The following is a 112683-nucleotide window of genomic DNA, read 5'->3' on the forward strand; positions in this document are numbered from 1 at the left end:
ACCTGATCCCATCCCGAACTCAGAAGTGAAACAGACCTGCGCCGATGGTAGTGTGGCGTTGCCCATGTGAGAGTAGGTCATCGTCAGGCTCCTAAATAAAACAGCCCCGACAGCTATTGCTGCCGGGGCTTTTTTATTTTGGATCGAGGCCCTGCTGTGCACTACAACAGCCCCCATGTGACAAGGCGTGCTTCGCACGCCGCAGGACGCGGGAGCGCAGCGACGGCGGGCCCGAAGGGCCGAAGGCCAACGGCCTGAGCAATGTAGGTCATCGTCAGGCTCCTAATACCAAAACCCCAGCACCGCAAGGTGTTGGGGTTTTTTATTGTCTGCAGTGCGAAGCACTGCCTGCCCGAATACTATTCCCATATTCCCGTGTGACAAGCGAGTCAAAGGCGAGCGCAGGACGTCGGAGCAACGCGACGATGGGCCCGTAGGGCCGAAGGCCGGCAGGCCCGAGCAAAGTAGGTCAACTGCAGCCACTTGACCCTGTAGTTGCTACAGGGTTCATAACTGCGCCAACATCGTTGATGATCATTGATAGAGGCAAGAATGCACGATCACGGTCACGACCATAGCCATCATTTCGACACCCATAACCGCTCCTTTGCGATCGCTGTGTTTCTCAACATCCTGTTTGTCGTCATCGAAGCGGTGTACGGGGTCATATCCGGCTCTCTGGCACTGCTTGCCGATGCCGGCCACAACCTCAGCGATGTAATGGGGTTAATCATGGCCTGGGCAGCCAGCTGGCTGGCCAGTAAAGCGGCAACCTACTCCAAAACCTATGGCCTGAAGAAAACCACCATTCTGGCGGCCCTGTTTAATGCTCTGATTCTGATCGCGGCTGTCGGTGGTATCACCTGGGAGGCCATTCAGCGCCTGACAGATTCTGCCGATGTCGCCGGGCTGACCATAGTAATCGTGGCTGGTATTGGCGTATTGATCAACGGTGCCACCATGATGCTTTTTCTCAAGGGGCAGAAAGGAGACATCAATATCCGGGGCGCTTTTTTGCACATGGCCGCTGATACCGCAGTGTCGGTAGGCGTCGTGATCTCCGGCACGATACTGATGTTCACCAACATGACCTGGATTGATCCGATCGTGAGTCTCGTTATTGCCGTTGTGATCTTTGTGGGCACCTGGCAGTTACTGAAGGACTCCATAAACCTGGCGGTAGATGCTGTTCCCAAAGGGATTGATCCTTCGGCTGTTCGTGAGCGCCTTGAAGGTTTGCCGGGAGTAAAATCGGCCCATCACCTCCACATCTGGGCCCTGAGTACCACCGAAAACGCGCTCACTGTTCATCTGGTGAAACCAGACCCTGAGAATGACGACCAGGTAATCAGTGATGCCGCTGAAATGCTGAACCAGCACTTTGGTATCCAGCATGCGACCATTCAGTGGGAGCGGGCTGAGGGGCAGTGCCCAGATACGTCCCATTGCTGAACGCTGGAACCGTTAAATCAACAAGGCCAGGCACCTCATGCAAGAAGCGATCGAACGCCACCATTATTCATGGTAGAAACAAGCTGAGAGGGGCGTAGCCAATCACCCTCGCTTCTGTTTCAACTGCTTGTTAACCATCGCCCTCAATGCAGCAGGCTTCACCGGTTTGTAGAGGATCTGGTAACCCCTCTCGATGGCATCCTCCCGCACTTCAGGCGCCATATACCCGGTAATCAGTATCCCGGGAATGGCCTCGCTTATAGCCGCTCTCAGGCTATCCATTGCATCCAGACCGTTGCGGTTATCATCCAGCTGGTAATCGGCAAGAATGATATCCGGCTGCTGGCCATCGAGCTTCTCCAGCGCATCCTCAAGGCTTTCCGCCGAAGTTACGTCACACTGCCAGTTGCCCAGAAGGGCGGCCATGCCCTGCAGGATTGCCGGATCATTGTCGATGCACAGTACCTGGAGCCCCCCCAGGCTTGAAACCCGCCTTGGACTGGACGCAGGCTTGCTGCTTGTTTCGGTCTGCTCGGGAGCGGCCGAAGGCACCGTGATTCCGAACACGCTGCCGCGCCCCTGGATGGAATGGACGCTTACCGGGTGGTTGAGCATGCCACTGATCCGGTCGACAATTGCCAGTCCCAGGCCAAGGCCCTTCTTGTCCCGCCCGTGCTGGAACCGGCGGAACTCCTCGAAGATATGGGCCAGCTGGTCTTCAGGAATGCCGGGACCGGTATCCCAGACTTCGATCCGGATATAGCCCTTCAGGCGCCGGCACCCCATGAGTATCTTGCCACTTGGTGTATAGCGGATAGCATTTGACAGGAAGTTTTGCACCACCCGGCGCAGCAGTTTTGAATCCGATCTGACCCAGGCGGTACTGGGCACCACGTGGAGTTCCAGGCCCTGTTCCTTGGCAATTGCGGTGAAGTCGGTCGCCAGGTGCCGTAACAGCTCATTGACCGGGAAAACTCCGATATCCGGCTCCAGGGCCCCGGCGTCGAGCTTTGAGATATCAAGCAGAGTACTGATGATTTCTTCGGCAGCGCCCAGGGAGCTGTCGATATGCTCTACCAGTTCCCTGGTTTCTTCATCATTGGCCTTGCCGGCAACAGCAGAGGTAAAGAGTCGGGCGGCATTCAATGGTTGCAGCAGGTCGTGGCTCGCGGAGGCCAGGAACCGGGTCTTGCTCTGGTTGGCCTGCTCGGCCACGGATTTGGCTTTGAGCATCTGCTCGTTGATGACCTGCAACTCCTGGGTGCGTTCCTTGACCCGTTGTTCCAGGTAGATGTTGGTCTCTTTCAGCGCCTGTTCGGTCCGGCGCATTGCAGTGATGTCCTGGAAGGTTGTCACGTAGCCGCCACCGGGGATGGGGCTGCCGTCGATCCGGAGCACCGTTCCATCGGGGCGTTGGCGTTCGTAGGACATCGGCTTGCCCTCGCGCATGCTGTTGCAGCGGTCGGCAATGATCTCATCGATACGTCGGGCGGAATGATTGGCGTTGGTGAGGTTGTAACGCATCAAATCTTCCACCGGTCGGCCTACCCGAACGAAGCCTTTGGGGTAATTGAACAGCTCAAGGTAGCGGTGATTCCAGACCACCAGTTGCTGCTGGTGATTTACCACCGAGACCCCGAGACTTATGTTCTCGATGGCCGATTGCAGGAGCTCCCGGCTGAAGGTCATCGCCTGGGACGCTTCATCGACAATACTGACCACATCCTCGATCTGCATGTCCCGGCCGGTGAGGGTGGATTCCAGCACCACACGGGCGGTGGAAGCACCAATGACCGAAGCCAGTTGCCGCTCGATGTATTTCATCAAGTGCGTGGAGGCGGGCCGGTGTGGATGCAGACGAATCGCGTTACGCCGTTCGTAGTTCCGGAAGATGGTCTCGGAGCGCTCCTCGCCCATGAAACGGTCGGTCAGCGCCTGCAGGTCGGAGATCAGGATCTCCCCCTGCCAGCTCTGGTGGTGGGCTGTCTCCGCCTTTGGCTGGGGATCATGAAAGAACGAGGCGATCTGGATCTTCTCGCGCACACGCTGACGGGTCAGCATGGACAGAACGATATAGGTCACGGTGTTGATCCCGAGACTCCAGATGATGCCATGGCTGGTCTGGTCAAGGTCAGAGCCGAACAGGGCCGTGGGACGGGTCCAGCCCAGACCCCAGAGACCATGGTTGATGAGGCTGTCCGCAATCCAGCCTGTGGTCGCCAGGGCCGGGAGCAGCAGGGTATAGCACCACATCAGGAAGCCCAGGGCCAGGCCCCATACAGCCCCCATGTAATTGCCCCGGCGCCAGATAATGCCGCCTACCAGTGCCGGGCCGAACTGGGCCGCTGCAGCGAAGGACAGCAAGCCGAAGGCAGTCAGGCTGTAGTCTTCGCCGGCCATCCGGTAAAAGCCGTAGGCGGTCAGCAGAACCACGAAGATGGCGACCCGGCGAATGCTGAGCAGCAGATAGCTGAGGTCCGTGCGCCGATTCATGCCGGGGCGGAAGAACTTCAGCAGCGCCGGCATGATGATCTCGTTACTGACCATGGTGGCGATGGCGACCGAGCAGACAATCACCATCGCCGCCGCCGCTGAACCACCGCCGAGGAACACCAGTATCGCCAGCCACTCTTCGCCGGCAAAGATGGGCAACTGGAGGATGAGGATGTCCGGGTTACCCATGATCGGGTCTGGTGACAGCAGGCCGGCGGCGGCGATGGGCAGGACGAAAGCACTGGCAACGACCAGGTAGATCGGCATCGCCCAGCGTGCCACTTCAAAGTCCCGGTGATCGGTATTTTCCACCACCATCACGTGGAATTGCCGGGGCAGACAGATGATCGCCAGCATTGCTACCAGGGTCTGGGTAATGAAGGCCGGCGCCTCCAGTCCGTCCGTGGTCAGGGCACCGGCAAGATCCGCCGCCCGGACCTGGTCAAACAGGTCGCCGAACCCGTTGTACAGGCCAAAACCGACGAACAAACCGACGGCAACAAAGGCGATCAGTTTGATCAGGGATTCGAAAGCGACCGCCTGGATCATGCCCCGATGGTGCTCGGTGGATTCCAGATGCCGCGTACCAAATAGCACGGTGAACACTGCCAGGGCCAGAGTGATGTACCAGGCCGAGTCGTTCCAGGCGGCGGAGCTGAGCTCCCGGTAGCCGGTGCCGCTTTCGGAGAGCACGTTGAAGCCCATGGCGATTGCTTTCAGCTGCAGGGCGATATACGGCACGCTGCCGATTAGCGCAAAGGTGGCGATCATCGCCGCCAGAAGCTGGGATTTGCCGTACCGGGAGGCAATGAAGTCGGCGATCGAGGTACTGTTGTTGCGTTTACTGATGTAAATGATGCGCCGGAGCAATGGAGCTCCGAAGATGAACACCAGCAGGGGGCCGAGATAGATCGGCAGGAAACCCAGCCCCTCCTGGGTGGCACGGCCGACGGCACCGTAGAAGGTCCAGGAGGTGAAGTAGACGGCGAGGGAAAGGGCGTAGATGTGCGTTCGCGCCAGGCGTTTCCGGTACAGTCCCGGATGCTTGTCACCGGCCCAGGCGATGACAAACAGGATGGAAATGTAGGTAATCGAGATTAATACCAGTAGCCAGGCGCTAATCATGAAACGCTCTTCTCGTTAAAACAGCTTGGAGTCTAGGTTTCGGACCTCCGGTCAGTTGTCGCAGACGGTCTGAAACAGCGGGTCACCGGATTCGAGGACTTTCATATTATCCACCCGGGGCTTTCCGTCAGCGCCCAGCGGAACCAGCTCACGGCTTTCGCAGTTGATGATGTGCACCCGATGGGAGACTGCATCGGTCATCTTTTGCTCGAAACGGTACAGGGTAAAGCGCACGATGTCTGGATTGTCGGTATCGCGGCTGATGCTTTCCACATCCACGGTCGAGAATGCGGTGACGTAGGGGAAGACGAACGTCCACGGGCGCCAGAGAATGCCGTCGCTTTCGGTGCCGACAACCACCGCCTCTTCAGGCAGCAGGGTCTGCTTGTGGTCGTACCAGGTGTACTCGCCATAGATGAGATAGCCGAGCATGCCGGCGCCGGCAAATACCGGGATGAGCCAGCGGGGAGCCTTGTTGCGGGTTAGGGCGCGAATACCCAGGGCAATACCGGCCGCGCCGAGGCCGCAAAAGACTGTGGCGATAAAGGTCCAGAACATAAATCTACTTCCTCAAAAAAGAACGGGCTCCCTCGATGAGGAAGCCCGTCCAGGTTCAACCTGTCAATTCTTCGAATGAATCAGGTTGAGTTGTTGCTTAGTGGTCTTGAGCCTGACCGGCACCGCGCGGGTAACGGACGCTTTCAACCAGCTCCTGAATCTCAACGGGCGGTTCTTCAGTTGCGTTGGATACAACGAAGGCTACCGCAAAGTTGACGATTGCACCAACCGCACCGATGGACAGCGGGGAGATGCCCAGTACCCAGTTCTCAGGGGTATCCGGCAGGTTGTTGGTGCCCGGGATGAACAGCCAGCCCTTGTACACGAAGATGTATACCAGGGTGAAGGCCAGACCGCACAGCATGCCAGAGATCGCGCCAACGTTGTTTACACGCTTGGAGAAGATACCCATCATCAGCGCCGGGAACAGGGAGGCTGCGGCGATACCGAACGCCAGAGCTACTACCTGTGCCGCGAAGCCCGGTGGGTTGGCACCAAGCCAGGTGGCCACCACGATTGCCACAGCCATGGAGATCCGGGCTGCCAGCAGTTCGCCTTTCTCTGTGATGTTCGGGTTAATGGAACCCTTGATCAGGTCGTGACTCACCGCGGAGGATATCGCCAGCAACAGACCCGCCGCTGTGGACAGTGCCGCTGCCAGACCACCGGCGGCAATCAGACCGATTACCCAGCCAGGCAGGTTGGCGATTTCCGGGTTGGCCAGTACCAGGATGTCCCGGTTAACGGTCAGCTCGTTGCCAGCCCAGCCACGCGCTTCTGCTTCCGACTGGAAGGACTCGCTGGCATTGTAGTGCTGGATACGGCCGTCGTTGTTCTTGTCCTCGAACTGGATAAGACCGGTAACTTCCCACTCCTTGACCCAGTTCGGACGCTCTTCGTACAGGATCGGAGCCGCGTCAGTGCCATCCGGGTAGATGGTGGTCATCAGGTTCAGACGAGCCATGGAAGCAACGGCCGGAGCAGTCAGGTACAGCAGGGCGATGAAGACCAGGGCCCAGCCGGCTGACCAGCGCGCGTCAGCAACCTTGGGTACGGTGAAGAACCGGATGATAACGTGCGGCAGACCAGCAGTACCGATCATCAGGGACAGGGTGAACAGAACCATGTTCAGCTTGTTGTCGATGTCGGCAGTGTAGGAGTTGAAGCCGAGGTCGGTGATGACCTGGTTCAGTTTCTCCAGAATCGGCAGGCCGGAGTCAGTGTGGGTCGAGAACAGACCCAGCGGCGGCAGCGCGTTGCCGGTCAGCTGCAGGGAGATGAACACCGCCGGGATGGTATAGGCGATGATCAGTACGCAGTACTGGGCAACCTGGGTGTAGGTGATGCCCTTCATGCCACCCATAACGGCGTACATGAATACCACAACCGCGGCGATGATCAGACCCAGGGTCGCGTCAACTTCCAGGAAGCGGGAGAAGGCAACACCGGCACCGGCCATCTGACCGATTACGTAGGTCACAGAAGCCACGATCAGGCAGATAACCGCCACCAGACGGGCGTTCTTGCTGTAGAAACGGTCGCCGATGAACTCCGGCACGGTGAACTTGCCGAACTTCCGCAGGTACGGAGCCAGAAGCATGGCCAGAAGTACGTAACCGCCGGTCCAGCCCATGAGGAAGGTGGAGTTGGCGTAACCACCGGCGGCAATCAGACCCGCCATAGAGATAAAGGATGCCGCTGACATCCAGTCTGCACCGATCGCCATACCGTTGGTGACCGGGTGAACGCCGCCGCCGGCAACGTAGAAGTCCTTGGTGCTACCGGCTTTCGCCCAGATAGCAATCAGGATATAGAGGAGGAAGGAGCCCCCTACGAAAATGATGTTGATTGCAAATTGGCTCATTCGTCCTTACTCCTCGTGTACGCCGAATTTTTCGTCGATCTTGTTCATGCGCCACGCGTAGTGGAAGATCAGAGCGATAAAGGTAAGGATGGAGCCCTGCTGGGCGAACCAGAAGCCCAGGTCGGTTCCGCCAACGGGAATGCCCGCCAGCATCGGACGAAGCAGGATGGCGCAGCCATAAGATACCAGGGCCCAGACAATCAGGCTCCCGAATATCAGGCGTAGGTTCGCCTTCCAGTAGTTTTCAGCGTCGTAGCTATGACCTGACATAGGATTCACTCCTGTGTTGTTGTTGTGGAGGTTGGATGGATTTTTGGTGAGGTATTTCGGTTAGAGAATTTATTATTCATATAAGTACTTCTCCGACTGTTGTCCCTAATGACTTTACTGGTCAACCAACATATAGATATTGGCAAAAGGTCTAATTCTCAGTAATTTGCCTTGGGATCGGTCAATTTTGTGAAGCGGTTTTGCCCTCCCTCAAAAGCGGTGCATGTTTTGTAATCTCCGATGGTATCGAAGCTTGTCATTCAATTCTTTCAGGGTTTTTACATCTTCTTTCCCGGCTTTGTTCAGAGCCACCAGGGTGAGTTCGGCCGTAGCAAGCGCATCGGCTGCCGCGTGATGGCGTTCGCTGACTTCGAGCCCGAAGAAATCGGCCCAGTTGTCCAGGCGCTTGCCGCCGGTTTTGGCGTCGGGGAAAAATGCCGGTAACAGGTCGGCCACATCGATCCACAGATGCTGCTGGGTGTAGCCCAGCTCCACCCTGAGTGTCTTTTCCAGGAATTTCTGGTCGAAAGCAGAATGGTAGGCGAGTACCGGGTCGCCGTTCATCCAGTCGAGCAGGTACAGCAGGGCATCCTCGGTTTCGTGGCCCTGGGTCAGGGCTTCCGGCCCGATGCCATGGATCAGTACCGTTTCGCTGATATCCAGTTCGGGTCGCCTGAGAATCAGGTCGAACTGGTCTTCCAGGTGGATCACGCCGCCACTGATGGCCACTGCGCCAATAGCGATCACCTCGTCCTTGGCAGCGTTGAGGCCGGTGGTTTCAAGGTCGAGCACGATCAGTCGGCTGTCAGATAACAGCTGGTCGCCCGCACTTTTGGGTGCCGGGAGGTTGTCCTGTTCGTGCGCTCCGATCTGGCCGGCCCGACGCCGTTCCAGCCATTGTTTGATGTAGTCCAGCATCCTGTCCGGCTCTCAGAGTTGATAGGTGACTTCCAGCTTCTGCTGGAGTCGCTGGGCCTGGCGGAAGGATTCGCGCAGGATCCGCCGGTCCAGCGGGTTCAGGTCATCCGGATCAATGTAGTTAGTCAGCTCCTCACCACGATCCAGCATTTCCTGGTGAGCGCGCATGCGAATCGCCTGGATAAGGCTGTAGGCTTCTTTCCAGGCATTGGCATCCTTGGGGTCGAAGACTCCTCTTTTGGCCAGCTCTTCCATCCGTTCCAGCGTGTTGGCGGTTTCCACGCCGTTGGCCAGGGCGAATACGCGTACCGCTTCCACAAACGGCGCCAGGCCCTGACGTTTGAGGTCCAGGGCGTGTTTCTTCTCCTCGTTCAGGTAACGGAAGTTGCGGAACATCGTCAGCGGCGGTTTGCGCTGCAGTGCGTTGCCGGCCAGCATCTTCTGGAACAGGGCGTTTTTGCGGATTCGCGCCAGGACCTTTTCCAGGAGTTCATGCAAGGGTTCGGTCGGGCCGAACACCGCCCGCATGTCCAGGAAGATTGATGAGTACACCAGGTTCTGGGGGGTGGAAGCGTCGATAAAACGGATGAACCAGTCGTCCCATTCCCGGTCGCTCAGGCAGAGTTTCGGGTTGCTGGCCATGATGTTGCCCTTGCACAGGGTGAAACCGCACTCGGCCAGCTCCTTGTTGATGGTCTGGGCGAAAGGCAGCAGCTTCTCCCGGACCTGTTCCTCGGTCATTCCTTCCGGTGTCCGGAACAGGATGCCGTTGTCCTGGTCGGTGAGCAGGGTCTGTTCCTGCCGGCCCTCGGAACCGAAAGTCAGCCAGGTGAAGGGAATGCCCGGGTCGTTTTTCTTCAGGTTCAGTTCCAGTACGCGGCGCACGGTCACGTCATTGAGAGTGGTGATGATCTTGACCACCTGACCGGAATCGGCGCCGTGGGCCAGCATGGCGTCCACCAGGCGCGACACATCGCTGCGCAAACTCACCAGGGTGCGCAGATGGGTGGCGGTACCAATGGTCCGGGCCAGGTTGACCAGATCCACCCGCTGCAGGGCGAACAGGTCGCGCTCGGAGACCACGCCAATCAGGCGTTGCTCATCGTCAACCACACACAAATGGGCGAAATGGTGCTCGGCCATCAGCATGGCAGCTTCAAAGGCGTCTGCGTCGGCGGGCAGACGGCAGGGGTCCGGCGTCATTACCTGGCGGACGGGGGTGTCCAGTGGCCCTTTCTCCTCGGCGATCATGGTGCGCAGATCCCGCAGGGTGAAAATGCCAATCGGGTGCCGGTTGTCGTCGGTAATTATGATGCTGCCGACGTTGTTCTCGTGCATGCGCGCCACCGCCTTGCGCACCGGCAGATCCGGAGAGCAGACGATGGGATTGCGCAGGGCATAGCGTTCCAGCGGAGTGTCCAGGCTGTTGCTGGAACCCATAGACGCCATGGCGTTGGACTGGATACGCTGGTTCACCTGATCAAGCAGGCTGCTGACGCCCCTGAGGCAGAAGTCCCGGAACGGGTCGCTTTCGGAAAACAGGGTAATGAAGGCATCCTGCTCGATGCTCAGGCAGAAGGTGTCGCCGTCAGCCCGGTGCAGGGTGCGGGTGGGGCGTTCGCCAATGATCGCGGCCAATGGGAAACACTCGCCCCGGCTGATTTCAAAGGTGGTCTCGGTACGATCTTCTTTCTCATTGTGGCGTTCGCCACGGATCCGTCCCTGTTTGACCACGTAAAATCGTTTGACGACACCGTCATCCGGTGAGAGCACCTCATCGCCATCGGCAAAGAACCGCAGGGTCGCATGCTCGGCAAAGTGGGCCAGATGGGCATCGTCCATGCTGGAGAAAGGGGCATGTTCCCGCAGGAAGCTCATGATGGCGCGGGTGTTCTGGGGGCGGTTACTGTCCTGATTCGAGGCCATGTCCGGATCCGTTCGCTCGTTATTATTGTCCGCCTGAGTGTAGTGCAGGGCACGGGATCGGGCCCTACGATTTTGGTCGCAGGCGGCAGTGTGGGTGGTTGCTTTCTTTATGGTATACCGGGGCGGTGGTAAAGTTCTGATATCAATCAATCCAGATACAAACCGATCCATGACCAGTAAAGATGAGCGCCTGGCCTTCCTGGAAGAAATGAAGGACGTCAGGCGCATCCGCAAACCGAACCGGGCGGAAGTCTCCACGCCCAGGGAGCTGACTCCGGGCCATCTGGAACGTCAGCGCGCGGCCGTGGAAAAGCCCTTGAAGGACATCAATCCGCTGACTTCGGATATGGTGGAGCCGTTGACGGCTCACGACATTCTGAGTTGGCAACGGCCGGGCATCCAGCATGGCGTCTTTCGCAAGCTGCGCCTGGGCCAGTATCCCATTGAAGCTCGCCTTGACCTGCACCGGATGACTGTTGAGCAGGCCCGAAGGGAAGTATTCCCGTTCATCGGTGATTGTGTCCGTTACGGCCTTCGCTCCGTGATCATTCTTCACGGCAAGGGGGAGCGTAACCCTGACGGAATTGCCCAGTTGAAAAGCTATCTCGCCAAGTGGCTACCCGAACTTGACGATGTGCTGGCGTTTCATTCGGCCCAAAAACACCATGGTGGCACCGGGGCGGTGTATGTCATGGTACGGAAGAGTGACCGCGACAAGCAGCGCAATCGTGAAATCCATGGAAGCCGGTGAGGCTTCCAAACCCGAAAACATCCTGTCCCTAAACCGGAAATACCGGTACTGGAGGTAAGTGTGGTGAAGCAGTTGATTGTGATTGTGTTCTCAGTGCTGGCTCTGGCTGGCTGCAAGGATCGCGTGATCTGGAATGATAACGGCAAGGTCGAGGATGCCACGGAGGGGCGCGAAGTATGGAATTCCAACGGTCAGATGGAATCCGGTGAGCGCAAGATCTGGGTGAACAAGGACGGCGAGGATGTCGTCAAATAAAGGACCTGGTGTCGACCTGCCCCCTAATAACAGAAGCGGGCCTGCAACAGGCCCCCGTACAGGAGAGAGGGAATGGCATTGCGCCTGACAGTAAATGGTCAGACTCATTCACTGGATATCGAGGCAGATACGCCTCTTTTATGGGTATTGCGGGACGAGCTGGGCCTGCCGGGCACCAAGTTCGGATGTGGAGCAGGGCTATGTGGCGCCTGTACGGTGCATCTGAACGGGCAGCCGGTGCGCTCCTGCTCCACGCCCGTGGAAATGGCCGCAGAGGGTGAAGTGATCACCATTGAAGGGCTGGGGCGAGGTGACCGGTTGCATGCCTTACAGCAGGCTTGGATCGACCACGGGGTGCCCCAGTGCGGTTATTGCCAGTCCGGGCAGATCATGAGCGCCGCCCATTTGCTGTCGACCAATCCCTCGCCTGGCCGGGACGAGATCGTTGCGGCCATGACCGGAAATCTGTGTCGCTGCGGCACCTACAGCCGCATCATCGCCGCCGTGGAATCCGTGGTTGCCGGTGAGAAAGCGGCGCAGGGGGAGGCATGACATGGCGGTGAATCGAAGGGATTTTCTGAAAGTTGGTGCCGGTGCCTCCGGTAGCCTGGTGCTTTCCCTGTCTTTGCCGGGCTGCGCCGGACTTCCCACGGGCTACGAGGAGGGGACCGGCGAATGGCGTCCGGATGCATGGCTGGAGATTACCAGGGATGACCGGATCTATTTCACCCTGGCACGGGTGGAGATGGGTCAGGGCACCTACACCGGCCTTACCACGCTGATTGCCGAGGAACTGGAAGTAGCCCCGGAGGCCATCAAGCCGCGCTTTGCCCCGGTCGCAGACGAGTACAAAAATCCGTTGTACAAGCTGCAGCTCACCGGGGGCAGCACCAGTCTGGCTACCAGTTGGGAGCCGCTGAGGACCGCCGGTGCGGAAGCCCGGGAGATGCTGGTCCGTGCGGCCGCAGGTGTCTGGCGGGTCAATGCCGCTGAGTGTTCGGCCAGTGATGGCCGGGTCATCCACCCCAATGGCATTGACTCCATGCGCTACGGCCAGCTGGTAGAGCTGGCCTCCAAAGAGATTCTGCGCGGGGACGTCGCGCTCAAGCCGGCGGCCGAATGGAAATACATCGGCAAACAGAACCGGCGGCTGGATGCCCGGGCCAAGTCCACCGGCAAAGCCGTGTACGGCATTGACGTCAGCCTACCGGATATGGCGTACGCAGTGGTCACCCGCTCACCCCGCTACGGTGGCAAGGTCCAGTCGTTCAATGGCGACGAGGTCCGGGCCATGCCCGGGGTTCTGGAGGTCATGGAAATCGACCGGGGCGTGGCTATCGTCGCCGACAGGTACTGGCGTGCCCGAAAGGCCCAGGACGCTCTTAAGGTCCAGTGGGACTTTTCCGGGGCGCTGGGACTGTCCGCGCCGGAGGTGTTCGAGACCTATCGCAAGGCGGCAGACGAGGATGCCGGCGAGTCAGAGCGGAGCGAAGGCGATATCGAAAGCGTTCTGGCAAATGCTGACACGGTGGTAGAGGCCGAATACAGCCAGCCTTACCTGGCACACGCCACCCTGGAGCCCATGAACGCCACTGCCTGGTACCGCAAGGATCACATGGAGATCTGGGCGCCGACCCAGGCACCGGATCTCGGCAGGATTGCCGCTGCCCGGGTGACCGATCTGGCCCCGGACGAGGTCACCATCAACACTACCTTCCTTGGCGGCGGTTTCGGCCGGCGCCTGACCCAGGACTACATAGAAGAAGCGGCCGCCGTCGCATTCCGCATCGACCAGCCGGTGAAGGTGATCTGGTCCAGGGAAGAGGATACCCGCCACGATCTGTACCGACCGGCGATGTTGCACCGTATGAAGGCGGGCTTGAACAATGGCGAGCTCAGTGGCTGGGATCACCAGATCGTCGGGCCGCAGATTCTGAACTGGTATGTCCGCAACGCCGGGCCTGCGCAGTTCCCGTGGACGCCCAAGTTCCTCTACGACACCCTCGGCAAGGTCGGGGTGTGGGCCGAAGGCATTGCCACCCCGAAAGACATCTCCGCCATCGAGGGAGCGATCGAATATCCCTACCAGGTGGCCAATATCGATATCCGTCATACCCACATCGATCCCGGGGTTCCCATCACCTGGTGGCGCTCGGTGGGCTATTCCCATAACGGCTTTGCCGTCGAGACCTTCATGGACGAACTGGCCCACGAGGCGGGCCAGGACGCCTACCGATTCCGTCGCCGCCTGCTGGAGAACGAGCCCCGACATCGGGAGGTACTGGATCGGGCAGCCCGACTGGGCGGCTGGGATACGCCGGTGCCCGAAGGGCGGGCCCGGGGCATTGCGCTGATGCGCAGCTTCGGTACCTACGTGGCCCAGGTGGTGGAAGCCGGCCTCGAGGATGGGTCGATCCGGGTGTATAAGGTCGCTGCAGCCGTGGATTGTGGCCAGGTGGTCAACCCGGCCATCGTGGTTGACCAGATCGAGGGCGGCATCCTGTTCGGCCTGACGGCAGCGTTATACGGGGAAATTACCCTGGAGCAGGGCGAAGTCCAGCAATCCAACTTCCACGACTACCCGCTGCTGCGGCAGTACGAGCGGCCGGAGGTCGAGGTGGAGATTGTGGACAGCACCGAGACACCGACCGGCGTCGGTGAGCCCGGTGTGCCCCCGGTGATTCCGGCCCTGGGTAATGCCCTGTTTGCGCTGACCGGCAAGCGCCAGCGCACCTTGCCGCTGAAGGCGGATGCCTGATGGCGGCGGGAGCGCGCACGTGATTTCCGGCCAGGCCTCCGTCATGGAAAGTATCCGCCGCTGGCTGGCCGCCGGCGAGCGAGTCTGGTTGTGCACCATCGTGGAAACCTGGGGTTCGTCCCCCAGGCCGGTGGGCTCGTGGCTGGCAGTGTCGGAGACGGGTCGCTGGAGTGGATCGGTGTCCGGCGGCTGCCTGGAAGAGGATCTGCTGCAGCGAACCGCCGCCGAGGGGTCCGTCGAATCTATCCTGATTGATTACGGCATCACCGACGGGGACCGGGACCGTTTCCAGTTACCCTGTGGCGGACGGATCCGGTTACTGGTGGAGCCGCTGGTGCCGTCGGACGATTTGTCCCATATCGATAGCCTGTTGCGAGCAATCACTGAACGGCAACCGGTTATGCGGGAAGTGGTGGTTGGTGGCGGTATGCGCCTTGTAGGCGCAGACGGCAGCGTCCGCAACGGGGTGACCTTCGACGGACAGACCATGGTGCACACTCTCCAGCCGGAGTGTCGTCTACTGCTGATTGGTGCCGGCGAGGTGGCACGCCATGTGGCGGAGTTTGCCTCGGCTGCCGAATTTACCGTCACCCTGTGTGAGCCCCGGGATACCTTTGCGGACGGCTGGCAGTATCCGCATATCCCCCTGAGTCGACGTCTGCCGGACGACCTCATCGCCGAAGATTATGGTGATCAATGGTGCGGGGTTCTGGCCCTGGCCCATGACCCCCGGGTGGATGACATGGGTTTGCTGGCGGCACTGCAGTCGCAGGCGTTCTATATCGGCGCCATGGGGTCTCGCAAGACTTCCGAGGCCCGTCGGTCGAGACTCGCCGACCTGGGGCTGGATGCGTCGGCGCTCGCCCGGCTCAGGGCGCCAATCGGGGTCAACATTCCCAGCAAGACGCCGGCGGAAATTGCCATTTCCATAGTGGCGGATCTGATTGCTGCACGACATGATTTGCGAGCCGCCCAAGCATCCCTATAATGGCGGCAAATGAGGGTTGATAATCTCCGGGCGGCGGGGACGCCCTGGCACCTGGTCCGTGGAGAAACACCGTGTTTGATGTCACCCGATACGCCGTTGCGGCAGAATCCATCGTCGAAGCCGGCCGCTTCCTGTACCAGCGGGGCTGGTCGCCGGCCACCAGCAGCAATTACTCGGCGCGGATTGACGACGAGCACATTGCGATCACGGTTTCCGGCCGGCACAAAGGCCAGCTGGGGGCCGGCGATGTGATGGTGGTGGACCTGTCCGGTCAGCCCGTCCAGAGCAGCTGCCGCTCCTCTGCAGAAACCCGTCTGCATACCGTGCTTTATGAACTTTTCCCGGAGGTCGGGGCGGTGCTGCACACCCATTCTGTGAAAGCCACCGTACTGAGCCGGCTACTGGATCCGGGCCGGGCGCTGGAACTGGAAGGCTATGAACTGCAGAAAGCCTTCTCCGGCGTGCAGACCCACGAATCCGTATTGACGGTTCCGGTGTTCGACAACACCCAGAATATCGATGCGCTCGCCGGGGATACCAAGGCCTGGTTCGCGGAGCATCCTGAGCAGCCGGGCTACCTGATCCGGGGCCACGGCCTGTACACCTGGGGCAAGACCATGGCCGATTGCCTGCGCCATGTGGAAGCCTTTGAATTCCTTTTTGAATGTGAACTTGAAACCATGAGGGTCCGCCCATGACCACCCTGAGCATCTTCGATCAAAGCCAGCCAGAGCGCGCCCGGACCGTAACGGAAGAGCCGTCGGAAATCCGCGAGCTGCTGGCCACCCAGGGCATTCGCTTCGAACAGTGGCCGACCCGTGACTTGCCGGCCGATGCCACCCAGGAACAGATCCTGGAGGCCTACAGCGAGGAAGTGGCCCGGCTGAAGGAAGAATGCGGATTCCAGACCGCCGATGTCATCAACCTCAATCCGGATAACCCGCAGAAAGAGGCGTTCCGCCAGAAATTCCTGGATGAACACACCCACAGTGAAGACGAGGTCCGTTTCTTCGTGCGGGGCCAGGGCCTGTTCTACCTGCATTTCGGTGACCAGGTCTACGCAGTAATGTGCCAGAAGAATGACCTGATCAGCGTCCCGGACGGCACCCGGCACTGGTTCGACATGGGGCCTGAGCCGGAATTCACCTGCATTCGCCTGTTCAGCAATCCGGAAGGCTGGGTGGCCGACTTTACCGGCGAGGACATTGCCAGCCGGCTGCCCCGGTACGAAGCGCTGGCGGAGGCGGGTGGATGATCCGGGTTATTCTGACGGACATTGAGGGCACCACCAGCTCCATTTCGTTTGTGCACGACGTGCTGTTCCCGTTCGCGGCCGAGCACCTGCCCGGGTTCGTGACCGAACACCGGGGTGATCCTGCCGTGGCTGAGCAGCTCGATGCGGTTGCCGCAGCAAGTGGCGTCGATCGTCAGGATGTGGAGGGCCTTGTCGAGGTGCTCCAGCAGTGGATCAGGGAAGACCGCAAGGAAACCTCCCTGAAAGCCCTGCAGGGTATGGTCTGGGAGCAGGGCTACCAGCAGGGTGAGCTGAAGGGGCATATCTACCCGGATGCGGCCGATTACCTGCAGCGCTGGCATGATCGGGGCCTGCGTCTGTTTGTCTACTCCTCCGGTTCGGTGAAGGCCCAGAAGCTCATTTTCGGCTTTACCACCGAGGGTGATTTCACGCCGTTCTTCTCCGGGTATTTCGACACCCGCATTGGTGGCAAGAAAGAAGCCGATTCCTATCGTAATATTCTCAAAGAGCTGGGTGTCGAGCCGGAAACCGTGCTGTTTCTGTCCGATGTCGAGGCGGAACTCGAAGCAGCAGAGGCTGCCGGCATGAAGACTGCCTGGCTGGTCCGGGAGGGCGAACTGCCCGACACCGGCCGGTTCGTCGCCCGCGATTTCTCGGAGGTGGAGACCCTGCTGCGCAAGCGCTGACACCTCCGCCTGACCCACAGGAGGATCCCATGACCGGAACACGCTGGGCCCGCTCAATGGCGCTGCTGCTGATTATTCCGGTCCTGAGCGCCTGTAATCCATTTTCCGAGGCCCGCCCCATGCTGGATGAATACGTGGAGCGGGTCGCCCGGGTTCTGGAGACGGAACCCGAGCTCTCTTCCCCGGAACCCGCCGAACAGATCCCCCGCCGTCGTGACCGGGTACTGGCCATGCCGGAACTGGACATGGGCATGCTCGATTTCCTGTCCCTCTATGGCTGTGAACTGCAGTTGGTGGTGGGCGAGAAAAATTCAGTGATGGGCCGGGTCATGCAGCCCCTCAATCGTCTTCGTTACGAGGTGCGCTTCATCGAGGCGGCCCGGAATTGTCTGCCCGAGGTGGAGGACGAGGAGCTTGAGGAAGCACTCGGGGAAGCCATCGAGAGCAAGCGGGAGTCCCTGCCCATTGCGGTGTGGAATGCCACCTGGGGTGTGGAAGAGGTGGAGACCCTTTTCACCCTGGCCAAGGGCTATTACCCGGTAGCCGCGGAAGGCGATCCGGTTTCCGATCTGGCGCTGGATGCGCAACAGCTGAATGCCGCCACTGCCAGGTTGCTGGATGAAAGGCTGGATGTGTCACTGGAGTTTGCTGGCAACGTTCATCAGCGATGGCAGGCCGAGTATCGGGCGGGGCAGTTGATCAACAGTGCACGGTTGCTGGCGGCCAGGCTGGACGACGCGACTGGCCTGTTGCAGGAGCGGCTGGACGGGCGGCCGCTGTGCCTCAATGGCAAGCCGAACAATCAGTCCGACATTGTTCAGAACATGTTCTTCAGCGTGTACATCGAAGAGATCCAGCCCTACATGGGCGAGATCCGCCGGGGCCGGGATGCGTTGATTGAGCCCCTTGCCAGGCTGGCGCAACAGCAGGAAGAGGTGATGCCGGAGCAGTTCCGGGACTGGTACCTGCAGCATCTGTCCCTGTCCGCGGAAGGCAGCCTCTGGCTTGAGCTGGACCGGGCAATGGCGGATCACACCCGGGCCTGGCAGGACCTGCTGGAGCAGTGCGGTCTGCGCCCCGGGGCGTAAAAAGGACAGGCAGCCCCGCCAGAGTCAGCTTGCCTGTGGACGATTCACTTTCAGATGAATCATGGCAACGACGAACAGCAGCAGCGTCAGCACCGTCAACAGTACCGGGCCCGGTGCCCCCTCGCTCAGCCAGGCTGACACCACCGCCTGGGTGAAGTAGAAGATCACCACGAAGGCCATCCAGATATAGCCGCGGTTGTGGCCCCGGAATACCGGCACGGCAAAGGCCAGCAGGGGGACCAGCTTTACTGTCAGCATCAGGGTGATGGAAACCCCTTCAATCGGCGCGGGGAAAAAAGTGGTGGCTATGAGGGTCGCCAGCACCGCGAGGTACAGCAGAATGGTGAGCCGTGCAGTTTGTTTCGCTTTCGGGTTGTGGAGCATGGGTGCTTTCCGGTTCAGTCGGACAATTTAAGGGCCAGGGTGGCCAGGCGATGGCCGAAGGCCTGGCACAGGGTCTTCTCGTGTTCGCTCAGGGGCAGCTGCTCTCCGGTACCGGCCCAGTGGGACGGGCCGTAGGGCGTTCCCCCGGATTCAGTCTCGCCCAGTGCCTGCTCGGTGTAGGGCAGACCGCACAACACCATGCCGTGGTGAAGCAGCGGCATCATCATGGTCATCAGGGTGGTTTCCTGGCCCCCGTGGAGACTGCCGGTCGAGGTGAACGCACCTGCGGGTTTTCCGGCCAGGGCACCGCTCAGCCACAGATCACCAGTGGTATCGAGAAAGTGCTTCAGGGGCGCCGCCATGTTGCCAAAGCGTGTGGGGCTGCCAATGGCCAGCCCGGAGCATCCGCCAAGGTCGGCCTTGGTGGCATAGGGCGCTCCCTCATCAGGTACCGGCGGCAGGCTCGCTTCGGTATCGGGGGATACCGGTGGCACGGCCCGCAGGCGGGCCTCAATGCCGGATACCCGGGCAACGCCCCGGCCGATCTGGCCGGCCAGCTCTGCGGTCTGGCCATTGCGGCTGTAATAAAGAATCAGGACGTACGGTGCATGCTCTGCCATGGAACGGGTTTCCTTGCTTGGCGGCTTGTAACTGGATTCGGAGATGACATTACAGAATGGTCAGAACATTCTCCGGTGGTCTGCCCAGGGCCGCCTTGTTGTTACGAATTACGATGGGGCGTTCGATCAGTTTCGGATGCTCGGACATCGCCTGGAGCAGCTGTTCCCGGGACAACTCAGTGCTATCCAGGCCCAGCTCCTTGTATTCGGTTTCCTTGGTGCGCATGAGTTCCCGGGGCTCGCAGCCCAGCATATCCAGGATATTCCCGAGCTCTTCCGCTGTCGGAGGAGTTTCCAGGTAGCGTATAATCCCCGGCTCGATTCCCCGTTCGTTAAGCAGTTCAAGTGTTTGACGTGACTTGGAGCAGCGCGGGTTGTGGAAAATCCGGGTCGGTTCTGTCATCTTCTGGCCTGATTATCTGGGATGGATACAGCGGGTTTGAAAGGCCCGTAGTCTAACAGGAGGAGTTGCCGTGCAGTACCCTGAATGGGTTGGCCGTGCCCGAGGGTTGATGGTTGCAGCCGTGCTTATGACGGTTTTTTTGTCAGGCTGCCAGAAAACCGAGTTTGAACGCGCGGAAGGGCCCCGCCTGAACTGGGACAGCCTGCGCGGGCAATGGGTGCTGGTCAACTACTGGGCCGAATGGTGCAAGCCCTGCCTGGAGGAAATCCCGGAACTGAACGAGCTGGATAAGGCGCCGGATATTGCGGTACTTGGTGTCAATTTTGACGGCGTAACCGGAGCGGAACTGACAGAGCTGGGTGAGCGGATGGGCATCGAGTTCACCATGCTGGCGGAAGATCCCGCTTCCCGGTTTGATTGGCAGATTCCCGTGGCCCTGCCGGCCACGTTTGTCGTTAATCCGGACGGAGAATTGCTGGAAACCCGCTTCGGCCCCCAGACAGAAGCGGATATCCGGGCGTTGATCGGCGGCTGAGCCCGCGCCCAAGACTGAACACAAGCAGGAACAGCCTTTTATTATGGCGCAAACCTTCGTACACCTTCGCGTACATTCCGAATATTCCATGGTGGATGGACTGGTCCGGGTCAAACCGCTGATCAGTCGTGTCGCCGAGCTGGGCATGCCCGCTGTGGGGCTGACCGAGCAATCCAATATGTGCTCGCTGGTGCGTTTCTACAAAGCGGCCACCGGTGCCGGTGTCAAACCGATTATCGGTGCGGACCTGTGGCTGGAGAATCCGGATGAGCCGGACAGCCCGTTCCGCCTGACGCTGCTGGCACGGGACAATGATGGCTACCTGAACCTTACGGAAATCATCTCCCTCGGTTACACCGAGGGCCAACGCTTCGGCAAACCCATCATCCAGCGCCGTTGGCTGGAAGCACGGGCAAAGGGGTTAGTCGCGCTCTCCGGGGCCAAGCTGGGGGATGTCGGCAAGGCACTGCTGGCGGGCAAACCCGAGCTGGCCCGTGAGCGAGCCGAATACTGGATGAACCTCTACCCGGACAGCTATTACCTGGAGCTTCAGCGCACCGGACGCGCTGGGGATGAAGACTGTCTGCACCTGAGTGTTGAGCTGGCGGCGGAACTGGGCTTGCCGGTGGTGGCCACCAACGATGTCCACTTCCTGGAAGCCGATGACTTCGAGGCCCACGAGGCCCGGGTCTGCATCGGCGAAAGCCGGACTCTGGACGACCCGCGCCGAGAACGCCGGTTCAGTGACCAGCAATACCTGCGCAGCGCCGAGGAGATGATCGAGCTGTTCTCGGACATTCCCGAGGCGGTTGAGAACACTGTGGAAATTGCCCGCCGCTGCTCGGTGAAAGTGCGTATGGGCGAGTACTTCCTGCCCAACTACCCGATCCCCGACGGCATGACCATGGACGAGTATTTCCGCCATGTGTCTGAAGAAGGCCTGGAAGCGCGCCTGGCGAAAACCCTGAGCAAGGACGACCCGGAATACGACCAGAAGCGGGAAGCTTACTACAAACGCCTGAACTTCGAGCTGGATATCATCACCCAGATGGGGTTCCCGGGTTACTTCCTGATCGTGATGGACTTCATCAAGTGGGCCAAGAACAACGGCGTGCCGGTGGGCCCCGGCCGGGGTTCCGGTGCCGGTTCCCTGGTGGCCTATGCACTGCTGATTACCGACCTGGACCCGCTGGAATACGACCTGCTGTTTGAGCGGTTCCTGAATCCGGAACGGGTATCCATGCCCGACTTCGACGTCGACTTCTGCATGGAAGGCCGCGACCGTGTGATTGACTATACCGCCGAGAAGTACGGCCGTGAGGCGGTCTCCCAGATCATCACCTTCGGCACCATGGCTGCCAAGGCGGTGGTGCGCGATGTGGCGCGGGTCCAGGGCAAGTCCTATGGTCTGGCGGACAAGTTGTCCAAGCTGATTCCGTTCGAAGTGGGCATGACCCTGGAAAAGGCAATCGAGCAGGAGCCCCAGCTCAAGGATTTCCTGGAACAGGACGAGGAAGCCCAGGAAATCTGGGAGATGGCCCTCAAGCTCGAAGGTGTCTGCCGGAACGCTGGCAAACACGCCGGTGGGGTGGTGATCGCCCCTACCAAGATTACCGATTTCTCGCCGCTGTACTGCGATGACGAGGGTGGAAGCCTGGTAACCCAGTTTGATAAAGGGGACGTGGAAGACGCCGGCCTGGTGAAGTTCGACTTTCTGGGTTTGCGGACTCTCACCATCATCAAGTGGGCCCTGAACATGATCAACCCGCGCCGGGAAAAGCTCGGCGAGGGTGTCCTGGATATCAGCACCATTCCGCTGGATGACAAGCCGTCCTTCGAGATGCTGAAACGGGCCGAAACCACGGCGGTGTTCCAGCTGGAATCCCGCGGTATGAAGGATCTCATCCGCCGCCTGCAGCCGGATTCCCTGGAAGACATGATCGCCCTGGTGGCGCTGTTCCGTCCCGGCCCGCTGCAGTCCGGCATGGTGGACGACTTCATCGACCGGAAGCATGGCCGGCAGCCGATGTCCTACCCGCATCCGGATTATCAGTATGAGGGCCTGAAGCCGGTACTGGAGCCCACCTACGGGGTCATCCTGTACCAGGAGCAGGTCATGCAGATTGCCCAGGTGATGGCCGGCTATACCCTGGGTGGTGCGGACATGCTCCGTCGGGCCATGGGTAAGAAGAAGCCGGAGGAGATGGCGAAGCAGAAAGCCATTTTCCTCGACGGTTGTGAAAAGAACGGCATCGACAAGACCCTGGCCGAGAACATCTTCGACCTGGTGGAAAAGTTCGCCGGTTACGGCTTCAACAAGTCGCACTCTGCCGCCTACGCCCTGGTGTCCTACCAGACCCTGTGGCTCAAGGCCCATTACCCGGCCGAGTTCATGGCCGCGGTACTCACCGCCGATATGCAGAACACCGACAAGGTGGTGACGCTGGTGGAAGAGTGCCGGAACATGAAGCTGGACCTGCTGGTGCCAGACGTCAGCCGTTCCGCCTACACCTTTACCGTCAACGATGAGGGCCAGATCGTCTACGGTCTTGGCGCCATCAAGGGCCTGGGTGAGGGCCCGATTGACAGTATCGTGGCGGCCGCCAAGGATGGTCCTTTCGAGGATATCTTCGATTTCTGCCGGCGGGTGGACCTCAAGAAGGTCAACAAGCGAGCCATGGAGGCGCTGATCCGCGCCGGTGCCATGGACAAACTCGGCCCCGGTCGGGCCCAGCTGATGGCGAGCATCGACAAGGCGGTGCAGCAGGCAGACCAGCAGTCCCGCAACGATGCCGTGGGCATGATGGATATGTTTGGTGAAATGCTGGAGTCCGGAGGCGAGGACGGCGATGCCTACGCCGACGTGGCCCATGTCCGTGAATGGCCGAAAAAGGAACGCCTCAAGGGCGAGAAGGATACCCTGGGGCTGTACCTGACCGGACACCCGTTCGACGAATACGAGAAGGAAGTGCGCCGGTTTGTGCGTTCATCCATCGCCGATCTGAAACCGAACAAGGCTCCCCAGCGTGTGGCAGGCCTGGTGGTGGCCCAGCGCACCATGAAAACCCGGACCGGGTCGACCATGTGTTTCATTACCCTGGACGACCGCAGCGCCCGCATCGAGGCAACCCTGTTCTCGGAAACCTTCTTCGAGAATCGGGAGCTGCTGCAATCGGACCAGGTCATTGTGGTGGAAGGGCAGGTCAGTCACGATGACTACTCCGGGCAGATGAAAATGCGCGTCAACTCCGTGATGGACGTGGCCACCGCCCGGCAACAGTTCAGCCGGGGGCTGAAACTGGAGCTGGCGGCGGATCAGCTGCAGAACGGCCTGCTGGACAAACTGGATGAAACCCTGAGACCGTTCCGTTGTGAGGGCAGTCCGGTATGGATCGAGTATCGCAGTCCCGAGGCCCGGACCCGCATCGAGCTGGGCGAGTCCTGGCGGGTGCAGCCGGACGATAACCTGTTGCTGGAGCTCCGGTACCTGGTGGGCGACCAATCGGTTGAACTGGTCTATGATTAAGACCAATGTCCGCTTTAGCCGGCCTTTATGCACTGCTATCTTTGTCCCAAATTCTGGTTTTGGCGGCCCGCCGGGTCGTCAGGCAAATCAAAATGATGGAACATCATGAACCCTAATTACCTGGATTTTGAACAGCCGATCGCCGACCTGGAAGCCAAGATTGAAGAGCTTCGCATGGTCGGCAACGACACCGACATCAACATCACCGATGAGATCAGCCGCCTCAAGAAGAAGAGCGTCAGTCTCACGGAGAGCATCTTCTCGCACCTGCAGCCCTGGGATATTGCCCGGCTGGCTCGGCACCCGCGCCGGCCGTACACGTTCGATTACATCGAGATGATTTTCGATGATTTCGACGAGCTGCACGGGGATCGCCGTTACGCGGATGACCAGGCCATTGTCGGCGGTACCGCACGCTTGGGCGACAAGCCGGTCATGGTCATCGGCCATCAGAAGGGCCGTGAAGTCAGAGACAAGGTCAAGCGCAACTTCGGCATGCCCCGCCCGGAGGGTTACCGCAAGGCCTTGCGGTTGATGGAAATGGCCGAGCGTTTCAAGATGCCCATCCTGACCTTCATTGACACGCCGGGTGCCTATCCCGGCATCGGTGCCGAGGAGCGTGGCCAGAGTGAGGCGATTGCCTTCAACCTCGCCGTGATGTCCCGCCTGAAAACCCCGATCATCTCCACGGTGATTGGCGAGGGTGGTTCCGGTGGCGCCCTGGCAATTGGCGTCTGTGACCAGCTGAACATGCTTCAGTATTCCACCTACGCGGTGATTTCACCGGAAGGTTGTGCCTCCATCCTCTGGAAGAGCGCGGAATATGCGGCTCAGGCTGCCGAGGCCATGGGTGTGACGGCAGACCGGCTCAAGGATCTCGGGCTGGCGGACAATGTTATTCCCGAGCCGCTGGGCGGTGCGCACCGGAATCCGGAAAAGATGGCGGAATCCCTCCGCGAGACTCTTACCAAGGGCGTGACGGAACTTTCCCGTCTGCCGCTGGACGAGCTGGTATCCCGTCGCTACGAGCGGCTGACCCGCTATGACAACGGGCGCTAAGCCCCTCCCTGGTTTTCCCTGGCCGGAGGCACTCTGCGCTCCGGTCAGGTCACTCCCCGCGCACAACAGACTCTGGGTCGCCTTCAGTGGCGGTCTGGATTCCACGCTGCTACTGTACTTGGCAGCCCGCTGTTTTCCCGGCAGTCCCGATCTTCGCGCCATTCACATCAATCACCAGTTACAGGCCAATTCGGAACAATCCGAGCAGTTCTGCCGTCGAACCTGTGAGGCTCTGGGCATTGAACTGCTCGTGCGCCGGGTGGATGTCCGGGCAGAGACAGCCGAGGGCAGCGCCGGTGGCATCGAGGAGGCTGCCCGCCATGCCCGCTACGCCGTGTTCGAGGAGATCCTGGAAGCCGGTGATTTGCTGCTGATGGCCCATCACGCCGACGACCAGGCCGAGACGGTATTGTTCAGGATGCTCCGTGGCACCGGTGTCCGGGGGCTGGCGGGTATGCCCCGTGAGCGGGCGCTGGGAGCAGGGCGACTGGTGCGCCCACTGCTCGGGTTCGACCGTGCACAGTTGTCCCAATGGGCCAATGAGGCCGGTCTGGAGTGGGTGGAGGATCCGAGTAATGTCGATGAGCGTTTCGACCGGAACTTCCTCAGGCACAGAATCCTGCCCGAACTCAAAGAGCGCTGGCCCGGCCTGAATGTCAGGCTCAGGCATACCGCAGCTGCCTGTGCCGAACAGGTGGCCCTGACCGAGCGGCTGGCGGAGATCCAGTGGCGCGACTGTTCGCCCGATGGCCGGCATCCGTGTACCAAACGCCTGAACCAGTTGCCACTCCCGGAACAGAAAAACCTGATGCGCTGGTGGATCCGGACTTCCGGTTACGAGCTGCCGTCGATACAGGACTGGGGGCAGGTGATCTCCGATCTGATCCATGCCCGGGAAGACGGTGAGCCGGAACTGCTTGGTGCGGGCTTTGCCATCCGGCGTTTCCGGGGCCGGCTGTATCTGGTTCCCGACCGGTCAGAACCGGAAACTACAAACGCAGAACTCCGGCCCGAACAACCCCTCTGCTGGGGAAGCTGGCGTATCCGGCTGCTTCCTGCTGAAGGCCAGAAACAGCCACCGCCGGCAATACGGGTATCTACGAGGCGAGGGGGTGAGCGTTTCCGTCCGGTACCGGACGGGCCCGGAAAACGGGTCAAGAAATGGTTGCAGGAGCAGGGGATTCCACCCTGGGAGAGGCCAGGTATTCCGCTGGTTTTCAGCCAGGATGGCGAGGAGGAAACCCTGATCGCAATTGGCGATTTGTGGTGTTCTGGACAATACTCGGGAGGCGCCCCTGCCGCCGGCTGGAGGCTGATTGTGGAGCGGGATTGTGATTGAGTAGAGGGGGGCTTTCTGGTAGTCTGGCGTCCCATCTTGAGATGAACAATCTCCCTCCTTCACCGAACCAGACAATCACGGAATCTGCATGACGCGTTATATTTTCGTCACCGGCGGTGTCGTGTCCTCCTTGGGGAAAGGTATTGCGTCTGCCTCCCTGGCAGCCATCCTCGAGGCACGCGGCCTGAAGGTCACCATTCTCAAGCTGGACCCCTACATCAACGTAGACCCCGGCACCATGAGCCCGTTCCAGCACGGTGAAGTTTTTGTCACCGAAGATGGCGCGGAAACCGACCTGGACCTTGGCCACTACGAGCGCTTTATCCGCACCCGGATGAGCCGCCGTAACAACTTCACCACCGGTCGCGTCTACGAGGAAGTGATCCGCAAGGAACGCCGTGGCGACTACCTGGGCGGTACCGTGCAGGTCATTCCGCACATCACCGACGAGATCAAGCGTCGGGTGGTGGAAGGCGCCGCAGGCGTGGATGTGGCGTTGATCGAGATCGGTGGCACCGTGGGTGATATCGAATCCCTGCCGTTCCTGGAGGCCTGCCGTCAGCTGAAGGTTGAGGTGGGTCCTCAGCGCGCCCTGTTCATGCACCTGACCCTGGTTCCGTATATCGCTACTGCCGGCGAGATCAAGACCAAGCCGACCCAGCACTCCGTCAAGGAAATGCGCTCCATCGGTTTGCAGCCGGACATCCTGCTGTGCCGTTCCGAGCACGAGGTCGATGCCAGCTCCCGTCGCAAGATTGCATTGTTCACCAACGTGGAAGAGCGCGCAGTCATTCCGCTCCAGGATGCCAAGTCCATCTATGCCATCCCGCGCATGCTGCACGAGCATGGACTGGACCAGCTGGTGATCGAGCGTTTCGGTCTGGATGCGCGGGCCGCAGACCTGGGCGAGTGGGACAGCGTGGTCGAAGCACTGATGCATCCGGAGCAGGAAGTGACCATTGCCATGGTCGGCAAGTACATGGAGCTGCTGGATGCCTACAAGTCGCTGATCGAGTCCTTGCTGCACGCCGGTATCAAAACGCGCACCAAGGTAAACATCAACTACATCGATTCCGAAGACATCGAGCGGGACGGCACACGAGTGCTGGAAGCTGCCGATGCCATCCTGGTACCCGGTGGCTTCGGCGAGCGCGGTGTTGAAGGCAAGATCCGCACCGTACAGTATGCCCGCGAGAACAAGGTTCCCTACCTGGGTATCTGCCTCGGCATGCAGGTCGCCGTGATTGAATACGCTCGCAACGTTGCCGGCCTGAAGGATGCCCACAGTACCGAATTCCGTACCCATACTCCGGAGCCGGTGGTTGGTCTGATTACCGAATGGCTGGATGCCACCGGTGAGCGCGAAGAGCGCACCGAGGAATCCGATCTGGGTGGCACCATGCGTCTGGGTGCCCAGGACTGCGTTCTGACCGAAGGTTCCACCATCGCCAATTGCTACGGCAAGAAGACCATCCGCGAGCGCCATCGTCACCGCTATGAGGTGAACAACCATTTCCTGCCTGCGCTTGAGGGTGCTGGCCTTCAGGTCTCCGGTCGCTCCAGCGACGGCAAGCTGGTGGAAGTGGTGGAGGCGCCGGATCACCCGTGGTTCGTGGCCTGCCAGTTCCACCCGGAATTTACCTCCACACCCCGGGACGGCCACCCGCTGTTCAAGGGCTTTGTTGAAGCGGCTCTGGCGCACAAGAAGGAGTCCTGAGTATGGCGCAGAGCACGGTAAACGTCTCGGGCATTGAAGTCGCCAATGACAAGCCGTTCGTGCTGTTTGGTGGCATGAACGTGCTCGAGTCCCGGGAGCTTGCCTTCGAGGTGGCTGAAAAGTATGTGGATGTCTGTGGTCGCCTCGGCATCCCTTACGTGTTCAAAGCCTCTTTCGACAAGGCTAACCGCTCGTCCGTGCACTCGTTCCGTGGCCCCGGTCTTGAGAAGGGGCTTCAGATCCTGGCGGACATCAAGAGCAAGCTCGGCATCCCGATTATTTCCGATGTTCACGAGCCGGCGCAGGCAGCCCCAGCGGCGGAAGTCTGTGACATCATCCAGCTGCCCGCATTCCTGAGTCGCCAGACCGATCTGGTGGTCGCTATGGCCGAGACCGGCGCGGTGATCAACGTCAAGAAGGCCCAGTTCCTGGCGCCCCAGGAGATGAAGCACATCATCACCAAGTGCGAGGAAGCCGGCAATGACAAGGTGATCCTGTGCGAGCGGGGTAGCAGCTTCGGTTACAACAACCTGGTGGTGGACATGCTGGGCTTCGGCATCATGAAGGCCATGAATGTGCCTGTGATGTTCGATGTGACCCACTCGTTACAGATGCCAGGAGGTCGCGCCGATTCGGCCGGAGGCCGACGTGCCCAGGTTACCGACCTGGCACTGGCGGGTATGTCCCAGGGCCTGGCCGGTCTGTTCCTGGAGGCACATCCGGATCCCGATCAGGCCAAGTGCGATGGACCCTGCGCCTTGCGGCTCAGCCAGCTGGAGCCCTTCCTGCAGAGGGTCAAAGCCGTGGATGACCTGGTGAAAAGTTTTAAACCTATCGACACCGCCTGATTGGCGGTGTTTGTTTTGTTTGGGAGTACGAGCAGGTGGGGGATGGCTTTCCGAAACACGCTCCTTGCGGCACATCCATGTGACGCTTGGGCTCCGCCATCCCTGGCTCCGCACAGTTTCGGAAAGCCATCCCCCACCTGCTCTATGCCCAGCTACACGTTAGAACCGTTTAGAAATCGAAAACCTGGAGAATCAGTCGAATGACCAAGATTGCTAACATCAAGGGCCGCGAGGTTCTGGATTCCCGTGGTAACCCCACTGTCGAAGCGGACGTTATCCTCGAGGATGGAGCCATCGGAAGTGCATGTGCGCCTTCCGGTGCGTCTACCGGTTCCCGGGAAGCTCTGGAACTGCGTGATGGTGACAAGTCCCGGTACCTTGGCAAAGGTGTTTTGAAGGCGGTTGAAGCCGTGAATGGCAAGATCCGTGACGCGCTCGTTGGCAAAGATGCGGCTGACCAGCGTGGTCTGGACAACATCATGCTGGAACTGGACGGCACCGAGAACAAGGCGAATCTGGGCGCCAACGCCATTCTGGCGGTCTCTCTGGCAGCGGCCAAGGCTGCGGCGATCTCTCTGGGTAAGCCGCTGTATGCGCACATCGCGGACATCAACGGTACCTCTGGCCAGTTCTCCATGCCGGTTCCGATGATGAACATCCTCAACGGTGGCGAACACGCCGATAACAACGTTGATATCCAGGAGTTCATGGTTCAACCGGTTTCTGCCAAGACGTTTTCCGAAGCCCTTCGTGTCGGCGCGGAGATCTTCCATAGTCTGAAGAAAGTTCTGCAGGCACAGGGTCTGAACACCGCTGTCGGTGATGAAGGTGGTTTTGCCCCGAACCTGCCGTCCAATGAGGCAGCACTGGCTGTGATCAAGGAAGCGGTAGAAAAGGCGGGCTACAAACTGGGTACCGATGTGACCCTCGCCCTGGACTGTGCTTCTTCCGAGTTCTACAAGGATGGCCAGTATCAGCTCTCCGGCGAAGGCAAGAGCTTCGATTCCGAAGGGTTTGCCGATTACCTGGCAGGCCTGTGTGAGCGTTACCCCATCGTTTCCATCGAGGATGGCATGGACGAGAGCGACTGGGATGGCTGGAAGGTGCTGACCGAGAAGCTGGGCAGCAAGGTGCAGTTGGTAGGCGATGATCTGTTCGTGACCAACACCAAAATCCTGAAGCAGGGTATCGACAAGGGCATTGGCAACTCCATCCTGATCAAGTTCAACCAGATCGGCAGCCTGTCCGAGACCCTGGATGCCATCAAGATGGCCCAGGATGCTGGTTATACAGCGGTTATTTCCCACCGTTCCGGTGAGACCGAGGACACCACCATCGCGGATCTGGCGGTTGCCACTTGCGCCGGCCAGATCAAGACCGGTTCCCTGTGCCGTTCCGACCGGGTTGCCAAGTACAACCAGCTGCTGCGCATTGAAGAGGCTCTGGATGGCAAGGCGCCGTACCGTGGTCTGAGCGAGATCAAGGGTCAGGGCTGAGGTCCGGCGGTAAAAATTAACTTGCCGGTGACCATCGGCAGGTAACAAAATGTTAAGGCCATCGCGTTCTGGATGAAAGTTCAGACACGATGGCCTTTTTGTACAACCAGTTAGAAGAATTTGTTGTTAATCTACTCTAAGGTCTATACTCATTAGCCAGTGTTGATTTTTTGAACGGTTATTTCTCCGACGGAATTGGAATGAAGACGCTTTGGGCCATCATGGTTGTGTTGATTCTCCTGCTGCAGGTGCGCCTGTGGGTCGGGGAGGGCAGCTTTGCACAGGTGTGGTCCCTGGAGCAGTCGATTGCCGAGCAGCGTGCGGAGAATGCCGATCTGGCGGCTCGTAATGATCGTCTCTATGCGGAGGTGCGGAACCTGCGTAGTGAGCAGGGGGCGTTGGAAGAGCGGGCGAGGATGAACCTTGGGTTGATTCGCGAGGACGAGACTTTCTTCCTGGTTGTCGAGAATTGACCTGTGAGCGCAGAGCGGCGGGGGCGTCCTTTCCGGGAAACGCTACGAGCACATCCATGTGCGCTTGACTGTGGCCATCCATGGCCACAGACATTCCCGGAAAGGACGCCCCCGCCGCTCTCCAGACCACGTGCAAGAACCTCATGACTAACCCCCAGTACTGGCTAATTGTCCCGGCAGCCGGCATCGGCAAACGCATGAAGTCGGAAGTGCCGAAACAATATCTGACGCTGTCCAACCGCTTTATTCTCGATATCACTCTTTCCCGCCTACTTGATAATGCCGATTTTTCTGGCTGTATGGTTCCCCTGAGCCCCCAGGACCACTGGTGGCCGGATACAGAGGCGGTCAAGGATGACCAGATCCAGACCTGCACCGGTGGCAAGGAACGTGCAGACTCCGTGCTTTCGGCGCTCCATGCATTGAAAGAACAGGCGAGCGAGAGTGACTGGGTGCTGGTGCATGACGCCGCCCGACCCTGTGTTCACCCCGATGATCTGGCAAACCTGATTGATACCCTTTCCGGGCACCCGGTTGGTGGGCTGTTGGCGTCTCCGGTGGCCGATACGCTCAAGCACGCCGGTGATGGTCAGCCGCCGGAGGTGGAGGCGACGGTGGATCGTAGCCGGCTGTGGCGGGCGTTAACGCCGCAGATGTTCCGGTTCGGGGCGCTGACCCGGGCACTGGAGGCGTGTCTTGATGCCGGGCATGGGGTGACGGATGAGTCCTCTGCCATGGAATTTTCCGGTAACATGCCGGTTCTGGTGGAAGGGCGACCTGATAATATCAAGATTACGGTTCCGTCAGATCTGGCACTGGCCGGTTTTATCCTGAGCCGGTTGTAACCGGTTCCGCCCGAAATTCCTTTCAACGTTCCGGAGAGCAGCATGCGGATTGGTCAGGGCTTTGATGTCCATGCCTTTTGCGAAGGTGATTCCGTCATTCTTGGTGGTGTCGAGATTCCTCACAGTCAGGGCCTGAAAGCACATTCTGATGGGGATGTGTTGCTCCATGCCCTGGCGGATGCGCTGCTCGGGGCCGTTGCCCTGGGGGATATCGGCCATCTGTTTCCGGATACCAGTGACGAGTGGGCGGGTGCGGACAGCCGGGATCTGCTGCGCCGGGTGATGGCCCGGGTGCGTGACGAGGGCTACGAGGTGGTGAACGTGGACAGTACGATCATTGCCCAGGCGCCGAAGATGGCACCCCATGTCGACGCCATGCGCCTGAACATTGCCGAGGATCTGGGGATTGCCGCGAACCGGGTGAGCGTCAAGGCGACAACCACGGAGAAGCTGGGTTTTACCGGGCGCGGTGAGGGGATTGCCTGTCAGGCAATTTGTCTACTTGAGCCGGTGAGCATGTGAGCAATCAAAACACCACAGGCCATCAATGGCGCCTGGACTGGCCAACCAGTCACGGTCGGGTCGCGAGGGCTCAGCTTAAGAGTGTTCCCGAGGATTTCAGGGTCGAGGAAGTCCTCACTGTTTCTGATCTGATTCCCGGAGAAGGTGAGCACCTGTGTCTCTGCCTCGAGAAGACGGGCGATAACACCGAGTTTGTGGCCAGGCAGTTGGCTCGGATGGCCGGTTGTCGCGGTTTTGATGTCGGGTTCTGTGGTCTGAAGGATCGCCATGCGGTGACGACCCAGTGGTTCAGTCTCTACCGGCCGGGTATGGAAGCCTCGGATGATTACTTTATCCGGGAGGTGGACGGGCACTGGCGCGTGCTGGCGTCGGCACGGGCACCCCGGAAATTGCGGCGGGGTGAGCATTCGGCTAACCGCTTTGCCATCGTGCTGAGAAATGTCGAAGGTTCGAAGGCGGAGATTGACGAGGCATTGGATCGCCTCGGGGAGCAGGGCGCACCCAATTACTTCGGGCCGCAGCGCTTTGGCCATGATGGTGGCAACCTTGACCGGGCCCTGAAGATGGATCCCTCGCAGCTGAATCGCCGGAAAGGTCGCGCAAAACGTGGCTCCCGAGGTGGCAGGGACGGGTCGAAAAACGTATTGTACTTTTCGGCGGCGAGATCCTGGTTGTTCAACGAGGTGCTTGCTACGCGGGTATCGGATGGTAGCTGGAACACCTGCCTGTCGGGAGAGCCAGCAGAAAGCGCTGCCGGGCCCACGGGGCCGATGTGGGGCGATGGCGGGACCACTGCAACCGATGGTCAGGAAGCCGTGGAGCGGGATGTGGTCGGTAAGTGGCCGGAGCTTGAACGGTTGTTTGCTGCCACGCGGATGCAGCCGGAGCGCCGGCCACTGGTTGTTCAGCCGCAGGAGCTGGACTGGGAGTGGCAGGGCGGAGATACCCTCTTCATTTGTTTTGTTTTGCCGCCTGGCCAGTATGCCACCACCGTGCTGGGCGATATTTTCGAGCTGGAGGACATGAGCCTCGGCCGTCATAACGAATAAAAAGTGCTAGCGGAGAACACTGTGCGAATTCTGTTATCGAATGATGATGGTGTGCATTCGCCGGGGCTTGTTGCCCTCTATGAGGGGCTTCAGGGCCTGGGAGATCTTGAAGTCGTGGCCCCGGACCGGGACCACAGTGGTGCCAGTAACGCACTGACCCTTAACCGGCCGCTCACCGTTGAGGAACACCCGAACGGTTTCCATTCCGTGGATGGCACGCCTACCGACTGCGTGCACCTGGCGGTGAACGGTCTGTTCGAGGAACCGTTCGATCGGGTGGTTTCGGGTATCAACACCCATGCCAATCTGGGCGATGACATCATCTATTCCGGCACGGTGGCTGCCGCTACCGAAGGACGTCACCTGGGACTGCCGGCGATTGCGGTGTCCCTGGTGAACGACGGCCATTTCCATTACGAGACCGCCGCGCGGGTTGTGCGCATGCTGCTGGAGCAGGACCGTCCACTCCAGCTTGGTCCCCGATCGATCCTGAATGTGAACGTGCCAGATCTGCCCTGGGAGCAGCTAGCGGGTATTCGTGTCACCCGTCTCGGCCATCGGGAACGTGCCGAAGGCGCCGTGCCCATGACCTGTCCGAGGGGCAAGCAGCGATACTGGATCGGAGCCGCCGGAGAGGGCGGCGATGCCGGTCCCGGAACGGATTTCCATGCCGTCCGTGAGGGCTATGTCTCGATCACGCCGGTTCACATTGATATGACCCGCCACGAGGCACTGGTGCCGCTGCGGGATTGGGTTGAGGAACTGGCGTTCGACGGAGGGCAGTCTTCATGAGTGCACAGCTCCAGGGAATTGGAATGACCTCCCGACGTACCCGGATGCGCCTGGTCCAGCGGCTGCGTGAATCCGGGATCGACTCTGACAGGGTGTTGGAGATCATCGGTGAGGTACCCCGCCATATCTTCCTTGATGAGGCACTGGCCCATCGGGCTTACGAGGACACCTCGCTTCCCATCGGCTATGGGCAAACCCTTTCCCAGCCCTACATTGTCGCCCGCATGACCGAGATCCTGCATCACCACGGACCGGCTCGTATCCTGGAGCTGGGGACCGGTTCCGGTTACCAGACAGCGGTGCTGTCGCAGCTGTTCGAGGAAGTGTATAGCGTGGAGCGAATCAAGCCTTTACAGGATCGCGCGCGGGACCGGTTGCGGCAGCTGGGCGTGCGCAATGTCCTGCTCAAGCACGCCGATGGTGGCATGGGATGGCCGGACCGGGGGCCGTTTGACGGTATTATCGTGACTGCGGCACCGGGCGACGTGCCGAAGGAATTGCTGGCCCAGCTGGCGGACAACGGGGTGTTGATCGCCCCGGTCGGAGAGGAGACACAGGTGTTGGTGGAAGTGGTACGCCGTGGCGAACATTTTGAGCGGCGGGAGCTTGAGCCCGTGCATTTCGTGCCCCTGCTTGGGGGAGTGATCCGGTGAGCGAATCGAACGACGGATCGAACGGAGCCGTGCCTGAAGTTCAGAGAAACCAGCATCCCGCTGCCGTTTTCCTGCGCGGCATGGCCATGGGCGCAGCCGATATCGTTCCGGGCGTGTCGGGTGGCACCATTGCATTTATCACCGGCATCTATTTCCGGCTGCTGGAAGCCATCAATGCCGTCCCGGTTGCTGTTTTTCGTGACCTGATCAAGGGACGGTTCCGGGCCTTCTGGGTGGCCTGTGACGGCACGTTTCTGGTCTGCCTGCTTGCGGGCATCCTGTCCAGCATAGTCACCCTGGCCTCGGCCATCAGCTTCGCCCTGGCCAACTATCCGATTCTGATCTGGAGCTTTTTCTTCGGGCTGATCGTGGCGTCTGTCTGGCACGTCGGCCGACAGGTGCGCCGATACCGTGTGTCCCTGTTGGTGCCGTTGATTGCAGGCATTGCGGTGGCCTGGTGGATTACCACCCTGTCCGGGGGGCAGCTCTCTCCGTCAGCCCTGGCATTTTTCGGTTCCGGCGCCCTGGCAATCTGCGCCATGATCCTGCCGGGGATTTCCGGGAGTTTCATCCTGGTGATTATCGGTATGTATGCGCCGGTTCTGGCCGCCATCAAGGCGGCGGATCTGAGCGTTCTGGTGTTGTTTATGGCCGGGTGCCTGGTCGGGCTGCTGTCGATCGCACGGCTGATAACCTGGGCCTTCCATCATTTTCACGACATGGTGCTGGCGCTGTTGACCGGTTTCATGATCGGGGCTCTGAACAAGGTCTGGCCCTGGAAGGAGGTTCTCAGCTGGCGCACCAACAGTTCGGGAGAGCAGGTGCCCCTGAACGAGGTCAGTATTGCTCCGGCGACTTTTGAACAGCTGGCCGGGCAGGATCCCCAGGTGCCCATGGCGCTGTTGATGGCTTTGGCCGGGTTGCTTTTGGTGCTGGCAATTGAATGGATCGGAAATCGAAAAGTGTTACCTGACGCACAGAATCAGTGTTCCCCAAGGTAACAAAGACGACCGGCACGTAACTTGGATTGCCTCTGGAAATATGCAATAAATTAGCGAGTTACTATAAAAACTTTAGAATCTGGATTGATCCTTCGGTATTTTTAGACGGATTTTTCATAACTGGGGCAATTTTATTCCTGTGAGATTTTTGCGTGGGCTCGTCAATGCCGCCCGGTCGGCCTTCCCGCGGTTCCACCCAGGTGCCATGCCCCAGCCTCGTTTCCTTAAAATGCTCCTGGTCGCACTGGGCGTGGTTGCGCTCACGGCCTGCAACACTTCGGCAATCTACCAGGACGATCTCTACAACCCGCCCGTGTACTGGGGACGACATGTCGTTCAGCCCGGTGAAACCCTCTACCGGATTGCCTGGCAATATGGCCGCGATTACCGGGAACTCGGCAGCGCCAATGGCATCGGACCTCCCTGGACCATCAAGCCCGGCCAGGTCCTTCGTCTGGACCTTCGCGGAACTGTCACATCTTCGAGCCAGAATAGTCAGAAACAGAGGGTTGCTGCGACTCCGTCCAGGGCTGCGCCTCCGACGCCGACACCTGAATCGGCCCCCAGGCCGAAAGTTACCAGGCCGGCAGCAGCCGGTGACTCCCTGGACAAACGTTCGCAGACCGTGGCCAGTGTCAGCTGGCGCTGGCCACACGCTGGCACCGTAATTGCAGGATATTCAACATCCGGAAAAGTCAATAAAGGTATTGATATTGCCGGAAAAGCCGGTGATGCTGTGAAAGCGGCGGCCAGGGGAAATGTGGTCTACGCCGGTAACGGGTTGCTTGGTTACGGCAACCTCATTATCGTGAATCACAACGAGCACTATTTGAGTGCTTACGCCCACAACCGGAAGATTCTGGTGCAGGAAGGGGAGGACGTTAACGCCGGACAGGTGATCGCAGAGCTCGGGAGCAGCGGTGCGGAACGACCCATGTTGCATTTTGAAATCCGGAAGAATGGCAACCCCGTCGATCCACTCCATTACCTGCCACCCCGCTAGCCCTCACGCAAGCAGCCAGGATCGCTGTTGCAAACCTGAAGCCCGGCACTGACAGAAACCGCGTACGACAAAACAACAAGAATGATCCGGCCTGATTTTGGCCAAACAACAAATGTCCTGAATAAAACGAAGACGAATGAAGCAGAGTCCGGGATAAGAAGAAGTATCGGACCTTCCACAGGATTATTGAGAGGCGGGGCAAGAAACATGTCAGCAGAGCAAGAAGACATCATTGTTGATCGTGTCGAGGATCTGGACGATTCCGAGGATCAGGTGCTAGCAGAAGACAAAGTTGAAAAGGAGTCGGCGGACAGCGCCGATGAAGAGGAAATCTCCACTCAGGGACGGTACTTCACCAGCCAGAAGCAGCTGGACGCAACCCAGCTTTATCTCAACGAAATCGGTTTTTCACCCCTCCTGACGCCGGAAGAGGAAGTCTACTTCGCCCGTCTCGCCCGCAAAGGCGAGGAGTCAGGTCGGAAGCGCATGATTGAAAGCAACTTGCGCCTGGTAGTCAAGATCGCCCGCCGGTACGTCAATCGAGGTCTTACCCTGCTTGATCTGATCGAAGAGGGTAACCTGGGCCTGATCCGTGCGGTCGAGAAGTTCGATCCGGAGCGCGGCTTCCGGTTCTCCACCTATGCCACCTGGTGGATCCGTCAGACTATTGAACGGGCCATCATGAACCAGACCCGGACGATCCGCCTGCCGATCCATGTGGTAAAGGAACTCAACCTGTACCTGCGTGCGGCCCGGGAGCTGACCCAGAAGCTGGATCATGAGCCTTCTGCGGAAGAAATCGCCCAGATGGTTGATAAGCCCGCGTCGGACGTGAAGCGCCTGCTGGGCCTCAATGAGCGGGTTGCCTCCATGGACACCCCGATCGGTGCTGGCGGTGAGAAATCCCTGCTGGATACTGTCGCAGACGAAGGCGCCTCGGATCCGGCGGACTTGCTGCAGGACAACAACATGTGTTCCTGCCTCGAGAAGTGGATTGACCAGCTCAGCGACAAGCAGCAGGAGGTGCTTTCCCGCCGCTTTGGTCTGCGCGGCTATCCGGTGAGTACCCTTGAGGAAGTCGGTCAGGAAATCGGGCTGACCCGCGAGCGGGTACGTCAGATCCAGGTGGAGGCGCTTCGTCGCCTTCGCGAAATCCTGGAAAAGGAAGGCCTCTCCGGTAATCTGCTGTTCCAGTAAGCTCCACCGACGTCAGTAATCGAAAAGCTGGCCAATGACCTTGGCCGGCTTTTCTGTTTTCATGCCTCGCAAATGAGAACCAGGTGGCGCTCTGCTGCCCGGGGTCGTTGTTAGAATGCGTTGACCGGGCAGGATAGGGTGTCGAGCTCCGGTGACGAATGAAAACGCATTGAATAATAACGATGGAAAAGGAAAGGACTATGAAGAAGGCTCTCTCATCAGGATTTGCATCCCTGATCCTCACAGCAATGTTATCCGGCCCTGCCTCGGCCCTGACCGTTGAAGGCGTCGATGTTCCCGAAACGTACCAGGCCATGGGCACCGAGCTTAAGCTCAATGGCGCCGGTACCCGTTCCAAGTGGTTCATGGACCTGTATGTGGGTGGTCTGTACGTTCCTGAGAGTATCAGTGACGGCGAGGCGGTGATCAACGCCGACGAACCCCAGGCCATTACCCTCCATATCATCTCGGGGATGATCACCAGCGAACGTATGACCGAAGCGACACTTGAGGGCTTCAAGGCCTCGACCGATGGCAACATGGCACCGGTTCAGGATGACATTGACCAGTTCATGGCCGTGTTCCAGGAAGAGATCAAGGAAGGCGATGTGTTTGATCTGGTTTACCTGCCGGGAGAGGGCGTTCGGGTCCTGAAGAATGGCGAACTTCGGGATACCGTGGGTGATCTGGCGTTCAAGAAGGCGTTGTTCGGAATCTGGCTGTCCGACAAGCCGGCCCAGGAAAACCTGAAAGAGCGGATGTTGGGTCAGCGCTGATCCTCAGCCGCTGAAATGGCATTAAAAAGCCGGCGTACCCGCCAGGGAGCGTCGGCTTTTCTGTTTCCGGAGCGGGGGATCAGAGGTAGTCCCGCTTCTGTTTGAACTCGCACAAATCCTCGATGATGCAGGCGCCACATTTGGGCTTGCGGGCGGTGCAGGTGTAACGGCCGTGGAGGATGAGCCAATGATGGGCATCCAGGAGGAATTCCTTCGGGACCAGGCGCAACAGTCGCTTTTCCACTTCCAGGACGTTTTTCCCCGGTGCAATTCCTGTGCGGTTCGATACCCGGAAAATATGGGTATCCACGGCCATGGCCATGTGACCGAAGGCGGTGTTGAGCACCACGTTCGCGGTCTTGCGTCCGACACCGGGCAGGGCCTCGAGATCCTCACGCTTCTCCGGGACCCGGCCGCCATGCTTTTCGATCAGGATCCTGCAGGTCTTGATGACGTTCTCGGCCTTGCTGTTGAACAGGCCAATGGTCTTGATGTATTCCTTGAGCCCGTCCACGCCCAGCGCCAGGATTGCCTCCGGGGTGTTGGCCACCGGGAATAGCTTGTCGGTGGCCTTGTTGACGCCCACGTCCGTAGCCTGAGCCGAGAGAATCACGGCAATCAGCAACTCGAACGGCGACGAGTAGTTCAGCTCCGTGGTCGGGTTGGGGTTGGCATCCCGCAGCCGGGTAAAGATTTCGATACGTTTTTGCTTGTTCATCCGTCAGCAGTACTGCTCTGGTGTGGATTCAGGAAACATTGCCAGTGACGCGGACACGCTTGCTGCCACTGGTTGCGGGTTCCGGCGCTGCGGCCTTGCGCCTGGCCTCGAGTTGACTGTCGATGCCGTTCTTCAGGGCGATCAGCAGTCCCAGGCCTACAAAAGCGCCGGGAGGAAGCACCATGAACAGCATGTCCGGATAGTTTTCGAACGGGCGGACCACCCAATCGGCGGCCATGGGTCCCAACAGCAGGTTCATGTCCGCAAACAGGGTGCCCTGGCCGATCAGTTCCCGCATTCCCCCCAGAACAATCAATACCGCAAGAAAACCCAGTCCCATCATGGTGCCATCAAGAACCGCCGCCCCCGGGCTGTTCTTGGAGGCAAAGGCGTCTGCCCGACCCAGGATCGTGCAGTTGGTGACGATCAGGGGAATGAAGATACCCAGAATCTGGTAAAGCTCGTAGGTGTAGGCCTGCATCAGCAACTCGGCACAGGTGACGAACGAGGCGATAATCATCACAAACGCGGGTAACCGCACCGACTCGCCCACGAAGTTGCGAATAAGCGAAACCGCCAGGTTCGAGCCCATGAGTACCATCAGTGTGGCCAGGCCAAGGCCAATGGCATTGACCACAGTGCTGGTTACCGCCAGCAGGGGGCACAAACCCAGGACCTGAACCAGCGCCGGGTTGTTGTTCCACAGCCCGTCACGGATGATTTCTGCGGAGGTCTTGCTTGCCATGATCAGGACGTCTCCTCAAGTCGGTTCAGGATTTCCCGCCGATGCTGGCGGAAGTATATCAGAGACTTCTGGACCGCCTTGACGACGGCGCGGGGGGTGATGGTGGCTCCGGTGAACTGGTCAAACACACCACCGTTCTTCTTCACGTTCCAGTTTCTCGGTTCCGGGTTATCGAGGGATCGCCCCTCGAAACTGTAGATCCAGTCGGACTTCTTGGTCTCGATGCGGTCACCGAGGCCCGGTGTCTCCTTGTGGCTCACTACGCGCACCCCAAGCACGGTTCCCTGCAGATCGATGCCGACCAGTAACCGGATGTTGCCGGAGTACCCGTCAGGGGCCACCACCGGCATGATGAAGCCCGTAGGTTCACCGTTTCTCCGGGCTACCCAGACGGTCACCGGGCCCTTGGTAGCAAGGCGGTCACTGGCCGGTAGCTGGACGGTATCGTTCAGCAGGTCGTTGTCATGCTGCGATTCCGGAATAATTTCAAACAGGGCCTTGGCCTCTGCCCGCGCGGCTTCTTCCTGGATGCGCTCCGCAGTGAGGGCCTGGGTCACGGCGATGGACCCGCCGGTGATGATGGCAAAGAGGCCCAGGCCGATGGCGCTGCGCCGAATGGATTGTGCCAGTGCAGCCATGTCTTACCCCTGATTCTTGCCAGGCAAACCGCGGCGGGCCTTGTGGTGGCCATAGGCGCGCGGTGGCGTGTAGTAATCGATAAATGGCACGGCGAAATTCATCAGCAGAACGCCGAATGCCACCGCATCCGGGTAATTACCCCAGGAACGGATGACGTAGATCAGCACGCCAATGCCGGCTCCGTAGATCAGCTTGCCGTGGTGACTGGTTGCCGCCGAGACCGGATCGGTGGCGATGAAAAAGGCGCCCAGCATGGTACCACCCGCCAGCAGGTGCAGGGACAGGGGCGCGTACTGGTCGGGATTGGCACCGAAGGCCAGGCTCATGACAACCAGCCCGCCGAGAAAGCCTGCCGGGATATGCCAGGTGATAATGCGCAGGAATACCAGTAGTAGACCGCCGGCCAGGAAGGCAGCGTTGACCCACTCCCAGCCCCTGGCGATGCCTTCGCCAAACGTTGGATGATTCAGAACCTCGGCGGCCGTGTGGGAGCCGATCTTGTGTTTGTATTCGTCCAGGGGGGTGGCCATGGTCCAGCCGTCAATGGCGGTCTGGGAACCAGAGAAAATCCGGGCCAGGGTCTCACCAAATCCCGGCGCGCCCTGGAATAACATCGCCGCTTCGGCCCAGTTGGTGGTCATGGCGACCGGGAAAGAAATCAGCACCAGGGCGTAGCCCACCATGGCAGGATTGAAGGGGTTGGAACCCAGGCCGCCATAGAGTTGCTTGGCAATGATAATGGCAGTGATCACGGCAATGGTGGACACCCACCAGGGTGCAAACTGGGGCAGGGAGAGGCCCAGCAACAGGCCGGTAACGGCTGCCGTATTGTCCTTCAGGAAAAACGCCACCGGTTTGCCGCGGAGCTTCAGAAACGCAGCCTCGGAGGCGAGCGCGACGACGATACACCAGACCACGTTGATCAGGTTGCCCCAGCCAAAGAATACAGTCTGGGCAAGCAGCCCGGGTAATGCCGCGATGATGACCCAGAGCATGACCCGGGACGTCGGTCGGGCGTTGTGGGCGTGGGGTGATGACTGCTGAACAAGTGCCATGGAGATCGGGCCTGGGCTCGGTTAATCGGATGTCTGGGATTCGGTGGTGCCGGCCAGGGCCTTGCGGGCGTCCGCCAGAGCCTGTTCGGCACGCTGTACGCGGTCGTGATTCTTGGCCACCGCGCGCTCAAGCTTGTCGACATTGTCCGCCTGCTGGGCCTTGGCGTCATCCAGCATGCCCTGCATGTTATCCAGTTTGGATTTGGCCTGCTCCAGCTGTTTTTCCAGCGCTTCGATGTCGGGTTTCTCCTCGCTGGTGTTTGTCTGCGCACTGGCTTCCGGACTGGCTTTGGCGGTTTTGGCCTTCTTGCGCTCCAGTGCCTGCTGGACCAGCGCGGCCTTGGCGGCACGTTCGTCAACCGCCTCACCGGCCTCGGCGGCTTTTTCAGCCTCCGCCTGCTTTTTCGCCTGGGCTTCGGCAGCCGCTTTCGCACGCTCCTTACGCCGCTGCTCCTTCTCCTGTTGCTCCCGTTCCAGGCGGGCCTGCCGGGCCTCGAAACGCTCCCGGGCACGGTCGGCCTTGATCTGCTCGGCCCGCTGGACCCGGATCTCGCCCTTGGCGTAGCGATAATACTGCACCAGGGGAATCGAGCTGGGGCACACGTAAGAGCAGGCGCCGCATTCGATGCAATCGAACAGGTTCAGGTGTTCGGCCTTCTCGAATTCGCCGGATTTCGAATACCAGAACAGCTGCTGGGGCAGCAGCTCCATGGGGCACACTTCGGCACACTGGCCGCAGCGGATGCAGGGCTGTTCCGGTGGTGGCGCCGGTAATTCGGCCGCGGTGGCGGCGATCACGCAGTTGGTGGTCTTGGTCACCGGGACTGCGGTGGTGGTCAGGGTGTAGCCCATCATGGGGCCCCCGAGCACCAGGCGGTTAACCTTCGACGATTCGAGGTTCGCCTGCTCCAGCAGGTAATCGATGGGTGTGCCGATCAGCACCTCGAAATTGCCGGGTTCACGGACGGCCTCACCGGTAATGGTCACGATCCGGGAAATCAGCGGGCTGTCGTCAAAGACCGCCCGGGAGACCGCAACGGCGGTACCGATGTTCTGGCACATGACGCCAATATCGGCCGGGATCCCGGCGCTTGGAACTTCCTGGCCGGTCAGGACCCTGATCAGTTGTTTTTCGCCGCCGGACGGGTACTTGGTCGGGATGACGGCAATCTCGATCTGTGTGCCTTCGCAGGCCTTTTGCATGGCCTCGATGGCCTGCGGCTTGTTGTCCTCGATGCCAATCACGCAGCGTTCCGGCCGCAGGATCCAGGCCATGACCTTCAGGCCGGCAACCACTTCGCCCGCCTTTTCCCGCATGGTCATGTCATCGGCGGTGATGTAGGGCTCGCACTCAGCACCGTTGAGAATCAGGGTGTCCACCTTGCGGTCCTTGGGCGGGCGCAGCTTGATATCGGTGGGGAAACCGGCGCCGCCCATGCCGGAAATGCCGGCCTCATGGATGATACCCAGCACCGTCTCCCGGTCCAGGCTGCGGTAATCCGACACAGGGTGCTGTTCCCGCCACTGGTCCTCGCCATCCGGTTTCAGGGTGATGCACCAGTCATTCATCCCCGAGGGGTGGGGGACCGGCAATTCGGCGATGCTCTCGATCACACCGGAGGTCGGGGCGTGAACAGGCACACCCATGCCAACACTGACATCGGCGATCTTCTGTCCCTTGAGCACCCGTTCGCCGACCTTTACGAGAGGTTCTGCCGGGTCACCAATGTGTTGTTGCAGCGGCAGCACCAGCCGCTCCGGTAACCCCGCGGTCCGGATCGGTCGGGAGGTGGATTGCTGCTTGTTCTCGGCCGGATGGATGCCGCCGGTGAAATCCCACAACTGAGTCATCAGGCACTGGCTCCCTGGCGGTCGGTGGCAATGATGCCGGAACGCGGTGGCGTCCACGTCCAGGTGCGGATATCCGGTTCAATAGTCACCATGTCGATGCAGTCAACCGGGCAGGGTTCGACACAGAGATCACAGCCGGTGCATTCGCTTTCGATGACGGTGTGCATGTGTTTCGCCGCGCCGAGGATCGCGTCAACTGGGCAGGCCTGGATGCACTTGGTGCAGCCGATGCACTCATCCTCGCGGATAACTGCCACGCGCCTGGCCTGCTCGACGCCGTGCTCGGCATCCAGCGGCTGGGGTTCGACGTCCAGCAGGTCGGCGAGGGCCTTGATGGTACTCTCACCGCCCGGAGGGCACTTGTTGATAGCTTCGCCCTGGGCGATGGCTTCGGCGTAAGGGCGGCAACCGGGGAAGCCACACTGGCCGCACTGGGTCTGTGGCAACAGGGCGTCGATCTGGTCGACCAGCGGATTGCCCTCAACCTTGAACCGCTCGGAGGCAAAGCCCAGCAGGCCGCCAAACACCACGGCCAGGGCCAACAGCACAGCAACGGCAATCAGAATGCCTGTCCACATAACAGCAATCGCTCCGTCAGACAGTGACCAGGCCGGTAAAGCCCAGGAATGCCAGTGACATCAGTCCTGCGGTTACCATACCAATGGCGGCACCCCGGAAGGCAACCGGAACATCGGCCACCCCGATACGCTCACGCATGGCGGCAAACAGCACCAGCACCATGGAGAAACCGGCTGCTGCACCGAAACCGTACAGGACAGACTCAACGAAGTTGTTGTTTTTATTCAGGTTAAGAAGTGCCACGCCGAGAACAGCGCAGTTGGTGGTGATCAGGGGCAGGAAAATGCCCAGAACCCGGTAGAGCAGCGGGCTGGTCTTTCGAACCACCATTTCGGTGAACTGGACCACCACCGCAATCACCAGGATGAAGGTGATGGTCTTCAGGAACGCCAGATCCAGCGGTGCCAGCAGGTAGGTGTAGGCCAGGTAACTGCATACCGATGACAGGGTCAGCACAAACGTGGTGGCCAGGGACATACCCATGGCGGTCTCCAGTTTCCCGGACACGCCCATGAACGGGCACAGGCCCAGAAACTGAACCAGCACAAAATTGTTCACCAGTATGGTACTGACCAGTATCAGCAAATACTCTGTCATCGGAGCTGCTCTTCCTCGCGCTGCCTTACATTACCCGCATGCCCGGGGTGGCGCCGGAATCCGGAGAAAGAATGAAAATTTCCTTCCCGCCCGGGCCGGCTGCCAGGACCATGCCCTCGGACATGCCGAACTTCATTTTTCTCGGTTTCAGGTTGGCCACCATTACAGTCAGGCGGCCTTCCAGATCTTCCGGCTTGTAGGCAGACTTGATACCAGCAAACACGTTGCGTTCGCCATGTCCTACGTCAAGAGTCAGACGAAGGAGCTTGTCTGCACCTTCAACATGCTCGGCTTTGACAATTTTAACGACCCGAAGGTCCACTTTCGCGAAATCACCGAATTCTATCTCATCGCCAATCGGCTCAAGATTGGCAGCAGGTTCTGGCTGACCGGTCGCTGCAGGCAGTTCCTCTTTTGAGGCATCCAGCATCTTTTCGATCTGGGCCATGTCCACCCGGTTCATCAGCGGCTTGAACTTGTTGATACCGTGGTTCTCCAGCAGTTCAGCACGGTTGTTCCAGTCCAGTTTCGCATTCAGGAACGCCTCAGAGGCCTCGGCGGTTTTCGGCAGCACCGGCGCCAGGTAGGTCATCAGGATACGGAACATGTTGATGGCATTGGTACAGATGGCCTGCAGGTTGTCGTCCTGGCCTTCCTGCTTGGCAATGACCCATGGCTGCTCATCGTTCACGTACTGGTTGGCGATATCCGCCAGTTCCATGACCCGGCGCATGGCACGACCGAATTCACGGGCCTCGAAGAACTCCTCGATCTCCTTGCCGGCCTCGATGAATTCCTTCAGCTTGTCATGCTCGGTCACCTTGCCCAGCTGACCGTCAAAACGCTTGGTGATGAAGCCCGCGCTGCGGCTGGCGATGTTCACCACCTTGCCCACCAGATCCGAATTCACCCGCGCCGCGAAATCCTCCAGGTTCAGGTCCATGTCATCGACGCTGCCGGTGAGCTTGGCCGCAAAGTAATAGCGCAGGTACTCCGGATTCAGATGATCCAGGTAGGTGCGCGCCATGATAAAGGTGCCACGGGACTTGGACATCTTCTTGCCATTGACGGTCACAAAGCCGTGGGCCCAGACCGCGGTCGGTGTCCGGAAACCGGCATCGTGCAGCATGGACGGCCAGAACAGTGCGTGGAAATTGATGATGTCCTTGCCGATGAAGTGATAGACCTCAGCCTCGGAATCCGCCTTCCAGAAGTGCTCGAAATCAATGCCTTCGCGGTTGCACAGATTCTTGAAGCTGGCCAGGTAGCCGATGGGAGCGTCCAGCCAGACATAGAAGAACTTGCCCGGCGCATCCGGAATCTCGAAACCGAAGTAGGGCGCATCACGGCTGATATCCCATTCCTGCAGCCCGGCGTCCAGCCACTCGGCCAGTTTGTTCGCCACCTGGGGCTGCAGGGTGCCGCTGCGGGTCCACTTGGCCAGGAAATCGTGGAAATCCGGCAGCTTGAAGAAATAGTGCTCGGATTCCTTCTCCACCGGCGTGGCACCGGAGACCGCGGAGCGCGGATTGATCAGCTCGGCAGGTGTGTAGGTGGCACCACAGGCTTCACAGTTATCCCCGTACTGGTCTTCCGCCTTGCACTTCGGGCAGGTGCCCTTGATGAAACGGTCGGCCAGAAACATCTCCTTCTCCGGATCGAAGAACTGGGTGATCTTCCGGGTGGCGATATGCCCGTTTTCCTGCAGCTGACGGTAGATGTACTCGGAGAAGTAACGGTTCTCCTCCGAGTGGGTGGAGTAATAATTGTTAAAGCGGATATGGAAGCCGGCAAAGTCTTCCTGGTGCTCATGGCTGATCCGGTCGATCAGCTGCTCCGGAGTAATCCCCTCCCGCTCGGCCCGCAGCATGATCGCGGTGCCGTGGGCATCGTCGGCGCAAACGTAGTAGCAGTTGTGGCCACGCATGTTCTGGTAGCGCACCCAGATATCGGTCTGAATGTACTCCAGCAGGTGACCCAGGTGGATCGGCCCGTTGGCATAGGGCAGGGCGCTGGTAACCAGAATATCGCGCTGATGCTTGCTCGCTTGCGTCATGGTGATGTCCGAACCTTCTGTTGGTAAGGGTTGGAAAGACAAAAACGGGGCCCTGGTGCAGATCCTGAATTGATTGCTCCAGGTAAAGACCCCATATGGTCAGAAACGGGCACAGATGATACCTTCCAAGCAGTAATTTTTCACCTGAAACGCCCGTTTCCGTGTTCATGAGCTTATTCCGGAGAACCCGATGACCCAGATTTCCCAGCAGGCCCTCGAAGCCGCTGTCCGCGAATACCGGGACCCCTATCTCGAAAAGGACCTGTACGAACTCGGCGCCGTCAAAAATCTGAGCGCTGACGACAGCGGCAAAGTCACCCTCATGGTCGAGCTGCCGTACCCGTCCAAAGGCATTGCCGGAGCGCTCAAACAGATCGTCACCAACGCCCTGGAAAACATCGACGGCGTTGAGAGCGCAGACGTCCACGTCGGCCAGAAGATCCACTCCTACAAAGTCCAGAAAGACATCCCGTCGGTCCCCGGCGTCAAGAACATCATCGCCGTAGCCTCCGGCAAGGGCGGCGTCGGCAAATCCACTACTGCCGTCAACCTGGCCCTCGCCCTCCAGGCCGAAGGCGCAAGAGTCGGCATCCTCGACGCCGACATCTACGGCCCAAGCATCGGCATGATGCTTGGCGTCCCCGAAGGCAAACGCCCGGATACCCGCGAAAACAAATATTTCGTCCCCATGGAAGCCCACGGCCTGCAAGCCAACTCCATGGCCTTCGTCGTCACCGAGAAAACCCCCATGGTCTGGCGCGGCCCCATGGTCAGCGGCGCCGTGATGCAACTGCTCCAGCAAACTCTCTGGAACGAACTCGACTACCTCATCATCGACATGCCCCCGGGCACCGGCGACATCCAGCTCACCCTGGCCCAGAAAGTCCCGGTCACCGGCGCCGTCATCGTCACCACCCCCCAGGACATTGCCCTGCTGGACGGCAAGAAAGGCATCGAAATGTTCCGTAAAGTCGACATCCCGGTGCTGGGTGTGATCGAAAACATGAGCGTCCACATCTGCAGCAACTGCGGCCACGAAGAACCCCTGTTCGGCCACGGCGGCGGCGAACGCATCGCCGCGGAATACGGCACCACGCTGCTGGGCCAGTTGCCGCTGCACATGACCATCCGGGAGCAGACCGACGGTGGCACTCCCTCTGTTATTGCCGAGCCGGATTCGGAAGTGGCGCGCCGTTATCGTGATATTGCCCGCCGGGTTGGGGCGGAGTTGTCTACCCGAGAGCGTAACTTGTCTGGTTCGATCTCCAGTGTTTCCGTAACCGAACACTGATAACTGCCTGATGTGTGCGGCGGTCCAGTTGGAGGCATGATCGCGGCCATAGGGGCAGCCTTCCAAAAATGTTGGAGGCCAGGGATGGCCGGAAACAAGCGCACATGGACGTGCTCGTAGCGGTTTTTGGGAGGCTGTCCCTATGGGCGCAGCCCCCAAATCTTCAGGCCGGAGCCCCAAGCCGCAGCGCCCCAAGGCATGACCTCTACACTCTTCGACAGACTCCAGGCGAACAGGTAAACTACGCCTCAATTTTTCCAGTGGAAACGAGATTTCACCAATGAGCATCAAATCCGACAAGTGGATCCGCCGGATGTCCGAACAACACGGCATGATCGAACCGTTCGAACACGGACAGGTTCGCGAAACCGAAAAAGGTCGTGTCATCTCCTACGGAACCTCCAGCTACGGTTACGACGTCCGCTGCAGCAACGAATTCAAAATCTTTACCAACGTCCACAGCGCCACCGTCGATCCCAAAAACTTCGACGACAACAGCTTCGTCAACTACACCGGTGACGTCTGCATCATTCCACCGAACTCCTTCGCCCTGGCCCGCACCGTCGAGTACTTCCGCATCCCGCGCAACGTACTCACCATCTGCCTGGGCAAGAGCACCTACGCGCGCTGCGGCATCATCGTCAACGTCACCCCGCTGGAGCCGGAATGGGAAGGTCAGGTAACCCTGGAATTTTCCAACACCACCAACCTGCCGGCCAAGATCTACGCCAACGAAGGCGTTGCCCAGATGCTCTTTTTCGAATCCGACGAAGTCTGTGAAACCAGCTACAAAGACCGGGGCGGCAAATACCTGGGCCAGACCGGCGTGACCCTGCCCAGGACATGAACGCCAACCAGTTTCTCAAAGCCGTAGCACAACTGCAGGGATGGCGTGAATGCGCCTTCCTGCTGGCTCTCGCGGAACGCTCGTTCCCGAACTATGCCCTGTTTGCCGACGCCGTTGGCCTGAAAACGGCCGCCAAGATGCGCCAGCTCCTGGACCTGGCCTGGGACATGCTCCAGAAAGAGGCCAGCGAAGCCGCCATTCCCCAGTTGCTGAGCAAACTCGAAACCCTGTCGCCCAACGTGGACGAGCACGACGCCTACGGTGTCTACCCCGCGTTCGATTTCTGCCAGTTGCTGGAACAGGCCCTGCTCAACCGCCTGAATCCCAACAAGCATCGGGCAACCGAGGCCTCCCAGCTGGCCACCGCAACGGTGATGAACTTCATCGAGATGTCCGAGGGCGAAGATCTGCCGGAAGATGAGCTGGTTCGCCTGCTCGATCATCACCCCCTGATGAAAGAAGACAAGATGTTCCAGCGGGACCTGGTGCTTGCACTGAAACGCCAGCGGGTTCCCAAGGAGTCTTTTATCGCCGAGTTGAAGGCACAAGCCGCCAACGACGGTGTCAGCAATCTCGGGATTGCCCTGGACAGCTAAACAACCCTGCTGTCCGCGCTACACTTGATGTTAAACCCGTATGTCAGCCCTGATTGGATAGAGCCATGAAACTCTCTGCTTTTGGTCGCAAATTCACCGCCGATGCCGGTATCACCTCCCTGATGGACGATCTGGGAAACGCCATGGCCTCCGGGGATGACATGATCATGATGGGTGGGGGGAATCCGGGTCATATCCCCGAAATCCAGCAGCGGGTTCAGGAAATCCTCGGAGATATGAGCCGGAACGAGGACGACGTTCGGCGTCTGGTCGGCGTCTACGATCCGCCTCAGGGCGAGAAACAGTTTATTGCCTCGCTGGCGGGCCTGCTCAACCGGGAGTATGGCTGGGGGCTCAAGCCCGAAAACATTGCCCTGACCAACGGCAGCCAGGCCGCCTTCTTCATGCTGTTCAACATGTTTGGCGGCGATTACGGCGACGGCCACCGCAAACACATCCTGCTGCCCCTGGCGCCGGAGTATATCGGTTATGCCGATGCCGGCATCGAGCCGGAACTGTTCCGGGCCGTGCAGCCGGATATCTCCTTCACCGATGCCCACGAGTTCAAGTACCGGGTGGACTTCGATGCAGTGGAAGTCACCGGCGAGACCGGGGCAATCTGCGTGTCACGCCCGACCAACCCCACCGGCAACGTCATCACCGACGGCGAACTGGCCCGGTTGGAAGTCATGGCCAGGCAACACGACATTCCCCTGATTGTCGATGGGGCCTATGGCACGCCGTTCCCGAGCCTGTTGTTTGTGGATGCACACCCGACCTGGAACGAGCAGATTATTCTCTGCCTCAGCCTGTCGAAGCTCGGCCTGCCGGCGGCACGAACCGGCATCGTCATCGCTGCGGAGCCGATCATCAAGGCCCTGTCCGGCATCAATGCGATCCTGAACCTGGCTACTGGCAGTTTCGGTGCGATGCTGGCCGAACCTCTGGTGCGATCCGGGGAAATCCTGTCCCTGAGCCGGGATGTGGTCTGCCCCTTCTACAAGGCCAAGATGGAAAAGGCAGTTGCCGCGTTCCGGGACGCCATGGGCGAGGACAGCTGCCGCTGGTATATCCACAAACCCGAAGGTGCGATGTTCCTGTGGTTATGGTTCCCGGATCTGCCCATCTCCAGTCTGGAGCTGTATCAGCGACTGAAGAGCAGGGGTGTGCTGGTGGTATCCGGCCACTACTTCTTCCCGGGCTTGCCGGAGGATGGCTGGCGCCACCGCCACGAATGCCTGCGGGTGACCTATTCCCAGGATGATGAGCGGGTGGCTGAAGGTCTCCGGATCATTGCGGACGAAGTGAAAACGGTGTGGGCCGAGGCCGGAAAGAGGGCTTAATTGCCCAGCTCTAAGTCTTGCAGGCGCAGTTCATAGCGGCTGCCGTCGGGTTCAATCTGCAGCAGGCGTGACAGCAGAAAATTCTGTCGTGGATCGAACCACATCAGGGTCTGGCGCCGGGCATTCTCGCCCCGGACCTTCTCTGCCTTGAGCAGGGTGATGGTGTCACCATTGGTGGATACCCGCTCTTCGTCGATAACGGCAAACTTTTCTTCATCGTAGTCACCGCCGTCGATCACCTGGTAGCTCATGTCCCTCATGCCGGCCTTGATGTCCTGGCGGAGCTGCAACTGGAAACCGAGCGGGTCCAGGGCGCCTTCCTTCAGGGGTATTTCAAAGCTTTTATCACGATAGCTGCCGGTGGCGATTCCCTTGTCCCAGTCGAAATCGATGGACTGTTTCCGGTCTCTGATGAAAACGCCGGAAAGGTGGTAGCGGTAACGCAAGGGGATAACCTGACCATTCTCCCATTTCAGTACCAGGGATTCATCGATGTCGGCAATAAAGGAGTCGACATCGGTACGATAAAGCCAGATGCCGTTGCCTTGGGGGGTCAGGCTGCGCACGGCGGCGCCGTTGATCTCGAGGCCCTTGTCCATGGCGGCGGTATAGCTCGCCCTGTAGGGTATCAGCTCCGAAGTCGGTTCCTGTGCCGGGGCGGCAACAGGCAGGAGCAGCAGAGCCAGCAAGGCCAGCCGACGGAGTGCAGGGGGGGTGCCGTGTCTTCTGAATAGTCCTGACATGCGCATGAGCCAAACCTTCAAACTGTCAAAGTCAGCGACAGTGTAGTCGCTCCCGGACGGCGTGAGGATGACAATCTGTTCAGTTGTCGGGTAGCCGCATCGGGGCTTTGAGGATATCGCCGTCGAACAGGATGTAGTCACTGCCCAGTTGGATGCGACCCTCGCAGAACCAGCGAATCACGATCGGATACAGGATATGTTCCTTCTCCTGCACCTTCTCCGCCAGGGATTCCGGGGTGTCGTCCGGGGCCACCTGAACTTCCGCCTGGGCGATCACCGGGCCGCCATCCAGTTCTTCGGTGACGAAGTGCACGGACACTCCGTGGATGTCATCACCCGCTTCGATGGCGCGTTGGTGGGTGTTGAGCCCCGTGTACTTGGGCAGGAGCGACGGATGGATATTGAGCATCTTGCCCCGGAAGGTGCGCACGAAGTCCGTGGTCAGGATCCGCATGAAGCCTGCCAAGACGATGAGGTCGGGGTTGTGGCGGCGAATCTCCGCCATCAGTGCGGCATCAAACTCTTCCCGGCTGTCGAAACCCTTGTGATCGACCACAAAGGTTTCGATGTTGGCCTGGGCTGCCCGCTCGAGGGCAAAGGCCCCCGGGCGGTTGGAGCCCACGGCAGTGATCTGGCCGGGAAAGTCCCGTTCCCGGCCGGCATCAATCAGCGCCTGCAGGTTGGTGCCGCTGCCGGAAACGAGTACGAGGATTTTGGGCAGTGGAGCCGGATCTGCCTTCATGCTGACAGCAGCCCTGGCGCGTAACGAACCACCGCATCTGCTTGTGCATCATCGGCGCTCTCGATAACGCCCACCTGCCAGGCCTTTTCACCCATGGCACTGAGGGTATCCAGGGCCAGGTCTTTCTGGTTGGCCGGAACACAGACAATCATACCGATGCCGCAATTGAAGGTGCGATACATTTCCTCAATGGCAACGCCGCCGGCATCTTTCAGCCAGTGGAAAACCGGAGGCAGCTCCCAGCTCTCGGTATCAATCGCTGCAATGCTGCCGTTTGGCAGTACCCTGGGGATATTCTCCGGCAGGCCGCCACCGGTAATGTGGGAGAGCGCACGGACATCCACCTCGCGAATCAGCTGCAGCAGGTTCTTGACGTAGATCCGGGTCGGAGCCATCAGAGCGTTGGCCAGAGTGGTGTCACCCATGGGCTGGTCGAGATCGGCCTTGCTCACCTCCAGGATCTTGCGGATCAGGGAGTAACCGTTGGAGTGGGGACCGGAGGAGCCCAGTGCCAGCAGCACATCGCCGGCCTGCACACGGCTGCCGTCAATGATTTCGCTGCGTTCTGCCACGCCGACACAGAATCCTGCCAGATCGTAATCTTCGCCTTCATACATGCCCGGCATCTCGGCGGTCTCGCCACCCACCAGGGCGCATCCGGCCTGCTCGCAGCCCTCGCCAATGCCCGAAACAACCTGGGCCGCCACCTCAACGTTCAGTTTGCCGGTGGCGTAATAATCCAGGAAGAACAATGGCTCGGCGCCACCAACGACCAGATCGTTAACGCACATGGCCACCAGGTCAATGCCGATGCTGTCATGCTTTTCGAGCTGCATGGCAAGGCGAAGTTTGGTGCCAACGCCGTCTGTGCCGGAGACCAGCACCGGTTCGTTGTAGCCGGCGGGGATCGCCACCATGGCGCCGAAGCCGCCAAGGCCGCCAAGCACTTCCGGCCGGCGGGTGCGGGCGGCGGTATCCTTGATCCGGTTGACGAGATCGTTACCCGCGTCGATGTCAACGCCGGCGTCGCGGTAAGTCAGGGAGGGCTTCTGTTCGCTCATGGTGATTTATGGCCATTGGCAAAAGTGGGACAGGCCGCGGATTTTAACAGCTACTCACTGTATAGGCCATGGTGTATCCTATGCGCCATCCATGCGAACACCAGGGTGATTCATGTCAGTAAAAGGACAATACTTGGCGCGGGTATCCAGGGCTGCCGTGCGGGCGGCCGTTTTGTTAATGGGCTTAGCCTTTCTGGGTGCGCCGGCTCAGGCAGTAACAGTCTCCGGGCTCTATTCCGTCGAGGTACCGGTGGACGGCTCCTCATCAGCGCAGTTGCAGCAGGGTTATGCCGAGGGGCTGCGCCGGGTGCTGGTGCGGGTCTCCGGAAGCCGGGACGTGCTGGCACGGGACGGCGTTCAGTCGGTGCTTGCCGAGGCGGAATCGCTGCTGCTTTCGTACCAGTTTCTCCGTGGAGACGACGGCGGCAACCGCTTGCAGATGTCGTTCGGGGCGGTTGGCGTAAACCGTGCCCTGGCTTCCATCGATGCGCCGGTATGGGGCGCTAACCGGCCCCTGACCCTGGCCTGGATCGCAGTCGAGGAACGGGGTTCCCGTCGCCTGATCACGGAAGGTGGCGAACCTGACCAGTGGCAGTCGGCCTTTGCGCAGGCGGCCAGCGAGCGGGGACTGCCGATAGCGCTTCCTCCCGAGAACCTCCGGGGTGACCGGGAGTTACTGTCCGAGATCTGGGGCCAGTTTGTCGGCCGTGTTCGCTCCTCCGCCCCGGACACCAGCCACGATGTGATGGCCTTGGTCCGGGTTAGCCAGAGTGGCGGCCAGTGGCGTGCCGGGTGGGTGTTTGACGGCATGGCCATGGAGGGTGGCGAGGAATCGGTCACCGCACCGAATCCGCGTGCCCTTGCCCAGGCTGTGATTGACCGTTGGGCAGACCGCTACGCCGGCCGTTATGCGGTAGCTGCCGGCGAAGTCGGTGATCTTCCCCAGGTCGATATCGTGGTGCAGGGCATCCAGTCCGTCGAGGATTACGGCAAGGTCACCGGTATTCTTGAAGGGTTCACCCCGGTTCAGGCGGTGGGCGCCTCGCGGGTCAAGGGCGATCAGCTGACCCTGCGGGTCACCTTCAGTGGCGAACTGGATCAGCTCAAGGAATATGTTGCGCTGGATCCCCGTTTTATCCCCCTGGATGCCGGTTCCTTTGTGCCCGAGCCGGAGCCAGAGAGCTCTGAGTCTCTGCCGGAGAGCCCGGAAACTCAGGGGGAGGCGGACTCCGCTTCTGAAGCCGAAGCGGCGCCGGAAACCAGGGTTGAGAGTGGTGCCGGGGCCATGGACAATGCCGCCAGTGGACAGACGGCAGATGCCGAGCCTGTTTCCGGGGACCTGCCACTGGACTCGGAGGGCGCGGAACAGGCATTCGAGTCACTGTACCAGTTGCTGTACTACCGGTGGCAGCCGTCACCAGCCATTGGAAATGGTGTAGAAGAGTAAGGCGTTACCGGAGGGAGCCTTGTGATATCGCAACGCTGGCGATGGATACCCAATGCGCTGACGTTTTTGCGCATTGTTCTGATAGCTCCCTTTGCCGGCGCTCTGTTAATGGAGAACTATCGGTTGGCGTTGCTGATTTTCTTTGTGGCCGCGGTTTCTGATGGTTTTGACGGTTTCCTGGCACGTCATTTCAACTGGCGGTCCCGCGTTGGTGCAATCGCGGATCCGTTGGCGGACAAAGCGCTGCTCCTCACCGCCTACCTGATGCTGACGCTGACTTCGGTGTTGCCGGTCTGGCTGTTCCTGGTTGTGCTGGGGCGTGACCTTCTGATTGTTGTCGGAGCGCTGGCCTATCATTACAGCATCGGGCGTTACGAAATGGAGCCGAGCGTGCTCGGTAAGATCAATACGCTGATCCAGATCCTGGTGGTGCTTTCCATCATTCTCCTGCTTGCCGATTTGCCCATGCAACCTTGGGTCCTGGATGCAGGTATCCTGCTGGTGACGGCGTCGGCCGTGATCAGTGGCGGGCATTACCTGCTGGTCTGGGGTGTACGGGCCTGGAGGGCCAAGCAGTCATGAGCGCTTCCCAGCTGGTTCTCGGGGTCAAGTTGCGGGACGACGCCCGGTTCGACAACTTCCACGGCGATCGCAACATCGAAGCCGCCCGGCGCCTGAAAGCAATCTGCGATCAGCCCGCCGGAGTGCCGGTGGTGGTGGTCTGTGGCGATTCGGATACCGGGAAAAGCCACCTGCTCCAGGCGGCCTGTCATCATGCCGAGGCCCGCGGGTGGTCCGCCGTCTGCATCAGTATCGCGGAGCTTGAGCCCTTCGGGCCCGAGGCGCTGACGGGCCTCGATAACCAGGATCTGGTCTGTCTCGATGACCTGGACCGGATCGCCGGTGATCCCGCCTGGGAAGAGGCGGTATTCCATCTCTACAACCGTATCCACGATCGCGGCGGCCTGTTGATGGTCAGCATCTCTGAAGTGCTGACTTCCCTGGGCTTCCAGCTGCCGGACCTGGTTTCACGGCTCACCCACGGACTGACCCTGCAGCTTGGTATCTACCGGGACGAAGACCGGCAGACCATTCTGCAGGCCAGGGCCGAGCAGCGCGGCCTGGTCATGAGCGACGATGTCGCCAGCTTCATCATGCGCAGGGCGCCCCGACGCCTGGGTGATCTGCTCGCCATGCTGGATGTTCTGGACGAGAATTCATTGCAGGCCCAGAGGCGGCTGACCATTCCTTTCGTCAAAACGGTCATGGGATGGTGAAGGCACCAATGGTACAAAGGATGGCAAAACGATCACGGGTTGACGGAGGAACAACATGAGACGGGTTGTATTCAATCAGAAAGGCGGGGTAGGCAAGTCCAGTATCACCTGTAACCTGGCGGCCATCAGTGCGGCCCGGGGCAAGCGTACCCTGGTCGTCGACCTGGATCCCCAGGGCAATTCGACCCATTATCTGTTGGGCAAACCGGCATCGGAACTCCGGGACACGGTGGCCGACCTGCTGGAGCAAACGGTGGCCTTTACCGTGTTCAACCGTCGCCCGGACGAGTTTGTCCATGCCACGCCCTTCGATAACCTGTTTGTGATGCCTTCAAGCCCCGAGCTGGACTTTCTGGAGCGCAAGCTTGAAGCCAAGCACAAGATCTACAAACTGCGGGAAGCCCTGAAGAAACTGGGCGAAAGTTTCGACGCCATCTATGTCGATACCGCCCCGGCGCTGAACTTCTATACCCGCTCGGCACTGATTGCGGCCCAGCGTTGCCTGATCCCGTTTGACTGTGACGACTTCTCCCGCCAGGCGCTGTACAACATCCTCAACGAGATCCGGGAGTTGCAGGAAGATCATAACCAGGATCTGGTGGTGGAGGGCATTATCGCCAACCAGTTCCAGCCCAGGGCCAGTCTGCCGAGAAAGCTGGTCATGGAACTGATCGAGGAAGGCCTGCCGGTACTGCCCGTCCGGCTGTCCAGTTCGGTCAAGATGAAGGAATCCCATCAGAGCCGGCAGCCACTCATTCACATGGCTCCGAAGCACCCGCTGACCCGCCAGTATGAAGACCTGTTCCGGGTCCTGCATGGTGAAGCGGTCGAGCTCGAGCCGCTGACCGACTAGGTATTTGCATGACTGACGAACAGAAAAAGGTTTCCCGGGTAGCGGACTGCCTGCTGCAGATCGAGATCGAACTTCGGCAACTGGAAGTCTGGGAGGGGGAGCCGCCCCCGGAGGAAGCCTTCCAGAGTGAGAAGCCGTTTTGCCTGGATACCATGGAGTTTACCCAGTGGCTCCAGTTTGTGTTCGTGGAACGGATGAAAATCCTGATCGAGAATGATCACCCTCTGCCCGAGGTGTCGGGGATTGCGCCCATGGCGGAGGAGCATTTCCGGGGCCGGCCGGAATCCGGCCACGGACTGGTCAGGGAGCTGGAGAAGATGGACAAGCTGCTGTCCGGCAAGTGAACCGGCTCAGTCCAGCCGCATGGACAGATCCACGGCCTTCAGATCCTTGGTCAGTGCGCCGATGGAGATGTAGTCCACGCCGGTCTCGGCAATGGGTACCAGAGTCTCGTCATTGATGCCGCCGGAAGCTTCGAGCCTGGCGCGGCCGGCAGTGACCTTCACGCCGGTACGCATGTCATCCAGCGAGAATTCATCGAGCATGATGATGTCGGCGCCGGCCGCCAGTGCCTGATCCAGTTCGTCCAGGTTCTCTGTTTCAACTTCCACCGGGCGGCCCGGGGCAATTCTGCGGGCTTCTTCGATGGCTTTGGCAATGGAACCGCAGGCGGAAATGTGGTTTTCCTTGATCAGGAACGCATCCCACAGACCGATGCGGTGGTTGTGGCAGCCGCCACAGGTGACTGCGTATTTCTCCGCAAGCCGGAGGCCCGGCAGGGTCTTACGGGTATCCAGGAGTTTTACCCCGGTATGGGCGACTTTCTCGGCATAGGCTGTGCAGGTGGTCGCGACTCCGGACAGGGTCTGAAGCCAGTTCAGGGCCGTGCGCTCGGCGGTGAGCAGGCTGCGGGCGGCGCCTTCCATGGTGAACAGGATCTGATCCGGGCTGACCCGGTCACCGTCATTGGCCTGCCACAAAAGGGTCACCTGAGGATCCACCTGGCGGAACACCTCATCGACCCACTCCCGGCCAGCCAGGGTGGCGGCTTCCCGGGTAATCACCCGGCCGGTAGCGAGTTTGTCGGCTGGAATCAGTCTGGCCGTGATGTCACCATCACCGATGTCTTCCCGCAGGCTTTGGGCAACGGATTCGATTCTGGACTGGCGCAGGAGTTCGGCAGGGAGCATGGTGTCGGGTCCGGTCTGGTCATGGGAAAAGAAAACTGGCGCACGATTCTAAAGCCATGTCTGGCAATCACCAAATGTGAGCGGTGTCACGTTTGCTCCGCGGATGGCTCCTCTGCGACACAATTGGTGACAAAATCTGACAGAATCTGACGCTAAGAGCTTCTATTATAGTAACTTATACACACGGACACTCGACAATCCATGACCCCGGAGTTAGGCAATGGCGCAGGATAACAAGGTAGTCAGCTTTCAGGACAGGAAGCAGGCGGGCCAGTTCTCGTTACCACCTGCGCTGATCCGTTTGCGGGATGCTTCGGGCCGGGAACTGAAATCCGTCCTCAACGAATTCTTTGACCGCTCTGACGATGCCCTGTTCGAGCTGGCCGATCGGGCCGGCAACGAACACGGCCAGCTTGCCTATTTTGACGCCATGCGGGAGCTCCGTCTGCGTCGCAAGTCCATCTCCGTGTCGATCCTGCAGTATGTCTCCCGGGCTTTCAACGAAATTGGCCGGTTCCGTCCCCATGTTGCAAAGGGAGACCTGGAGGAGATCGACCAGGACAATCTGAGCCTGATGGACCACGGTGAACTCGAGCAACAGGTTGCCATCGAGAACCTGATCAACAAGCTGCGCAATCGCTACGCCGACGCCATCCGGCTTTTGACGGTCAGAGTCAATCATCTGGTGCCTGCCATCGAGCTCTCCGACAGCCAGATGCCACTGAGCCCCGAAGTCATTTGTGGCGGTGTCAGCGAGGCCTGCGCCGACCTGGATATCGATATCCGTGCCAAGCTGGTGGTACTCAAGCTTTTCGACAAGCTGCTGGCGGATATCCTGGCCAATTTCTACCAGCAGGCCAACAAGACCCTGATCGACGAGGGCGTGCTTGCCGACATGAAGCGTCCCCCGGTGCCAGGTTCCAAATCCGGCTCCGCCGGGAAATCCTCCGATGCCAAGACCGGTCAGGCGCAACAACCGGCGGCGGATACGAGCGCTGGAGAAAACGGAGGCGGTGCGACCTTCTCCGAGCTGAGTGCGCTGCTGCGCCAGGGTGGTGACGCTTCCGGTGCCGGTGCGGGGCAGTCCGGAGTGGCCTTTCTGGACACCGAGGCTTTGATGTCCAAGCTCAGCCAGGTGCAGGTTCAGGCGGTAAGCTGGGATGCGGAACAGGTGGTGCCACTCCGGGACCAGATTCTGCTGGTGCTGAAGACCGATGACGGCAAGCCGATGCAGGTCGGCCAGATGGACGACGATGTGATCAACCTCGTGTCGATGCTGTTTGATTTTATCCTCGAGGACCGGCAGCTGCATGCGGTGATGAAAGCCCTGATTTCCCGTCTCCAGATCCCGGTCCTCAAGGTCGCCCTCAGCGACCCGAATTTCTTCAACCGGGGTGGGCATCCGGTGCGCAAGCTGCTCAACGATATGGCTCTGTCAGCCATTGGTTGGACAGAGAAAAGACCGGGGCAGCGGGACCCTTTGCGGGAGAAGATCGAGTACATTGTCGACCGGATCTTGAATGAGTTCACCACCAATGTGTCCCTGTTTGAAGAACTGCTCCAGGACTTCAGTCATTTCATGGATCTGGATCGTCGCCGCCGGGAACTGGTGGAGCAACGCCTCAGGGACGCCGAGGAAGGCCGGGCACGTCAGGAGCGGGCCAATGCAATGGTCGAATCCATGGTGTCCGGAGTGGCGAATAACAGGGAGATCCCAGAGCCCGTAATGGCGCTGCTCGAGCAACCCTGGACCCGTTACCTGCAATGGCTCTACCTGCGCCAGGGGGAGCAGAGTGAAGCCTGGCAGAAAGCACAGGAATTCACTGAGCGCCTGGTGTGGAGTGTTGACCCGAGACCGGTCACGGAAACTACGCGAAGCGATCTTTTGCGGGCCATTCCCGCAATCGTGGACAAGTTCCGCAAGGCCATGCAGGAAATTTCATGGGATCCCTTTGCCACGGATTCCGCAATCCGGGACCTGGAACTGGCCCATGTGGACGTTTTCCAGCGCCTCGTCACCGCTGTCCCGCATCCCGAAGCCCCTGTCGAGCGTCAGGAGGCTTCCCGGGAAGAGGTGTTGCCCGAGTCCGCGATCCCCGACGACGATGTCGCTGATGAAGAGTCGGGTGTCGACGCAGAATGGCTCGCCCGGGCGGACAGCCTGAGAGTCGGCTCCTGGATTGAACTGAACCGCGATGACAACAGGACCCGCTGCAAGCTGGCAGCCTTTATCAAGGCCACCGGCAAGTACATTTTCGTCAACCGCAGTGGCGCAAAAGTGGCAGAATACCAACGGGAAGATCTGGCCCGGGCCATGGCCGCCGGCGAGATCGGAATGCTGGATGACGGCCTGATCTTTGACCGGGCCCTGGAGTCGATCATCGATAACCTGCGCAGCAGCCGAAAAGACTGATGATTTCAGAGCGGAGGATTGCCAGCCTCAGGGAAACCGGGCGCCTTTCAGGGGCCAGGTGGTGCCCTTCGCCCAACTACGGCCCAAGGCCGGAAGGGGCCGATATCAGTTTGCTGGTTGTTCACAACATCAGCCTGCCGCCGGGGCAGTTCGGCGGCCCCGAGATCGAGAATTTCTTCTGTAACCGGCTGGATCCGGCCGCGCACCCTTATTTTGAAACCATTGCCGAAATCCAGGTGTCCGCCCATGCGCTGATTCGCCGGGATGGCGAGATAGTGCAGTTTGTCAGCCTGTTGGACCGGGCCTGGCATGCCGGGCGATCCTGCTTTGACGGCCGTGAGGAGTGTAATGATTTTTCCATCGGCATCGAGCTTGAGGGGGCTGACGATATCCCCTATGCCGAGGCCCAATACCGGGCATTGGCGGGTATTGCCCACCAGGTGATGATGGCCTGGCCTGAGATCGATGCCCGCCGTATCACCGGCCACAGCGATATCGCGCCCGGCCGCAAGACCGATCCCGGTCCGGCCTTTGACTGGCAGTATTTCATGGCCTGCCTGGACACCCGTTCCGGATCCGGGGAGCTCGCCTGATGGTGCTGATTGTTTTCCTGCTGGCTTACCTGGCGCGCCGGAAACTCGATAGTTCGGGACATTTCTCCGGGGATGCCCTGTGGCGGGCGTGGTTTCACCGGGGCAGTCGGGTTCATGCCGGTGCGGAAACCAGTGTTGGCGGCGGACTGGCACTGGTACTGCTGCCGGCGTTCCTCTGTGGTTTGCTGGAGTATCTGCTGACCGGGTACGGATTGCGCTGGCTGGTCTATCCCGTGGAGTTCATCGTGCTGGTTGCGATGATGGGAGCACCGGGCTGGAAACAGGTGTTGCGGGCCTATTCCGATGCCTGGAGCCGGGATGACATGCAGGGCGCCTGGCACCATGTCCGGGACTGGTTGCCGGTGGAGGAGCGCCGGGAAGACAGCTCTGCCGAAAGCATGCACCTGTCAGTGTCCCGGGCCTTCATGGTATCGATTTTTGAACGCTATTTTCTGGTGGCCTTCTGGTTCGTGGTTGGCGGTATGCCTGCCGCAATTCTGGCCCGGGGCATGGTTGCCCTGGCGGAACAATGGCCCCAGGCGGCGGCGCGGCCCCGGTTTGTCCGGTGGGCCGAATGGCTGGCGTGGATTCCTGCGCGTGTGGTCTCGATTACTTTCGGGATTGCCGGTGACCTTGCCGGCTGGCTCAGTGAGGCGCAGGGCCTGTTGTTGGCCTTTCGCAAGCCGGCCGGGGAGCTACTGGCCGAATCGGCGAACAGCGCCTTGACCGGTTATGCGCTTGACCCGGAACGGTTCCTGAAAGTGCACCAGGATGAATGGTCCCGGTTCGGCTCAGCCAGCCTGGGCGCAGTCCGGGACCTGCTCAATCGAACCATGCTGGTATGGCTGTGTGCGGTGGCGGTGCTGGTCATTGCCGGCGTCGTCTGATCTGATCCGATCGAAAAAATCCGGCCCTCAGAGGCCGGATTTTTTTTGTTCCCAGAGAATCTCCTCACCGCCACCCCGGCGGGCGAGTACCCGTGCGATGACAAACAACAGGTCTGACAGCCGGTTGAGGTAATGGCGTGACGCCGTGTTGATGGAATCCTCGTGCCCGAGCGCCACAACTACCCGTTCGGCCCGGCGGCAAACGGCCCGGGCGAGGTGGCATTGGGCCGCGGCAGGTGTTCCTCCGGGAAGTACGAAATTCTTCAGCGGTGGCAAATGTTCATTGTGCCGGTCCAGGGTTTCCTCGAGCCACTGGATGTGGTCATCCCCGATAACCCGGCTCCCGGGAATGGCAAACTCCCCACCGAGATCGAACAGGTGATGCTGGATACGGCGCAGGGATGCGATCAGCTCGTCCTCCTGGTCCAGGGTCTCGATCAGCAGGCCGATGTGGCAGTTGAGTTCGTCGGCGGTACCCATGGCCTCGACCCGTTGGGCGTTCTTGGCGATGCGATTGCCGTCTGCCAGGCCGGTGGAACCGTCATCTCCGGTGCGGGTGTAGATCTTCGAAAGGCGGTTGCCCATCAGGAAACTCCTCTGACTCTTAATGTGGCGACAGTTGTTTTACCTTGTCCGTCAGCAATTGGTTCACCGGTGTCGGGATATCAAGGCGCCGGCCGAGCTGGACCAGGTACCCGTTAATGAAGTCGATCTCTGTTTTCCGTCCGTTCAGGATATCACCGCGCATGGACGAGGTGTTCCGTGCAGTGTTGCGCGCGACGGTCTCGATTCGCTGGCGCAACTCCCCGGGCGTGGGATTGTCGATGCCCTCGGCGGCCATCAGCCCGGCTATTTCGTTGCACAGCGGGTCGATGTGACTCAGGAAAAAATCGTTGGCCAGGATGTCGCCGTTGGGGCAATCGAGGATGGCGGTAAAAGCATTGATACCGGCGTTGACCACCAGTTTCTGCCAGAGCCGGGGGAGGATCTGGACATCGGCATGGACCACGAGACCGGTTGTCGCCAGTTGTGAGACCGCGCCGGCAAGCTTTGGCCGTGCGGCGGGGGTCAGTGGGCCGACCCAGGTTTCTCCGGTACCGGCGTGAACCACCCGATTCGGTTCCGGCCGGTTGGCACCCTCGGTGGTGGAGGCAGCCAGAATGGGATGTTCCGGCCAGGCATTCGCCACCGCCTGCTGGCTGCCAAGTCCGTTCTGGAACAGCACGACGGGGACCGATGCCGGTATCCGGGCCAGCCAGTGTTGGAGGGCGTCGACGGTGTCGCCGGCCTTGGTGGTGACCAGCAGCAAGCTCAGGCCATCCGGGGATTGAAGCCAGGGCAGGGCCATGGTGCGATGGCTGCCCCGGATTGATTCGAAGGTATAGCTGAGGATGGCCGCGCCCGGATCTGCGTCCGGCCGCGGCAGGAAGGCAGCCTGGCCCTGCGGAAGCAGGGCGGCCCAGAGCCGCCCCAATGAGCCTGCGCCCAGGATGCCGATCATCGGCTTACATGGCCTCGATTTCAGCCCGCTGTGCGCTGAGTCGTTGCAGGCTGCCCTGGGCGTCCTTCAGCTTTTCTTTTTCCTTCTCGACCACTTCGGCCGGGGCCTTGGCGGTGAATTTCTCGTTGCCCAGTTTGCCTTCGAGGCGGCCGATTTCCTTCTGCAGGCGTTCCAGCTCCTTGTCCAGGCGCTTGAGCTCGGCATCCTTGTCGATCAGGCCGGCCATGGGTACAAGAACTTCCATTTCGCCCACCAGCTGGGTGGCGGACATGGGGGCCTTGTCACCCTCGAACCATTCCAGTTTCTCCAGCTTGGCCAGGGAGATCAGGAACTGGCGGTTCTCGTTCATGCGGCGCTCATCTTCGGCGCTGCCGCCCTTGAGCAGAACGGGGACCTGTTTGGCGGGGGAGATGTTCATCTCACCACGAATGTTCCGTACGGCCACAATCACGCCCTTGAGCCACTCGATATCGGCGGCTACTACGGCGTCCTGCTTGCTTTCGTCCGGCTGCGGGAACGGCTGCAGCATGATGCTGTCACCGGTCTTGCCGGCCAGCGGGGCGATGCGCTGCCAGATTTCCTCGGTGATGAACGGCATCATCGGGTGCGCCAGGCGCAGGACCGCTTCCAGCACGCGCACCAGGGTGCGACGGGTGCCACGCTTGGCTTCGGCACTGGCGCTGTCGTCGTTCAGTACCGGCTTGGACAGTTCCAGGTACCAGTCGCAGTATTCGTTCCAGATGAACTCGTACAGGGCGTAGGCGGCCAGGTCAAAGCGGTACTGGTCCAGGTGCCGGATGACTTGCTGCTCGCAGTGCTGCAGTTCGCTGATGATCCAGCGGTCGGCCAGGGACAGTTGTACCGGCTCGTCGTTCACGCCGCAGTCTTCGCCCTCGGTGTTCATCAGCACGTAGCGCGCGGCGTTCCAGAGCTTGTTGCAGAAGTTGCGGTAGCCTTCCAGGCGTTTCATGTCCCAGTTGATGTCGCGGCCGGTGGTGGCCATGGCCGCCAGGGTGAAGCGCAGGGCGTCGGTGCCGTGGGCGGCGATGCCCTCCGGGAATTCCTTCTGGGTGCGCTTGCCGATCTTCTCGGCCAGCTTGGGCTGCATCAGGTTGCCGGTGCGCTTCTCGAGCAGGTCGTCAAGGCTGATACCGTCAATCATGTCCAGCGGGTCGATGACGTTACCCTTGGACTTGGACATCTTGTCGCCGTGTTCGTCCCGGATCAGGCCGGTCACGTAGACGGTCTTGAACGGTACCTGCGGAGTGCCGTCCTCGTTCTTCATGAAGTGCATGGTCATCATGATCATCCGGGCAACCCAGAAGAAGATGATGTCGAAACCGGTGACCAGCACGTCGGTGGGGTGGAAGGTCTTCAGGCGCTCGGTAATTTCCGGCCAGCCCAGGGTGCCAAAGGTCCACAGGGCGGAGCTGAACCAGGTGTCCAGTACGTCTTCGTCCTGCTCCAGGGCCACGTCGGCGGTCAGGTTGTGCTTCTGGCGCACTTCCTCTTCGCTGCGGCCGACATAGATGTTGCCTTCGGCGTCATACCAGGCCGGGATCCGGTGACCCCACCACAGCTGGCGGGAGATGCACCAGTCCTGGATGTCGCGCATCCAGGCGAAGTACATATTCTCGTACTGCTTGGGTACGAACTGGATGCGGCCGTCTTCCACCGCTTCGATGGCGGGCTTGGCCAGGGTCTTGGCGTCGGCAAACCACTGGTCGGTCAGCATCGGCTCGATGATCAGCCCGGAGCGGTCGCCGCGGGGCACGCTCAGCACGTGGTCCTCGACCCGCTCGAGCAGGCCGTTGACCTTCATGTCGGTGACCACCTGGTCCCGGGCCTTTTCCCGGGTCAGGCCGGCGTAGGCCGCGGGGATCTTGCCGTCGATCTCGGTGTTCTCGGTGCCGTCGGCGTTGAAGACTTCGGCCACGTCCCGGATGTTGGCATCCTGGGTCATGACGTTGATCATTGGCAGGTTGTTGCGCTTGCCCACAGCGTAGTCGTTGAAGTCGTGGGCCGGGGTGATCTTCACGCAGCCTGAGCCTTTCTCCGGGTCGGCGTGGTGGTCGGCCACGATGGGGATGCGTCGGTTGACCAGCGGAAGGGTCACGAACTTGCCGATCAGGTGCTGGTAGCGCTCGTCGTCCGGGTGGACGGCGACGGCGGTGTCACCGAGCAGGGTTTCCGGTCGGGTGGTGGCGACCACCAGGTAGCCTTTGCCGTCCTGGGTCTGTTCGCCGTCGGCCAGCGGGTAGCGCAGGTGCCAGAAGAAGCCTTTTTCTTCCTTGTTCTCGACCTCAAGATCGGAGATGGCGGTATGCAGTTTCGGGTCCCAGTTCACGAGCCGTTTGCCGCGGTAGACCAGGCCATCCTCGTACAGGCGGACGAAAACTTCCTGGACGGCCTTGTAGAAGCCATCATCCATGGTGAAGCGTTCGTTGCTCCAGTCCACGGAGTTGCCCAGGCGGCGCATCTGGCGGGTGATGGTTCCGCCGGAGTGTTCTTTCCAGTCCCAGATGCGTTTGATGAATTCTTCCCGGCCGAGGTCGTGGCGGGTTTTGCCTTCTTCGGCGGCGAGTTTGCGTTCGACGACCATCTGGGTGGCGATGCCGGCGTGGTCGGTGCCGACGGTCCACAGTGCGTTACGGCCCTGCATGCGCTTGTAGCGGGTGAGGGTGTCCATGATGGTGTGCTGGAAGGCGTGGCCCATGTGGAGGCTGCCGGTCACGTTGGGGGGCGGGATGGCGATGCTGTAGGACTGGCCTTCACCGCTGGGGCGGAAGTACCCTTTGGATTCCCAGTTTTCGTACCACTGGCGCTCGATGTTTTCTGGCTGGTAGGTTTTTTCCATGGGTTTCTGCAGTGACCGTTGGTTGATTCACAAGGGAAAAATTAGACGCTCGATTATACATGGTCGGGTTGTTTGCGGCGAACCCGTCGTTGGGTAAGACTGCAGGTTTGGGGGTGGCGCCGGGTGGGAAGACCCTTTCCAAAACACGCTACGAGCACCCCTTCGGGGTCCAGCCAGCAATCATAGATTGCTGTCGTTCGGCTGTCGCATGAAGCTTCGCTTCATAAACGCTCGGCCTCACCCATGTGCGCTTGTTTCGGGCCGTCCTTGGCCCTCAACAGTTTTGGAAAGGGTCTCCCCACCCGACGCTCGGGGTTGTCTGCAATTCGCCCGTCGTGTCTATCGCTTTCGCTGGTCGTGGACTCTGGGTTCGATGCCGAGAGCCCGAAGCTGCTTGAAATGGGATCTCGCCTGATTGAGCACGTTTGGATCGTTGTGGGCCACCAGTGCCAGTCGTTTGAACCGGTCCGCATCCGCCGGCAGGGTGGCGGAGAGGATGATCACCGTATCCCAGTCTTCGGCTACTGGCGGGCACAGTAGTATGCCGACGCGGTCGGTGCAGGTGGTAGCCGAGTCTGGAACGATGGAATGGGGAATGAACGCGTCCGGGCTGAAGTTCCAGAGGAGGTCGTCCAGTTCCTGGGCCTGTTGCATGGTGTCGCAGACGATGCAGACGCGGTCGCCCTGATGCCAGGCTTTGTCCACGAGTTTGACGGCGTGGAGGTTGCGGGCAGCGGGGGTGTTTTTTGCGAGGATGTGGAACCAGTAGCGCTGGTTCCGGTATTCCTGCCCGGACGGGCCGGCAGGGTTGCTGCCGGGGTCCGGGGTGGTTTGGGGCTGACTTTCCTGCATTATTTGCTGGCGTGGGACATGAGGTAGTCAACCAGCAGCGGTACCGGGCGGCCGGTGGCGCCTTTGGCTTTGCCGGAGAGCCAGGCGGTGCCGGCGATGTCTAGGTGGGCCCAGCGGTATTCCTTGGCGAACCGGGACAGGAAGCAGGCGGCGGTGATGGTGCCGGCCGGGCGGCCGCCGATATTGGCCATGTCGGCGAAGTTGCTGTCGAGCTGGCTCTGGTACTCTTCCCAGAGGGGCAGGCGCCAGGCGCGGTCGCCGGTGCGTTCGCCGGCGGCGAGCAGTTCGTTGGCCAGCTCGTCGTTGTTGGCCAGCAGGCCGGTGGCCTGGTTGCCCAGGGCGATGATGCAGGCGCCGGTGAGGGTGGCCATGTCGATCACCACTTCCGGGTCGAATTTCTTGACGTAGGTGAGGGCGTCACACAGTACCAGGCGGCCCTCGGCGTCGGTGTTGAGGATTTCGACGGTCTGTCCGGACAGGGTGGTGACGATGTCGCCCGGACGGGAGGCGCCGCCATCCGGCATGTTCTCGGCTGCAGCCACAACTGCCACGACGTTGATCTTGGGCTTGGTTTCGGCGAGTACTTTCATGGTGCCGAACACGCCGGCGGAGCCGCCCATGTCGTACTTCATTTCGTCCATGCCTTCGCCGGGCTTGAGGCTGATGCCGCCGGTGTCGAAGGTGATGCCTTTACCCACCAGGACGTAAGGCTTGTCCTTGGTCTTGCCGCCACGGTATTCCATGACGATCAGACGCGGGGGCTGGGTGCTGCCTTTGCCGACGGCGAGGATGGTGTTCATGCCCATCTTTTCCATCTGCTTTTCATCAAGCACTTCGGTCTTGATGCAGTCGTGTTGCTTGGCCAGCTGTTTGGCCTGGTCGGCGAGCCAGCTCGGGTGGCAGATGTTGGGCGGGGTGTTGCCCAGGTCGCGGGTGAAGTTCATGCCGCGGCCGGTGGCCAGGCCGAGGTTGAAGGCTTCCTTGAGGGCTTTGCCGCCGCCGGAGGCGACGACGGTGACCTTGTTCAGTTTCCGGGAACCGGGCTTGTCGCTCTTGAACTGGTTGAAGGTGTAGAGCTGCTCTTCCAGGATGCGGCCGATGACGTTCAGCAGCGCTTCTTCGGAGGTGACGGCCGGGTCGCCCTTAACCTGGGTATCCGCCATGGCGATCAGGGCGCTTTTAGAGGGGCCGTCCTTGAGGGCGCCAAGGACGGCGGTAACGGCTTTGCGGAAGTTGGCCGGTGTACGGTCGTCGTTCTTGCCGGTGCCGACTACCAGGAGGCGGCTCCAGGGGCGGCCGTCGAGCGGGAAAACGCCGGTGCTGGCGTTCTTACCGGTGATGTCTCCTGCCGTCTGCAGCTTCTTGATCAGTCCGTCGAGCGCTTCGTCGGCGTGGGTGGTCGACTCGGGCCAGTCGCCTTTTTCGGGTACGCCGACGACAAGGCAATCCGCCTTGGTGGTTGCGATAGCTTTGCTGCTCAGGCTGAAGTTCATGGCAACTCCTGTTGGTGATTCTGAAGAAACGTCCGCGGGGATGCGGGTTGGATGTTCGTTCTAGTCTAGCATTGGGGTTGGCAGCGGGTTAATCAACCGGCCGGCGCGGGTACCGCTATGGCCCGGATGTAATCCCCCGGCTCTGTCATTCAGACCAAAGGTTACATAGAATACGCGCTGTTTCCGGAATCCTCCATTCGTTTCCGCAGGTGCGGCCAGAGAGACCGTTTTGAGCATTATTTTCCGTTATCTCATTCGCCAGGTCATGATCAGCATGGTTGCTGTCTCCGGCATCCTGCTGCTGGTTTTCATGAGTGGCCGCTTCCTGAAGTATCTCGGTAACGCCTCCGAAGGCGAGATCTCGGCAGATGTGCTTCTGCCCATCATGGCCTATCGCTTTCCGGGTTTTCTGGAATTGATTCTCCCTCTCGGTCTCTTTATCGGTATTTTGCTGGCCTACGGGCGTATGTATCTGGAAAGTGAAATGACGGTTTTGTCCGCATGTGGCGTCAGCGACCGTCAGTTGTTAGGGAAGACGTTGATCGGAAGCTTTCCGGTGATGGTGCTCGTCGGTGCCATGAGTCTCTATGTGTCCCCCTGGGGCATGAAGCAGGTGGAGCATATTCTGGCAGATCAGGCCAAAGCCACGGAATTTGAAATGCTGGTTCCGGGGCGTTTCCAGGAACTGCTTTCCGGTGGGCGCGTCACCTATACCGAAGGCCTGAGCGATGACAAGCGCCGGCTGGAAGGCGTTTTCATTGCCGAGTACGGGAGCGATGGTGAGGGGTTAAGTATCATCACGGCAGAAGCCGGTTCCCAGTTGATCGATAAGGCAACCGGCAGTCGGTTCCTCATTCTGGAAGACGGGGCCAGGTTTGATGGTGCTCCCGGGGCGTTGGACTACAAGGTGACGGAGTTCGGAGCCTATGGGCTCAAGATCCAGAGCGGGACGGCGCGGGATGTCGAGCTTGAGGATGGGGTAAGTACTGGCACGCTTTGGGCTTCCGACAAACCCGAAGACAGGGCCACGCTCCACTGGCGGCTGTCCCTTCCACTGATCGTTCCGATCGTAACCCTTCTGGCCGTGCGCCTGAGTCGTGTCAATCCGAGACAAGGCCGTTTTTTCCACCTGCTGCCGGCGATGCTGGTCTATATCACTTACCTGGGTTTGTTGATTGTCGCCCGGGATGCTCTGGCGGATGGAAAAGTCCCGGAATGGCTGGGCATGCTGTGGGTTCATGGCCTGTTTCTGGCCCTGGGCCTTTGGCTGCAGTTCGGGCCGGCGTGGTTGCACCGTCGCCGGCTGATGCGGGAGGGCTCAGGCGATGCGTAAGATTGACGGCTACACCATGCGCACCGTCGGTGGTGCGATGTTTCTGGTGATGGTGGTGGTACTCTCCCTCGATTTTATATTCGCATTTATCGGCGAGCTGGAGGATACCCGTAACGATTACCAGATCCTGCAGGCACTCTGGTATGTCCTGATGACATTGCCGCGACGGATTTATGACTATTTACCTCTGGGCGCCTTTATGGGGTGCCTGATCGGGCTGGGGTCAATGGCCAGTTCTTCTGAGCTGACCGTTATCCGGGCAGCCGGGGTGTCAATAAAACGAATTGTCTGGTCGGCGATGAAGCCTGCGCTCGTGGTCGTCGTGATCGGTGTGCTGATCGGTGAATACCTTGCACCACCGGCGGAGCGTTACGCTCAGAGTGAGAAGGCGGTTGCCCTCGGTGCAGGGAAGGGCGTAGCCACCGCCTATGGGGTCTGGCACCGTGAGGGCAACACGTTCATGCACCTGAATGCGGTTCAGCCAAATGGTGTTCTTCACGGCGTTTCCATGTTTCGCTTCAGTGAAGGCATGGAGCTGGAATCCTCCAGTTTTGCTCCCAGAGCGATATACCAGGGCGACCACTGGCTGTTGCAGAACGTCCGCACCACGTACATCGAGGACACCGGTACACGGCTGGAAAAACAACAAGAACTGCGCTGGGAAACCGGATTGTCGCCCCGTGTTCTGAGCGTGCTCATCGTAAAGCCGGAAAACCTCTCCATAACCGGTCTTTATACCTACGCCTCTTATCTGGATGAACAGGGTCTCAATGCCGCACACTACTGGCTGGCGTTCTGGAAAAAGACTCTGATGCCCCTGGGGACGGCGGTGATGGTGCTGGTTGCCATTTCGTTCATTTTCGGGCCGCTGCGGTCGGTCACCATGGGGTTCCGGGTGTTCACCGGTCTGCTGGTCGGATTACTGTTCAAGTACATGCAGGACCTGCTCGGTCCCATGAGCGTGGTGTACGGCTTCAATCCGATGCTGGCGGTACTGATTCCGATCGCGGTCAACGCGGCGGTGGGCGCGGTGCTGATGCGGCGGGCCGGGTAGCTTCCCGGCCGGGCTCACGGTTTCTTTTTCTTCGCTTCCCTGGGTAACTGGACGACCACGCTGTTGGACGTTCGGTCGGTAATCGACAGCCCGTTGATCGGTAGGAACAGGGCGATAATGGCGGGAATGGTCAGGAGCAGGGTAACGGGGCCCACGTAATAACCGGCCAGCATGGCGATGAAGATCACTGCTGCCGCCGTGCCGTAGCGCAGCAGGGCCTGGGTCCAGCTCACGGAGGTGCCGTCCAGGTTCTCGATGCGGACTCGCCATACCTGCATGCCCAGGGTCTGTCCGATGCGGGTCCAGAAGTAGGCGAAGAACAGGTACAACACCAGGAAAAGCACGAAGGTCAGGCCCGGGTCCCCGGACAACTGGCCGGCTTCGGCCATCTGTTCGTAAAGTTCCCAGCCGACGATCCAGCCGGCAATCATGGTGTACACCCAGGTGGCCACCAGCAACACGGCAATGCTGATCAGGCCATCGTAAATGATGGCGAGGGCGCGCTTGGTAAACGTCGCTGGCGGGAGCAGTTCCTCGGCGTCATGAAAGCGTCGGGGCATGGGGTCTCCTGTGAGGTTTCACGTTTTTCATGTTCTCGGCGTGTGCTAGAGTAGCGGATTTGCACACGCATGTAAGTATTCGTATTCAATCGCGGACCCGAGGGGCTCCCCGCCGGGTTTCTGGAAAGGTATCAAAGGTCTATGAAAACCGCAGAGTTGCGACAGGCGTTTCTCGAGTATTTCAGACAGCAGGGGCACACCATTGTCGAGAGCAGTTCGCTCGTACCCCATGACGATCCCACACTGCTGTTCACCAACGCGGGCATGAACCAGTTCAAGGACGTGTTCCTTGGCCGTGAAGAGCGCGACTATACCCGAGCCACCACCTCTCAGAAATGCGTGCGTGCCGGTGGCAAGCACAATGACCTGGAAAACGTCGGTTACACTGCGCGTCACCACACTTTCTTTGAAATGCTGGGTAACTTCAGCTTTGGTGACTACTTCAAGCGCGAAGCTATCAACTACGCCTGGACCTTTCTGACCGGTGACGAATGGCTGAAACTGCCCAAGGACAACCTCTGGGTGACCGTCTACGCCGAGGACGACGAGGCCTACGATATCTGGAACAAGGAAATCGGTGTGCCCGCGGACCGGATCGTCCGCATCGGTGACAACAAAGGCGCCCGTTACGCTTCCGATAACTTCTGGCAGATGGGTGATACCGGCCCCTGCGGCCCCTGTACCGAGATTTTCTATGACCACGGCCCGGAAGTCGCCGGTGGCCCTCCCGGCAGCCCGGAAGAGGATGGCGACCGCTACATCGAGATCTGGAACGTTGTGTTCATGCAGTACAACCGCACGGCGGATGGCGAAATGCTCAAGCTGCCCAAGCCGTCCGTGGATACCGGCATGGGGCTGGAGCGCATCACTGCGGTATTGCAGGGCGTGCACAGCAACTACGAGATTGACCTGTTCCAGAACCTGCTGAAAGCGGCTTCTGAAATCCTGGGCGGTGTGGATACCACCGAAGCATCACTACGGGTGGTTGCGGACCACATCCGTTCCTGCGCCTTCCTGATCGCCGATGGCGTTATGCCCTCCAATGAAGGTCGTGGCTTCGTGCTGCGCCGCATCATCCGCCGGGCCGCACGCCACGGCAACAAGCTGGGCGCTACCGAGCCGTTCTTCTACAAGCTCACCGATGCCCTGGTTAAGCTGATGGGCGAGGCCTACCCGCAGCTGGTCAGCAGCCAGAAGCAGATCGAAAAGGTACTGCTGCAGGAAGAAGAACAGTTCGCGAAAACCCTGGATAAGGGTCTGCGCCTGCTGGAGCAGGATATCGCCGAACTGAAAGGGTCGGAGATTCCGGGTGAAACCATTTTCACCCTGTATGACACCTACGGATTCCCGGTGGACCTGACCAATGACATCGCCCGTGAGCGTGGCCTGACCCTGGATTACGAAGGCTATGAAAAGGCGATGGAGGCCCAGCGTGATCGTGCCCGGGCCGCCAGCAAGTTCGGCATCGACTATAACGCCACAGGCCTCAAGCTCGAAGGCGAGACTGAATTCACCGGTTACGACCATATCGATGGCCACGAGCGGATTCGCACCGTATTAGTAGGCACCGACGAGAAAAATGCCGAGGCCGGCGACGAAGCGGTGGTGGTGCTCGAGCGTACCCCGTTCTATGCCGAGTCCGGCGGCCAGGTGGGCGATACCGGCCTGCTGACCTGGAGCGGCGGCCGGTTCAAGGTCACCGATACCCGCAAGGAAGGTGACAACCACCTGCACATCGGTACCGTGATCGAGGGTGAACTGTTCCCGGGGCTGGAAGTGGATGCCCGTATCGACCACGCCCGCCGCGAACGCACCAAACGCAATCACTCGGCCACGCACCTGCTGCATGCCGCACTGCGCAATGTGCTGGGTGAGCATGTCACCCAGAAGGGTTCCCTGGTGGATCCGGACAAGCTGCGTTTCGACTTCTCCCACTTCGAGGCCGTGACGCCGGAGCAGCTGAGGGAAATCGAGCGCCAGGTGAACGAGCAGGTGCTGGAAAACACCCCGGTCCAGACCGAAATCACCGATATGGAAAGCGCCAAAGAGAAGGGTGCGATGGCCCTTTTCGGTGAGAAGTATGGTGATAGCGTCCGTGTCCTGAGCATGGGTACCGACAATTATTCCGTCGAGCTGTGCGGCGGTACCCACGTGGCCCGCACCGGTGATATCGGCCTGTTCCGTATTACCTCTGAAAGCGGCATTTCTTCCGGCGTTCGTCGCATCGAGGCGGTGACCGGTTTCGGTGCCCTGGAATGGGTCGAGGAGACCGAGCGGACGCTGCGTGATACCGCGAAGCTGGTCCGGGCGACCCGGGAAACCGTGGTGGAAAAGGTCCAGAACGCGCTGGATCGCAATCGCCAGCTTGAAAAGGAAGTGGACGCACTCAAGGCGAAGCTCGCCAGTTCCGCCGGCACTGATCTGGCCGGCTCTGCCGTGGAAGTTGCAGGTCTCAAGGTCGTCGCCGCCGAACTGGAAGGCGCAGACCGCAAGGCCCTGATGGAAACCGCGGACCAGCTGAAGAACAAGTTGGGCGAGGGCGTAGTCGTGCTTGCGACGGTCGAGGATGGCAAAGTGATTCTTGTGGCCGGCGTGACCAAGTCCGCCACGAATCGCATCAAGGCCGGCGACCTGATGAAGCACCTGGCTTCCCAGGTGGATGGCAAGGGCGGTGGCCGACCGGATATGGCCCAGGGCGGAGGCAACGATCCGTCCAGGCTGGCGGAGGCCCTCGACGGCGTGCCGGCCTGGGTTGAAAAAAATATCGCTTAAGCAACTGTTTTTGGAAGCGGGCTGGGGTTTATAATCCCGCCCGTTTTCTTTTGATTGGCGGGGCAGGCCCCCGCTGCGAAACCCCGTATCGGAGTTTGGGAAAGACATGGCTCTGTTGGTTCAGAAATTTGGTGGTACCTCGGTGGGAACCACCGAGCGCATAGAAGCGGTCGCCGAGAAGGTATGCCGGTTCCGCAAGGAAGGACACGATGTGGTGGTCGTGGTTTCCGCCATGAGCGGCGAAACCAACCGCCTGATTGCTCTTGCCAATGACATAATGGAAGAGCCCACGCCCAGGGAGATGGATGTGCTGGTCTCCACCGGTGAGCAGGTCACCATTGCCCTGCTGTCCATGGCTCTGCAGAAACGGGGTTGTGATGCCCGTTCCTACACCGGTTCCCAGGTGCGGATCCTCACCGACAGCAGCCATACCAAAGCGCGCATCCAACAGATTGACGAGCACAACATGCGCTCCGACCTCGATGCCGGCCGGGTGGTCGTCGTAGCCGGATTCCAGGGTATCGACGAGAACGGCAATATCACCACGCTTGGCCGTGGCGGTTCCGATACTACCGCAGTGGCATTGGCGGCGGCATTGAAGGCAGATGAGTGCCAGATCTACACTGATGTAGATGGTGTTTACACCACCGATCCACGGGTCGTTGACAGTGCACGCCGCCTGGAGCGGATCACGTTCGAGGAAATGCTCGAAATGGCGAGCCTGGGGTCGAAGGTGCTCCAGATTCGTTCCGTCGAGTTTGCAGGTAAATACAACGTTCCATTACGGGTGCTGTCCAGCTTCCAGGAAGGCGAGGGCACCCTGATTACTTTTGAGGATGAAAACGCCATGGAACAACCGGTTGTTTCCGGCATTGCTTTTAACCGTGATGAAGCCAAACTGACTATTTCCGGTGTTCCCGATACCCCGGGCAGCGCCTCGCGCATCCTGAAACCGGTCAGCGACGCCAATATTGAAGTGGACATGATCGTCCAGAACGTGGGCGAGGATAACAAGACTGCCTTCACGTTTACCGTTCACCGCAACGACTTCAAGCGGGCGAAGGAAGTGCTTCAGGGCGTTGCCGATGAATTGACCGCCGGCGAAGTGGTTGGTGACAGCAAGATTGCCAAGGTGAGCATCGTAGGTGTGGGCATGCGCTCCCACGCGGGCGTTGCTTCGCGGATGTTCGAAGCGCTGTCCAATGAGGCCATCAATATTCAGATGATCTCCACATCGGAAATCAAGATTTCCGTGGTGATCGATGAGAAATATCTCGAACTTGCCGTTCGGGCACTGCATAGTGCTTTTGAGCTGGACAAGAACGGGGTACAGGAAGAGGCCTGAACCAGCGGATGCCAGGCTTATCCGAGGGTCTCATAACAAGGGAGTCATTAATCGAATCTATCAGAAATCGCATTCGTATAAGTGAATGTGCGGCTGTTGATCGATCAGTGATCCCATTATAAAAGTAAGAAGTACAAAAAGTACGCTAAAGCATTTTTTTCGGAACAGGTAGAAGCTCTGGATAGGGAGTAAGGGATATGTTGATTTTGACTCGCCGCGTTGGCGAAACTCTGATGATCGGTGATGAAATCACTGTCACCGTTCTGGGAGTGAAGGGGAACCAGGTTCGCATTGGTGTAAACGCCCCGAAGGATGTTGCGGTACACCGCGAAGAAATCTATCAGCGGATTCAGTCCGAAAAAGGCTCCGAGGAGCCGGAACCGGGCAATCGTTGATCAGTAAAAAGCCGTTCAGGATTATCCCGAACGGCTTTTTTTATATCAGGGTAAATCGAGGCTGAAAAATCTCGTGTCAACCCTATGAAAACAGAAAAATTATGGTAGTATACGCCCCGTTCTCAAGGAGAGGTGGGTGAGTGGCTGAAACCAGTTCCCTGCTAAGGAACCGTACGAGCAATCGTACCGAGGGTTCGAATCCCTCCCTCTCCGCCATTTCCATTTAACGGAAGGCAGAGAACCGTTGAGGTAGCACTCAACTATTCAGGAAAAGCCTGAAATGAGAGTTTTGATGCGCGGCTGTAGCTCCCCGGAGCGCCGGCCGGCTGGATAAAGTACCTGGCTACGAACCAGGCGGTCGGAGGTTCGACCGAAGCACACGAAGTGTGCTGAGGAACGTCGGAGCGAAGCGACGACGGCCCCGAAGGGGTGAGGGCCTTAAGGCCCGAATAATCCTCTATGAGGATGAAGTTTGAAATGAGAGTTTTGATGCGCGGCTGTAGCTCAGCTGGATAGAGTACCTGGCTACGAACCAGGCGGTCGGAGGTTCGAATCCTCCCAGCCGCGCCACTTATTCAAAAGCTTCTTAATTTCAGTAAAAAGTTGGTTCGCCAACAATGCAAAGTTTCAAGCGGCTGTAGCTCAGCTGGATAGAGTACCTGGCTACGAACCAGGCGGTCGGAGGTTCGAATCCTCCCAGCCGCGCCATATTGAAGTCAAAGCGCCCCAGTTTGTGTACCCCACAGGCTGGGGCGTTTTGCTATGTATAGCTGGGAGGATTTGAACCGAAAGAGGTTCGACTGAAACCCACGCAGTGGGTTGAGGAACGCCGGAGCCTCGCGACGGCGGCCCCCGAAGGGGAAGGGCCGAAGGCCCGCCTAATCTTCCCAGCCGCGCCATATCAAGATCGAGACGCCTCAGTTTGTGTAACCCACAGGCTGAGGCGTTTTGCTTTGTATTGCCCTCCGTCAATTTCCGGTCGATCACTATTTGCACAAATCTCAACCTGTTGCCTATTCTTCAGGATGCAAGCAAATCATTTGGCAAGGAGATCCACCCATGAATAAAACCGTAAACGGCTCCTATGACGATCATGACCAGGCCAAGAACACCTGGGATGATCTGATCGCAACGGGCATTCCCCGGGACAACATCTACATCGACGAAGACGCCAAGCAGGTCAAGGTGATTGTGCCGGAGGAAACCGAGCGGGAAGTCCGGGAGATCTTCGAGCGGCACAGGCTGCACTGACACCGGCATTCCGGACTAACAGGGAAAGGAGCAAATCTATGAGTGGAAAAGATGGTGATGTAGCCGAACGCGGTCGCCGTGACAGGTTGATCAAGGAGGAAATTCACGATCCGTACATGGCCCGGAGCAAGCCCAAGGAGCCGACCGTCTGCCCCGAATGCAACGCGGTTTTCCAGAAAGGGCGCTGGCAGTGGTCAACAGAACCGGTGAGTGATGCCCACGAGATGATGTGCCCGGCCTGTGAGCGGATCCGGGATGACATGCCGGCGGGCATACTCACACTCACCGGGGCTTTTCTCGGCAAGCACAGGGACGAAATCCTGAAGCTGATCCAGAACAAGGTGGAAGAAGAGAAGGCCGAGCACCCGATGAAGCGTCTGATGGGTGTCGAAGATGGGCCGGATGGGGAGTTGATCGTCAAATTCACCGACCTGCATCTGCCCCGGGGCACCGGTGAGGCCATTGAACGGGCCTACGACGGTGACCTTGAAATTCAGTACACCAAGGAGTCGAACCTCGTCCGGGTTTACTGGAACCGCGATCAGTAACCGCTAGAGTGAACGCCCGGCATCGGTTTCAATTGCCTCGAATCCGGCCACAAGGTCCAGCAGTTCCGAGGTGATGACCGTTTGCCTGGCGCGTCGGTAGTCCATCGTCACGTCACCGAGTCTTTCCTCCAGATTACGTTCGGCCGCCTGCATGGCGGCCAGGCGCCCACCATGTTCGCTGGCCTGGGATTCTGCACAGGCCCGGAATAGCAGCACAAAAAGATACTGGTCCAGCAGGCGGCGGAACAGTGCTTCCCGCTCCATGGTGTAGGTGGGCAGGTTTCGGGAGGGCCAGGGCTCTTCTTCCAAGCGGTGAAAACGCCGCAGGTTTACCGGTAATAATTCAACGCCAGTGGGGTGGTAGCCCTGTATCCGGGAGTGGCGGTTATAGAACAGGTAGACATAATGCACACCGCCCTGTTCGCGCCATTCATCAATCTTCAGGAGAATCTGGCCGACGGTTTTGGTGATCTGGCTGGCCGAGCCCGGTACTGGAAACTCCTCCTCGATAGCTTGGCCGGCGTGTTCCAGGCTGGCTGCGGCCCTGGTGCCCACGGCCAGGATTCGCCGGTTGTCCTTGTCCGCCGGAATGCCTTCCATGCGTTCGAGCGAAAACTCCACGATTTCCTCGTTGAAACGGCCGCACAGCCCATGGTCCGAGCCAAAAACAACAGCACCCAGACGATGCCCCTCTGAAGCGGAAACCGCCGCGAAGCTTGAGGGATCAAAGTCCTTCAGGACCACGTGCAGCCCCATTTCAACGGTCCGGTAGTAGCCCGAGAGTGCCCGGACGGCCTGCTCGTACTGGTGGATATTGGCCGCCGAGAGTGCCTTCATGGTTTTCACGATGCCACGGAGGTCGTCAAGGCTGTCCAGCTGTTTCTGCAGATGCTCGAGCGATTCCATGTCAGGTGTCGTCCGTTTCCGAAGGTGCGAATTCTGCCAGTGCCTCCCGGATGCTCTCGGTGGTCCTCTGCCACTGTTCGTCATCCAGCTGCTTGCCGGCGTCCATTTGTGCGGCGATTTCCGGCAGGGCCGTCAGTAGGTGCTGCTGAATCTTCTGCTCCGCTTCCGTCACCTGGTCTGCTGGCAGGTCATCCAGCAGCCCCGCATTAACCGCGAAGAGAATGACTGCCTGCTCGCAGGCTCTCAGGGGCTGGTGTTCGTGCTGTTTCAGCACCTCCCGGACCCGCCGGCCGCGCTCGATGGTGGCACGTGTATCCTCGTCCAGGCGGGTGGAGAATCGGGCAAAGGTCTCCAGTTCCTCGAACTGCGAGTAGGCGAGGCGCAAATCGCTGGCAACGCTGCGCAGGGACGGGTGCTGGGTTTTGCCGCCCACCCGTGACACCGATTTACCCACGTGGATGGCCGGCAGGAGACCTTTCTGGAACAACGTTGGCGACAGGTAGATCTGACCGTCGGTGATAGATATCAGGTTGGTGGGAATGTAGGCGGAGATATCCTGGGCCTGGGTCTCGATCACGGGCAGGGCGGTCAGTGAACCGCCGCCGAATTCGCTGCGCAGATGGGTGCTCCGTTCCAGGAGCCGGGAATGGATGTAGAAAATATCGCCGGGATAGGCTTCGCGCCCCGGCGGCCTGCGCAGCAGCAGCGACAGCTCACGGTAGGCCCGGGCGTGGCGGGTCAGATCGTCATAGATAATCAGCGCATCCTGGCCCTGTTCCATGAAATATTCCGCCATGGTGGTGGCAGCATAGGGCGTGATGTAGCGCAGGCCCGGGGGATCATCGTCCGAGGCGACCACCACCACGGTATGTTCCATGGCCTTGTGTTGGCGCAGGGTTCCCACCACCTTGGCCACCGATGTGGCGCGCTGGCCGACCGCACAGTAGATGCAAACTACGTCCTTGTCCCGCTGGTTGATGATGGTATCGACGGCGATGGAGGTCTTTCCGGTCTGCCGGTCACCCAGGATCAGTTCCCGTTGGCCCCGGCCTATGGGAATGAGAGCGTCAATGGATTTGATGCCGGTCTCCAGGGGCGTGGTCACTGGTGCCCGCTCGATGATTTCCGGTGCCGGTCGTTCAATGGGGCGGCGTTCATGGAACTCCAGTGGCTTGCCCCCATCCAGCACCCGGCCGGTAGCATCGATAACACGGCCCAGCAGCCCGTCACCCACCGGGGTATCGGTTTCCCGGCCAGTTGCGGTAACCCGTATGCCGGCACTGAGCTTCTGGCTGTCGCCCAGCAGCATGATGCCCACTTCCTCGGGCTCCAGGTTGATGGCTACCCCGAGGACGCCATCGGGAAACTGCACCAGCTCTTCCGAGGTGACGCTGGCCAGTCCTCGCACCCGGGCTATGCCACCACCGACCTGCAGGACGGTGCCCGTTTCCTGGCTGTGCAGGGAGAACCGGTTGTCCCGGGCCACGGTCCGGATGGTGGCCATTGTGTCGTCCAGCATCTGCATCAGCATGGCGTCAGGCTCCCGGTCCGGTCGTTTCGAGAGGTTCAAAGGCCTTCTCGATGCTGGCGGTGAGTTCTTCCAGGTAATCCGAGAGGTTCCAGCTGATTCGCTGGCTTTCACAGGTCAGTTCAATGCCGCAGATCAGCTCAGGTGCCCGGGTATAGTTCACGGTCAGTTCAGCACCGACCAGTTCGTGAACCGCACGGGTCAGGGTACTTCGCTGGGCCGGGTCAAGCTCGAAAGACGTGGCAATGGTTGCAGGTTCTGCCGAACGCCCCATGGTTTCGCGGGTGGTGTCATCCAGCGCGTGCAATTGGCGGACAAAAGTATGGGCAATGCGCTCCTCGAGTCGTTCGTCCGCGAGGTCCTGCAGGGCCTTGCGGATAACCGTTTCGACCACATCCAGGGATTGATGCCGCAATCCGTCGATAAACGCAGTCTTTTCCTCGCTGACCTCCCGCATCCAGTGGCTGCGGACGCGGGCGGTTTCCTCGCGGGCCTGGTCCAGCATCTGGCTACGGGTCTGTCGGGCTTCCTGGCGGGTTTCTTCCAGCAGGTCTTCCCGCTCTTGCTCGAAGCTGGCCAGTTTCTGCTGGTAGCTTTGTTTCTCGTTGATCGCCTCCTGCTCGCGGCTGTTCGCTTCGTCCATGCGGTTGCGGATCTTTTGCTCACGCCGGTCCATGGCCCGAATCACCGGCTGGTAAAGGAAGCGCTTGAGCAGCCAGACCAGGATCAGGAAATTGACAACCTGGGCCGAGACCGTGATCCAGTCGATTTCCATGGATCAGCCTCCGGCGGCAGCCGTTACATGATCCCAGAACGGATTGGCGAAGATCAGGATCATGGCCACCACGAAGCAATAGATGGCGGTTGATTCGATCATGGCCAGGCCCACGAACAGGGTGCGGGTGATGGTGGCGGATTCATCCGGCTGCTGGGCGATGGCGCTCAGGGCCTGGGCCACGGCACGGGCTTCCCCGAATGCCGGCCCGAGTGAGCCAATGGCAATGGTGAGGCCCGCGGTGATGACTGAAACCATGCCAATCAGGGAAATACTATCCATAGGCAACTCCTTTAGTGTTCCGAACGTGGTGTCTGCTGCTGTTCATCGGGCTCGTCACGCTCCTGGACCGAGGTGGCCGACGCGATGTAGACCATGGCGAGAATGGCAAAAATATAGGCCTGGATCATGCCGGTGAGCAGCCCGAGCAATTGCATGACCACCGGAAAGAAGTAGGGCGTCAGGCTCAGCAGGATGGCGACAATCACCGTACCGCTCATAATGTTGCCGTAGAGGCGCACCGCCAGGGCGACCGTGCGGGAAATCTCGCCGATGACATTGAACGGCAGCATCAGCGGTGTTGGTTTGATGTAATGCTGAAGGTATTGCCCGGCCCCCTTGCTGGCAATGCCGAACACCGGTACCGCCACGAACACGCAAATGGCCAGGGCGGTTGTGGTTGAGAGTGACCCTGTGGGGGCCATGTAACCGGGAATTACATTGAGCAGATTCGCCACCGCGATAAACAGGAACAGGGTGCCGACAAAGGGCAGGTAGGGCCCCGGCTGCTGGTGGCTGACCTGGGCAATCTGGTCCCGGATGCCGACCACCAGCACTTCCAGCAGGTTCTGCCAGCGTGACAGTTCCGGCCCTTCCGATAACCGTCGGGTCACCAGCCACGAGCCCAGGGTGAGCAGGGCCATCACCAGCCAGGTAAACACGATCGTCGCATTCAGGGTGAAGCCACCCCATTGCCAATAGACGATGCTGTCCGGACTTATGGTCATGCCCCTGGATCCTCTCCGGCCGGGTGGGTCTGAAGCCGGTGCTTCATGAGTAGCCGGGGCAGGGTGAAGCCAATCGCGGCTATCAGCAGATGCTCCCAGCCCGCTAGCCGTGCGATCAGCAGGAATCCTGCCAGGGTGAGACCGAACCTGAGTATCAGGCTGGCGAGCATCAGAAAGGCCGGGTGGGCGGCTGTCGGCAGGCGGCGGACGGTCAGCCAGAGCCCCCAGAGAAAGGCTGTGCCCAGCAGGCAGCCGAACGCAAAACTGCCGCCATATCCGAGCATAAGGGCGGTCAGGGATTCGCCTTCAATCATCCTCGCTCTCCTGTTTAATCCAGTACCAGGCGTTCAGGCAACCCAGTGCCACGCCGATGATCAGCAGGGTCAGTGTCCAGGACACCTCCCCGGGCCAGCGCCGGTCTGCCCAGACTCCGATGGCGATGCCGATCAAAGTCGGAACGGCGACAGACCAGCCCACCAACCCGAACATACCCAGACCGAACCAGGCCGTTCGCCGGCCTCTTGCCCGGGCTTGCTGCTTGCGCTCGACTCTGCGGCCCACTTTACGGCCGAGGTTTTCGGGGGCCTTGTCCGGTCCTTGTGTGCCGGGATCCTCAGCCATGAAACTCTTCCTTCAGATCGAGGAACCGCCGCAGGGCACCGGCTTCCAGCCGGGCAAGGGCGCTGCGGGCCTTGCGTTCGTGTTCGTCCAGCTCCAGGAATCGTTCCTCGATCAGTGCCTGAAGCTGCGCGATGTCCGTTCCGGTGACACCCTGGGGCGTGGAGATGGAGACCTCGCGCCCGCACTTCACCAGAATGCCCCTGTCCACTGCAGCAAAATGCTCCTCTCCCTCCACGGTATAGAAGGAAAGAACGCCCGGTACCAGTGCCGCCACGAAATCGATGTGCCTCGGTAACAGGCAGAACTCGCCGTTTTCCGCCTCGGCGATGATTTTCGAAACGGGTTGCTCCAGCAGCACTTCCGTCGGCAGCAACAGGCGGAGGTTCATGGTGCCCGCGGGCGACTGTTTATCAGGGCTCATGACTGGCCTCCGGGATGTTCACCTCGTCAATGGCGCCAATCATGTACAGCGCCTTTTCGCTGACCTGTTCGAACTCACCGTCCAGTATCCTTTCACAGCCGGCGATGGTTTTCTCCAGGGGCACCAGGCGACCGCCCTTGCCGGTGAACTGACCGGTGGTGAAGAACGGCTGGGTCAAAAAGCGCTCCAGCCGCCGGGCCTTGCTCACGGTCGCCCGGTCCTCACGGGACAGTTCCTCCATTCCGAGCATGGAGATAATGTCCTTTAGATCCTCGTATTCAGCCAGGGTGCTGCGCACTGCCTGGGCCACCCGGTAATGGCGATGGCCGACAATGGTCGGGGTGAGCATTTTCGAGTCGGTTTTCAACGGGTCCACCGCGGGGTAGAGGCCTTGGCTGGCACGCTTCCGGGACAGGACGATCGAGGCGGTCAGGTGGGAGAAAATATGGGTGGCCGAAGGATCGGTGAGGTCGTCCGCAGGTACATAGACGGCCTGCACCGAGGTGATGCTGCCGTTGCGCGAGCTGCAGATCCGTTCCTCCAGGGCCGCCAGCTCGGTAGCCAGGGTTGGCTGGTAACCCACCCGGGACGGAATCCGCCCCATCAGCCCGGAAACCTCGGTGCCGGACTGGACGAACCGGAACACGTTGTCGATCAGCAGTAGGACATCCCGCTTCTGCACATCCCTAAAATGCTCGGCCACGGTCAATGCAGCATGGCCCACCCGGAAACGGGCGCCCGGTGGTTCGTTCATCTGGCCGTAGACCAGCACGGCCTTTTCCAGCACGCCGGATTCCTTCATGGAACTGTACATGTCCTCGGCCTCGCGCATGCGCTCGCCGATGCCGCAGAACAGGCTGATGCCCTCGTACTGCTCCGCCATGTTGTTGATCATTTCGTTGATCAGGACTGTTTTGCCCACGCCCGCCCCGCCGAACATCCCGGATTTGCCGCCGCGCTCCATGGGCGCGAGCAGGTCGATGGCCTTGATGCCGGTTTCAAAGATCTCGGTACTGGTGGTGCGCTCGGCCAGCGGCAGCATCGGGCGGTGGATGGGCCAGTATTCGGTGGTCTCGATGGGTGCGCCACCATCCACCGGTTTGCCGAACACGTTGATCATACGTCCCAGCAATGCGGGACCGACCGGCACCTTGAGCCCGGCCCCCGTCTGTCTGACGGGCATACCCCGGGCCAGCCGCCGGGTGGAGTTCAGGGCAATGCAGCGGACCGTGGCGGTATTGAGGTGGGTCTGCACCTCCAGTACCACGTGCCAGTCCTTGCCGGTTCGCAGTTCGGCATTCCGGGACGGCAGGGCGGAACCAAAACACACATCCACCACGTTGCCCCGTACCGCGGTGATGCTGCCCTGAGCGTCGGAAAGCCGGTTCCTGCTAGTCATGGTGCGGCTCCTGCGGATTCGGCCTGTGCCACCTGTTCCTTCACCCTGAGAAAGCTGTCCGGGCTCACCGAAAGAAAATCGATACCGCAGTTGACCAGAAACGCCGCAAATTCCGGGTGGTCACTCGGTGCCTGCCCACAGAGGCCGATTGCCCGGCCATGGCGATGGGAGGTATCGATCAGGCGGGCGATCATTCGCTTGATGGCCTCATGGTGATCATTGAACAGTTCTGACAGGCGTTCCGAATCCCGGTCCACACCGAAGGTGAGCTGGGTGAGGTCATTGGTGCCGATGGAGAAACCGTCGAACCGTTCGCTGAATTCGTCCGCAAGCTCGATATTGGCGGGCACCTCGGCGGTCATGTAAACGGCAAGGCCTCTCTTACCGCGGACCAGCCCGTTCGCCGACAACTCCTCCAGCACCTTGTCCGCTTCCTCCGGCGTACGGCAAAACGGGATCATGATCCGGAGGTTGTCCATTCCGATGTCATCCCTTGCTGTTCTGATCGCCTGGCACTCGAGAGCAAAGGCCTCCCGAAATTCGGCACTGTAATAACGGCTTGCCCCGCGCCAGCCCAGCATCGGATTGGCTTCCAGTGGTTCGAAGTCACGGCCTCCGATCAGTTTTACCTGCTCGTTGGTCTTGAAATCGCTGGTGCGGATGGTGACCGGTTTCGGGTATTGGGAGGCGGCCAGTTGGGCGATGCCCTGGGCGAGAGTTTCCGTGAAGTAGGTTCCGGGATCCTGCCAGTCCGACGTGAGCTCCGAGATCCGTTTGCGCTCTTCCCTGTCTGTCATCCGTTCAGGGTAGAGCAGGGCCATCGGATGGACTCCGATGAGGTTCCTGACGAGGAATTCCATCCGCGCCAGGCCGATACCGTCGGCAGGCAGGCCTTGCCAGCGCAGGGCAGTTGCCGGATTGGCCAGATTGAGCATGATCCGAGTGCGGGTGATGGGAATGGAGGCAGGGTTTATTTCCGTGACCTGTACCTCCGCGACCCCCTCATAGACGAATCCCACATCACCCTCGGAACAGGAAACGGTAGCAGCACCGCCATCCCTGAGCTCCGTCATGGCCTTGCCAGCATTCACGATGGCCGGAATATCGAGTTCGCGGCATGCGATCGCTGTGTGGGACGTGCGGGTGCCATGTTCGGTGACTACCGCATGGGCCCGCTCCAGAACTGGCAGCCAGTCAGGCCCGGTGTCGGAGCAGACCAGTACACAATGATCAGGGCATGTTTGGGCTTCCTCCAGAGAGCCCGCCTTGCAGACTGTGCCCGTGCTGACGCCCGTGCCAATGGCAATCCCCCGGAGCAGTTCTCGGCCCCGTTTGGTGATGCTGTAGCGATTGAGGCAGCTGTCCGGAAAGACGGGTAAGCTGCGACATTTTGTCGCAGGTAGGGCTGATGGCGGGGCGGGGGCTTCCGGATTCGGCCCTGAGCCTTCCTCATTGGAAATCCTTATGTCCCGCACCGCCATGTCAGGCTCCGTAAGGCATTGAGTGGGTTTAATTGAAAGGTTAGCAGGCTCTCCGAGAATTACCGCTGGAGAGCGTGATATTGAGTTACGGAGCTTGGGGCTTTTTATTCCGAAATCTTATTTGAATATCGCGGAAGGCCTTTCTAATGTTCAGGTGGGTTAGGCCCGAAATCCAGCTTTTACAAAGGAAGTGCCATGAAAACGACAAAGACAAATTTTGTAAGGAAACCGCTGGCTGCTGCGGTGATGTGTTCTGCGCTTGGTTTGTCGCCGGCGGTGTTTGGGGCGACGATTGATAGTGTGAATGAGGATAACCTTGCGGTTCCGCCGGTTGACGGGAAGACGCTGGTTTATACTGACACCGAGGGTACCGCGACGTTTGGCTGGCTTGATCCGGTCAACGATAGTGGTGTTATCGGGCGTGGGATCGAGGTCTACAATGAGGCTTTCACCGGTAAGGTAGATGAGGTGGCCTACGACTTTGCTGGCTGCATCATGGCACAGCCGGATCGTCAGCTTCTGGATCCACCTCAGGTTAACTGCCAAGCGCCGGGCGATTCCGGCAAGCGCTTCAAACTGAAAACAACCGAAACTAACGGGCCAATTGATCTCGTATTCAACGTTACTTCTGATTCTGAACCAAAGCTTTATCGGGTCATCGGAAAGTTTTCGAATCTGACCGATATCACGAATTCTGTGGGTGGTGCTCTCAAGGGCTTCCGTTTTGAAACCGGTTTTGGTGTCGGTAACGAATTTACCCCCTCTTCTGCCGAAGACGGTTTGTCGTTCGGATTCCGCACGGATATTGACGGCAAGCTTTCCATAGGACCTGTTGGCAAATATCCGGGTGGTTTGTTCGGTGGCAGTAAGGTAGAGGGCTTGCCCTTCTTCAACACAAGTATCGCTGAATTTGTTGAAAGTGATGTCACACTTCTAGACCAGGACACGCTGGAAACCAATGGCATCATACCAACCCCGTACTCTGATCTGGCAGGGGCCGACAGCGGTTGGCTGGCATTGACTAGCGTGCCAACCGGGTGGTTTATCGATCATGATGGGAATCCATCGAACGACTCCATCCTTCTGGCTTACGATGATCCGAAGACTCCTGAAGAGGATTGGAAGACCTTTGAAAAGGTCTTCCGGGTCGCGGCGGATGACCCGACTGGCGGTTGGGATGGAACTGTTGTTTATGAATTTGATCATGATGATGATCGAACCACCGCACCCATTCCCGTTGACATACCAGCCGTTAACTGGGATCCCAACGGTGACTCATTTAACGCCGACGTGACATGGACTGTTACAAACGAGGATGGTTCTGAATCCACTTATACGGTTCAGAATTATGTCAACGATGTTTCACCGCTCGTGAACACTCTGGATGAGGGGGATCCAGTCGATGGGTCTTTCGATGCAGTTGCACTTGCTCCAAACACAGCGGAAGGACTCTATACCGGTTTCTTTAACGTCTTGATTGACGGCGAAGCAGTACTAATTGATCCTTTCGCAGATTGGGCAAACACACCCGTAACTATCCGGGATAGTGCGGTAGATGCGGAAATGTTGACTGATGCATCAAAATTCGTGGTGTGGAATCCTGAAGCTCTGGATGGTGAGGGAGCCTATGAGGCGAACCCCGCCTATACGGGGGCTTATGTGTTCAGTGATTATGATCTGGATGGGGATTCGGTGCTGAGCCTTACAGAAATAAGCAGTGCAGGATTCTTTGCGCAGGGTTCCACTGATACCTTGGCTCGATGGCCCGGTTACGTGCAAGGTGCGATTGAAGATCTGGCCAACGTAAACATCAACACCACCATCAGCGTGGCCGAGACCTTCTCGATGAACTGGCCAACCTGCACCGGTGACGGTACCCAGACAAACTGTACCTTCACATTGCGGGTAACAGGCCTGAACGATGCTGTAGAGGCACCATCCATCCCGGTGACACCGGTTGAGCCTGAACCGGAAGAGCCCGCCGCGTCTTCCAGCGACGGTGACGGCACCATCTTCGGCTGTACCGCAGGCAAGCCGGGGTCTCCGTTCGATCCGGTTCTGCCGAGTATGGTACTGATGGCTCTGGCCGGCCTGTGGGCGCGCAAGCGTCGCGCGACTGCCTGATTCGGTTAGTTTCTGAGTCGTAAACGGAAACGGGGCTGAATTTTCAGCCCCGTTTTTATTCCCGGTAAAGTTGGCGGTTCTTCAATCAGCCACCGCCACCCTGGCCCCCAGATCCCTTGATCTTATACTCCTGGCTGTTGCCACCGCCGCCAGAGCCCTTGCCGCCCCGGCTGCCTTGACCACCATTCATCATGCCCTGACCATTGCCCTGGCCTTGTCCGCCACCCATTCCCTGGCGATTACCCTGGCCCTGGCCGTTCATGCCCTGACCGTTACCCCGGCCCTGGCCATTCATCATGCCTTGGCCCTGACCCTGACCTTGCCCGTTCATCATGCCTTGACCCTGACCCTGACCCTGGCCTTGACCATTCATCATGCCCTGGCCCTGGCCGTTCTGGAGCTCTACTCCGCGCTCGCGGGCGCGCTCAAGCATGCGTTCCCGGTGGCGCTGCAGGTATTGCTGCCGTTCCGCCTGGGTGTTCAGGTTCTGCATGGTCTGGCGGTGTTCCTGCATCTCCTGCTGGGTCATCAGCTCCCGGCCGAAGACCGCTTCTTCTTCCTGGGCTGCGAGGGGAAAGCTGGCCATGGTAACGAGCATGGCCGCGCCGGCGGTGTGAATCAGAGAGCGTTTCAGTTTCATGGTGTTCTCCTCCCGAAGAGACTGTTCTTGCAGTCTAGTTCAACGCTGCCGGGCGGGAAGTTATTACTAATACCTACCACATCAGGTCGTCAGGGATCTCGTAGCCGGCGTAGGGATCGTCTTCACCCTGGTCGTCCTGCTGGCGGTCATGCAGCACCACGACAGCGCCTTCGTCACGCTCCATGATCTTGCGGGCTACCTTTTCCGGTACCACGTCGTAGTTTTCGCCCAGGCGAACCACCGCCAGGCGGCCGCGGGAGAGCTGATCCACCATGGTGTCGTCCACCAGGATTTTCTTGATCCTCTTGCCGTCCACGAACTGGTAGGAGGTTTCACCCCGGCTGCGGTCCAGGCGGTTGGTTTCCACCAGCTGCCGGATCTGGGCCTGGATGGCTTTTTTCTCCGCCTCTTTCTGGCGCTGCAGGTTCAGCTGGCGGTCCCGTTCGGCCTTTTCTTCTCGGGCCTGGCGGGCGCGGATTTCCGCCTCGTTGACCTGTACCGCCCCTTTGGGTTGCTGTTTGCGTTGCTTGCGTTTCTCACTGCGGATGGCCTTGGCTTTTTTCTCGTCGGCCAGGCCGGCTTTCAGTAACTGATCCTGTAGGGATGCCATCGGTAGCTCCGTTCATTATTTACCAAATCGGGTATCCTGATGGTGTAGTATACGCGCTCGTTTTTGCCTTCATAACCAGCTTCGGCTGTCCCCGGGATTTTCTTGTATGTCTTCCTTTAAAGAATTCGGTCTGTCACCCGCCATGGTTGCCAATCTTGAGCAGCTCGGCTTCGAGCAACCCACCGAGATTCAGGCCAAAGCCTTGCCCCATTGCCTTGCGGGTAAGGATGTCATTGCCATGGCCAAGACCGGCAGCGGCAAAACGGCGGCCTTTGGCATCGGACTGATCGAGGGTCTCCGGCCGCGGCTGTTTGCCGTGCAGGCGGTTGTGCTTTGCCCGACCCGGGAGCTGGCGGATCAGGTGGCGAAATCCCTGCGCGAACTGGCCCGTGCCCGGAAGAACATCAAGGTGCTGACCCTCTGTGGTGGCGTTGCCATCGGCCCGCAGATCGGTTCATTGAGCCACGGGGCGCATATCGTCGTGGGCACACCGGGAAGGGTGCAGGACCACCTGCGCAAGGGCACTCTCAAGCTCGACAAGGCGAATACGGTTGTCCTGGATGAAGCCGACCGGATGTTGGATATGGGCTTTCAGGAAGCGATGGAGGACATCCTTTCCCATACGCCCGATACCCGCCAGACCCTGATGTTCTCCGCCACCTGGCCGGAGCCCATCCGTAAGCTCAGCGCCCGGTACCAGCGTGAGCCGGTGGATGTGAGGGCGGAGTCGTCCGGAGCGAATCCGGACATCCGCGAACTGTTCTATGAGATTCCTGCGGGCAGCACCGCCGATGCTGTCATGGCGGTACTGTCCGAGCGCCAGCCGGCATCCTGTATCGTGTTCTGCACCACCAAGCAGCAGTGTGACGAGCTTGCCGACAGTCTCCGGGACAGTGGCTTTTCCGCGTTAGCGTTACACGGGGATCTGGAGCAGCGGGACCGGGATAGTGTGCTGGTGCGTTTCGGTAACCAGAGCTGTTCAGTGCTGGTGGCTACCGACGTGGCTGCGCGCGGGCTGGATATCAAATCCCTGCCGCTGGTGATCAACGCCGAGCCGGCAAGGGATCCCGAGGTGCATACCCATCGCGTGGGCCGGACCGGCCGTGCCGGGGAGCAGGGCCTGGCGGTCACGCTCTGTACACCCGCCAAAGGCCACAAGATCAACCAGCTGGAAGCCGCCCGCCAGCGGCCGGTGGAGTGGGGCGATACCGAAGCCCTGCTGGCGGTGCCGCTTCGCCCGGTGGCGCCGGCCATGAGGACGCTCTGCATTGCCGGTGGTCGCAAGGACAAGGTGCGCCCCGGTGATGTGCTGGGCGCGTTGACTGGGGAAGCGGGCATTCCCGGCAAGGCTGTGGGCAAGATCGATCTGTTTGATTTTCAGTGCTTTGTTGCGATTGACCGGGAGTTTGCAGCCAAGGCCCTGAAGCGGCTCGAACAGGGGCGGATCAAGGGTCGGAAAATACGTGTCCGATATGCCTGAATCCGGTACGGTCCCGTGGGTTGATAAGTTGTCATTTCAGGCCGTGAACCTCGGAAAGCCCGTATGGAAAATCCCGTTCAGGTTGCTCGCGGCAGGCGAAAACGGTAAATTACGCAGGATTTTGCCTCCCGATTTGTCCCGATAAGGCTGTAAGACCTTAGTCTAAGTGGTCGGACCGGGCAAGGCGGGGAAATCACACAAACCAATACAGGTAGCTATTCGATATGAATAACCTGATGTCACAAGCCGTTGATCTGATGATCGCAGGCATGGGCTTCGTGTTCGTGTTCCTGGTTGTTCTGGTATTCGCGACACTCCTCATGTCCAAACTCATTGGACGGTTTGCGCCACCAGAGCCGGCAACCCCGGCCAGAACGCCACGTGCCAAGCCGAAGGCGCCCACGTCGGTTGATCCTGACACCGCCGAGGCCATCAAGAAGGCGATTGCACAATACCGGTCACGCCACAAGAAGTGACCCGGTAAACGACTAGAACCTTTTAACAGAAGGCTGACACGATGACTGACACTAAGAAACCGCTGGGGATTACGGACGTAATTCTGCGTGACGCCCACCAGTCCCTGCTTGCCACCCGTATGCGGCTCGATGACATGCTGCCCATTGCCGAGAAACTCGACAAAGTCGGTTTCTGGTCTCTGGAATCCTGGGGTGGAGCTACCTTTGACTCCTGCATCCGTTACCTGGGCGAAGATCCCTGGGATCGCATCCGCGAGCTGAAAAAAGCCATGCCCAACACGCCGCAGCAGATGTTGCTGCGTGGTCAGAACCTGTTGGGTTACCGCCATTACGCGGATGACGTGGTGGACCGTTTCTGTGAGCGTGCCGCCGAGAATGGCGTCGACGTATTCCGTATTTTTGATGCGATGAATGACCCCCGCAACCTGGATCGCGCCATCAAGGCCGTTCGTAAGACCGGCAAGCACGCCCAGGGCACCATCGCCTACACCACCAGCCCGGTTCACACCATCGAGATGTGGGTCGAGCTGGCGAAGGAAGTGGCCGACATGGGCGCGGACTCCATCGCGATCAAAGACATGGCGGGTATTCTCAAGCCGTACGTGGCCTACGACCTGGTCAGCCGTCTGAAGAAAGAACTGGATATTCCGATCCACATGCAGTGCCACGCCACCACTGGCATGTCGACCGCCACCGCCATCAAGGCGGCGGAAGCCGGTATCGATAACGTGGATACTGCCATCTCCTCCATGAGCATGACCTACGGTCACTCGCCCACCGAAGCCGTGGTGGCGATTCTGGAAGGTACCGACCGTGACACCGGCCTGGATCTGAACCTGCTGGAAGAAATCGCGGCCTACTTCCGCGAAGTGCGCAAGAAATACGCGAAGTTCGAGGGCAGCCTCCGGGGCACCGATTCCCGCATCCTGATTGCCCAGGTGCCCGGTGGCATGCTGACCAACATGGAAAACCAGCTGCGTGAGCAGAACGCGAGCGACAAGTTCGATCAGGTTCTGGACGAGATTCCCAAGGTCCGCGAAGACCTGGGCTTCATCCCGCTGGTCACACCGACCTCCCAGATCGTGGGTACCCAGGCGGTACTGAACGTTCTTACCGGCGAGCGTTACAAGTCCATCTCCAAAGAAACCTCTGCCATCCTCAAGGGCGAGTATGGTGCGGCACCGGCGCCGATGAACAAGGAATTGCAGGAGCGTGTTCTGGATGGCAAAGAACCCGTGACCTGTCGTCCGGCCGACCTGCTTGAGCCGGAAATGGACAAGCTGACCGACGAGCTGAAGAAGCTGGCCGACGAGAAGGGCATCAAGCTGGCGGAAAACACCGTAGACGACGTACTGACCTACGCGCTGTTCCCGCAGATCGGCCTGAAGTTCCTGGAAAACCGTGGCAACCCGGATGCGTTCGAGCCGGTTCCGACCGCCGAAAGCGCCGCGCCGGCCAAGAAGGCCGAAGGCCCCGAGACCTACACCGTGGAAGTCAACGGCAAGAAGTTTGTGGTTGCTGTTTCTGAAGGCGGTGAGATCACCCAGATCCAGGGTGAGGGCGGTGCGGCTTCTGCACCGGCGGCGTCCTCCGCGCCGGCCCCTGCTGCCGGCGAAGGCGAGCCTCTGGTGGCGCCGCTGGGCGGCAACATCTTCAAGGTTCTGGTTTCTCCGGGTGACACCGTGGAAGAGGGCGATGTCCTGATCATCCTCGAAGCCATGAAGATGGAAACCGAAGTTCGCGCACCGAAAGCCGGTACCATCGGTGAGGTCTTCATCAAGGTCGGTGACGCCGTCTCCCCTGATGATGAAATGCTGACAATCGCATAAGGGCCAGCATTCCATGGAAAAATTAATGACACTCTGGACAGGTAGTGGCCTGTTCAACATCGAGCTCGGCCAGGTGATCATGATCGCCATCGGCCTGCTTCTGCTGTTCCTTGCGATCCGCAAGGGCTTTGAGCCACTGCTGCTGGTACCGATCGGTTTCGGCGGCATCCTGGCGAACATCCCGGAGGCAGGGCTTGCCCTGACTGCGGCGGAAAATGCCATCCACTTTGCCCTGCAAGGTGCGAATGCGGAGATCCTGGCTGCTCTGGCAGCGCCGCTGGATGTGGCCTACCAGGCGGGTCAGGCGGTGACGCCCGAGCTGAAGGAAGCCTTCAAAGTGGCGGTTAAAGAGGCCAGCTACTCTGAAATGGCGATGGCCAACTCCATTGCCCAGGACTTCGGCTATGGCAACGGCATGCTGTATAACTTCTATTCCGTGGTTATCGGCAGCACCATCGGGCCGCTGGTGATCTTCATGGGCGTGGGCGCGATGACCGACTTCGGTCCGCTACTGGCCAACCCGAAGACCATGCTCCTGGGTGCTGCGGCGCAGTTCGGTATCTTTGGCACCGTGCTGGGTGCGGCTCTGCTGGACTGGACCGGGGTTCTGGAGTTCAACATCCTGGAAGCTGCGGCCATCGGTATTATCGGCGGTGCGGACGGCCCGACGTCTATCTATGTTGCCAGTGTACTGGCGCCGCATCTGCTGGGTGCGATTGCGGTTTCGGCCTACGCGTACATGGCGATGGTGCCGATGATTCAGCCGCCGATCATGAAGGCGCTGACTTCTGCCGAGGAGCGGAAGATGAAGATGACCCAGCTGCGTCCGGTCAGCAAGAAAGAGAAGATTGTCTTTCCGCTGGTCGTGCTTATCGCGGTAGTGCTGTTCCTGCCGGATGCGGCACCGCTGCTGGGTATGTTCTGCTTCGGTAACCTGCTGCGTGAGTGTGGCGTGGTGGAGCGTCTGAGCGATACCGCCCAGAATGCCCTGATCAACATCACCACCATCTTCCTGGGGCTGTCCGTAGGCTCAAAGCTGATGGCTGACAAGTTCCTGGACGCGCAGACGCTGGGTATTCTGGCGCTGGGTATCGTTGCATTCGGTATCGGTACCGCGTGTGGTGTTCTGATGGCGAAGCTGATGAACAAGTTCAGCAAGGAGCAGATCAACCCGCTGATCGGTTCTGCCGGTGTATCTGCGGTGCCGATGGCAGCGCGGGTGTCCAACAAGGTTGGCCTGGAGGCCAATCCGCAGAACTTCCTGCTGATGCATGCGATGGGGCCGAATGTGGCCGGTGTTATCGGCTCGGCGGTGGCTGCGGGTGTGATGATCAAGTTGTTGAGCTGATCTCTCGCCGTTGCTTTGAGAAACCCCGTTGGGCTTGAGCCTCGCGGGGTTTTTCTTTTTCAGGACTGCAAATTTTGGGGAGGCACTGGTGTGGGCATCCTTTTCAGGAACCGCTACGAGCACCCCTTCGGGGTCCAGCCAGCAATCACAGATTGCTGTCGTTCGGCTGTCGCATGAAGCTTCGCTTCATAAACGCTCGGCCTCACCCATGTGCGCTTGACTCCGGCCATCCATGGCCTCCGACATTCCTGAAAGGAGGCCCCACATCCGCTCTATGATCTTCGGAGTTATCGCTCTTTAATGAGCGAGTTAGTGAAAATCTCTGGAGCTGACCGGTAACGAGTTAATCAGATGGCTCAGATCCGAGAGTTTCCCCGCCATCACATGCACAATATCGCCCTCTCTCTCCAACACACCTTTCACATGCAATAACCGGGCAGTCAGTAACGGCTTTCGTTGCCGCCGTGCCGTTTCCAGCCAGACCACGACATTTACGTTGCCGGTTTCGTCTTCAAGGGTGACAAAGGTGACGCCGGAGGCGGAGCCGGGGCGTTGGCGGCCGGTGACGAGGCCGGCTACCTGGACGGGGATGCCGGCTTTGGTGGTTTTTAGTTGTTCGGAGGTGAGGCAGAACCTCAGGTGGCCTTGTTGCCGGAGCAGGGCCAGGGGGTGGCGTTGGAGGGTGAGGCCCTGGCTGGCGTAGTCGGCTACGACGTTCTGGCCTTCGGTGGGTTCGGGGAGCTGGTTGCAGTGGTCCGGTTGATAGTCGTCCGGGTCTTCTGCGGCGAACAGTTCGGTGGGCTGTTCGTGGTCGAGTAGTTGCCAGTAGGCCTGGTGGCGATTGGCGGTGAAGCCGGGCATGGCGTTGGCGCCGGCGAGGAGTTCCATGTCCCGCTGGTTGAGGCCGGCCTGGCGGCGGAGTTCTGCGGCGGAGCGGTAGCCGTTGGTTGGGCGGTTCTGGTGAATGCGGTCGGCGCCGCCGGCGGAGAGGCCCTGGATGATTCTGAGGCCCAGGCGCAGGTGGCGGTCCGGGCTTTCGAGGGTGTGGTTCCAGTGGCTGTGGTTAACGTCCGGCGGCAGTACGGTGACGTTGTGGCGGCGGGCGTCCTGGACCAGTTGGGATGGGGAGTAGAAGCCCATGGGCTGGCTGTTGAGCAGGGCGCAGTAGAAGGCTGCCGGGTAGTGGCGTTTGATCCAGGCGGAGACGTACACCAATAGCGCAAAACTGGCGGCGTGGGATTCGGGGAAGCCGTAGCCGCCGAAGCCGCAGATCTGCTGGTACAGGCGTTCGGCGAAGTCGGCGTCGTGGCCGCGTTCGAGCATGCCGGTGACCAGTTTTTCCCGGAACGGGGTGAGGTCGCCGTGGGATTTCCAGGCGGCCATGGCGCGGCGGAGCTGGTCGGCTTCGCCGGCGGAGAAGCCGGCGGCGACCATGGCGAGTTTGATGACCTGTTCCTGGAAGATGGGCACGCCGAGGGTGCGCTCCAGTACGCGGCGGACGGCATCGTTGGGGTAGTCCACCGGTTCCAGGCCGTGTTTGCGGCGCAGGTAGGGGTGCACCATGTCGCCCTGGATAGGGCCGGGCCGGACGATAGCGACTTCGATGACCAGGTCGTAGTAAGTCTCGGGTTTCAGCCTCGGCAGCATGTTGATCTGGGCGCGGGATTCCACCTGGAACACGCCGATGCTGTCGCCTTTCTGGAGCATGGCATAGGTGGCCGGGTCTTCCTGGGGGACGTCCTGGATGTGGAAGGACTCGCCCTTCTGGTCGCTGATCAGCTCCAGCGCCTTGCGGATGGCCGAGAGCATGCCGAGGGCCAGCACGTCCACTTTCATCAGGCCGAGGCTTTCCAGGTCGTCCTTGTCCCACTGGATCACGGTGCGGTCGGCCATGGCGGCGTTTTCCACCGGCACCAGCTCGGCCAGCGGACCGGCGCTGATGACAAAGCCGCCCACATGCTGGGACAGGTGTCGGGGGAAGCCGAGCAGGGTGTTCACCAGGGTAAAGAACTGGTCCGCCACCTTGGGGTTGCGGGTGAGGTTCTTGTCCAGGATCTGCTGGCGCCAGTTGGTGGCCTTGTCCCGCCAGTCGATGCCGTCCAGCAGTTGTTCCACCAGGGCCGGATCGAAACCCAGGGCCTTGCCCACGTCGCGAATGGCGCTGCGGGGGCGGTAGCGGATGACCGTGGCGGCCAGCGCGGCCCGCTCCCGGGTGTAGCGGCGGTAGATGTACTGGATGACTTCCTCCCGGCGTTCGTGCTCGAAATCCACGTCGATGTCCGGTGGTTCGTTGCGGTCCCTGGAGATGAACCGTTCGAACAGCAGCTCCACGTTGGCCGGGTTCACTTCGGTAATGCCCAGGCAGTAGCACACCGCCGAGTTGGCCGCCGAACCCCGGCCCTGGCACAGGATGCCCTGGCTGCGGGCGAAGGCGACGATGTCGTGAATGGTGAGGAAGTAGTGTTCGTACTTCATCTCCGAGATCAGCTCCAGCTCCTTGCGAATCAGTCCCTGGACCTGGAGTGGGGTGCCTTCCGGATAGCGCCGGCGCTCGCCCTCGCGGGTCAGGCGTTTGAGGTAGCCGGCGGGCGTTTCATCCACCGGCACCAGGTCCGGCGGGTATTCGTAGCGCAGGCTGCCGGGCTCGAAGGTGCAGGCCTCGGCAATGCGCAGGGTCTGTTGCAGCCAGGTTTCCGGGAACAGGCGTTGCAGGACCGGTAGGGGGCGGAGGTAACGTTCGCCGTTCTGGAACAGGCAATGGCCGGCGCTCTCCAGCGTGGTGTGATGGCGCAGAGAAGTGAGCACGTCCTGCAGGGGCTGGCGTTCCCGGCTGTGCATGTGGACTTCGCCGCAGGCGGTGATGGGGCAACGCAGCTGGTCGGCCAGCCAGCGGATGCGGGCCAGCTGCTGCTCTTCTCCGGATTCCAGGGGGCGGGCGGCTCCAATCCAGAACCGCAGGTCGAACAGGCGGCACAGCCATTCACCGCAGGCCAGAGCCTGGTCGGCATCTGCGTCGGGTATGGCAGGCGGCAGCCAGAGACAAAGGCAGTCATCTAGCTCGTGGGTTTCCACATCCCTGAAGAACAGTTGGTACCGGCCTTTCTCTGCCCGGCGCCGGCCGGTGGTGATCAACCGGCACAACTGGCCATAGCCCTTGCGGGTGCGGGCCAGGAGGATGAAGCGAGGTATTGCGGCTCCAGCCGGGGCATCCTCCAGCTCGAACCAGCTGCCGGTAATCAGCTTGACCGGGCTTTCTTTCAGGGCCGCCCAGGCCCGGGGAATGCCGGCCACGGAGCAGGCATCGGTGATGGCCAGGGCGGTGTAGCCCAGCTCCGCCGCCCGCTCCGCCAGTTCGTGAGGATGGGACGCGCCGGTCAGGAAGGTGAAGTTGCTGAAGCAGAAGAGCTCGGCGTAGCCGGACATCGCGTTACCCGAACCAGCCATGGATGAACCACCCCTCGCGGACATCCCGGAAGACCCAGGCCAGCTGGCCGCTTTGCAGCTGGGCGATGTAGTAATCCCGGTGTACCCGCTGACCGTCCCACCAACCGCCACTGATGCGTTCCGGCCCGGCAAACCAGGCTGCGGGCGGTTCGGTCAGCGGTTGCGGCCCCTGGAGCAGCCAGAGTGGCCGGCGGGGCAGATGTTCCGGTGCTGCAAGACGGGTTTTGTGCTTCTGTTGAACCTCGGAGGCCGACCAGGCCCGTTCCGGGCGATGGTCCGCCCGGGGTGACAGGCGTTTCAGGGATTGCTCGCCCAGCCGGGCCTGTAGCCGGCTCATCAGGGTGTGCCAGGCCTCGTTCAGATCCTGGCTTTCGCCCAGTAGGTCCTGGCCGGTGGGAGCTTCCCGGCCGAGAAAGCGCTTCACCGACAGCACCAGGGCAACCACTGGTGCCCGCAACGGCTGTTGCTCCAGTCGCAGGCGGATCAGGTTCAGGAAGGCCTCGGCCCGGTGTTCCGGCCCCGAGGTTTGGATGCGCAGACGGGTGTCTTCCTCGTGCCGGTGCCGCAGGATCAGGTGCAGGCTGTCGGTATCCTGCTGGCGCCAGCACAGGTCGTCTTCCAGCTCCGAGAGCATGCGCTGCAACGGAAACAGCAGCCCCTGGGTGTGCTCGATCTCCTGAATGAAATCTGCCTGCTGGCGAAACGAGTGGGGCGGTTGCCAGGGTGTTTGCGGGTCTGACCTTGTGCCCTGGATTTTCTGGATGCGTGCCAGGGTTTCCGGAGACAGCCGGCGGGCCAGTTCCGTGGCAGGCAGGGCGAACACCTCACCCAGGGTATTCAGACCCAGCCGTTGCAGACGGGTGCAGGTTTTGCCGTCAAACTCCGCGGCCACCAGGGGCATGGTCTCCAGTGCCCTCAGGATGTGGCCCTTGTCCGCCGTGCATTCTCCCTTGCCGGCCCGGGCAATGAGGCGGGCAGCCAGCGGGGTGTGGCCGATGGCAATCCAGGCGGTAAGCCGGTGCTCGTTCAGGGCTTGTTCCACCGTTTGCCAGACCGCCGGCAGGCCCCCGTACAGCTTCTGCAGGCTGCCGATTTCCGCCAGGAGGCCATCCGGGGGCTCCAGCACGATGTGGGCGGCGTAGCGATACAGCCAGCGGGCCTGATCTTCCAGTATCTGGGCTTCCTGTTCGGGCTGTGCCCGCACCATGCCCAGTTCCGGGACCAGGTTGATGGCAGTTTTCAGGCGCATGCCGGCGCGCACACCCTGGTCCCGGGCATCCGGGCAGGCCTGGATAACGCGCTGACCGGAGCCTTCCACGATCACCAGGGGGCGTGAGTCCTCCCGGTTACGGCGGATATGGTCCAGCAGCAGATGCGGAAAATGCAGGTACAGCCAGAGCATGGAAACCCTATCGTTGTGTGTGTTGCCAGGGAACCTGCACCACCCGGGGAGCTTCCCGGAACGCCAGGTCCGCCCGGTGTGCCATGGCCAGGCTGCATCGCTGCCCGGGCCAGCTGCCCCGGCGCTTGATCACATTGACCTTCAGATCCCGGTGATCACCCGGGGTCAGCTCCAGGCGCAATGCGGCCGGAGAGTTCTGCTCTGCATATCGGCGCTCTCGGAACAGCACGCACACATTGCTGCCCGCCTCCGCTGCCAGCTGCAGCCGGCGCACCTCACGGGTGGCCAGTTTGCCCGGCCAGGCCAGCACCACCCCGGTGACCGGGGAGCGAAGGCAGTTTTCCAGTGTCCACAGGAGGTCGCCTGCGTCTTCGGTGTGAATCATCACCACCTGGTCCAGATCCACACCTTCCCGGGCCAGCGCTGGGGCATAGGGGGTATGGGGAGGATTCAGCCAGAACACGGTTTTGCCCGCTTGCGTCAGCCGCTGCATCAAGGGCAGCAACAGATGCAGCTCACCAATGCCGGGGGCATCCAGCAGGCATTCGCTCAAAGCGCCTCGCGGCCAGCCGATGCCGCCCAGCTGGTTATCCAGCACCTGGTAGCCGGTGGATTCCGAAGGTTGTGTGGTCCGGCGATGCCGGTGCCCCTGCCAGACACGGGCATCCTGCATCAGTGTGTTCAGCAGCTCGCTCATGAGGAAAATCTCCGAATACTGTTTAAATATACAGTATTCTGAGCAGGGCCGGATTTCAAGCACCGGGTTGATAAAACGAATGCTGAAACCCATGGTTAGGGGAGAGGCAAAAGGAGGTGAACATGAGCGATCTGAAACAGCAAGCCTGTGAAGCCTGCAGTGCTGACGCACCGCAAGTCACCGAAGACGAGAAAGCCGAACTGCTCAAATCCGTTCCCGACTGGGAAATCGTCGAGCTGGACGGCGAGGAACAGCTCCGGCGCGTATTCAAGTTCCGGAACTTCGTCCAGGCCCAGGCTTTCACCAACAAGGTGGCCGATCTGGCCGAAGAGGAAAATCATCACCCGGCCATCCTCCTGGAGTGGGGCAAGACCACCGTACGCTGGTGGACCCACAAGATCGGCGGCCTGCACAAAAACGACTTTGTGATGGCCGCTCGCACCGACGAAGCTTACCTGAACATGCAGTGAGGCCCTCAGGGCCCCGCTGCCCGGCTATATCCATATCAAACGGATACCGGCCAGAACCGGGAATCTAAAAAGCATTGTCAACCGGGCTGCGGACGCCAAATCCTCCCTTGCGAACAACGTGGGTGTAGATCTCAGTGGTTCGCAGGTCCGAATGCCCCAGCAGCTTCTGGATGGTGCGCAGGTCGTACCCCGCCTCAAGCAGACGCGTAGCAAAACTGTGCCGGAAGGTGTGGCTGCCCGCATGCTTTCGAATACCGGAATCCAGGATAGCGCGCCGGAAGTGTTTCTGAACCGTCCGATCGAGCAGATGATGGCGCCTCCAGACGTTAGTACGCGGATCCCGGGAAAGCTCCGCGGCGGGGAAAACATACTGCCAGCCAGGCTCCTCGCTGGCATTCGGATACTTCCGTGCCAGCCCTGCGGGTAAATAGACTGCCCCGATCCCTTTGAGGAGATCGGCCTGATGCTGGTGCAGGGCAGAATCGATCTGTTTCCGTAGCGGCTCAATCAGGCGATCCGGCAGCAAAGTAATCCGGTCCTTGTCCCCCTTGCCAATTCGAACGATCAGTTGCTGCATATCAAAGTCCACGTCTTTAACCCGCAAACGCAAAGCTTCATTGATACGGAGTCCCGAGCCGTAAAGGAGCATGGCGACGAGCCTGTACTCGCCTTCCAATTTGCTAATGACCGCCTTTGCTTCCTCCGAACTGAACACGGTGGGTAACCGCTTGGGCCTCCTCGCGCGCTCAAAACTGAGTTCCTCCAATGGCTGCCCCAGGAACTCACGGTACAGAAACACGAGCGCATTGAGCGCGACCCTCTGGGTAGCGGTGCTGACATTTGCCTGCAAAACAAGGTGAGACAGAAATGCTTCCACTTCCGCAGTTCCCATAGCCTCGGGATGTTTTCGATCATGGAACCGGATGAACCGTTTGATCCAGAACAGGTAGGTCTGCTCGGTTTTGTACGCCATGCCACGCAGCCGGATGAAGCTTCGGACCTTGTCCAGAAAGCGAGTTGGCTGTGCAGGAAGGGGGGAGGGGATATCCATATCCTATCATCCTTCAGATACTGTTTTTATATACAGTAATTCGATGAGTTCAGAAGTCAAGACAGAGCCGTGGAGCGGAGTTATACGAACGCGTTCGCAAAACTGCAAAAGTCGCATGAGAAATCCGTGTAACTATCTGATAGGGTTGAAAAGATGAAAAACAATGGGCGGAGTTATACGCCCATAATGGTGAGCAGGGGTGGCTCGAAGGTGGGCGTATAACTCCGGCGGTAGCCGTGGTGGATTGCTCTCAAGTGACTGGTTTTGAGTAGGTTTTTGGGAAGCTCTTGAGAGTTTTTAATGGAGTTTTGCGAACGGGTGTTATACGAACGGGTTCGTATAATTAGCAGTTATAAGCCAAGGCCTCGGTCATTTTGATAGTGGTTGGGTGCATGGGCCTTGGCAGTAAATTCGGGGTAGAGGTTTCGGCTTTCGTTCACGGCCAAGGCCATCAAACTCCGCATCAAATCTGGTAGCTCATATTGTCTACTCTGTTGTTATCGGCAACGTGCCCAAATCGTGGGGCTGTTCGTCGCAAATTTTAAAGTGGTCGGGTAGCTTGGTGGTTTGTATCGTTGCCGGATCGCGAGCAGGTGCTTGGCTTCTTTGGAGTCCGCATGCGGGTTGAGGGGCGGACCGGAAACCAACGGGTGAACCGGCTTCTAACCAACGCATCAACGGGACCGGTTTTCCGCTGGCGCTCCAAACCGGCCCCGTTATGCCAGCGTTAATGGCCTGGCATTTGTGAGTTTTGGGTTGGTTTGGTGCAAAGGCCTTGGCACCGGGTTTGGCCGCAAAGCCCGCTCACTTTGGTGATCGCCAAGGCCGGAAAATTCGCTGTCTGGCTTGGTTGCCAAAGTGGTCAGCGGTGTTGGTATTTATGGCGTGCCCCAGTTGTGGGGCCGTCCGTCTTAAACGGTAATCGGGTCGGCGGCTTTTGAGTTCTGGTTCCTTTCGCCATCGGTCGAGTTGGTGCAAGCTTTCCGGGAGAGGGCATGCGGCCTTGGGTGTCAGGCGCAACTACGATGGTGAACGGCCATTAACAAGGCGGTCAACCGGACGCCAAAAGCGTACCGCTTTTGGTTCCCTCCGCTGCGCTCCGGCGCCGGTTACCTCAGCGTTAAAAGTACAAGGAAGCATCAAATGGAATTTGTCGAAATCGAGCTAACCCAAGGCAATATCAACAACAATCACCTTTACCTGTCATCGGTGGTCGAGTTTTTTCCGCCAGACTCTATCGGGGGCAGCAACGAAGGTAGCCTCGCTCCGAGAGTCCTCGAAGTTCACAGCGGCATCGCTTCACCGGTTCGCACCGACATCGCAGGCGATAAGAAAATTTTTCGCCGCCGGGCTTGGGTAGGTGAGTTTTTCGAGGTTCATAATTTGGCCGCAGGTGATCGGGTGGTAATCGAGAAAACGGGCACAGACCGCTATCACGTCTACCCGAAGCGAACCTAATCTTTTAACAAGTCGCTGTAGTACGCGGCCGATGGCCGCCGGACGCCCTTTTCATTGCGGCTTCGCCTCCATTACAAGGGCGCCGCTAAGCTCAGCGTTATGTGGGCGTTCCCATAGAGAATCCATATGGCATTCAGTGAGTTTGAAGCAAAGAAAATTGAGCGGGCCGCGTCTGAGTTTCTTGAAAACCGGAGACCGCCAGTCGAGATCAGACCCAAATTAGATCTCGACGTTCGAGTTTCCGGCCAAAGCGTGCAGATTGTCGAGATTCGCCCTCATTTCCGCGAGCCGTCCACGATCATTGAGTCGCCGGTGGCAAAAGCGACCTACGTTAAGAAATCTCAACGCTGGAAGATTTACTGGATGCGCAGCGATTTAAAGTGGCATTCGTACACGCCAGAACCTGAGTCACGCTCCATCGAAGAATTTTTTGCTATCGTGAATGCCGACGAGAATGGCTGTTTCTTCGGGTAGCACATAACCAGTCATTCAAGTTCGTTCCCGGCCTGGCGGCCGTCCACCGGACGCCCTAGTCGGGCGCCGCTTAATATTGGCGTTATATCCCGCTGGGTGGAATATTTGTGGGTGGTTGTCGTTGATGGGCTTTGGCGTCAGTCATCCAGCAAGTCCAAGCTCCGTTAATGGCCAAAGCCAGAAACTTGGGCTGTCGTGGTTGGCTGCCCGCGTGGTAACAAGATTTGTCGGCAGCTTGGTAGCCGCGGTCGGTAGGGCAATCCGTCGCGAACAAATCGCCAATCAATCACCACGTGCCACGGCGCTTGGTGCATCGGTTTGAGGACTGGGGAGATTTCAGCCGCCTGCTAAGTCTGGCAGGTGCAAAAAGCAGTTGGCGGTGGCAAGGTTGTGCGGCAGTGTTTGGATATAACAATTCGCTCAAGTACGTTTCGGGCCTAGGGCCCTCCACCGGACCGGTTTTCGGCGCGGTTGCGCCCAAAACCGGCCGCTTAGCTCTGCGTTATACACATTGCGATCAGAACAATTTGTAGCCGAAACGCTTCTTAGCGTCTCTCGGAGGTAGCCTCCCGGGACTGATGATGGCAGGCATTGTTTTTGTCGTAGTAGATCCGTCCAATTTTTGGACTCAATATCTGTGGTCAGAAATAATCAACCGATCATCGTCACTACTAGGGGAGGGTTTGCTTATGGTTATGAAGGTTCAACGAGAAACTAAGTCATTTGCTAAATATCTTGCCAAAGCCATCCATTGGTTTTGGGAGGTCTACCTCCCTTCCAGGCTAAGCCTGCTGATGAGTCGGTGAAACTCCGACGAAAAGGGGAGACCGAGAGTGTATAACCAAGCGGTCAACCGGACGCCAAAAGCGTGCCGCTTTTGGTTTCCTCCGCTGCGCTCCGGCGCCGGTTACCGCAGGCGTTAGGGAGAAAGAATGGCTGAGTCTTTGCAGATAGCCTTCTACATAGTCAGTCCGATCGGGACATCTCTTGCCGTTGCAACGGCGTACTACGCGATTTACCGTCAGACAAAGCCTTGTGTCGTTGTCTATTATGAGCCGAATCCTGACACTGCCAGCCTGATTGATCTTGTGATTCGCAATATCGGAACTGGCACGGCGCGGGACATTTCCTTTTCCGATTCACTTCCCATTTTATGCTGGGGAATCGATAAGGCTGATAACAGCGAAAGCAAGCAGATTGATCATCGAATTCCTTTTCTAGCGCCAGGCAAAGAGCTTAGGTTCAATGCTGGTCAATATGGTGGTCTTAAAGATCGAGTGAAGGATGGAATCTCTGTCAGTCCGAACTACACCTTTCGGACTCCATTACGTTCGGGCAAAAAGGGCACTGACGCCTCAATGCTGGATGTAAATTACATGCAACATGCTGGAACAAAAAATAGCGCAGCTCAGGATCTTTCTGATGCTCTGAAAGGACGGAACCACACTGTATTCATCCAGATGAACAAGAGCTTGGCGAGTATTAGCAAATCGTTATCGGAACTGTCAGACAAGAGGGATGATGCCTAGCCTCCCTAACCATTGCAGGCACGGCGACGCCCATTACATTGCGCCTTTGGCTCCATTCCATGGGCGCGCATGCTGCAGGCGTTAGAGCTTACTGACCGTACAGGGGGAGTCTGAATTTATGGAATTGATTCCTCTTCTCGGTGCCGTCTGCACGCTTGCTCTCGGGGTTTTGGGCTTGGTGGCTCCCCGAAAAGTCGCTGACCTTGTCGGTGTTGCCCCAGAGGGAGTGCTGGGGCTATCGGAAATCCGTGCCACTTACGGCGGGATTTTTATCGGTTTGGGTGCAGCATGTTTGTGGTTTCAGCAGTCAGGGGTTTACGTTGCGGTTGGGTTCGCATGGTTATTAGCGGCGGTGTCCCGCATTGTCTCAATTTTTCTGGATCGGTCTTTCAGCAGCAAAAATGTAGGCGGGGTAATTGTCGAGGCAGGTATCGGCCTTTTGCTGGTTGCTGGCCTGCTCTAACCATTCATTCAAGTACCACAATTTTTACACCGCTTCGCGGCTCCAAAATTGCCGCAAAGCGCTGCGTTAGGCTCAAATAACAATGGAGAATTCATGGAGTTTTTGAAGGGTGCAAAGGATCTAGCTAGAAACCCTCTGGGGATAATAGCTCTGTTTATTTCTCTGATTTACGGATTCGCGAGCCTGTTACTGAATTCTTCCGCTGACAAGCTGACTGAAGCAGAGCGATGGCCGCTAATTCTCTTTATTGTCGGCTTTCCTATTCTAGTCTTGGGTGCCTTCTATAAACTTGTTACCGACCACCACGGGAAACTATACGCACCTGGTGATTTTAAAGACGACAGATCTTTTCTACGTACGCTTTCACCAGCAGAACAAGAAAGACGCTTGGAGAAAGAAGTAAAGGAATCCTTCGGAGATGATGAGTCAGATTACGACGATACAGCCGATGATTCTGGGTCAACCCAGACACCGGATGGCTCCAAGTCTAAGACATCTACGGAGGATGAAAATCTGTTGCGCCGACAGGAGTACCAAAAGTTTAGACAAGAACTGAAGGATGTAGAAAGCGCGGTAATCAATAAGATAGCGGCCGAATATAAGGTTCCCGTCGACCAAAACGTTGGAATTGGAGAAACTGATGCGTATTTTGACGCTTTTCTACAAACTTCTGCTCCACCGTTTACGTTCATTGAAGTAAAAGCTCTTAAAAATCCGACATCTGCCATGATGATGATCGACAGAATTTTATACAACGCAGTAGTGGCAGATAAGTTTTTCGACGCTAAATTCAAGCTTATTATCGCGGTTGTCTACTATTTCGATGACCAACAGTTGCAGCGCGTGGAGAGGCACTGGAAAAAGCGTGTCAGTCGATGTCCAGCCGATGTTGAAGTAAGGTTTATTCCCAGGGGTGATATCGAAGCCTAACCAGAGCAGGCACGGCGACGCCCCTTACATTGCGCCTTCGGCTCCATTCCAGAGGCGCGCATGCTGCTAGCGTTAAATGTCTATGATCGATCACGATAAATTCCGGGCCTTGGTCACTCAGCTATACGCCACGGTCAATGAGTTGGAGGCCATGTTCCCGGGCAGGCACTTCACCCCGGATGGTCATATGGTTGGCAGTTTGGGTGAATGCCTCGTGGCCGATGCCTACAATCTGGATCTGAAGACAGCGTCCAACAAAGGCTATGACGCTGTCACCGAAACCGGCTTAGAAGTTGAGATCAAGGCTACGCAGTCAAGCTCTGTAGCGTTCCGTAGTCAGCCACAGCATACGATCATCATTAAGATCCTGCGTGACGGAACATTCGAAGAAATTTACAACGGGCCAGGAGCCCTTGTTTGGGAGCAGTTCACAGGTAAACGGCTACCGAGTAATGGCCAGTTTCAAGTCTCTCTCAACAAACTCCGGCAACTGAATCAAACCGTGGCTCAAGCAGACCGTGTGCCTAGAGCCATTTAACAAGGCGCAGCAGTTCGCGGCTGATGGCCGCCGGACGCCCTTTACGTGGCTCCTTCGTCGCCACTCCAAGGTCGCCGCTGTGCTTCGGTGTTAGCAAGATGCCAATAGGCACACACTCTGCTAGACTCCTCCCATGAAGCAAATTAACTGGAATGCTGAAAAAAACCAGCAGTTGATGAGCGAGCGCGGAGTTTCCTTCGAAGATGTCCTGTTTGCTCTTCAGTCTGGTGGTTTACTTGATGATGGACCTCACCCCAACAGGGACAAGTACCCGAATCAACGCCTGCTTGTGGTTCGGATTGACGATTACGCCTGGCTGGTGCCGTACGTCGAGAATGATCGAGAGATTTTTCTCAAAACGGTCATCCCCAGTCGCAGGGCCACCAAGACATTTCTAGGGGGGTAGCATGGCCAAAACCAAATTAGATCCCGAAGAGCAAGAGCTGCTGGAGGCTTACGAATCCGGAGAGTTCGAGTCAGATCTGGATGCCGATCGCCGGGAGTACCTGACGAAGGCAGCGGAAGAAACGTTCAAGAAAGACAAGCGGATAAATATACGCATCTCCAGTCGCGACCTGGAGGCACTTCAGCGTCGGGCGTTGGAAGAGGGGCTTCCTTACCAGTCCTTGGTTTCCAGTGTCCTGCACAAGTATGTCTCCGGCGGCCTCAAGGACGTTTCTGCTAACAAGTCAGGCCAGCGGACGCGCTAACGCGCGCCGCTGCCTTCTGCGTTATGTAGATACAGGATTTTAGAACATGGCCATAAGCACTGAAGACCAGAGGATTGCACTTGAGCATGTCCAGTTTCAGATCGAACAAGCTATCTATGCTCTTGTCGATAAGAAGAAAGAATTGGAGTCTTCTGAAAGCATTGGAGAAGCACTGCATGTGGTGAACCTCAGAATAGATGCTCTAGGAAAGGTTTTGAAACACGTAGTATCTCCGCTACACGAAACCTACTCTTTTATTGAGAACGGCTCCGATGCAATACAACCGGGCGACTTGACTTCCAACACGGAAGAAATGATCAGAAGGTTCAATCGCGCAATGCTCCAGGGACTTTAGCGATACGTGAATAAGGTCATACATAACAAGTCACGGAAGGCGGACGCGTGAGACGCGCCGCTTCGTTTTCGCGTTAAATGCCTAGAGGGATCTATGTCAGAGATAGCCAAAACTCCTGAGCCGCCATATTACGCGGTCATTTTCAGTAGCCATCGCACTGAGGGCGACAGTGGTTACGGGGCAATGGCAGACAGGATGGTTGAGTTGGCTGCAAACCAACCGGGCTTCTTGGGTATGGAGTCTGTGCGCGAGGATTTAGGTATCACTGTTTCCTATTGGGAGAGCCTGGAGTCCATCACCAATTGGAAAAAGAACGCAGAGCACCGAGAAGCTCAGAGACTTGGTCGCCAAAAATGGTACTCAAGCTTTCGAGTTCGTGTTGCGAGGGTAGAGCGTGAGTACGGCATTTAACCAGTCAATTAAGTTCGTTCCGGCCTGCGGCCTCCACCGGACGCCCTAGTCGGGCGCCGCTTATCATCGGCGTTATATTTCTTAAACCTCAATCAAGGAAGATCATGAGAATATCGATATTACCCCTAATCGTTCTCTGCCTATTCATGGGCTTCACCTTTTGGGTTATGGCAGGCGCAGACCAGTCACTTCTGGCTTTCGGTGCCCAGCTCATGTCCAGCCCAGACACCGCTCAGGTTGTCATTGATCTCTACATTCTGGCCGCGCTGTCTTGTGTCTGGATGTACCAGGATGCCAAAAGCCGTGGCAAAGGTTTGGGCTATCTCATTCCGTTCTTCGTCGTAACAGCGGTGTTTGTATCTGCTGGACCGCTGCTATATTTGGTGCTGCGTGGCGGGCGAGAGCCGGAAGCCGAAGCCAGCAAAATATAACAAGTTGTTGTAGTTCGTTACGGCCTGCGGCCTCCACTGGACGCCCCTGTCGGGGCGCCGCTAAACAAAAGCGTTACACAGCAAGGGAGAGTGCGCAGTAATGATCGCCAGGGAATGGAAGTGCCGAGTGCCTGAAATCCACAGCGAAGGATTCACAGGCTATCTTTACGAAACCGGCATCAAAGACTCTTCCTCAACCCCTGGGTTTATCGGCGCGCAGATTTTCCGCCGTTCCCTCACAGATAAAGTTGAACTCACCCTCATCACATACTGGGACGATCTCGCTTCCATAAAAGCGTTCGCCGGAGGCGATATTTCACAGGCCCGTTTGTATCCCGAAGACGAGTTTTATGAACTTGAGCCCGAGCTTACGGTGCAGCACTATGAGGTTATCGAGCATCAGCTTTCACCGGAGCTACGGGGGTAAACCGGTGCTTTTGCTTTGTAACAAGGCAATTAAATTCGTTCCGGCCTTTGGCCTCCACCGGACGCCCTTGTCAGGGCGCCGTTTATTGCAGCGTTAAATCAGTAGTGGTACCGGAGCTGCGCGATAAGCAAAGCGTCATCCGTGACCTTGTAAACGATTCGGTGTTCTTCGTTTATCCGGCGAGACCAGTATCCGGCGAGGCTGTGTTTGAGGGGCTCTGGTTTGCCAACACCTTCGAACGGTTCTCGCTTGGTTTCTTTACTCAACTTGTTGATTCGGTTAAGAATCTTTTTGTCGGTTTTCTGCCAGTACAGATAGTCTTCCCAGGCGTTCTCGGAGAAGATCAGTTTCATTCAAGAAGTTCCTTTTCCTGACCACCGCCTTGCTCCAGCTCGGCGACGGATTCCAGCAAACGACGGGCGTTCTTTGGCGCCCGAAGAAGGTATGCAGTTTCCTGCAGTGCTTCGTAGTCCTCAAGGGAGATCATGACCACGGACTGGGATTTGCTCCGGGTGATGATCACTGGAGAATGGTCTTCACAGACCTGCTCCATGGTTTTTGCTAGATTGGTTCTAGCGGCTGTGTAGCTAATAGCATCCATATGGTTGCTCCTGTACAGGATGTTGTTCCTGTTCAGGATACCGTACAGAAAAAGATTTAACAATCGGCTGCACAGCGACCGATTTTCCGCCGCTTTGCGGCTCCAAACCGTCGCGTGAGCCGGGCGTTATGTGCTCCTTTGTGATTCAAGCTTTTATGGAAAACGCGAGAAAATATGAGTTTTAGCGATGATTTTTTGAATATATTGGGGGCTTGGCAGAGGGGATGGAGCGAGGATCAGAGTACTCGACTCCAAATCGCTGACAAACTGAAGAGAAGTGCCAAGAATCTACCTGATGATTTTAAGCAGGTAAGCAGCCCCTGCTATCGCAAAAGATTTTTACACCATGGTGAGCTTTTTGAAATCATTATGGTTGATGAAAAAGATGAAGGACTGACCAGCTGGACTATCTGTCAGAAATACGCAGAAAATTTCAAAGGCCTTCATAGACCAGACGCCGTATCTGCTGCAATTTTTGAACACACCCCAAAAGACGATGAAGTAATTTTGAATATTTGTGCTCTTTGGGATTCGCCGTCTTTCTTAGATTCAGCAAAACAGTATCAAAAGAATGGTGGAGAAAACGCTGATGCGATTTTTAACTTCAGAGCATCCCAAGGTGAAGTGATTTTAAATGCGCCTCTAAAGGGCAGTGAAATTGTTGCCCTTACGGGAGCATCTAGCCCTTTTGACGAACTCTGTGATAGGTCGGGCATACCTGAGTCGGAAAGAGATGAATATTTTAAACAGTTGATCGATCTGGAGCAGTATCCCGAAGCTTTGAAGTACACGTCGAAAGAGGGAACGCAAAGAGTTATACAAAACACTATTAAAATTATGGAAGATAAGATTGAAGCGGCCAAACAAGGGCGGAACCACACATAACCAGTAGCGTCAGTCGGACCGGATTGTCACGCTGCGCGCAACAATCCGGCCGCTGCGCATGGCGTTAGAAGATCAGGTGGGTGCATGCTTCAGTTTCTAGCCGATAACATAGATCAACTTGATTTGGCTCTTGACCAACTCGCTGTGCAGGACAGGAATTTCGACCGCTTTGCCCTCATGTTGGTAGACAACGTCGTGGAGCTAACCCTGCATCGGTATGCTCAAGATCGAGCGGCAGAAAATCAGTTTTGGGGAAGAAAGGAGGAGCCAGAGCACGATCCCAAGTTGGTTGAAAAAGCCTTGAGGCAGTCCTTTGACAATAAAGCTAAGGCAGTTCGAGACTTGGGATTATATGGCGAACAACTTTGCACAACGGTGCTGAATCGTAAGCGTCTGGGCATCACACCTTGTCAGGTATAGCCGGCTTCCAGTTATGGGGTAATAGCTCGTCGATGGCGTTGTTCTTCTGCGTCGGCAGTCGTGTCAGAACATCCTTCAGGTAGGCATAGGGATCATGCCCGTTCAGCTTGGCTGACTGGATCAGCGTCATCACCGCAGTCGCACGCTGACCGCTGCGCAGTGATCCGGCGAACAGCCAGTTGCTGCGTCCCAGCGCCCAGGGCCGGATCTGGTTTTTCACCCAGTTGTTGTCGATGGGCACAGCACCATTGTCCAGGTAGCGCGTCAGCGCTTCCCAGCGTTTGAGGCTGTAATCCAGGGCTTTGGCCGTGCCGGAACCATCCGGCACCTTCTGTCGATGCGCCAGCATCCACTGATGCAGTGCGTCAGCAAGTGGTTTGGCTCTGGTTTGTCGGATTTCCTGGCGCTTATCCGGTGGCAGGTTTTTGGTGTCCCGTTCGATCTCGTAGAGTCCGCCGATGTATTCCAGTGCCTTCGCAGCCAGCTCGCTCTTATTGGCTTCGTGCAGGTCGTAGAACTTGCGCCGGGCGTGGGCCATACAGCCGATTTCGGTGATGCCGTTGCCGAACCCGGCTTTGTAGCCAGCATAATCATCACAGACCAGCTTGCCCTGCCAGTCACCCAGGAAGGTTCGGGCGTGTTCGCCTGCACGGCTGGGTGCGAAGTCGTAAACGGTGGCTTTCAGGTCCGAGAACGGCGTGGTGCAGTAGGCCCAGACGTAGGCCTTGTGGGTTTTCTTCTTGCCCGGAGCCAGCATGCTGACCGGTGTTTCATCGGCATGCAGAACGTTATGCTCCAGCAAGGTGTCTCTCAGCGCATCCGCTAGAGGTTGCAACTGCACACCGCAGGCACCCACCCATTCGGCCAGGGTGGAGCGAGGGATTTCCAGGCCAGCGCGACCGAAGATGCGTTCCTGACGGTACAGTGGTAGATGGTCCGCGTATTTGGCCACCAGCACCTGAGCCAGCAGGCCGGCGGTGGGGATACCCTTGTCGATCACCTGCGATGGTACCGGTGCCTGGATCAAGGTCTCGCATTTGTCGCAGGCCCACTTGCCACGGATGTGGCGCTCGACGGTGAACTCGCCGGGGACGTAGCCCAGCTTCTCGCTGATGTCTTCACCAATACGCTTGAGCTGGCAGCCACACTGGCACCGGGTATTGTCCGGTTCGTGGTGGATCAGGGTCCGAGGCAGCTCGGGTGGCAGCGGTGTACGCTTGGGTTGCTGCTTTG

112 protein-coding genes, 3 tRNA genes, 1 rRNA gene and 1 other RNA gene (1 of these 117 only partly in view) are annotated in these 112683 nt (G+C 59.2%); 71 read left to right on the forward strand and 46 right to left on the reverse strand.

All coding sequences use genetic code 11. The annotated features are described in order from the left end of the window. Both rrf and DET50_RS07020 read left to right on the forward strand, forming a co-directional pair. A 5S ribosomal RNA gene (gene rrf, locus DET50_RS07015) occupies positions 1–89 on the forward strand; the annotation flags it as partial. A 463-nt stretch (positions 90–552) separates the two neighbouring features. Continuing rightward, positions 553–1452 (forward strand): cation diffusion facilitator family transporter, encoded by a 900-nt coding sequence (locus DET50_RS07020; RefSeq protein ID WP_113862167.1) that lies wholly within the window; start codon positions 553–555, stop codon positions 1450–1452. Positions 1453–1554: 102 nt separating this feature from the next. On the opposite strand, the gene DET50_RS07025 is transcribed toward DET50_RS07020, so the two are convergent. The 6 genes from DET50_RS07025 to DET50_RS07050 all read right to left on the reverse strand — a co-directional run bounded on the left by DET50_RS07025 (position 1555) and on the right by DET50_RS07050 (position 10606). Continuing rightward, positions 1555–5070 carry a hybrid sensor histidine kinase/response regulator gene (locus tag DET50_RS07025; protein ID WP_113862168.1) on the reverse strand — a complete coding sequence of 1172 codons (3516 nt, stop codon included), beginning with the start codon at positions 5068–5070 and terminating at the stop codon, positions 1555–1557. 51 nt (positions 5071–5121) lie between these two features. Next, entirely contained in the window at positions 5122–5628 is a 507-nt protein-coding gene (locus tag DET50_RS07030; RefSeq protein ID WP_113862169.1) for a hypothetical protein, read from the reverse strand. A 97-nt stretch (positions 5629–5725) separates the two neighbouring features. Further along, positions 5726–7492: a sodium:solute symporter family protein gene (locus DET50_RS07035; RefSeq protein ID WP_113862170.1), complete on the reverse strand. Its 1767-nt coding sequence runs from the start codon at positions 7490–7492 to the stop codon at positions 5726–5728. A gap of 6 nt (positions 7493–7498) precedes the next feature. After that, entirely contained in the window at positions 7499–7762 is a 264-nt protein-coding gene (locus tag DET50_RS07040) for a DUF4212 domain-containing protein (protein WP_113862171.1), read from the reverse strand. A 210-nt stretch (positions 7763–7972) separates the two neighbouring features. Further along, positions 7973–8680, reverse strand: a complete 708-nt coding sequence (locus DET50_RS07045) for a 3'-5' exonuclease (protein WP_113862172.1) — start codon at positions 8678–8680, stop codon at positions 7973–7975. Positions 8681–8692: 12 nt separating this feature from the next. Then, on the reverse strand, positions 8693–10606 hold the full coding sequence (locus tag DET50_RS07050) for a putative nucleotidyltransferase substrate binding domain-containing protein (RefSeq protein WP_113862173.1): 1914 nt from the start codon (positions 10604–10606) through the stop codon (positions 8693–8695). A 169-nt stretch (positions 10607–10775) separates the two neighbouring features. On the opposite strand from DET50_RS07050, the gene smrA reads away from it, so the two are divergent. From smrA to DET50_RS07095, 9 genes are all read left to right on the forward strand, one after another. Then, the gene (gene smrA, locus DET50_RS07055) at positions 10776–11357 is read left to right on the forward strand and encodes a DNA endonuclease SmrA (protein ID WP_113862174.1); all 582 of its coding nucleotides are present in this window, start codon (positions 10776–10778) and stop codon (positions 11355–11357) included. Between the two features lie 63 nt (positions 11358–11420). Further along, positions 11421–11612 (forward strand): hypothetical protein, encoded by a 192-nt coding sequence (locus DET50_RS07060; RefSeq protein WP_113862348.1) that lies wholly within the window; start codon positions 11421–11423, stop codon positions 11610–11612. 72 nt (positions 11613–11684) lie between these two features. Continuing rightward, positions 11685–12164, forward strand: a complete 480-nt coding sequence (locus DET50_RS07065) for a (2Fe-2S)-binding protein (protein WP_113862175.1) — start codon at positions 11685–11687, stop codon at positions 12162–12164. A gap of 1 nt (position 12165) precedes the next feature. Further along, positions 12166–14370: a xanthine dehydrogenase family protein molybdopterin-binding subunit gene (locus DET50_RS07070; RefSeq protein ID WP_113862176.1), complete on the forward strand. Its 2205-nt coding sequence runs from the start codon at positions 12166–12168 to the stop codon at positions 14368–14370. Positions 14371–14389: 19 nt separating this feature from the next. Next, a complete protein-coding gene (locus DET50_RS07075) occupies positions 14390–15358 on the forward strand; it encodes an XdhC family protein (RefSeq protein ID WP_258546073.1) in 969 nt (322 codons plus the stop codon). Between the two features lie 71 nt (positions 15359–15429). Then, on the forward strand, positions 15430–16056 hold the full coding sequence (locus tag DET50_RS07080; RefSeq protein ID WP_113862177.1) for a methylthioribulose 1-phosphate dehydratase: 627 nt from the start codon (positions 15430–15432) through the stop codon (positions 16054–16056). Beyond that, positions 16053–16613, forward strand: coding sequence for a 1,2-dihydroxy-3-keto-5-methylthiopentene dioxygenase (locus DET50_RS07085; protein ID WP_113862178.1), 561 nt, complete (start codon positions 16053–16055; stop codon positions 16611–16613). The genes DET50_RS07080 and DET50_RS07085 overlap by 4 nt, the downstream gene beginning before the upstream one ends. After that, the gene (mtnC, locus tag DET50_RS07090) at positions 16610–17299 is read left to right on the forward strand and encodes an acireductone synthase (RefSeq protein ID WP_113862179.1); all 690 of its coding nucleotides are present in this window, start codon (positions 16610–16612) and stop codon (positions 17297–17299) included. Before DET50_RS07085 ends, mtnC begins: the two co-directional genes overlap by 4 nt. 29 nt (positions 17300–17328) lie before the next feature. Continuing rightward, positions 17329–18387, forward strand: coding sequence for a DUF3080 domain-containing protein (locus DET50_RS07095; RefSeq protein WP_113862180.1), 1059 nt, complete (start codon positions 17329–17331; stop codon positions 18385–18387). 24 nt (positions 18388–18411) lie between these two features. On the opposite strand, the gene DET50_RS07100 is transcribed toward DET50_RS07095, so the two are convergent. Genes DET50_RS07100 through arsC form a run of 3 tightly spaced genes read right to left on the reverse strand, consistent with a single transcriptional unit; the run spans position 18412 to position 19794 of the window. After that, positions 18412–18771 (reverse strand): DUF2069 domain-containing protein, encoded by a 360-nt coding sequence (locus tag DET50_RS07100; RefSeq protein WP_113862181.1) that lies wholly within the window; start codon positions 18769–18771, stop codon positions 18412–18414. Positions 18772–18785: 14 nt separating this feature from the next. Next, positions 18786–19391 (reverse strand): NAD(P)H:quinone oxidoreductase, encoded by a 606-nt coding sequence (gene wrbA / locus DET50_RS07105; RefSeq protein ID WP_113862182.1) that lies wholly within the window; start codon positions 19389–19391, stop codon positions 18786–18788. A 49-nt stretch (positions 19392–19440) separates the two neighbouring features. Further along, positions 19441–19794, reverse strand: coding sequence for an arsenate reductase (glutaredoxin) (gene arsC / locus DET50_RS07110; RefSeq protein ID WP_113862183.1), 354 nt, complete (start codon positions 19792–19794; stop codon positions 19441–19443). Positions 19795–19864: 70 nt separating this feature from the next. Here arsC and DET50_RS07115 point away from each other — a divergent pair, with 70 nt between their 5' ends. The 17 genes from DET50_RS07115 (at position 19865) to DET50_RS07195 (ending at position 38625) form a co-directional block, all read left to right on the forward strand. After that, positions 19865–20329, forward strand: coding sequence for a TlpA family protein disulfide reductase (locus DET50_RS07115; RefSeq protein ID WP_113862184.1), 465 nt, complete (start codon positions 19865–19867; stop codon positions 20327–20329). A gap of 43 nt (positions 20330–20372) precedes the next feature. After that, complete coding sequence (gene dnaE / locus DET50_RS07120) at positions 20373–23855, forward strand: DNA polymerase III subunit alpha (RefSeq protein ID WP_113862185.1); 3483 nt, start codon at positions 20373–20375, stop codon at positions 23853–23855. 105 nt (positions 23856–23960) lie between these two features. After that, positions 23961–24914 carry an acetyl-CoA carboxylase carboxyl transferase subunit alpha gene (gene accA, locus DET50_RS07125; protein WP_113862186.1) on the forward strand — a complete coding sequence of 318 codons (954 nt, stop codon included), beginning with the start codon at positions 23961–23963 and terminating at the stop codon, positions 24912–24914. Then, complete coding sequence (tilS, locus tag DET50_RS07130) at positions 24898–26253, forward strand: tRNA lysidine(34) synthetase TilS (RefSeq protein ID WP_113862187.1); 1356 nt, start codon at positions 24898–24900, stop codon at positions 26251–26253. The genes accA and tilS overlap by 17 nt, the downstream gene beginning before the upstream one ends. Positions 26254–26341: 88 nt before the next feature. Beyond that, positions 26342–27970, forward strand: coding sequence for a CTP synthase (locus DET50_RS07135; protein WP_113862188.1), 1629 nt, complete (start codon positions 26342–26344; stop codon positions 27968–27970). A 2-nt stretch (positions 27971–27972) separates the two neighbouring features. Beyond that, positions 27973–28818, forward strand: coding sequence for a 3-deoxy-8-phosphooctulonate synthase (gene kdsA / locus DET50_RS07140; RefSeq protein WP_113862189.1), 846 nt, complete (start codon positions 27973–27975; stop codon positions 28816–28818). Positions 28819–29018: 200 nt separating this feature from the next. Next, on the forward strand, positions 29019–30314 hold the full coding sequence (eno, locus tag DET50_RS07145) for a phosphopyruvate hydratase (protein WP_113862190.1): 1296 nt from the start codon (positions 29019–29021) through the stop codon (positions 30312–30314). Between the two features lie 200 nt (positions 30315–30514). Continuing rightward, positions 30515–30787 (forward strand): septum formation initiator family protein, encoded by a 273-nt coding sequence (locus DET50_RS07150; RefSeq protein WP_113862191.1) that lies wholly within the window; start codon positions 30515–30517, stop codon positions 30785–30787. Positions 30788–30930: 143 nt separating this feature from the next. After that, the gene (gene ispD, locus DET50_RS07155; protein ID WP_113862192.1) at positions 30931–31632 is read left to right on the forward strand and encodes a 2-C-methyl-D-erythritol 4-phosphate cytidylyltransferase; all 702 of its coding nucleotides are present in this window, start codon (positions 30931–30933) and stop codon (positions 31630–31632) included. 42 nt (positions 31633–31674) lie between these two features. Next, complete coding sequence (ispF, locus tag DET50_RS07160; RefSeq protein WP_113862193.1) at positions 31675–32154, forward strand: 2-C-methyl-D-erythritol 2,4-cyclodiphosphate synthase; 480 nt, start codon at positions 31675–31677, stop codon at positions 32152–32154. Beyond that, positions 32151–33203: a tRNA pseudouridine(13) synthase TruD gene (truD, locus tag DET50_RS07165; RefSeq protein WP_113862194.1), complete on the forward strand. Its 1053-nt coding sequence runs from the start codon at positions 32151–32153 to the stop codon at positions 33201–33203. The genes ispF and truD overlap by 4 nt, the downstream gene beginning before the upstream one ends. 21 nt (positions 33204–33224) lie before the next feature. After that, positions 33225–33995, forward strand: a complete 771-nt coding sequence (surE, locus tag DET50_RS07170) for a 5'/3'-nucleotidase SurE (protein WP_113862195.1) — start codon at positions 33225–33227, stop codon at positions 33993–33995. Further along, positions 33992–34648 (forward strand): protein-L-isoaspartate(D-aspartate) O-methyltransferase, encoded by a 657-nt coding sequence (locus DET50_RS07175; RefSeq protein ID WP_113862196.1) that lies wholly within the window; start codon positions 33992–33994, stop codon positions 34646–34648. The genes surE and DET50_RS07175 overlap by 4 nt, the downstream gene beginning before the upstream one ends. Positions 34649–34677: 29 nt before the next feature. Next, positions 34678–35649: a polyprenyl-phosphate transporter gene (locus tag DET50_RS07180; protein ID WP_473741714.1), complete on the forward strand. Its 972-nt coding sequence runs from the start codon at positions 34678–34680 to the stop codon at positions 35647–35649. Between the two features lie 205 nt (positions 35650–35854). Continuing rightward, the gene (locus DET50_RS07185; protein WP_181799945.1) at positions 35855–36652 is read left to right on the forward strand and encodes a peptidoglycan DD-metalloendopeptidase family protein; all 798 of its coding nucleotides are present in this window, start codon (positions 35855–35857) and stop codon (positions 36650–36652) included. A 207-nt stretch (positions 36653–36859) separates the two neighbouring features. Continuing rightward, complete coding sequence (gene rpoS / locus DET50_RS07190) at positions 36860–37849, forward strand: RNA polymerase sigma factor RpoS (RefSeq protein ID WP_092003015.1); 990 nt, start codon at positions 36860–36862, stop codon at positions 37847–37849. Positions 37850–38049: 200 nt separating this feature from the next. Next, on the forward strand, positions 38050–38625 hold the full coding sequence (locus tag DET50_RS07195) for a chalcone isomerase family protein (RefSeq protein ID WP_113862197.1): 576 nt from the start codon (positions 38050–38052) through the stop codon (positions 38623–38625). Positions 38626–38704: 79 nt separating this feature from the next. Here the strand turns inward: DET50_RS07195 and nth are convergent, their stop codons facing one another. The 8 genes from nth to metG are packed head-to-tail and all read right to left on the reverse strand — an operon-like array spanning position 38705 to position 46865. Next, on the reverse strand, positions 38705–39343 hold the full coding sequence (gene nth / locus DET50_RS07200; RefSeq protein ID WP_113862198.1) for an endonuclease III: 639 nt from the start codon (positions 39341–39343) through the stop codon (positions 38705–38707). Positions 39344–39371: 28 nt separating this feature from the next. After that, positions 39372–40088: an electron transport complex subunit E gene (locus DET50_RS07205; RefSeq protein WP_113862199.1), complete on the reverse strand. Its 717-nt coding sequence runs from the start codon at positions 40086–40088 to the stop codon at positions 39372–39374. A gap of 2 nt (positions 40089–40090) precedes the next feature. After that, positions 40091–40726, reverse strand: coding sequence for an electron transport complex subunit RsxG (rsxG, locus tag DET50_RS07210; RefSeq protein ID WP_113862200.1), 636 nt, complete (start codon positions 40724–40726; stop codon positions 40091–40093). A gap of 3 nt (positions 40727–40729) precedes the next feature. Further along, entirely contained in the window at positions 40730–41782 is a 1053-nt protein-coding gene (rsxD, locus tag DET50_RS07215; RefSeq protein ID WP_113862201.1) for an electron transport complex subunit RsxD, read from the reverse strand. 21 nt (positions 41783–41803) lie between these two features. After that, positions 41804–43633, reverse strand: coding sequence for an electron transport complex subunit RsxC (gene rsxC / locus DET50_RS07220; RefSeq protein ID WP_113862202.1), 1830 nt, complete (start codon positions 43631–43633; stop codon positions 41804–41806). After that, the gene (gene rsxB / locus DET50_RS07225) at positions 43633–44211 is read right to left on the reverse strand and encodes an electron transport complex subunit RsxB (RefSeq protein ID WP_113862203.1); all 579 of its coding nucleotides are present in this window, start codon (positions 44209–44211) and stop codon (positions 43633–43635) included. Before rsxB ends, rsxC begins: the two co-directional genes overlap by 1 nt. 16 nt (positions 44212–44227) lie before the next feature. Next, complete coding sequence (gene rsxA / locus DET50_RS07230) at positions 44228–44809, reverse strand: electron transport complex subunit RsxA (RefSeq protein ID WP_113862204.1); 582 nt, start codon at positions 44807–44809, stop codon at positions 44228–44230. A 25-nt stretch (positions 44810–44834) separates the two neighbouring features. Next, positions 44835–46865 carry a methionine--tRNA ligase gene (gene metG, locus DET50_RS07235; RefSeq protein WP_113862205.1) on the reverse strand — a complete coding sequence of 677 codons (2031 nt, stop codon included), beginning with the start codon at positions 46863–46865 and terminating at the stop codon, positions 44835–44837. A gap of 190 nt (positions 46866–47055) precedes the next feature. On the opposite strand from metG, the gene apbC reads away from it, so the two are divergent. The 4 genes from apbC (at position 47056) to DET50_RS07255 (ending at position 50942) form a co-directional block, all read left to right on the forward strand. Then, a complete protein-coding gene (gene apbC / locus DET50_RS07240; protein ID WP_113862206.1) occupies positions 47056–48156 on the forward strand; it encodes an iron-sulfur cluster carrier protein ApbC in 1101 nt (366 codons plus the stop codon). Positions 48157–48436: 280 nt separating this feature from the next. Continuing rightward, complete coding sequence (gene dcd / locus DET50_RS07245; RefSeq protein WP_092002980.1) at positions 48437–49003, forward strand: dCTP deaminase; 567 nt, start codon at positions 48437–48439, stop codon at positions 49001–49003. Further along, positions 49000–49599 carry a YjaG family protein gene (locus tag DET50_RS07250; protein ID WP_113862207.1) on the forward strand — a complete coding sequence of 200 codons (600 nt, stop codon included), beginning with the start codon at positions 49000–49002 and terminating at the stop codon, positions 49597–49599. Before dcd ends, DET50_RS07250 begins: the two co-directional genes overlap by 4 nt. Positions 49600–49664: 65 nt before the next feature. Further along, on the forward strand, positions 49665–50942 hold the full coding sequence (locus DET50_RS07255) for a valine--pyruvate transaminase (RefSeq protein WP_113862208.1): 1278 nt from the start codon (positions 49665–49667) through the stop codon (positions 50940–50942). Here the strand turns inward: DET50_RS07255 and DET50_RS07260 are convergent. The 3 genes from DET50_RS07260 to purM form a co-directional block, all read right to left on the reverse strand. Beyond that, positions 50939–51685, reverse strand: a complete 747-nt coding sequence (locus DET50_RS07260) for a DUF3108 domain-containing protein (RefSeq protein ID WP_113862352.1) — start codon at positions 51683–51685, stop codon at positions 50939–50941. The two genes, DET50_RS07255 and DET50_RS07260, sit on opposite strands and share 4 nt — an antisense overlap. Before the next feature lie 79 nt (positions 51686–51764). Next, the gene (gene purN, locus DET50_RS07265) at positions 51765–52427 is read right to left on the reverse strand and encodes a phosphoribosylglycinamide formyltransferase (RefSeq protein WP_113862209.1); all 663 of its coding nucleotides are present in this window, start codon (positions 52425–52427) and stop codon (positions 51765–51767) included. After that, positions 52424–53488, reverse strand: coding sequence for a phosphoribosylformylglycinamidine cyclo-ligase (purM, locus tag DET50_RS07270; protein ID WP_113862210.1), 1065 nt, complete (start codon positions 53486–53488; stop codon positions 52424–52426). Before purM ends, purN begins: the two co-directional genes overlap by 4 nt. A gap of 133 nt (positions 53489–53621) precedes the next feature. Between purM and DET50_RS07275 the strand changes: the two genes are divergently transcribed. Genes DET50_RS07275 through DET50_RS07295 form a run of 5 tightly spaced genes read left to right on the forward strand, consistent with a single transcriptional unit; the run spans position 53622 to position 57409 of the window. Next, entirely contained in the window at positions 53622–54935 is a 1314-nt protein-coding gene (locus tag DET50_RS07275; RefSeq protein WP_258546074.1) for a DUF2066 domain-containing protein, read from the forward strand. A gap of 21 nt (positions 54936–54956) precedes the next feature. Continuing rightward, positions 54957–55517, forward strand: a complete 561-nt coding sequence (locus tag DET50_RS07280) for a CDP-alcohol phosphatidyltransferase family protein (RefSeq protein WP_113862212.1) — start codon at positions 54957–54959, stop codon at positions 55515–55517. Beyond that, complete coding sequence (hda, locus tag DET50_RS07285; protein ID WP_113862213.1) at positions 55514–56212, forward strand: DnaA regulatory inactivator Hda; 699 nt, start codon at positions 55514–55516, stop codon at positions 56210–56212. The genes DET50_RS07280 and hda overlap by 4 nt, the downstream gene beginning before the upstream one ends. Positions 56213–56267: 55 nt before the next feature. After that, positions 56268–57065, forward strand: coding sequence for a ParA family protein (locus tag DET50_RS07290; RefSeq protein ID WP_113862214.1), 798 nt, complete (start codon positions 56268–56270; stop codon positions 57063–57065). An 8-nt stretch (positions 57066–57073) separates the two neighbouring features. Further along, positions 57074–57409 (forward strand): YqcC family protein, encoded by a 336-nt coding sequence (locus tag DET50_RS07295; protein WP_113862215.1) that lies wholly within the window; start codon positions 57074–57076, stop codon positions 57407–57409. A 6-nt stretch (positions 57410–57415) separates the two neighbouring features. Here DET50_RS07295 and nadC read toward each other — a convergent pair whose 3' ends face one another. Continuing rightward, positions 57416–58255, reverse strand: coding sequence for a carboxylating nicotinate-nucleotide diphosphorylase (gene nadC / locus DET50_RS07300; RefSeq protein WP_113862216.1), 840 nt, complete (start codon positions 58253–58255; stop codon positions 57416–57418). Positions 58256–58475: 220 nt separating this feature from the next. Here nadC and DET50_RS07305 point away from each other — a divergent pair, with 220 nt between their 5' ends. Genes DET50_RS07305 through DET50_RS07315 form a run of 3 tightly spaced genes read left to right on the forward strand, consistent with a single transcriptional unit; the run spans position 58476 to position 62148 of the window. Beyond that, a complete protein-coding gene (locus tag DET50_RS07305) occupies positions 58476–60668 on the forward strand; it encodes a DUF1631 domain-containing protein (RefSeq protein ID WP_113862217.1) in 2193 nt (730 codons plus the stop codon). Next, complete coding sequence (ampD, locus tag DET50_RS07310) at positions 60668–61261, forward strand: 1,6-anhydro-N-acetylmuramyl-L-alanine amidase AmpD (RefSeq protein WP_113862218.1); 594 nt, start codon at positions 60668–60670, stop codon at positions 61259–61261. The genes DET50_RS07305 and ampD overlap by 1 nt, the downstream gene beginning before the upstream one ends. After that, on the forward strand, positions 61261–62148 hold the full coding sequence (locus DET50_RS07315; protein WP_113862219.1) for a histidine kinase: 888 nt from the start codon (positions 61261–61263) through the stop codon (positions 62146–62148). Before ampD ends, DET50_RS07315 begins: the two co-directional genes overlap by 1 nt. A gap of 27 nt (positions 62149–62175) precedes the next feature. Here the strand turns inward: DET50_RS07315 and DET50_RS07320 are convergent, their stop codons facing one another. The 5 genes from DET50_RS07320 to DET50_RS07340 all read right to left on the reverse strand — a co-directional run bounded on the left by DET50_RS07320 (position 62176) and on the right by DET50_RS07340 (position 68851). Continuing rightward, the gene (locus tag DET50_RS07320; protein ID WP_113862220.1) at positions 62176–62733 is read right to left on the reverse strand and encodes a cob(I)yrinic acid a,c-diamide adenosyltransferase; all 558 of its coding nucleotides are present in this window, start codon (positions 62731–62733) and stop codon (positions 62176–62178) included. Positions 62734–62752: 19 nt separating this feature from the next. Next, positions 62753–63649 carry a ketopantoate reductase family protein gene (locus DET50_RS07325; protein ID WP_113862221.1) on the reverse strand — a complete coding sequence of 299 codons (897 nt, stop codon included), beginning with the start codon at positions 63647–63649 and terminating at the stop codon, positions 62753–62755. A 4-nt stretch (positions 63650–63653) separates the two neighbouring features. After that, the gene (locus DET50_RS07330) at positions 63654–66506 is read right to left on the reverse strand and encodes a valine--tRNA ligase (protein WP_113862222.1); all 2853 of its coding nucleotides are present in this window, start codon (positions 66504–66506) and stop codon (positions 63654–63656) included. Positions 66507–66845: 339 nt separating this feature from the next. Continuing rightward, on the reverse strand, positions 66846–67358 hold the full coding sequence (locus DET50_RS07335; RefSeq protein WP_113862223.1) for a DNA polymerase III subunit chi: 513 nt from the start codon (positions 67356–67358) through the stop codon (positions 66846–66848). Then, complete coding sequence (locus DET50_RS07340; protein WP_113862224.1) at positions 67358–68851, reverse strand: leucyl aminopeptidase; 1494 nt, start codon at positions 68849–68851, stop codon at positions 67358–67360. Before DET50_RS07340 ends, DET50_RS07335 begins: the two co-directional genes overlap by 1 nt. A 229-nt stretch (positions 68852–69080) precedes the next feature. On the opposite strand from DET50_RS07340, the gene lptF reads away from it, so the two are divergent. Then, positions 69081–70184: an LPS export ABC transporter permease LptF gene (lptF, locus tag DET50_RS07345; RefSeq protein WP_113862225.1), complete on the forward strand. Its 1104-nt coding sequence runs from the start codon at positions 69081–69083 to the stop codon at positions 70182–70184. Continuing rightward, positions 70177–71238, forward strand: a complete 1062-nt coding sequence (gene lptG / locus DET50_RS07350; RefSeq protein WP_113862226.1) for an LPS export ABC transporter permease LptG — start codon at positions 70177–70179, stop codon at positions 71236–71238. Before lptF ends, lptG begins: the two co-directional genes overlap by 8 nt. A 14-nt stretch (positions 71239–71252) precedes the next feature. Here the strand turns inward: lptG and DET50_RS07355 are convergent, their stop codons facing one another. After that, entirely contained in the window at positions 71253–71798 is a 546-nt protein-coding gene (locus DET50_RS07355) for an RDD family protein (RefSeq protein ID WP_113862227.1), read from the reverse strand. A 141-nt stretch (positions 71799–71939) separates the two neighbouring features. On the opposite strand from DET50_RS07355, the gene alaS reads away from it, so the two are divergent. The 8 genes from alaS to DET50_RS07395 all read left to right on the forward strand — a co-directional run bounded on the left by alaS (position 71940) and on the right by DET50_RS07395 (position 78109). Then, complete coding sequence (gene alaS / locus DET50_RS07360; protein WP_113862228.1) at positions 71940–74570, forward strand: alanine--tRNA ligase; 2631 nt, start codon at positions 71940–71942, stop codon at positions 74568–74570. Positions 74571–74676: 106 nt separating this feature from the next. After that, positions 74677–75915, forward strand: a complete 1239-nt coding sequence (locus tag DET50_RS07365; RefSeq protein ID WP_113862229.1) for an aspartate kinase — start codon at positions 74677–74679, stop codon at positions 75913–75915. A 197-nt stretch (positions 75916–76112) separates the two neighbouring features. Next, positions 76113–76310 (forward strand): carbon storage regulator CsrA, encoded by a 198-nt coding sequence (csrA, locus tag DET50_RS07370; RefSeq protein ID WP_092002912.1) that lies wholly within the window; start codon positions 76113–76115, stop codon positions 76308–76310. Positions 76311–76436: 126 nt separating this feature from the next. After that, positions 76437–76526: transfer RNA gene (locus DET50_RS07375), tRNA-Ser, on the forward strand. Positions 76527–76803: 277 nt separating this feature from the next. Further along, positions 76804–76880: transfer RNA gene (locus DET50_RS07380), tRNA-Arg, on the forward strand. A 61-nt stretch (positions 76881–76941) separates the two neighbouring features. Continuing rightward, positions 76942–77018, forward strand: a tRNA-Arg gene (locus tag DET50_RS07385). A 351-nt stretch (positions 77019–77369) separates the two neighbouring features. Further along, positions 77370–77561 carry a hypothetical protein gene (locus DET50_RS07390; protein WP_113862230.1) on the forward strand — a complete coding sequence of 64 codons (192 nt, stop codon included), beginning with the start codon at positions 77370–77372 and terminating at the stop codon, positions 77559–77561. Between the two features lie 38 nt (positions 77562–77599). Next, the gene (locus tag DET50_RS07395; protein WP_113862231.1) at positions 77600–78109 is read left to right on the forward strand and encodes a BCAM0308 family protein; all 510 of its coding nucleotides are present in this window, start codon (positions 77600–77602) and stop codon (positions 78107–78109) included. A gap of 3 nt (positions 78110–78112) precedes the next feature. Here the strand turns inward: DET50_RS07395 and DET50_RS07400 are convergent, their stop codons facing one another. Genes DET50_RS07400 through DET50_RS07445 form a run of 10 tightly spaced genes read right to left on the reverse strand, consistent with a single transcriptional unit; the run spans position 78113 to position 86247 of the window. Continuing rightward, positions 78113–79015, reverse strand: coding sequence for a F0F1 ATP synthase subunit gamma (locus DET50_RS07400; protein ID WP_113862232.1), 903 nt, complete (start codon positions 79013–79015; stop codon positions 78113–78115). A 1-nt stretch (position 79016) separates the two neighbouring features. Beyond that, a complete protein-coding gene (locus tag DET50_RS07405; RefSeq protein ID WP_309472650.1) occupies positions 79017–80585 on the reverse strand; it encodes an alternate F1F0 ATPase, F1 subunit alpha in 1569 nt (522 codons plus the stop codon). Further along, positions 80551–81318, reverse strand: a complete 768-nt coding sequence (gene atpF, locus DET50_RS07410; protein WP_113862234.1) for a F0F1 ATP synthase subunit B — start codon at positions 81316–81318, stop codon at positions 80551–80553. Before atpF ends, DET50_RS07405 begins: the two co-directional genes overlap by 35 nt. A 3-nt stretch (positions 81319–81321) precedes the next feature. Continuing rightward, positions 81322–81600: a F0F1 ATP synthase subunit C gene (locus DET50_RS07415; protein ID WP_113862235.1), complete on the reverse strand. Its 279-nt coding sequence runs from the start codon at positions 81598–81600 to the stop codon at positions 81322–81324. An 11-nt stretch (positions 81601–81611) separates the two neighbouring features. After that, positions 81612–82325 carry a F0F1 ATP synthase subunit A gene (locus DET50_RS07420; protein WP_113862236.1) on the reverse strand — a complete coding sequence of 238 codons (714 nt, stop codon included), beginning with the start codon at positions 82323–82325 and terminating at the stop codon, positions 81612–81614. Further along, positions 82322–82639, reverse strand: coding sequence for an ATP synthase subunit I (locus tag DET50_RS07425; RefSeq protein ID WP_113862237.1), 318 nt, complete (start codon positions 82637–82639; stop codon positions 82322–82324). The genes DET50_RS07420 and DET50_RS07425 overlap by 4 nt, the downstream gene beginning before the upstream one ends. Then, positions 82632–82946: an AtpZ/AtpI family protein gene (locus tag DET50_RS07430; RefSeq protein ID WP_113862238.1), complete on the reverse strand. Its 315-nt coding sequence runs from the start codon at positions 82944–82946 to the stop codon at positions 82632–82634. The genes DET50_RS07425 and DET50_RS07430 overlap by 8 nt, the downstream gene beginning before the upstream one ends. Then, positions 82939–83367, reverse strand: coding sequence for a F0F1 ATP synthase subunit epsilon (locus tag DET50_RS07435; RefSeq protein WP_258546075.1), 429 nt, complete (start codon positions 83365–83367; stop codon positions 82939–82941). The genes DET50_RS07430 and DET50_RS07435 overlap by 8 nt, the downstream gene beginning before the upstream one ends. Next, complete coding sequence (gene atpD, locus DET50_RS07440) at positions 83357–84766, reverse strand: F0F1 ATP synthase subunit beta (protein ID WP_113862239.1); 1410 nt, start codon at positions 84764–84766, stop codon at positions 83357–83359. Before atpD ends, DET50_RS07435 begins: the two co-directional genes overlap by 11 nt. After that, complete coding sequence (locus DET50_RS07445; RefSeq protein ID WP_113862240.1) at positions 84763–86247, reverse strand: putative PEP-binding protein; 1485 nt, start codon at positions 86245–86247, stop codon at positions 84763–84765. The genes atpD and DET50_RS07445 overlap by 4 nt, the downstream gene beginning before the upstream one ends. A gap of 195 nt (positions 86248–86442) precedes the next feature. Between DET50_RS07445 and DET50_RS07450 the strand changes: the two genes are divergently transcribed. Continuing rightward, the gene (locus tag DET50_RS07450) at positions 86443–88371 is read left to right on the forward strand and encodes a choice-of-anchor F family protein (RefSeq protein ID WP_147252198.1); all 1929 of its coding nucleotides are present in this window, start codon (positions 86443–86445) and stop codon (positions 88369–88371) included. An 85-nt stretch (positions 88372–88456) separates the two neighbouring features. Here the strand turns inward: DET50_RS07450 and DET50_RS07455 are convergent, their stop codons facing one another. Continuing rightward, positions 88457–89011: a hypothetical protein gene (locus DET50_RS07455; RefSeq protein WP_113862242.1), complete on the reverse strand. Its 555-nt coding sequence runs from the start codon at positions 89009–89011 to the stop codon at positions 88457–88459. 73 nt (positions 89012–89084) lie between these two features. Further along, the gene (locus tag DET50_RS07460; RefSeq protein WP_113862243.1) at positions 89085–89621 is read right to left on the reverse strand and encodes a DUF2058 domain-containing protein; all 537 of its coding nucleotides are present in this window, start codon (positions 89619–89621) and stop codon (positions 89085–89087) included. Between the two features lie 106 nt (positions 89622–89727). Here DET50_RS07460 and dbpA point away from each other — a divergent pair, with 106 nt between their 5' ends. From dbpA to DET50_RS07480, 4 genes are all read left to right on the forward strand, one after another. Further along, positions 89728–91101, forward strand: a complete 1374-nt coding sequence (dbpA, locus tag DET50_RS07465) for an ATP-dependent RNA helicase DbpA (protein ID WP_113862244.1) — start codon at positions 89728–89730, stop codon at positions 91099–91101. Between the two features lie 224 nt (positions 91102–91325). Further along, complete coding sequence (locus DET50_RS07470) at positions 91326–91577, forward strand: OadG family protein (protein WP_113862245.1); 252 nt, start codon at positions 91326–91328, stop codon at positions 91575–91577. A gap of 41 nt (positions 91578–91618) precedes the next feature. Further along, positions 91619–93406 carry a sodium-extruding oxaloacetate decarboxylase subunit alpha gene (gene oadA / locus DET50_RS07475; protein ID WP_113862246.1) on the forward strand — a complete coding sequence of 596 codons (1788 nt, stop codon included), beginning with the start codon at positions 91619–91621 and terminating at the stop codon, positions 93404–93406. Positions 93407–93419: 13 nt separating this feature from the next. Next, positions 93420–94754 carry a sodium ion-translocating decarboxylase subunit beta gene (locus tag DET50_RS07480; RefSeq protein ID WP_404932724.1) on the forward strand — a complete coding sequence of 445 codons (1335 nt, stop codon included), beginning with the start codon at positions 93420–93422 and terminating at the stop codon, positions 94752–94754. A gap of 309 nt (positions 94755–95063) precedes the next feature. Here the strand turns inward: DET50_RS07480 and DET50_RS07485 are convergent, their stop codons facing one another. The 3 genes from DET50_RS07485 to imuA are packed head-to-tail and all read right to left on the reverse strand — an operon-like array spanning position 95064 to position 100297. Beyond that, positions 95064–98198: an error-prone DNA polymerase gene (locus DET50_RS07485; RefSeq protein ID WP_113862248.1), complete on the reverse strand. Its 3135-nt coding sequence runs from the start codon at positions 98196–98198 to the stop codon at positions 95064–95066. Continuing rightward, on the reverse strand, positions 98182–99600 hold the full coding sequence (locus DET50_RS07490) for a Y-family DNA polymerase (RefSeq protein ID WP_113862249.1): 1419 nt from the start codon (positions 99598–99600) through the stop codon (positions 98182–98184). The genes DET50_RS07485 and DET50_RS07490 overlap by 17 nt, the downstream gene beginning before the upstream one ends. Before the next feature lie 7 nt (positions 99601–99607). After that, positions 99608–100297, reverse strand: a complete 690-nt coding sequence (gene imuA / locus DET50_RS07495) for a translesion DNA synthesis-associated protein ImuA (protein ID WP_113862354.1) — start codon at positions 100295–100297, stop codon at positions 99608–99610. Between the two features lie 122 nt (positions 100298–100419). On the opposite strand from imuA, the gene DET50_RS07500 reads away from it, so the two are divergent. Continuing rightward, on the forward strand, positions 100420–100767 hold the full coding sequence (locus DET50_RS07500; RefSeq protein WP_113862250.1) for a 4a-hydroxytetrahydrobiopterin dehydratase: 348 nt from the start codon (positions 100420–100422) through the stop codon (positions 100765–100767). 64 nt (positions 100768–100831) lie between these two features. Here DET50_RS07500 and DET50_RS07505 read toward each other — a convergent pair whose 3' ends face one another. Beyond that, a complete protein-coding gene (locus tag DET50_RS07505; protein WP_113862251.1) occupies positions 100832–101818 on the reverse strand; it encodes an integron integrase in 987 nt (328 codons plus the stop codon). 1143 nt (positions 101819–102961) lie between these two features. On the opposite strand from DET50_RS07505, the gene DET50_RS07510 reads away from it, so the two are divergent. The 13 genes from DET50_RS07510 to DET50_RS07570 all read left to right on the forward strand — a co-directional run bounded on the left by DET50_RS07510 (position 102962) and on the right by DET50_RS07570 (position 109544). Further along, on the forward strand, positions 102962–103276 hold the full coding sequence (locus tag DET50_RS07510; protein ID WP_113862252.1) for a hypothetical protein: 315 nt from the start codon (positions 102962–102964) through the stop codon (positions 103274–103276). A gap of 126 nt (positions 103277–103402) precedes the next feature. Further along, entirely contained in the window at positions 103403–103750 is a 348-nt protein-coding gene (locus DET50_RS07515; protein WP_113862253.1) for a DUF3024 domain-containing protein, read from the forward strand. Between the two features lie 531 nt (positions 103751–104281). Further along, positions 104282–104344: hammerhead ribozyme type II (locus DET50_RS07520), an RNA gene on the forward strand. 338 nt (positions 104345–104682) lie between these two features. Further along, on the forward strand, positions 104683–105279 hold the full coding sequence (locus tag DET50_RS07525) for a hypothetical protein (RefSeq protein WP_113862254.1): 597 nt from the start codon (positions 104683–104685) through the stop codon (positions 105277–105279). A 118-nt stretch (positions 105280–105397) separates the two neighbouring features. Continuing rightward, complete coding sequence (locus DET50_RS07530) at positions 105398–105742, forward strand: DUF4345 family protein (protein ID WP_113862255.1); 345 nt, start codon at positions 105398–105400, stop codon at positions 105740–105742. Between the two features lie 93 nt (positions 105743–105835). Beyond that, complete coding sequence (locus DET50_RS07535) at positions 105836–106672, forward strand: hypothetical protein (protein WP_113862256.1); 837 nt, start codon at positions 105836–105838, stop codon at positions 106670–106672. A gap of 82 nt (positions 106673–106754) precedes the next feature. Then, positions 106755–107210 (forward strand): DUF6998 domain-containing protein, encoded by a 456-nt coding sequence (locus DET50_RS07540; RefSeq protein WP_113862257.1) that lies wholly within the window; start codon positions 106755–106757, stop codon positions 107208–107210. 133 nt (positions 107211–107343) lie between these two features. Then, on the forward strand, positions 107344–107616 hold the full coding sequence (locus DET50_RS07545) for a DUF4258 domain-containing protein (RefSeq protein WP_113862258.1): 273 nt from the start codon (positions 107344–107346) through the stop codon (positions 107614–107616). Position 107617: 1 nt separating this feature from the next. Beyond that, positions 107618–107920 (forward strand): CopG family antitoxin, encoded by a 303-nt coding sequence (locus DET50_RS07550; RefSeq protein WP_113862259.1) that lies wholly within the window; start codon positions 107618–107620, stop codon positions 107918–107920. A 46-nt stretch (positions 107921–107966) separates the two neighbouring features. After that, a complete protein-coding gene (locus DET50_RS07555; protein ID WP_113862260.1) occupies positions 107967–108275 on the forward strand; it encodes a hypothetical protein in 309 nt (102 codons plus the stop codon). 93 nt (positions 108276–108368) lie between these two features. Further along, the gene (locus DET50_RS07560; RefSeq protein ID WP_113862261.1) at positions 108369–108686 is read left to right on the forward strand and encodes an antibiotic biosynthesis monooxygenase family protein; all 318 of its coding nucleotides are present in this window, start codon (positions 108369–108371) and stop codon (positions 108684–108686) included. A gap of 104 nt (positions 108687–108790) precedes the next feature. Beyond that, positions 108791–109117: a DUF2834 domain-containing protein gene (locus DET50_RS07565; RefSeq protein ID WP_113862262.1), complete on the forward strand. Its 327-nt coding sequence runs from the start codon at positions 108791–108793 to the stop codon at positions 109115–109117. A 100-nt stretch (positions 109118–109217) separates the two neighbouring features. After that, a complete protein-coding gene (locus DET50_RS07570) occupies positions 109218–109544 on the forward strand; it encodes an antibiotic biosynthesis monooxygenase family protein (RefSeq protein WP_113862263.1) in 327 nt (108 codons plus the stop codon). 98 nt (positions 109545–109642) lie between these two features. Here DET50_RS07570 and DET50_RS07575 read toward each other — a convergent pair whose 3' ends face one another. Beyond that, a complete protein-coding gene (locus DET50_RS07575) occupies positions 109643–109897 on the reverse strand; it encodes a Txe/YoeB family addiction module toxin (protein WP_113862264.1) in 255 nt (84 codons plus the stop codon). Beyond that, positions 109894–110145: a type II toxin-antitoxin system Phd/YefM family antitoxin gene (locus DET50_RS07580; RefSeq protein WP_012137510.1), complete on the reverse strand. Its 252-nt coding sequence runs from the start codon at positions 110143–110145 to the stop codon at positions 109894–109896. Before DET50_RS07580 ends, DET50_RS07575 begins: the two co-directional genes overlap by 4 nt. Positions 110146–110319: 174 nt before the next feature. On the opposite strand from DET50_RS07580, the gene DET50_RS07585 reads away from it, so the two are divergent. Together DET50_RS07585 and DET50_RS07590 are read left to right on the forward strand one after the other, a co-directional pair. After that, complete coding sequence (locus DET50_RS07585) at positions 110320–111030, forward strand: hypothetical protein (protein WP_113862265.1); 711 nt, start codon at positions 110320–110322, stop codon at positions 111028–111030. Positions 111031–111114: 84 nt separating this feature from the next. Next, positions 111115–111450, forward strand: a complete 336-nt coding sequence (locus DET50_RS07590) for a hypothetical protein (protein ID WP_113862266.1) — start codon at positions 111115–111117, stop codon at positions 111448–111450. Here DET50_RS07590 and tnpC read toward each other — a convergent pair. Continuing rightward, on the reverse strand, positions 111431–112683 hold the 3' portion of the coding sequence (gene tnpC, locus DET50_RS07595) for an IS66 family transposase (protein WP_113862267.1). It continues 313 nt past the right edge of the window; only the last 1253 of its 1566 coding nucleotides appear in the window; the start codon falls outside the window, past its right edge; it ends in the stop codon at positions 111431–111433. The genes DET50_RS07590 and tnpC overlap by 20 nt on opposite strands.

Source organism: Marinobacter pelagius, from assembly GCF_003315345.1.
Classification (GTDB): Bacteria; Pseudomonadota; Gammaproteobacteria; order Pseudomonadales; family Oleiphilaceae; genus Marinobacter; species Marinobacter pelagius_A.

What these genes read in the sequence shown, in the direction of transcription:
- DET50_RS07255 (WP_113862208.1), top strand. Translation starts at nt 49,665, where the DNA reads ATGAAACTCTCTGCTTTTGGTCGCAAATTCACCGCCGATGCCGGTATC.
- DET50_RS07315 (WP_113862219.1), top strand. Translation starts at nt 61,261, where the DNA reads ATGGTGCTGATTGTTTTCCTGCTGGCTTACCTGGCGCGCCGGAAACTC.
- DET50_RS07040 (WP_113862171.1), bottom strand. Translation starts at nt 7,762, where the DNA reads ATGTCAGGTCATAGCTACGACGCTGAAAACTACTGGAAGGCGAACCTA.
- DET50_RS07545 (WP_113862258.1), top strand. Translation starts at nt 107,344, where the DNA reads ATGAAGCAAATTAACTGGAATGCTGAAAAAAACCAGCAGTTGATGAGC.
- nth (WP_113862198.1), bottom strand. Translation starts at nt 39,343, where the DNA reads ATGAACAAGCAAAAACGTATCGAAATCTTTACCCGGCTGCGGGATGCC.
- kdsA (WP_113862189.1), top strand. Translation starts at nt 27,973, where the DNA reads ATGGCGCAGAGCACGGTAAACGTCTCGGGCATTGAAGTCGCCAATGAC.
- DET50_RS07585 (WP_113862265.1), top strand. Translation starts at nt 110,320, where the DNA reads ATGAGTTTTAGCGATGATTTTTTGAATATATTGGGGGCTTGGCAGAGG.
- rsxD (WP_113862201.1), bottom strand. Translation starts at nt 41,782, where the DNA reads ATGGCACTTGTTCAGCAGTCATCACCCCACGCCCACAACGCCCGACCG.
- DET50_RS07065 (WP_113862175.1), top strand. Translation starts at nt 11,685, where the DNA reads ATGGCATTGCGCCTGACAGTAAATGGTCAGACTCATTCACTGGATATC.
- rsxC (WP_113862202.1), bottom strand. Translation starts at nt 43,633, where the DNA reads ATGACTCAGTTGTGGGATTTCACCGGCGGCATCCATCCGGCCGAGAAC.
- DET50_RS07050 (WP_113862173.1), bottom strand. Translation starts at nt 10,606, where the DNA reads ATGGCCTCGAATCAGGACAGTAACCGCCCCCAGAACACCCGCGCCATC.
- DET50_RS07045 (WP_113862172.1), bottom strand. Translation starts at nt 8,680, where the DNA reads ATGCTGGACTACATCAAACAATGGCTGGAACGGCGTCGGGCCGGCCAG.
- DET50_RS07135 (WP_113862188.1), top strand. Translation starts at nt 26,342, where the DNA reads ATGACGCGTTATATTTTCGTCACCGGCGGTGTCGTGTCCTCCTTGGGG.
- DET50_RS07390 (WP_113862230.1), top strand. Translation starts at nt 77,370, where the DNA reads ATGAATAAAACCGTAAACGGCTCCTATGACGATCATGACCAGGCCAAG.
- DET50_RS07580 (WP_012137510.1), bottom strand. Translation starts at nt 110,145, where the DNA reads ATGGATGCTATTAGCTACACAGCCGCTAGAACCAATCTAGCAAAAACC.
- DET50_RS07420 (WP_113862236.1), bottom strand. Translation starts at nt 82,325, where the DNA reads ATGACCATAAGTCCGGACAGCATCGTCTATTGGCAATGGGGTGGCTTC.
- smrA (WP_113862174.1), top strand. Translation starts at nt 10,776, where the DNA reads ATGACCAGTAAAGATGAGCGCCTGGCCTTCCTGGAAGAAATGAAGGAC.
- alaS (WP_113862228.1), top strand. Translation starts at nt 71,940, where the DNA reads ATGAAAACCGCAGAGTTGCGACAGGCGTTTCTCGAGTATTTCAGACAG.
- rpoS (WP_092003015.1), top strand. Translation starts at nt 36,860, where the DNA reads ATGTCAGCAGAGCAAGAAGACATCATTGTTGATCGTGTCGAGGATCTG.
- DET50_RS07470 (WP_113862245.1), top strand. Translation starts at nt 91,326, where the DNA reads ATGAATAACCTGATGTCACAAGCCGTTGATCTGATGATCGCAGGCATG.
- eno (WP_113862190.1), top strand. Translation starts at nt 29,019, where the DNA reads ATGACCAAGATTGCTAACATCAAGGGCCGCGAGGTTCTGGATTCCCGT.
- metG (WP_113862205.1), bottom strand. Translation starts at nt 46,865, where the DNA reads ATGACGCAAGCGAGCAAGCATCAGCGCGATATTCTGGTTACCAGCGCC.
- DET50_RS07295 (WP_113862215.1), top strand. Translation starts at nt 57,074, where the DNA reads ATGACTGACGAACAGAAAAAGGTTTCCCGGGTAGCGGACTGCCTGCTG.
- DET50_RS07490 (WP_113862249.1), bottom strand. Translation starts at nt 99,600, where the DNA reads ATGCTCTGGCTGTACCTGCATTTTCCGCATCTGCTGCTGGACCATATC.
- apbC (WP_113862206.1), top strand. Translation starts at nt 47,056, where the DNA reads ATGACCCAGATTTCCCAGCAGGCCCTCGAAGCCGCTGTCCGCGAATAC.
- ampD (WP_113862218.1), top strand. Translation starts at nt 60,668, where the DNA reads ATGATTTCAGAGCGGAGGATTGCCAGCCTCAGGGAAACCGGGCGCCTT.
- dcd (WP_092002980.1), top strand. Translation starts at nt 48,437, where the DNA reads ATGAGCATCAAATCCGACAAGTGGATCCGCCGGATGTCCGAACAACAC.
- DET50_RS07150 (WP_113862191.1), top strand. Translation starts at nt 30,515, where the DNA reads ATGAAGACGCTTTGGGCCATCATGGTTGTGTTGATTCTCCTGCTGCAG.
- DET50_RS07525 (WP_113862254.1), top strand. Translation starts at nt 104,683, where the DNA reads ATGGCTGAGTCTTTGCAGATAGCCTTCTACATAGTCAGTCCGATCGGG.
- purM (WP_113862210.1), bottom strand. Translation starts at nt 53,488, where the DNA reads ATGAGCGAACAGAAGCCCTCCCTGACTTACCGCGACGCCGGCGTTGAC.
- rsxA (WP_113862204.1), bottom strand. Translation starts at nt 44,809, where the DNA reads ATGACAGAGTATTTGCTGATACTGGTCAGTACCATACTGGTGAACAAT.
- DET50_RS07455 (WP_113862242.1), bottom strand. Translation starts at nt 89,011, where the DNA reads ATGAAACTGAAACGCTCTCTGATTCACACCGCCGGCGCGGCCATGCTC.
- DET50_RS07485 (WP_113862248.1), bottom strand. Translation starts at nt 98,198, where the DNA reads ATGGCTGGTTCGGGTAACGCGATGTCCGGCTACGCCGAGCTCTTCTGC.
- DET50_RS07560 (WP_113862261.1), top strand. Translation starts at nt 108,369, where the DNA reads ATGTCAGAGATAGCCAAAACTCCTGAGCCGCCATATTACGCGGTCATT.
- DET50_RS07555 (WP_113862260.1), top strand. Translation starts at nt 107,967, where the DNA reads ATGGCCATAAGCACTGAAGACCAGAGGATTGCACTTGAGCATGTCCAG.
- DET50_RS07480 (WP_404932724.1), top strand. Translation starts at nt 93,420, where the DNA reads ATGGAAAAATTAATGACACTCTGGACAGGTAGTGGCCTGTTCAACATC.
- arsC (WP_113862183.1), bottom strand. Translation starts at nt 19,794, where the DNA reads ATGACAGAACCGACCCGGATTTTCCACAACCCGCGCTGCTCCAAGTCA.
- DET50_RS07400 (WP_113862232.1), bottom strand. Translation starts at nt 79,015, where the DNA reads ATGGAATCGCTCGAGCATCTGCAGAAACAGCTGGACAGCCTTGACGAC.
- DET50_RS07355 (WP_113862227.1), bottom strand. Translation starts at nt 71,798, where the DNA reads ATGCCCCGACGCTTTCATGACGCCGAGGAACTGCTCCCGCCAGCGACG.
- DET50_RS07450 (WP_147252198.1), top strand. Translation starts at nt 86,443, where the DNA reads ATGAAAACGACAAAGACAAATTTTGTAAGGAAACCGCTGGCTGCTGCG.
- DET50_RS07565 (WP_113862262.1), top strand. Translation starts at nt 108,791, where the DNA reads ATGAGAATATCGATATTACCCCTAATCGTTCTCTGCCTATTCATGGGC.
- DET50_RS07340 (WP_113862224.1), bottom strand. Translation starts at nt 68,851, where the DNA reads ATGAACTTCAGCCTGAGCAGCAAAGCTATCGCAACCACCAAGGCGGAT.
- atpF (WP_113862234.1), bottom strand. Translation starts at nt 81,318, where the DNA reads ATGGAAATCGACTGGATCACGGTCTCGGCCCAGGTTGTCAATTTCCTG.
- DET50_RS07570 (WP_113862263.1), top strand. Translation starts at nt 109,218, where the DNA reads ATGATCGCCAGGGAATGGAAGTGCCGAGTGCCTGAAATCCACAGCGAA.
- ispF (WP_113862193.1), top strand. Translation starts at nt 31,675, where the DNA reads ATGCGGATTGGTCAGGGCTTTGATGTCCATGCCTTTTGCGAAGGTGAT.
- DET50_RS07460 (WP_113862243.1), bottom strand. Translation starts at nt 89,621, where the DNA reads ATGGCATCCCTACAGGATCAGTTACTGAAAGCCGGCCTGGCCGACGAG.
- DET50_RS07505 (WP_113862251.1), bottom strand. Translation starts at nt 101,818, where the DNA reads ATGGATATCCCCTCCCCCCTTCCTGCACAGCCAACTCGCTTTCTGGAC.
- DET50_RS07540 (WP_113862257.1), top strand. Translation starts at nt 106,755, where the DNA reads ATGATCGATCACGATAAATTCCGGGCCTTGGTCACTCAGCTATACGCC.
- DET50_RS07550 (WP_113862259.1), top strand. Translation starts at nt 107,618, where the DNA reads ATGGCCAAAACCAAATTAGATCCCGAAGAGCAAGAGCTGCTGGAGGCT.
- rsxG (WP_113862200.1), bottom strand. Translation starts at nt 40,726, where the DNA reads ATGGCTGCACTGGCACAATCCATTCGGCGCAGCGCCATCGGCCTGGGC.
- DET50_RS07175 (WP_113862196.1), top strand. Translation starts at nt 33,992, where the DNA reads ATGAGTGCACAGCTCCAGGGAATTGGAATGACCTCCCGACGTACCCGG.
- csrA (WP_092002912.1), top strand. Translation starts at nt 76,113, where the DNA reads ATGTTGATTTTGACTCGCCGCGTTGGCGAAACTCTGATGATCGGTGAT.
- DET50_RS07530 (WP_113862255.1), top strand. Translation starts at nt 105,398, where the DNA reads ATGGAATTGATTCCTCTTCTCGGTGCCGTCTGCACGCTTGCTCTCGGG.
- DET50_RS07070 (WP_113862176.1), top strand. Translation starts at nt 12,166, where the DNA reads ATGGCGGTGAATCGAAGGGATTTTCTGAAAGTTGGTGCCGGTGCCTCC.
- DET50_RS07085 (WP_113862178.1), top strand. Translation starts at nt 16,053, where the DNA reads ATGACCACCCTGAGCATCTTCGATCAAAGCCAGCCAGAGCGCGCCCGG.
- DET50_RS07445 (WP_113862240.1), bottom strand. Translation starts at nt 86,247, where the DNA reads ATGGCGGTGCGGGACATAAGGATTTCCAATGAGGAAGGCTCAGGGCCG.
- DET50_RS07305 (WP_113862217.1), top strand. Translation starts at nt 58,476, where the DNA reads ATGGCGCAGGATAACAAGGTAGTCAGCTTTCAGGACAGGAAGCAGGCG.
- hda (WP_113862213.1), top strand. Translation starts at nt 55,514, where the DNA reads ATGAGCGCTTCCCAGCTGGTTCTCGGGGTCAAGTTGCGGGACGACGCC.
- DET50_RS07205 (WP_113862199.1), bottom strand. Translation starts at nt 40,088, where the DNA reads ATGGCAAGCAAGACCTCCGCAGAAATCATCCGTGACGGGCTGTGGAAC.
- DET50_RS07395 (WP_113862231.1), top strand. Translation starts at nt 77,600, where the DNA reads ATGAGTGGAAAAGATGGTGATGTAGCCGAACGCGGTCGCCGTGACAGG.
- DET50_RS07515 (WP_113862253.1), top strand. Translation starts at nt 103,403, where the DNA reads ATGGCATTCAGTGAGTTTGAAGCAAAGAAAATTGAGCGGGCCGCGTCT.
- DET50_RS07030 (WP_113862169.1), bottom strand. Translation starts at nt 5,628, where the DNA reads ATGTTCTGGACCTTTATCGCCACAGTCTTTTGCGGCCTCGGCGCGGCC.
- atpD (WP_113862239.1), bottom strand. Translation starts at nt 84,766, where the DNA reads ATGACTAGCAGGAACCGGCTTTCCGACGCTCAGGGCAGCATCACCGCG.
- DET50_RS07535 (WP_113862256.1), top strand. Translation starts at nt 105,836, where the DNA reads ATGGAGTTTTTGAAGGGTGCAAAGGATCTAGCTAGAAACCCTCTGGGG.
- DET50_RS07320 (WP_113862220.1), bottom strand. Translation starts at nt 62,733, where the DNA reads ATGGGCAACCGCCTTTCGAAGATCTACACCCGCACCGGAGATGACGGT.
- DET50_RS07365 (WP_113862229.1), top strand. Translation starts at nt 74,677, where the DNA reads ATGGCTCTGTTGGTTCAGAAATTTGGTGGTACCTCGGTGGGAACCACC.
- ispD (WP_113862192.1), top strand. Translation starts at nt 30,931, where the DNA reads ATGACTAACCCCCAGTACTGGCTAATTGTCCCGGCAGCCGGCATCGGC.
- lptG (WP_113862226.1), top strand. Translation starts at nt 70,177, where the DNA reads ATGCGTAAGATTGACGGCTACACCATGCGCACCGTCGGTGGTGCGATG.
- DET50_RS07435 (WP_258546075.1), bottom strand. Translation starts at nt 83,367, where the DNA reads ATGAGCCCTGATAAACAGTCGCCCGCGGGCACCATGAACCTCCGCCTG.
- dbpA (WP_113862244.1), top strand. Translation starts at nt 89,728, where the DNA reads ATGTCTTCCTTTAAAGAATTCGGTCTGTCACCCGCCATGGTTGCCAAT.
- DET50_RS07330 (WP_113862222.1), bottom strand. Translation starts at nt 66,506, where the DNA reads ATGGAAAAAACCTACCAGCCAGAAAACATCGAGCGCCAGTGGTACGAA.
- purN (WP_113862209.1), bottom strand. Translation starts at nt 52,427, where the DNA reads ATGAAGGCAGATCCGGCTCCACTGCCCAAAATCCTCGTACTCGTTTCC.
- oadA (WP_113862246.1), top strand. Translation starts at nt 91,619, where the DNA reads ATGACTGACACTAAGAAACCGCTGGGGATTACGGACGTAATTCTGCGT.
- DET50_RS07100 (WP_113862181.1), bottom strand. Translation starts at nt 18,771, where the DNA reads ATGCTCCACAACCCGAAAGCGAAACAAACTGCACGGCTCACCATTCTG.
- DET50_RS07185 (WP_181799945.1), top strand. Translation starts at nt 35,855, where the DNA reads ATGCCCCAGCCTCGTTTCCTTAAAATGCTCCTGGTCGCACTGGGCGTG.
- DET50_RS07500 (WP_113862250.1), top strand. Translation starts at nt 100,420, where the DNA reads ATGAGCGATCTGAAACAGCAAGCCTGTGAAGCCTGCAGTGCTGACGCA.
- DET50_RS07510 (WP_113862252.1), top strand. Translation starts at nt 102,962, where the DNA reads ATGGAATTTGTCGAAATCGAGCTAACCCAAGGCAATATCAACAACAAT.
- DET50_RS07430 (WP_113862238.1), bottom strand. Translation starts at nt 82,946, where the DNA reads ATGGCTGAGGATCCCGGCACACAAGGACCGGACAAGGCCCCCGAAAAC.
- wrbA (WP_113862182.1), bottom strand. Translation starts at nt 19,391, where the DNA reads ATGGCAGAGCATGCACCGTACGTCCTGATTCTTTATTACAGCCGCAAT.
- tilS (WP_113862187.1), top strand. Translation starts at nt 24,898, where the DNA reads ATGACAACGGGCGCTAAGCCCCTCCCTGGTTTTCCCTGGCCGGAGGCA.
- rsxB (WP_113862203.1), bottom strand. Translation starts at nt 44,211, where the DNA reads ATGTGGACAGGCATTCTGATTGCCGTTGCTGTGCTGTTGGCCCTGGCC.
- dnaE (WP_113862185.1), top strand. Translation starts at nt 20,373, where the DNA reads ATGGCGCAAACCTTCGTACACCTTCGCGTACATTCCGAATATTCCATG.
- DET50_RS07025 (WP_113862168.1), bottom strand. Translation starts at nt 5,070, where the DNA reads ATGATTAGCGCCTGGCTACTGGTATTAATCTCGATTACCTACATTTCC.
- DET50_RS07095 (WP_113862180.1), top strand. Translation starts at nt 17,329, where the DNA reads ATGACCGGAACACGCTGGGCCCGCTCAATGGCGCTGCTGCTGATTATT.
- mtnC (WP_113862179.1), top strand. Translation starts at nt 16,610, where the DNA reads ATGATCCGGGTTATTCTGACGGACATTGAGGGCACCACCAGCTCCATT.
- DET50_RS07020 (WP_113862167.1), top strand. Translation starts at nt 553, where the DNA reads ATGCACGATCACGGTCACGACCATAGCCATCATTTCGACACCCATAAC.
- accA (WP_113862186.1), top strand. Translation starts at nt 23,961, where the DNA reads ATGAACCCTAATTACCTGGATTTTGAACAGCCGATCGCCGACCTGGAA.
- DET50_RS07335 (WP_113862223.1), bottom strand. Translation starts at nt 67,358, where the DNA reads ATGCAGGAAAGTCAGCCCCAAACCACCCCGGACCCCGGCAGCAACCCT.
- nadC (WP_113862216.1), bottom strand. Translation starts at nt 58,255, where the DNA reads ATGCTCCCTGCCGAACTCCTGCGCCAGTCCAGAATCGAATCCGTTGCC.
- DET50_RS07195 (WP_113862197.1), top strand. Translation starts at nt 38,050, where the DNA reads ATGAAGAAGGCTCTCTCATCAGGATTTGCATCCCTGATCCTCACAGCA.
- DET50_RS07290 (WP_113862214.1), top strand. Translation starts at nt 56,268, where the DNA reads ATGAGACGGGTTGTATTCAATCAGAAAGGCGGGGTAGGCAAGTCCAGT.
- imuA (WP_113862354.1), bottom strand. Translation starts at nt 100,297, where the DNA reads ATGAGCGAGCTGCTGAACACACTGATGCAGGATGCCCGTGTCTGGCAG.
- DET50_RS07425 (WP_113862237.1), bottom strand. Translation starts at nt 82,639, where the DNA reads ATGATTGAAGGCGAATCCCTGACCGCCCTTATGCTCGGATATGGCGGC.
- DET50_RS07250 (WP_113862207.1), top strand. Translation starts at nt 49,000, where the DNA reads ATGAACGCCAACCAGTTTCTCAAAGCCGTAGCACAACTGCAGGGATGG.
- DET50_RS07590 (WP_113862266.1), top strand. Translation starts at nt 111,115, where the DNA reads ATGCTTCAGTTTCTAGCCGATAACATAGATCAACTTGATTTGGCTCTT.
- DET50_RS07035 (WP_113862170.1), bottom strand. Translation starts at nt 7,492, where the DNA reads ATGAGCCAATTTGCAATCAACATCATTTTCGTAGGGGGCTCCTTCCTC.
- DET50_RS07415 (WP_113862235.1), bottom strand. Translation starts at nt 81,600, where the DNA reads ATGGATAGTATTTCCCTGATTGGCATGGTTTCAGTCATCACCGCGGGC.
- DET50_RS07575 (WP_113862264.1), bottom strand. Translation starts at nt 109,897, where the DNA reads ATGAAACTGATCTTCTCCGAGAACGCCTGGGAAGACTATCTGTACTGG.
- DET50_RS07325 (WP_113862221.1), bottom strand. Translation starts at nt 63,649, where the DNA reads ATGATCGGCATCCTGGGCGCAGGCTCATTGGGGCGGCTCTGGGCCGCC.
- DET50_RS07260 (WP_113862352.1), bottom strand. Translation starts at nt 51,685, where the DNA reads ATGTCAGGACTATTCAGAAGACACGGCACCCCCCCTGCACTCCGTCGG.